Origin of the sequence: Kribbella sp. NPDC049227 (genome assembly GCF_043197265.1) — a bacterium.
In the GTDB taxonomy this organism is placed as follows: domain Bacteria; phylum Actinomycetota; class Actinomycetes; order Propionibacteriales; family Kribbellaceae; genus Kribbella.
Map to the genome: position 1 here is coordinate 226,903 of NZ_JBICST010000010.1, position 113,559 is coordinate 340,461.

Consider the following 113,559-nt stretch of genomic DNA (forward strand, 5'->3'; position numbering starts at 1 on the left):
TACCTCGACGGGGACAACCCCGGCTACCCCGAGGCGATGCTGGGGGTCGCGCTGTCGCAGGTGCAGCGCCGGATGGATCTGATGGCCGTCGACACGACCGATCCGGCCGACCTGAACATCCATCACTGGCAGCGGCACAACCCGGTCGCGACCGAGGCCCTGTTGCAGTTGACCACAGGCACACCGCAACTCCTGTACAACGGTGGACTGCTGCCGCTCCGGGTTCTGTACCTCGACCCCGATCGCGGGCGTCCCGGTCTACCGGCCGACGTCGCCGCACTGGTCGACACGGTCGAGCCGGACCGGACCTGCCTGCAGTTGGTCAACCTGTCCGCGACCCAGACCCGTCGCGTGATCGTCCAGGCCGGCAGCTTCGGCACCGACCGGATCGACGAGGCCACCGTGTCCACCGCCACGGGCGAGTACCCCGGACCGTCCCCGGCGTACACCTCGCCGCCACCGACTCCGGGCACCCGCACGGTCGTTGTCGGCAGCAACAGACTCGAAGTGACGATGCCGCCGGGCCGGACCATCCGGCTCGAGCTCCGGCTGACCAGAAACACCTACCGCGCCGCACACCTGGCGCTTTCCTGAGGAGACATATGAGCAACACGGAACAAGTCCCGGTGGTACCCGTCTGGGACCTGCCGGTGCGCGGCGACACCCCGCCGCCATCGGATCCCGGACTGGTGTCCCGGCTGGCCGAGATCGGGTCGGCGACCGCCTGTGCCCGGTTGCACGGCCAGGGCATCCGCCGGACCTTCGTCGACGGACCGACCAGCATGTTCCCCGGCAAGAAAGTGGTCGGCCGGGCACTGACGCTGCAGTTCATGCCGCAGCGGGAGGACATCGCCGACGGCCAGACCCAGGAATACATCGAGCGCAGTACGGCGCTGTGGGCCGTGCTCGACGAGGTACAGCCCGGCGACGTGCTGGTGGTCCAGGCCTACGGCAGCCACACCACCGGCTGCTTCGGCGACATGCTGGTCCGCTACTTCAAGCTCCGCGGCGGCGCCGGCATCGTGATCGACGGCCGGATCCGCGACGTTCCCCGGGTGTCGCAGCTCGACGTACCGATCTGGTCCACCGGAGCCACCCCGCACTACGCGTCCCAGGCCGAACTGTTCCCGTGGGCATACAACGTCCCGGTCGCGGTCGGCGGCGTCCTCACACTGCCCGGTGACCTGGTGCTCGCCGACGACGACGGCGCGGTCGTCGTCCCGCGGCGGCGCGCGGAGGCCGTCGTCGAGGCGGCCGCCGAGCACGACGCGTGGGAGAAGTTCAGCCGGGCCCGGATCGACGAGGGCGCCCCGCTGCGCGACTACTACCCCCTGACCGAGAAGACCCGCCTCGAGTACGAGCGCTGGCGAAGCCAGAACGGCAACGCCGGCGACTGACCCTCCGAGAGAGGACCCCGCCTAACATGTCCAAGAGAACCAGGCGTACGGCGCTCAGCGTCGGCGCCGGGGTGGTCGCGGCTGCCCTGGTGGCTGTCGCGGCCGTCCAACTCAACGCTCAGCCTGCCGGTGCGGCCAGGTGCGACAGCTTCTATGTCGCACCCAACGGTGACGACGCCGCCAAGGGCACCGAGAAGAACCCGTGGAAGACGATCACCCGGGCTCGCGACGAGATCCGGAACAACCACCTCAACGACCGGATGAACTGTGACATCACCGTCAACCTGAAGGCCGGCGAGTACCCGGTCACGTCCACGATCGGCTTCGACCAGCGCGACTCCGGCAAGAACGGGCACCGGGTGATCTACCGCAGTGCCGACGGTCCGGGCAAGGCGACGCTGCAAGGTGCCGAGGAGATCACCGGCTGGGAGGCGTACAAGGACGGCATCTACAAGGCCAAGGTGGACGCGTCCAAGCCGTTCTACACGCTGTTCGAGGACGGCAAACGTGCGACCAACGCGCGCTACCCGAACCGGCAGGCCGATGACGAGTGGGCGCCGTACATGACGTCGATCCTCTACGAAGAGGACAAGATGGACGTCCACAACTGGCTCTGGGGCAAGCCGGGCGACTGGGACCCGACCTGGGACATGAGCCAGGCGTCGGTCACGATCTGGTCGGGCGGCTCGTGGTCGTGGTTCACCGACACGATCCCGCTGCTCGACACCAACTTCAAGAAAACCCAGACCACGCTGAAGTACTGGACCCGCTACGCGATGGTGAACAGCCGCGGCGGCTCCCGGTACTTCTTCCAGAACTCGCTGAGCTTCCTGGACCAGCCGGGGGAGTACTACCTCGACGCCAAGGCCGGTGAGGTCTACTACAAGCCGCGCGGCGGCACGATGGACGGCATCAAGGTGCTCCGCCCGACCGTGAAGACGGTGCTGAACCTCGCGGGTTCGTCGCCGCAGGACCGGCTGCACGACGTGAGCTTCGACGGGCTCGGGGTCCAGTACTCCGACTTCGTCAGCTGGTACCGCAACGGCTGGGTGGCCGGCGGCGACGCGGGTGTCGAGCACAAGTACCCGGAGTACGACCGGCAGATCGAGATGCCGCGGAACCGGTTCGGCGCGATCACGCTGACCAACACGAGCAACATCGACCTGTCCCGGCTGCATCTGTCCGACACCGGCTTCACGGGCGTCTACCTGTTGTTCGCCAACGACCACACCAAGATCACCGACAGCCTGCTGGAGAACATCGGTGCCGACGGCATCAAGGTCGAGGGCGGCTGGCCGGGTGAAGGTGACCTGAGCAACCACCACACGATCTCCAACACGTTCATCGACCACATCGGCGAGCTGGTCCCGGGCGACGCGGCCGGGATCGAGTTGATGGACACCGGCAACAACACCATCTCGAACATCGAGGTGAAGCACAGCGCCCGCTACGGCATCAGCCTGGAGTCGCGGCCTGAGGTCACCGACGGCGACCAGTACGCCTCCGGCAACAGCTTCAAGTACATCCGGCTGGAGGAGACCGGCCTGGACAGCGGCGACATGGGCTCGTTCTACACCTACGGCGTGGACAACCAGGAACCGCATCCGGTCACGAACACCGTCGACCAGTTGGTGGTCGGCGACGTGATCCCGGACCCGTCGATGCCGGACGCGGGTGGTACTCGCGGCGTACACATGGACGCCGGTGGTTGCGGGTTCGCGTTCAGCAACGTCCAGGTCGGGAAGGTGACCGACCAGAAGTACCAGTCCTACCAGTGCAACGAGGTGACCAACGCCGACTGGGTCGACGGGTTCGACGCCACGAAGATGGAGTACGACAAGATCGGCGTCCTGCCCACCTTCCCGTACGACGTGTCGGGGCGGTGAGCTGAGATGCGTGGATTCATCGGTGGAGTGATCGCCGGGCTCGCCCTCCCGGCGCTCGTCCTCGGCGGCGGGGTGGCGGCGCGAGCCGCCGCCCCGGCGGCCGGGCAGGAAAAGTGCGACGCGTTCTGGGTTTCGCCGACCGGCGACGACGCGGCTCCGGGAACCGAACGCAAGCCATGGCGGACGATCGAGCATGCTCGCGACACCATCCGGGCCCGCGGGCTGAACCAGCGGATGTCCTGTGACCTGGTGGTCAACCTGAAGTCCGGCACCTACCAGGTGGCCAGGACGATCGGCTTCGACGACCGTGACTCCGGCTCGAACGGGCACAAGGTCGTGTACCGGAGCGTGGACGGTCCGGGGAAGGCGGAGCTCGAGGCGGCGCAGGAGGTCACCGGCTGGACGCCGTACAAGGACGGAATCTTCAAGGCCAAGGTCGACATCGACCAGCCGTTCTACACGCTGTACGTCGACGGCGAACGCGCCACCACGGCCCGGTACCCGAACCGGCAGTCCGACGACGAATGGGCGCCGTACCTGAAGTCCGTCCTGATCGAGCCGGAGAAGGAGGCCCTGCGTGACCAGGTCGGCTACACCGAGGGCGACTGGAACGAGACCTGGAACCTGAACAGCTACACCGACTGGCCGGCCCAGCTGATGATCTGGTCGGGCGGGTCGTGGAGCTGGTTCACCGACACGGTGCCGATCAAGAACGCGGACTGGAAGGACAACAAGGTCATCCTGGACTACTGGACCCGGTACGCGATGATGAACTCCCGGTCCGGTTCCCGGTACTTCGTCCAGAACTCCCTCGACCTCCTCGACGCCGAGGACGAGTACTACCTGGACTGGGCGACCAAGGAGCTGTACTACAAGCCTCGCGGCGGCACGATGGACGGCAAGCGGGTGCTCCGCCCGACGCAGACCCAGGTGCTCTCGCTGGCCGGGGTCTCGCCTACGCGCCGGCTGCACGACATCGCGTTCGACGGACTCGGGGTCGCGGGCACCGACTTCATGCAGTGGTACCGCTCCGGCTGGATCAGCGCCGGTGACTCCGGCCAGAAGCACAAGTACCCGGAGTACGACCGCCAGATCGAGATGACCCGCAACCGGTACGGCGCGGTCACCCTGACCAACACCCGCAACGTCGACCTCACCGGGCTGCACGTGCACGACACCGGCTACCACGGTGTCTACCTGTTGACGGCCAACGATCACGTGAGGATCGCCGACAGCCTGCTGGAGAACATCGGTGGCGACGGCGTCAAGGTCGAAGGCCCGTACCCGGGCGAGGGTGACGTCGCGAACCACAACACGTTCACCAACCTCTACATCGACCACGTCGGCGAGCTGGTGCCGGGCGACGCGGCCGGGATCGAACTGATGGGCACCGGCAACAACGAGATCTCGCACGTTGTCGTGAAGCACAGTGCCCGCTACGGCATCAGCCTGGAGTCGCGTCCGGAGGTGACCGACGGCGAGCAGTACGCGTCCGGCAACAACTTCTCCTACATCCGGCTGGAGGAGACCGGCCTGGACAGCGGTGACATGGGCGCGTTCTACACCTACGGCGTCGACAACCAGGAGCCGCATCCTGTGCAGAACACCGTCAAGCAGATGGTCGTCACCGACGTGATCCCGGATGCGTCGATGCCGGACAGCGGAACCCGGGGCGTGCACATGGACGCCGGTGGTTGTGGCTTCAGCTTCAGCGACATCGAGGTCGGCCAGGTGACCGACGACAAGTACCAGTCGTACCAGTGCAACCAGGTCGCCAACGCGAACTGGGCGGAGGGTTTCGACGCCTCGAAGATGGAGTACGACAAGATCGGCGTCCTCCCCGGCTTCCCGTACGACGTGACGGGGCGGTGAGCGGAATGCGACTGGTTGGCGGTTTGGTGATCGGTGTTGCGCTTGCTGTCGTCGGCGCGGGTTCGGCGCTTGGTGCGGGCCCGAAGGACGCTGCCAAGTGTGAGTCGTTCTGGGTGTCGCCGACCGGGAACGATGCCGGTCCGGGGACGCAGCGGAAGCCCTGGAAGACGGTCGAGCATGCTCGCGACACGCTGCGGTTCACGAAGCCCGCGTGTGCGCCGGTCGTGAACCTGAAGGCCGGGACCTATCAGGTCGACAAGACGATCAGCTTCGACGATCGCGACTCCGGCGTGACGTACCGGAGTGTGGACGGGCCGGGGAAGGCGGTGTTCGAGGCGGCGCGGGAGGTCACCGGGTGGACGCCGTACCAGGACGGGATCTTCAAGGCGCCGGTCGACATCGACCAGCCGTTCTACAGCCTGTACGTCGACGGGAAGCGTGCGACCACAGCGCGGTACCCGAACCGGCAGTCCGACGACGAGTGGGCGCCGTACCTGCGGTCGATCCTGTTCGACTCGACCAAGGAAGCGGTTCGGGACCAGCTCGGGTTCAACACCGGTGACATCGACCCGTCCTGGGACCTGCGGCTCGGAACGTCGTGGCCCGCGCAGGTGACGGTGTGGTCGGGCGGGTCGTGGTCGTGGTTCACCGACACGATCCCGATGCTCGACATCAACTTCACCAAGAAGCGGACGACGCTGGTCTACCCGGCGCGCTACGGCTTCATCAACTCCGGCGGCGGCTCGCGGTACTTCGTGCAGAACTCGTTGAGCCTGCTCGACCAGGCCGGCGAGTACTACCTCGACTACCCCGCGAAGACGCTGTACTACAAGCCGGCCGGCGGCACGATGGACGGCGTCCACGTGATGCGCCCGACGCAGACGCAGGTGTTCTCGATCGCCGGCGCGTCCGCGAACCGGCGGGTGGAGAACCTGACCCTCGACGGGCTGACGATCCAGCACACCGACTTCATGGACTGGTACCGGTACGGCTGGAACCAGACCGGTGACTCGGGGTTCAAGCACAAGTACCCGAAGTACGACACCCAGATCGAGTTGCCGCGGAACCGGTGGGGCGCGATCACGCTCACCAACACCCGGGGCGTCAAGCTGACCCGGATGCACCTGCAGCAGACCGGGTTCACCGCGATCGAACTGCTCTTCGCGAACGAGAAGACCACGGTGTCGGACAGTCTGCTCGAGCACCTCGGCAACGACGGCATCAAGGTCGAGGGCGGGTGGCCGGGTGAGGGCGATGTTGCCCACGGCAACACGTTCACCAACAACTACATCCATCACGTCGGCGAACTGGTCCCGGGCGACTCCGCCGGCGTCGAGATCATGAACAGCGGCGGCAACGAGATCAGTCACACCGTCGTCGAGCACGGCGCCCGGTACGGCATCAGCATCGAGTCCCGGCCGGAGATCCCGAACGCGGACAACTACGCCGGTGGCAACACAGTCCACCACGTGCGCCTGTCGCACCTGGCGCAGGACAGCGGTGACACCGGTCCGTTCTACGCGTACGGCGTTCGCAACCAGCCGCCGTACACCCCGGACGCGGCCGTGTCCCAGCTGATCATCGACGACGCGAACGCGGATCCGTCGATGCCGGACAGCAAGCCGTACGGCGTGCACATGGACTTCGGCGGCTGTGCCTTCGCGTTCTCCGACATCAAGGTGACCAACACCGAGAGCGACCCGTACCACGGGCCGTCGGCGGGACCGTGCGACACGTTCGCCAACGTCAGCTGGGAGCCCGGGTTCGACGACTCCCGGATGCAGTACGACCAGATCGGCGTACTGCCGTCCTTCCCTTACGAGAAGCCCTGAGGTTCGCGGATTACTTATGGACAAGGAACGGTATGTGGGCAAGGTCGCGCTGATCACCGGAGGTGCCTCCGGGATCGGCGCGGCCACGGCCCGCCGGATCGCCGCCGAGGGCGGCACCGTGATCGTGTGTGACCGAGACGGCGACTCCGCTGCTGCATTGGGTGCCGAGCTTGGCGGTCGTGGGTACGAGCTGGATGTCACAGACCTCGCCGGCACAGTCGACCTGGTCGCTGCGCTGGACGCCGTCCATGTCCTGGTCAGTGCGGCCGGCGTCGACGTGTGCGACACCGTGCCGAACACCTCGCCCGACGAGTGGCAGACGATCCTCGATGTCGATCTGACCGGCGTCTACAACTCCTGCCGCGCCGTACTGCCTCGGTTCGTCGAGCAGGGCGGCGGGGCGATCGTGACGATCTCCTCGGCGATCGGCACGGTGGGGGAGCGCAACCGGTCGGCGTACTGCGCGGCGAAGGCGGCGTGGAGAACCTGACCCGCGCGATGGCGCTCGATCACGGCCGGGCCGGCGTCCGCGCGAACTGCGTCGCGCCCGGGCTGATCGACACGCCGCTGATCCGCAACGGCAAGGTCGGCGGCGCGGACGATCCGGGCGCGATGCAGGCGATGGTCGACCGGCATCACGCGCTCGGCCGGATCGGACAGCCGTCGGAGGTCGCGGCCGCGATCGCGTTCCTCGCCAGCGACGATGCGTCGTTCATCACCGGGGCCGTCCTGCCGGTGGACGCGGGATGGACCGCCCAATGAGCATTCTCGACGGCTACCGCGTCCTCGACGTATCGGTGGCGATGGCCGGGCCGCTGGCCGCGATGCGGCTCGGCGACCTGGGTGCGGACGTGGTGAAGGTCGAGCCGGTGACCGGCGAATGGCAACGGCACACAGCGGCCGGTGGCGCCACCGGGAACGAGGTGAACGCGTCGTTCCTGTCGCTCAACCGGAACAAACGCAGCCTCGCAGTCGACCTGAAGTCCGCCGATGGTCGCGACTTGGTCCATGAGCTCGTGAAGTCGGCCGACGTGTTCCTGCAGAACTACCGGCCCGGCGTCGCCGCGCGGCTCGGCCTGGACTACGACACCTTGCGCGCACTGAAGCCCGACCTGATCTACGTGTCGATCTCGGGGTACGGCGAGACCGGTCCGTACGCCGACTGGCCGGGGCAGGACCTGCTGGTCCAGGCGATGAGCGGTGCGTTGTTCAGTGCCGGTCGTCCGGACGAGCCGCCGGTCGCCGCGCCGTACTTCCTTGCCGACGCGGTCACGGCGTACAGCGCCTTCGAAGGGGTGCTGGCCGCGTTGCTGCATCGCGAACGCACCGGCGAGGGGCAGCTCGTGCAGGTCAACATGCTGGACGCGGTGATCGCGCTGCAGATGCAGGAGTTGTCGGTGCACACGGTCGGCGGCGTTCCACAGACGAGGTCCGAGGAGGTGCACGCGCACAGCTACATCCGTGCGCCGTACGGCATCTTCACGACCGCCGACGGCTATCTCTCGCTGGCGTTCGCGAACCTGCCGGTGCTGGCCGAGGTGCTGGACGCGCCGCAGCTGGCTGGGCTGGATGCGGAACGGGACGGCTTCTCCCGGCGCGACGAGATCGCCGCGGCCGTGTCGAACGCGTTGCGGCGGGAGTCGACCGACCACTGGTTGCACAAGCTGCGCGAGCGCGGTGTCTGGTGTGGGCCGGTGCTGTCGTACGCCGACGTACGCACGGATCCGCAGGTGCTGCACAACGGGTCATTCGTCACGTACGAGCACCCGACCGAGGGTGCGGTGACGACGCCAGGGTTCCCGTATCGCTTCAGCCGGACGCCTGCCGAGGTACGGCGTCCCGCACCGCTCGTCGGCGAGCACACCGATGAGCTGCTCGCCGAGCTGGGGTTGTCATCGGAGCAGCGGCAGGCGTTGCTCCAGCAAGGCGCGGTGGTTTCGCCGTGACCGTGCAACTGCGCGGGCTGACGTGGGATCACCCCCGTGGCTACCGGCCGTTGGAGGCTTTCGAAGAGTCCGGCGTACGGGTGGTGTGGGATCGGCAGCCGTTGTCCGGGTTCGAGTCCACGCCGTTGGCGGAGCTGGCCGAGACGTACGACCTGCTCGTGGTCGATCATCCCGGGCTCGGGGCGGCCGTCGAGGCGGGCGCGATCCTGCCGGTGGAGGACGTGTTCGCGGCGCGGGATCTCAAGGTGTGGCGGTCGCGGGCGGTCGAGCCGACGTGGGACAGCTATCGGTTGCACGGGTACGGATGGGCGCTGCCGATCGATGCGGCGACGCAGACGTGTCTGTATCGGCCGGACCGGCTGACTACGCCGCCGGCAACCTGGTCCGACGTACTGGAGACGCCGGGCGTCGTACTGTGTGTCGCTGGGCCACATGCCGGGTTGATGTTGCTCGGACTCGCCGGTGACCGGACCGGGGCTCGGTTGCTCGAGCGGGATCGAGCGGTCGAGGCGATCCGGGTACTGCGCGCCGTGTGGCAGCGGAGTGACCGGAGTGTGGCGGAGCTCGATCCGATCGGGATCCACGAGCTGCTTGCTGAGAGCAACGAGCTGTTGTGCTGTCCGCTGGTGTACAGCTATGCGTACTACGGTGCGGTGGGGGAGGACCGGCAGCCGCTGGCCTGGTCGGAAGCGCCGCGATTGCGGCCGGCGGACCGATTGGCCAACAGCACGCTGGGCGGGACTGGACTGGCAGTGACTCCGCGGGGGTACCGACAGGTCCTGGCGGTGACGAAGTACGTGCGCGGGTTGCTGGACGTCAGCACTCAGTTGGATGTCGTGTCGACAGTCGGCGGGCAGTCGGCGACCGCGGCCGTGTGGGCGTCCGACGTGGTGGACAAAGCGTGGAACGGGCATTACTCGGCCACGCTCGGCACGCTCACGACGTCGTACATCCGGCCGCGGTTCGACGGGTGGATCGCGTTCCAGGACGAACTGTCGGAGCGGGTGCGGGAGCTGCTGGACGACGCCAGTGATCCGGGGGCCGCGGTCGACCGGATCGAGGACGACTACCGGAGCGTGAGTCATGGATGACGGCCGGATCGCCTTCGAGCAGGACGGGTACGTCGGGCTGCTCACGCTCGACCGGCCGGCCAAGCTGAACGCGGCGACCCGCTCGATGAGCGCGGAACTGCTCGAGCTGATCCCGAAGATCGACGAGGACCCTTCGATTCGGGCAGTCGTCGTGACCGGTGCGGGCGACCGCGCCTTCTCCGTCGGCAGCGACATCGGCGAACTCGACCGGTACGACGGGCCCTGGCACTTCCGCAACCGCCGCGACTACTGCGACGCCTTACGCGCCCTGCGTACGCCGGTGATCGCGGCGATCAACGGCTATGCGTACGGCGGTGGGCTCGAGCTGGCGCTGTCGTGCGACATCCGGCTGGCCTCGTCGTCGGCGAGTTTCGCCGCGGCCGAGATCAAGCTCGGGTGGATCGGTGGTGGCGGCGTGACCGCGCTGCTCGCGGCGTCGGTGCCGGCCAGTGACGCGGCGATGATGCTCCTCACCGGTGACCCCATCGACGCCGCGGAGGCGCTGCGGATCGGGCTGGTCAGCCAGGTGCTGCCGCCTTCCGAGGTGTTGCCTGCTGCAACCGAGTTGGCGCACCGGATCGCTGTCCGGCCACCGATCGCCGCGCAGGCGGCCAAGGCGAACCTGCGCGCCGCGTGGTCGATGGGACTCGAACAGGCCATCCAGTACGAGCGGGAGCTGCAGGCCGTTGCTCTCGGCACCCGCGACGCGGCCGAAGGCCGGGCGGCCTTCGCGGAGCGTCGTACCGGCGACTTCGAAGGACGGTGAGCTGTGGCCGTTGAGATCGCACCGGGAATCCACCGGTTGGCGACGGACTACCCGCATGTGTGCGGGCTGCCGTTGTGGCTGCACGTGATCGACGCGGGCTCGGAGCTCGTGCTGCTCGACGCGGGGATCGCCTCCACCCCGGAGTCCGCGACGGCACCCGAGTTGGCCGGACTGGGGCTTCGGCTGACCGACCTGACCCTTGTCGTCAACAGTCATGCGCATCCGGATCACATGGGCGGGAACGCCGTACTGAAGAGGGCGAGTGGTGCGCGGGTGGCCGCTCCAGCGGCGGAGGTGGGCTGGCTCGAGGACAACGAGCTGTTGCTGACCGAGCTGTGGGGCTCGGATCCTGCCGCCATGGACTTGTCGCCGGCCGAACGCTCGGAGCTGCTCGAGATGCTCGACGAGCGCGTTCGGGTCGACGTACTGCTCCGCGACGGCGATTACCTTCCGCTCGATCGCTCACTCCGCGTCATGACGACGAGCGGCCACAGTCCTGGCCATATCGCCGTACTCGACGAGTCGTCCGGAACCCTGTTCTCCTTCGACGATGTGCAAGGGCGCGGTCAGCCTTACCTGGGCAGCTCCACCTGGCTGGCTCCGCTCTACACCGACGTCGACCGGTACGTCGGCGGACTGAACCGCCTGCTGGAGTTGGACTTCGACGCCCTCGTTCCGTCGCACGGCGACGTGCTGGAGTCGGACGCCGGTCGCCAACGCATCACCGAGAGCCTGGAGTGGGTGGCTGAGGTCGAAGCGCTCACGGTGAAACTCCTGCGTGCGAAGGGTTCGCTCACCGTCCGTGAACTGGCCACAGCCATCGGCACCGACCTAGGCAGCTACGGAGGCATCAACCTCCAGACGGTCCGGATGGCACGCGCACACCTGGAACACCTGGCCCGGCAGGGCGACGTCGAACCCCGCTGGCACCAGCGTCCCTGAACGCCGCTCACTTTCCAGCCGCTGACGCGCTGCCGATTCGTAGCGGGCCGACCCGATTCGCGGATGACTCTCCGACTGGAGCTGCGCCACTCCCCAAAACACGACAGCATCGAACAGGGGGAACGGAAAGCGCTCTCCCGCGGGAGGGCGACGTTCACCGACGACGCAGGGAGTGTCGCGTGGCTCGAGCAGACGAAATCCTCAGCCCCGAAGCGAAACAAACCAAGTTGATCGATCGAGCCCGGGCGTCCGACTCCGGACCCCCGGGCCTCCCGACCGCCCAGAGATCCGCACCGCCCGCCGGCGGCCAGCAGCTGTCGTGGTGGGCGCGAGCCCGCCGGGACAAGGTCCTGCTGCTGATGGCGATCCCCGGTCTGGCCTTGCTGCTCGCGTTCCACTACCTGCCGTTGCTCGGCAACCTGATCGCGTTCCAGGAGTACCTGCCGTTCGTTCCGTTCGGGCGCAGCGCCTGGGTCGGGCTGGACAACTTCGCGGTCATCTTCAACGGTGACGCAGAGTTCCTGAACGCGTTGAAGAACACGCTGCTGATCACGCTGGTCCAGGTGATCTTCGTCTTTCCGGCGCCGATCGCGCTGGCCCTGTTGCTGAACAGCCTGCTGTCGGAGCGGATCAAGCGCGTCGTGCAGTCGGTGCTGTACCTGCCGCACTTCCTGTCCTGGGTGATCGTGATCGCGATCTTCCAGCAGATCCTCGGCGGCAGCGGCCTGATCAACAACACGTTGCGGGCCCGAGGCATCGACACGATCGACTTCCTCGGCAATCCGGACAGCTTCATCGCGCTGCTCACCAGCCAGGTGATCTGGAAGGACTCGGGGTGGGGGACGATCTTGTTCCTGGCCGCGCTGACGCAGATCGATCAGGGGCTGTACGAGGCGGCCCGGGTCGACGGAGCGTCGCGCTTGCGGCAGCTGTGGCACATCACCGTGCCGGGGATCCGCGGGTTGATCATCCTGCTGCTGATCCTGCGGCTCGGCGACTCGCTCACCGTCGGTTTCGAGCAGATCGTCCTGCAGCAGAACCTGGTCGGCAGACCGGCCAGCGAGGTCCTGGACACCTACGTCTACAACAACGGCGTACTGGCCGGCCAATGGGGAGTCTCGGCCGCGGTGGGTCTGGTCAAGGGTCTGGTCGGCGTCGCCCTGGTGATCGGCGCCAACAAGGTCGCACACATCTTCGGCGAGGCGGGGGTGTACCAGAAAGCATGAGTACCCAGACGAATCTCCTCCGGCCGCCCGGTACCCGGCGGTCGACGATCGACGAGGTGCCGACGATCCCGACTCGGGCACTCAAAGGCATCGTGCTGGTGCTGTGTTGCGCGGTGGTGATCATCCCCTTCATCGGAGTGATCTCGACCAGCATCGCCAGCCAGGCGCATGTCACCAACTCCGGCGGCTTCGTGCTCTGGCCGGACGGCATCAACTGGGGCTCCTACCGGGCGATCTTCAACGGCGGTGTGGTGCAACGAGCATTGCTGGTCAGCTTCGTGATCACCCTCGGCGGCACCCTGGTCAGCCTGGCCGGATCCACCATGCTGGCTTACGCGCTGAGCCGGCCCGGCTCGTTCGGGCAGCGGCCGATCCTGATGATCGTGCTGTTCAGCATCCTGTTCAGCCCGGGGATGATCCCCAACTACCTGGTGGTGAAGGAGTTCGGCCTGCTCGACTCGCTGCTGGCGCTGGTCCTGCCGACCGCGATCAACGGCTTCAACGTGATCGTGCTCCGTTCGTTCTTCATGAGTATCCCGGCGTCGGTGATCGACTCGGCCCGGGTCGACGGTGCCGGCGACTTCCGGATCTTCTGGTCGATCGTCCTCCCGCTGTCCCGGGCAGTGCTCGCGGTGATCGGCCTGTTCTACGCGGTCGGCTACTGGAACGCGTTCTTCAACGCGATGCTCTACATCAACGACACGGCCAAGTGGCCGCTGCAGCTGGTACTGCGGACCTACGTCATCAACAACACCGAGCTCAGCAGTGGCGATCTCGGTGGAGCTTCGGCCGACCAGCTCCCGCCCCAGGAGTCGATCCAGATGGCGATCCTGGTGGTCTCCCTGGTTCCGATCCTGATCGTCTATCCGTTCCTCCAGCGGCACTTCACCAAGGGCATGCTGACCGGGGCGGTGAAGGGATGACCATGATCAGCAAACGGATCAGCAGACGAACGCTGCTCGGTGGATCGCTGGCCGCGGCCGCCACTGCCGGAGGCCTCAGCGGTTGTGCCACGGTCACGCGGTCGACCGACATCGCGGCGTTGAACAAGCCGGTCGCGTTGCCGACGTACAAACCGTTCGACGGACCGAAGCCGGACCTGCCCAGGAGCCATCCGTTGATGCCGGACTGCTTCTACCGGTTCCCGGCCGATCCGACCCGGGTCACCGAGGGCGTGCCCGCGGACGGCGATCCCATCTCCGGAAGCGTCCCGACGTCGAACCCGATTCCACCGACTGCCGATCGCAATCCGTACTGGCAGGAGCTGAACCGCAGGGTCGGTTCGCCGCTGCAGCTGACCATCACTTCGGCCACCGGCTCCGACTACACCAACAAGTTCGCGACCTCGGTGGCAGGAGACACGCTGGGTGATCTGTTCAACGTGGACGGCAAGTTCTCCTATCTGCCCCAGTTCCTCGAGGCGCGGGCCCAGGACCTGACCGAATACCTGTCCGGTGACGCGATCCTGGAGTACCCGTTCCTGGCCAACCTGTCGGCCGACTCGTGGCGTGGGTGCGTGTTCTCGGGCGGCATCCGGGCGGTCCCGATCCAGCGCGGCGTGATGTCGTCCAACCTGCTGCTGGCCCGCCAGGACCTGCTCGACCAGCTCGGTGTCGAGCTCGGGTCGCCGACCGTGGACGAGTTGAACAAGGTCGCCAAGGCGGTGACGGACGGGAAGAAGAACCGCTGGGCGTTCGCGACCCCACCCGCGGCGGCGCTGAGCGCGATGCTGGGGCTGCCGAACGGCTGGGAGGTTCGCGAGGGCCGCCTGGTGCACAGCCGGGAGCTCCCGGAGCACAAGGAGATGCTCGCGATCTCCACGAAGATGCAGGCCGACGGGCTGATCCATCCCGACGGGGTGGCGAAGAACAACCAGAAGGTCTGGTTCAGTCAGGGCTCGGCGGTGATGACGCAGGACACCTACTCGTCCATCCAGAGCTTCTACCGCCGCGCCGTGGCGAAGAACTTCGCCATCGCGCTGCCGGTCGTGCGTGACAGCGCCGGGAAGGTCGGACGGTTCCTGCTGGGGTCGCCGAACAACTCGATCGCGGCGATGCGGCCCAGCTCGCCGGAGCGGACCAAGATGCTGTTGCGGGTGCTGAACTGGATGGCCGCGCCGTTCGGGACCGAGGAGTATCTGTTCCGCAAGTTCGGCCTGCCTGGGCGCCACTACACGCTGAAGGGCACCGACCCGGTCCTGACCGAGGCCGGCGGCAGCGAGGTCTGCCTGGGCGAGTTCCCGATCCAGTACCTGTCCGACGGTGGATACCCGGTCTACTTCCCGGGCCACCCCGAGGCGGTCGATGTTGCCTACGGCCACCTCAAGACGATCCTGCCGACCGCGATCCTGCAGCCGACGTACGGGCTCTACTCACCGACCGACTCGACCAAGGGCAAGGTCGCCGACAAGGACTTCGACGCGCTCACCAAGGAGATCCAGCTCGGCCGCTCCGATCTCTCGGACTGGGACAAGGCCGTCGCCAACTGGCGCAAGTCAAGCGGCGACGCGATCCGCCACGAGTACGAGCAAGCAATGTCCATCCAGGGCCGAAAGTAACGACTAGCCGCACGCACCGCCCGCAAGGCGGTGCGTGCGGCCTTCTTTCAGTGACAGCGGAGGGTGTCCAGGTCGGGTGCCTGACCCATCGCGTGGTTGCCCGCGTCGTTGGGGTGGAGGCCGTCGCCGCCGTCGTACGCGGCTTGGAGGCGACTGGGATCGGCGGGGTCCCGGGTGGCGGCGTCGAAGTCGACCACGCCGTCGAACTCGCCGCTCGTACGGATGAAGGTGTTCACAGCCTGCCGCGCCGCCTCCTTCTCAGGCGTGTACACGAACGAACCGCCAACAGGCGTGAGCGTCCCACCGACGATGCACCGCCCACTGGCGTGGACCCGCTCGATCAGCTGCCGATACCCATCGATCAACTCGTCAGCCGTAGCACCCGCATAGATGTCGTTGATCCCTTCCAGCAACAACACCGTGCGTACGCCGGGCTTGGTCAGCACGTCCTTGTCGAGCCGCGCCAACGCACTCGGCCCGGCACTGCCCGCCTTCGCGATCCCACCGAGCACGCGGTTCCCCGAGATGCCCTCGTTGGAGATCGCCAGCCGCCGGTGCTCCGGCAACTGCCCGTACCGATCCGCCAGCACGTCCGGCCACCGGCGGTTCGTGTCGATCGTCGTACCGACCGACGACGTGATCGAATCGCCCAGAGTCGCCACCGTCTCGACCTGCTGCGGCGCCGTCACGATCGCCGCGTTGACGAAGTACCACGCCGACGACTCGGTCTGGTACGTCGTCGCCGACTCGTCCGCCGCGTGATCACCGGAGGTCGACTTGTAGCTGTGCTGCATGGCCCGGTTGTGTGCCGTGATCACACCCGTCGTACCGACCACATGCAGACTCACGGTCAGACTCGTCCGCGCCGGCACCGGCCCCGCCAGCGGATCACTGATCGCCATCGCCCCCGGCGGGATCGTCACCGAGGTCTTCCCGCCGAACGTCAACCGCCGGCTCGACCCCGGTACGACGCTCGCCCCGGCCTCCTGCCGCCCGACGTACACCGAGTCCGTCACCAACGGCTGATCGCCGTTCGCGTTCGACACCCGGATCCGCAGATCCGTCCCGCCGACGCTCGTCCGCACGACGTTCCGCACCGTCACGTTGTTCAGCGTCCCGCCGGCTATGTCGTCACTCGCACCCCACGTCGTCACCACGTCGGTCCCACCCGGGCCCGGGCCGTCGTCAGGCCTCGCGGCCGCCACCAGGCCCGCCGCACCCACCGCCGTCACCAGCAAACTCGCGCCCATCCGGCGCCACGAAAGAGAAGTCATCTCCCGAGTCAAGCCCGAATAGACATGCTGTGCAATCGTTTGCGCAACGATGAGCGCCGGACGGTCGCAACCGGCGGCCGAACGGTTCCGGTCGTCAGGGACAATGGGTGGTGATGACGCTGACTGAGCAACTGCCGGGGACGACCGAGCCTGACGACCTGTACGACGCGTTCGCGCGGTGGGTGGGGGAGCAGGGGATCTCGTTGTACCCGGCGCAGGAAGAGGCGTTGATCGAGGTGATGACGGGATCGAACGTGATCCTGTCGACGCCGACCGGGTCGGGGAAGAGCCTGGTCGCCACGGGTGCGCACTTCGCGGCGCTGGCGGACGGCCGGCGGACGTTCTACACGGCGCCGATCAAGGCGCTGGTGTCGGAGAAGTTCTTCGCGCTCTGCGACGTGTTCGGCGCCGACAAGGTCGGCATGCTGACCGGCGACGCGTCGGTGAACGCCGGGGCGCCGATCATCTGCTGCACCGCCGAGGTGCTGGCGAACGTCTCGCTGCGCGAGGGCTCGGCCGCGGACGTCGGCCAGGTGGTGATGGACGAGTTCCACTTCTACTCCGAGCCCGACCGCGGCTGGGCGTGGCAGGTGCCGCTGCTGGAACTGCCCGGCGCCCAGTTCGTCCTGATGTCGGCGACCCTCGGCGACGTCGAGCGGTTCAAGATCGACCTGTCCCGCCGTACCGGCCGCCCGACCGCGATCGTGTCCTCGGCCGAGCGTCCGGTCCCGCTGATCTACAAGTACGTCACCACCGCGTTGCACGAGACGCTCGAGGAACTCCTCACCACCCACCAGGCGCCGGTGTACGTCGTCCACTTCACCCAGGCCGCCGCGCTGGAACGTGCGCAGGCGCTGATGAGCATCAATGTCTCCTCGAAGGAGGAGAAGGAGAAGATCAACGAGCTGATCGGGAACTTCCGGTTCAGCAAGGGCTTCGGCCGGACTCTGCAGCGTCTGGTGAAGCACGGCATCGGCGTCCACCACGCCGGCATGCTGCCGAAGTACCGCCGTCTGGTCGAGCAACTCGCCCAGGCCGGTCTGCTCAAGGTCATCTGCGGCACCGACACCCTCGGCGTCGGCATCAACGTCCCGATCCGGACCGTCGTCCTCACCGCCCTGAGCAAGTACGACGGACGCCGGCAGCGGATCCTGAAGGCGCGCGAGTTCCACCAGATCGCGGGTCGCGCCGGCCGGGCCGGCTACGACACGTCGGGCACAGTCGTCGTCCAGGCGCCGGATCACGTGGTGGAGAACGTGAAGGCGCTGGCCAAGGCCGGCGACGACCCGAAGAAGCAGCGCAAGGTGCAGCGGAAGAAGCCGCCGGAGGGTTTCGTCACCTGGGGCGAGGACACCTTCGACCGCCTGGTCGCGGCCGAGCCCGAGGCGCTGCAGTCCCGGATGCGGGTCAGCCACGCCATGCTGCTGAACGTGATCGCCCGCGACGGCAACGCGTTCGAGAGCATGCGGCACCTGCTCCGCGACAACCACGAGGACTCGAAGGTCCAGGTCCGGTTGATCCGCCGCGCGATCCAGATCTACCGCACGCTGCTCACCGCCGGCGTGGTCGAGCGGCTGGACGAACCCGACGAGAACGGCCGCACGCTGCGCCTGACCGTGGACCTGCAGAAGGACTTCAGCCTGAACCAGCCGCTGTCGACGTTCGCGCTGGCCGCGTTGGATCTGCTCGACCCGGAGGATCCGTCGTACGCGCTGGATGTGGTGTCGGTGGTCGAGGCGACACTGGAGGACCCGCGAGCGGTGCTCTGGGCGCAGGAGCACCACGCCCGCGGCGAGGCCGTGAACGCGATGAAGGCCGAGGGCATCGAGTACGACGAGCGGATGGAACTGCTCGAGGACGTGACCTGGCCGAAGCCGCTCAACGAGTTGCTTGAGGCAACGTTCGAGATGTACCGGCAGACGCACCCGTGGATCGCGGACTCCGGCCTGTCGCCGAAGTCGGTGGTCCGGGACATGTTCGAGCGGGCGATGACGTTCGGCGAGTTCATCGGGTTCTACGGGCTGGCGCGGTCGGAGGGCGTCGTACTGCGGTATCTGAGCGACGCCTACAAGGCGCTGCGGCAGACGGTGCCGCCGGACAAGGTGAACGAGGACCTCACCGACCTGATCGAGTGGCTCGGCGAAGTGGTCCGGCAGACCGACTCCAGCCTGCTCGACGAGTGGGAGGAGCTGACCAACCCGACCACCGAGGAGGCGGCCGAGCCGGTCCCGGCCGGTCCGCGCCGGATCACCTTGAACAGCAGGGCTTTTCGGGTCCTGGTCCGCAACGCGATGTTCCGCCGCGTCGAGCTGGTCGCCCTGCACCGCTGGGCCGAGCTCGGCCAGCTCGACTCCGAGTCGGGCTGGGACGCCGGCCGCTGGGCCGAGGCAGGTACGGCGTACTACGCGGAGCACGAGGTGGTGGGCACCGGCCCGGCGGCACGTGGTCCCGCGCTGTTCATGATCGAGGAGCACTCGGGCTACTGGGAGGTCCAGCAGATCATCGACGACCCCGAAGGCAACCATGACTGGCGCATCACCGCCAGCGTCGACCTCGCCGCCTCCGACGAGGCCGAGGACCTGGTCCTGGAGATGGCATCCTTCAAGCCGCTGTAGTCACCGGGGTCTCGAGGGTTCTGACTTCGCGGACGAACATCGGGAGGGCGGACACGGCAATGCCGATGGATCCGACGGCGACGGCCGCGGTGGTGCCGAAGGTGCTGCCGAGTACGCCGCCGAGCGCGGCGCCGATCGGGAGGACGCCGAAGGTGAAGGTGCGGTACGCGCCGTTGCTGCGGGCGAGCGCGGTGCGGGGGATGAGCAGTTGGCGGATCGTCACGGACAGGACGTTCGCGCTGCCGAGACCGATGCCGGACAGGAACTGCAGTACGCCGAGGAGGACGCCGTACTGGATGCCTCGGCCTGGGAGGAACGCCAGCAGGAGCGGCAGGCCGGTCGACAGGACGAGTGAGGCACCGAAGGCTCGGCCGTAGCCGAGGCGTTTGGCCAGCCGGAGACCGAGCATGGCGCCGACGAAGGCGCCGGCCCCGCCGGCGCTGAGGGCGATGCCGTAGCCGCCGGCGGACAGGCCGCGTTCCTTGACCGCGAGAACGACGAGGTTGACGACCAGGATCTGCGCGGACGCGTTGTAGAGCGCGGCGTGGGCGGTCAGCGAGCGCAGGAACGGGCTGACCTTGATCTGTCGAACGCCTTCCCACAGACCGGGTCGGTCGTCAGTGGCGTGCGGTGCGGCCTCCGGTCGTCGCGCCGCCCCGACGCCCACGGCGCTGGCCAGGTAGGAGACGGCGTCGACGAGGAGGGCGACGGCTGGTCCGAGCACCTGCACCAGGATCCCGGACAGGCCCGGGCCGCCGACCTGTGCGGCGGTGGACGAGCCCTGGAGTGCGCGGTTGGCGGACGGTAGGTCGGCCTCTGGGACGAAGTCCGGAAGATAGGCGAACGACGCGATGTCGAACACCACACTCGCCGCCCCGACCAGGAAGGCGACCACGACCAGCAGCGGCAGGCTGAGCTGGTCCATCGCCCAGGCGAGCGGGATCACGATCAGCGCCGCGGCGCGGATGAGGTCGGCTGCGATCATCACCCCGCGCTTGCGCCGCCCTTCGAGCCAGTGCCCGGTGAGCAGTGGCAGCGCCGCGCTGGGCAGGTAGGTCGCCGTCGCGATGGCGCTGACGCCTGCCGCTCCCGCGTCGAGGGTCAGCGCGGCGGTCAGCGGAAGCGCGACCGCGGTCACGTGGGTGCCGACCGCGGAGACCGTCTGACCCGCCCAGAAGCGCTTGAAATCGCCGTCCACCGTTACCAGTACCTCCGCCTCATCCAGTAACACCGTTACCGGATCATGCCCTATGGCCGGTAACGTGGCAACTGTGATTCAGCCCGGCGAGCGCACTCCTGCTCCTGCGCCGCTGACGCTTGTGCAGGACCTGGTGAACACCGTCGATCTGGAGATGGAGCAGGACGCGCTGACGAAGCCCGCGGACCTGAGCGCGTTCTGCGCCGACCACGGCCTGCCCGGTCTCCGGTTCGATCGGGCTGACCTTGCGGAGGTGCTTATCCTGCGTGAGGCGGTGCGGGATGTCTGCCAGGCGCACGCCGGCATCGACGTACCGGCGGAATCCCTCACTGTGCTCGATCGGCTGCTGGCCGAGGCGCCGCTGACGCTGGCACTGTCAGCCGACGGAGGCGCGACGGTCCGTCGGGCAGACGGCCTGACCGGCGTACAGGCGCTGGTCTCCCGTCTCGCGGCGGACATCGCCACGTCGGTTGCTGTCGGCAACTGGCCGCGGCTCAAGGCGTGCGCCGCCGACACCTGCCGCTGGGTGTACTACGACCGCAGCCCGGCCGGTCGCAGCCGCTGGTGCACGATGTCCCTCTGCGGCTCCCGCAACAAGATGCGCAAGTACCGCGCCCGCGCCTAGACCGAGCCGCGAGGGCCGGCCGGGAAGCGATGGCTCAGGGCCAGGTGACGTTGACGTCCTGGATCAGTCGCCGGCCAGACGGATCCGCGCGACATGCCGAGCGAACCGGCCGTGATGCGCTCCCACTAGCCGGTTGTTTCGCCGATAGCGCACTCCTGTGCCGCCAGCGACAACACAACCCGCCAGCGAATCACCAGCCGCAAGCTCCCCGGATCAGCGGACGCCGGCGCCCGGATCAGCAGACGTGAGTTCCCCGGCCCGGCAAGCTCCCGAAACCATGAACCTCGCGATCTGGGGAGCCGAACAGTCCGGATCGGGATAAATACTCTCCCCGAACCCGCCGCTGCACCCGCACCCCGGCATCCCGGGCACCCTGTGCCCCCGCACCCCGGCATCCCGGCACCCTGTGCCCCCGCGCCCCGCGCCCGGCACTCCGCGCCCCGGCACCCCGCGCCCCGGCACCCCGGGCCGGCCCGGCACCCCGCGCCCCGGCACCCCGGGCGCCCCGGCACCCCGCGCCCCGGCACCCGCCCCCGGCGCCCCGGCACCCGCCCCGGGCGCCCCGGCACCCGCCCCGGGCGCCCCGGCACCCGCCCCGGGCGCCCCGGCACCCGCCCCGGGCGCCCCGGCACCCCGCGCCCCTGCACCCCGCGCCCCTGCACCCCGCGCCCCGGGCGCCCCGGGCGAGGCGGGCAACAGTCATTGTCATCCGCCAGCAGGTATGGATCCTGGCCGGTGCGGCTCGCTGGTTCAACGGCCAGGGCGCGCTACCGGGGCCCTCGGCAACGAGCTGTGGTGTGCAGGGGGTCGGGCCTCAGCCTTCCTCGGAGGCTCGGTTAGGGCCAGGTGACGTCGACCTCGGTCGGCGCCTCGTAGTCAACGCCCGGTACGTCGAAGCCGTACAGACGTCGTACTTCCGCGAGGAACCAGGTGGTGTCGGCGACGTCCGCGATGTTGTCCTGCGTCGCGGACTCCCACTGCGCGCGAACAGCCGCCTGCACGTCGTCGGTCAGCTCCCAGCGGTCGAGACGAATCCGGCCCTCGTCGTCGAGGTCGAGCGGTGTCTCGCCGGTCAGCTGATCCCACAGGGCGACCGACTGCTGCACGGGAGTCCGCAGACCATCGCCAAGCACCTTGTGCAGCAGGCTGACGTACAGACCGATGCCCGGGATCGCCGACGACGCCTGGGTCACCGCGGCACCGTTCACCGACGTCATCGCCTTCACGCCGTCCTTGGCGAGCGTGACCGCGGTCTGCTCCAGGTCGGCCTTCGCGGCGCCGATCGAACCCTGCCGGTAGATCGGTCCGGTCAGCTCGGACCCGATGTAGGTGAGCGCGACCGTGGTGAACCCGGGCTTCAGCAGCCCACGCTCGTCGAGCGCGGAGATCCAGCGAGCCCAGTCCTCGCCGCCCATCACCTTCACCGTCTGGGCGATCTCGTCCTCGGTCGCGACCTCGATCCCGACCTCCTGCAGAACCGGCTGCCCGTCCTCGTAGGCCAGGCTCTTGGTGGTGTGCGGTGCGCCGATCGCCTTGATCGCCGACTGGAACGTCTCCTCGGTCCGCGGATCGACCCGGCGCGGAGCGGCGACGCTGTAGATCAGGTGGTCGACCCCGCCGAACCGCTCGGCGATCAGCCCGAGCACCTCGTCCTTGGTGGTGTCCGCGAACGCATCGGCGTTGATGAACCGGAAGTCTCGACCGAACTCGGCCGCGAGCACCGCCGTCTCCGCGGTGCGGTACCAACCCGCGGTCGCCGTACGCCGAGCCGTCGGCGCCTTCTCGAAGGACACACCGATCCCGTCGATCCCATAGCGCGCGAGGCCCGCGATGGTCGCGGCCAGGCCGTAGCCGGAGCTGGAGCCGATGACGAGCGCGGTACGGCGCTCCGGTGCACGGCGCTCGACTTGGCCGGCCAGGTCCCGGACTATCCGGGCACAGCCGGCCGGATGCGAGTCCAGGAAGAGGAATCCACGGCCCAGGGGCTTGATCACGCGCTCACTCATGCCAGGACCCTAACCCGGCCCGGAGCGTCGGCGGGGCAGAGTGCCAGAAGAGTGCGCAGAAAGGTCCGGTTCAGTTCCAGTACAGTTCCGCGTCGTCGGGCTCGACCGTGACGTCGGCGCCGAGGCGGCGGAGGTTGCCCGCGAAGTCCGTGTAGCCGCGGTGAACGTGGTGAGCGGCGGAGACCAGCGTCTCGCCCTCGGCCGCGAGCCCCGCCAGCACGAGCGCGGCGCCGGCCCGGATGTCGCTGGCCACGACGGGAGCCCCTGACAGCCGCGGTACGCCGCGGACCACGGCGTGGTGCCCGTCGGTCTGGATCTGCGCACCCAGGCGGGTCAGCTCCTGCGCGAAGGTGAACCGGCCCTCGAACAGGTTCTCCGTCACCATCGCCGCGCCGTCACTCAGCGCGTTGAGCGCGATCACGAAGGCCTGCAGGTCGGTCGCGAACCCCGGGTACGGCAGCGTCACCACGTCCACCGGCTTCGGCCGGTCGTCCATCCGGACCCGGAAGCCCGGGTTCAGCACCGTGATCTCGGCGCCGGCCCTGTGGAGCTTGTCCAGCGGAAGTTCGAGATGATGGGCATGGCCGTTGGCGATCGTCACGTCACCCTTGGTGATCGCGGCCGCGAACGCCCAGCTCCCGGACACGATCCGGTCCGCGACCACGGTGTGGTCGACCGGGTTGAGCGGACCGGCCACACCGCTCACCTCGATCCGGGGTGTGCCGGCGCCGTCGATCTGGGCGCCCATCTCGACCAGCATCGCGGCGATGTCCTGGATCTCCGGCTCGCGGGCCGCGTTCTCGATCACCGTGGTGCCCTTGGCCAGCACCGCGGCCATCATGATCGTCTCGGTCGCGCCGACGCTGGGGAAGTCCAGCCAGACCTCGGCGCCGTGCAGGCCCTGCGGTGCCTCGGCGATCACGAAACCGTGCTCGATGTGCACCTTCGCGCCCATCGACTCCAGTCCGGCGACGTGCATGTTCAGTCCGCGCGAGCCGATGTTGTCGCCACCCGGCAGCGCCACCTCCGCCTTGCCGCAGCGGGCCAGCAGCGGTCCGAGCACCGAGATCGACGCCCGCAGCTTGCGCACCAGCTCGTAGTCACACTGGTACCGGACCTCGTGCGGTACGGCGATCGTCGCCAGCTGCGCCTCCGCGTCGACCGTGACCTCGCAGCCGAGCGTCTCCAGCAACTGGGCCATGAAGGCCACGTCCAGGATGCCCGGTACCTGCCGCAGCGTCGTCGTACCTTCTGCCAGCAGGGCGGCCGCCATCAGCTTGAGCACACTGTTCTTCGCTCCAGCGACCTGCACGGCTCCCTCGAGCCGTGCCTCACCCGCGATCCGAAACCGTTCCACCCGCCGACTGTAGCGAACCGGTGTCCCCGGACATGCGTAGAGTCCTTCCATGGCTGTGAACTTGACGCGGATCTACACCCGGACCGGTGATGCCGGTGAGACCCGCCTGGGCGACAACTCGACGACCTCGAAGACCGATCCGAGGCTGGCGGCGTACGGCGAGGTGGACGAGGCGAACTCCGCCATCGGCGTGGCCATCGCGGCCGGTCACCTGAACAGCACACTGGTCGTGCTGCTGACCAGAGTCCAGAACGACCTGTTCGACGTCGGCGCCGACCTGTGCAACCCGGTCACGCCGAACCCGGAGTACCCGCCGCTGCGGATCACCCAGGAGTACGTCGACCGCCTGGAAGGCTGGTGCGACGAGTACAACAACCGCCTCACCAAGCTCCGCTCGTTCATCCTCCCCGGAGGTACGCCGGGCGCCGCGTACCTGAACGTCGCCCGCACTGTGGTCCGCCGGGCTGAACGCGCCGGCTGGGCCGCGGTCGAAGCCCACGGACCGTCGGTCAACCTGCTCGCCCTGCAGTACCTGAACCGGCTCTCCGACCTGCTGTTCATCCTCGGCCGCGTCGCCAACCTGTCCTCCGGCGGCGACGTCTTGTGGGTCCCCGGAGGCGAACGCAAGTCCTGAGACCTACCCCAGTTGCCAGTTGAGCGGCATCCGCAGCAGACCGGCGGGTGGCAGGCCCAGCGCGCTGTAGAGACTGGTGGTCAGCCCGTCGAGAGTCAGCGGTTGCGTGGTCACAGCGAGGTCGTCTGTAGTCGTCGGCGGGCGCAGGCGTTCCAGCAGGTTGCGATGCGGGACGGTCGCCAGGCCGACCTCGTCGCGGTCCAGACCGGCTCGGTCGCAGGCCAGTGTGAGCGCGTGCTGGAAGCCGCCCAGCTCGTCGACCAGTTTGCGGGCGTGAGCGTCGGCGCCGGTCCAGACCCGGCCCCGGGCCAGGGACTCCAACTGCTCCTCGGGGAGACCACGGTCCAGGGCGGCCTTGGCGACGAAGTCCTTGTAGATGCGGTCGAGCGTCTCCTCCAAGCGGGCCCACTGCTCGTCGGTGAACTCCTCCTGCGCCGAGTACATCCGCGCGTTTTCGCCCTCCGACACGGCCTCCTGGGTGATCCCGATCCGGCCCAGCGCATCCCGTACGACGCCTTTGCCGGTCAGTACGCCGATCGATCCGGTGATCGTGCCGGGTTGCGCGACGATCACGTCGGCCGGCATCGCGACGAAGTACCCGCCGGACGCCGCTACCGTGCCCATCGATGCGATCACGGGCTTCCCGGTGGACCGCAGCCGCAGGACCTCGTTGCGGATCGCGTCCGAGGCGACGTACGAGCCGCCCGGGCTGTCGACCCTCAGGATGACGGCCCTGACCTTGTCCTCTTCGGCCACGGCACGCAGTGCGGCGCCGACCGTGTCGGAGCCAGAGCTGGGACCGCCGAGCGGGCTGCCGGAGTTGCGGCCGACGTTGATGCCGCCGGAGACGCGGACGACGGCGACCATCGGCTTCTGCGGCCAGGGGAGGACCTTGCGGAGCTCTTCCAGCGTGCGGGGGCCGCGGCGGATGTACCGCTCGGCGAGCAGTCTGGTGGTTTCGCCGAGACCCTTCTCCAGGGCGTCGTACACATCGGACCGGTAGCCGAGACGGTCCACCAGTCCGGCGTCCAGTCCGGCCTGTCCGGACAGCGGTGCGGTGTTCACGAGCTCCCGCACTCGAGCCGTGTCCAGCCGTCGTCGTACGGCGATGCCCTCGACGATCTGCTCGAACGCGGACTCGGCCAGCCGGGACGCCATCTCCCGCGCCGGAGCGGTCATCTCCTTCTCGGTGAAGGTGTCGGCGGCGGTCTTGTACTCACGCCGCTTGCCGAACTGCGGGATCACTCCGGCCTTGTCCAGCGCCCCGCGGACGAAGACCGCCTGCACGGAGACACCGGTGATGCCCAGGTCACCGGACGGCTGCACCCAGATCTCGTCGAACGCGGTCGCCAGGTAGTACGGGACGGTGCCGCCACCGACCTCGCCGAACGACTCCGTCCAGGCGAGGGCAGTCTTGCCCGACGTCCGGAAGTCGGCGACCGCCTCGCGCAGGTCCTGCACCTGGGCGAGCGACAACCGATGCCCGCCCAGGTGCGCGACCAGGCCGACGACTTCGTCGTCCCGCGCGCCCTTCCGCAACGCCGCCACCAGCTCTCGCAGTGTCGGCAGATGCCGCGCGCGGAACGCGGCCACCGGCGAAGCAGGCGGCGTCTCGAGAACACCCCGGGTCAGATCCAGCTCCAGCAGAATCCCCATACCCCGACACTAGACGCCGCCCGCAACCCCCTAGCTCACTCGCCGACGAGTTGTGGGCCCGCGTCGCCGGTCAGGAGGAAGTTCGCCGTACCGCCGAAGGTGGCCGGCGCGCTGCCGTAGTTGTTGATGACGGTCGACGCGCCAGTGGCCCGGCTGACGGCGTACACGGTCACCTTCTTGGTGTCGTTGTCGAACGCCGACAGCAGCGTGCTCGCCGCGCCACACCGCTGCGCGATCAGCGACTCGTACGCCGCGAACCCGGTGCTGCGGACCTTCTTCACGATCGGCTTCATCGGGTTGGCGACCGGCACCCGGACGGTGTAGAGCGAACCGCCGGTCAGCGACACGAGCAGCGTGTCGTACGTCGCCGTCTCGGCGATCAGCGTCATCGCCTTGACCGTGCCAAAGCCCGGTGCCGAGCCGAAGGCGCGGACCGTCTCGCCGACCGTGTACCGGTACAGGGAGCCGTTGGAGTGCAGCCCGTACAGGAACGAGTGCGGCGCGGCGCCCTGGACGTAGTTGGAGCTCGCGATCGCCCGGAAGCTGGTCCAGCCGGTGCCCAGCTTGACGGTGCCGAGGTCCGGCTCCGGTGCGACGTCGTTGTAGCTGACGATCGAGCCGTACAGATTTGAGCCCTGCAGGATCAGGCCGGAGTAGTAGTCCTGCTGCGCGCCGTCGGTGAAGTACCAGGTGGTGCTGGCCCGGACGTTGAAGAGCTTGAAGGTCTCCAGCGGCAGGACCGTCGGCGGACGGGTGGCGGTGATGTCATAGCCGCCGGCGGTACCGCCGGCATTCACCGATCCGACCCCCATGCCGCAGGCTGCCGTGGCTGCCTGTGCCTTCGTGGTCGGGAGCTTGCCGGCCGCCTTGCCGGTGGCTCGGAAGTTGTCGGGTTTCGGCGTGGCGGCGGTCGCCGGGACCGCAGCGGCGGCGAGCAGGCCCACCCCGGCGACAGCCAGCGCAGCACGTCGCAGTGTCTTCAAGTGAAAGTCCCTTCCAGTATTCGATGCCTCACGGACAGTGCCTGCCACATCGTTGTGGTGGCACTCGGCGTTACAAAGACCACATTCCGTGACCGCGCGATGGCCACCGGTACAGACCAGTCAGCGGACCACCGGCGGAGGCTTCGGATTCCGGTCGGTCCAGCCGGACTCGAGAACGACGGTGGAGCCGCCCTTCAGGCCCTCGATCGTCGAGCTGAGCAGCCGGCCGGTGGTGGTGTCGATGATGTAGGCGCTGCGACCGCGCGCCAGGGTCGTGGCGGATTCGCTGGGGATGGCCTTCGGGAGGTCGATCGTGATCTCGGTGCCGACGCGACCGATCGGGTCCTTGACCCCGGTGCGGATGCGGGTCCCCGGCAGCGCGGCCAGCACGCGCAGGGCGGCGCCGCGCAGCTTCGGTGGCGACGGGGTCTCGAACAGGAGCTGGCCGGCGGCGGCGAACACGGCGTAGTCACGAACGGAGGCTGTCGGTTGCGGGCCGGCCGCCGTGACGAGGTAGGCGCGGAGGAGCGCCGGGTCGGTGGGCAGCGCCGCGATCTGCTGGGCGCTGAGTGGCGTGGTTCCGGTCAGGAAGTAGCCCTGGGGAACGTCCCGGAACGACATCTCGTGGATGACCGGCGCCATGGCGCGGCTGCTCAGCGGATCGCGGTCGCCCGGCACTTGCCAGGTCGTCGGTGATCCTTGGGCGCGCCACTTGGCCACGTCGGTCGCCGCCGCCGGGCCGTACCCGAGCCCCGCCCATCCGAACCACGACTCGACCCCGGGCTTCATCGGCATCCAGCTCTCGGTGATCGACCGCCCCTGCACCGTGTACTTCGGCTGACCCACCCGGACGGTCGGCCCGACGTGCAGGCTGCGCACCCGGAAGAACTTCCCGGACAGCTTCTCGTTCTTCTCCTGCTGCACCGCGGCCGCGATCAGTGCCTGACTGGCGGTCGCCAGCCGAGGGGTCGTCGGCGTCACCGTCGCCGGCGCCACCCCGACGTCACTCCCGCCCCGGGTGCCACGCACCAACGGGACACCAAGCCCGACCACAGCAACCACTGCGGTCGCGGCCGTCACTGCGGTCCCGACCCAGCCGGCCCGTGCGAACGCCAACCGCCGCTTGGATCCGCGCTGTTCGCGGATCAGGCCTTCGAGTTGCTGACGTGCCGCGGCAGTGGCTTCCGGGGAAGGCGCATCAGCCGAGGGGAACGCCTTGCGGACCGATTCGAGCTCGTTCATCAGGCGTCACCTCCAGTGGGGTTGTGGCCGAGTGAGTCCCGGACGATCCGGCGGGCCCGGGACAGGCGTGAGCAGACCGTCCCGTACGCGATCCCGAGCGCCGCAGCCACCTCGTCGTACGTGAGCTGGCCCAAGGCGACGAGCAGCAGCACCTCGCGGTCCTTGGCCGAGACCTTCGCCAGCGCGGCGGCCAGTTCGCGCCTCGTGCCTTGGGCGGTGACCTGCGCGGCGATCCGCTCCTCGGCTCCCGTCACCGGAAGTGGCGGTGGGAGTTTCGCCAGCGCCCGCCACGCGCGGACCTCGTCGCGCCGGTGCCGGCGGATCAGGTTGGTCGCGATGCCGTACAACCACGCCCGCACCACCCCGCTGCGACGGTCGAACCGGTCCCGCTGCCGGAACGCGATCAGGAACGTCTCCGCAGCCAGGTCGTCCGCGACATCGGGGCCGAGCCGGCGGGCGACGTACCCGTGCACCTGCGGGAAGTACTTGTCGAAGATCAGCGTGAACCTGTCCGGCTCCCGCACCGACGCCTCCAGCAGCCGCCCGTCCTCGTCTGCTTCCGCGGGTACGGCGGCAGCCGGCAGCCGACCGGGGAACGCAAGGGTGGCCAGGGCCACGTCGGGCGTCATCGAACTCCTCGCGTCTGGTGTGCTGCCGGTCGGCTCACCCACTTCTTGCCCGATGTCCCCAGACCCTTCTCGCGACCCCGCCTCGATCTCCTGACCCCCGCGGATAGACGCGCGAGAGCGCTCTCGGGATGACACGCGTGCGGAAGAAAGCCCGCCGGCTTGAAGCGCTGCCCGGTTGTCAGATCAGTGGGTGTCGAGCAGACCGCGGGCGGCGGCCTCGTCGTTCGGCCACACGTAGACGGTCCAGCCGTCCTTGGTCCGGGCCGCGGTCGCCTTGATGCCGAAGTCCTTCAGCATCGAGACCTTGACCCGCGCCTCGTTGTAGGTCCGCACGGTCCGGACGTCGATCAGCAACCCGAACGCGTCGCGCTCGGCGGGACGGGAATCGACCCGCCGAACCAGCGACCCGCCCTTGGCCTTCGAGAAAGCCCAGCGGCAAAGCAGTACCATCAGCCCGGCCAGGGCGATGGCCACGAGCGGAAAGACGAAGTACTCCTCACCGAACACGGACACTATTGTCTCGCGAAATAAAAGGTCGCGAGGTCTTGGCAACCTTCCGTGTCCCCAGGGAGTCTTTACGATCACAAGCTGGACACGCTGCCACGCGGCCGATGACTCGGGGGCCGCCGGAAGAGCGGAGGGCACGGACATGCTCGCACCGACCCCGAACAACGTCGTACAACTGACCGGCATCCTGGACGTCCGGACCGTCGGCGACGTCCGTCAGACCCTGAACACCGTCATCGACACCTCGGTGGGCGACGTCATCGTCGACCTCGAACGGGTGGACGCGGTCGACGCCACCGGTCTCGGCCTGCTCGTCGCCACCCACCGCCGGACGCAGTCGCTCGGGCGGCAACTCGTCCTGTGGCACCCGATGCCCTCGGTCATCCGGATCCTCGCCGTCACCCGGTTGCACCGGGTCCTTCGGGTCGAGCGGAGTCCGCTTCCCATCGGCGCGTGAATGTGACCTAAGCCCCTGGTGACACCGGTCACGAGGTCGCGACTCACAAGGGAACAGAGTCCTACTCTCGGGTACATGGCGACCGAGAAGGATCGACCGTGGGTGATGCGGACGTACGCGGGCCACTCGTCCGCTGCCGAGTCGAACGCGTTGTTCCGGCGGAACCTGGCCAAGGGCCAGACCGGTCTGTCGGTCGCGTTCGACCTCCCGACCCAGACCGGGTACGACGCGGATCACCCGCTGGCCAAGGGCGAGGTAGGCAAGGTCGGCGTACCGATCGCGCACCTGGGCGACGTACGGGCGCTGTTCGACCAGATCCCGCTCGCACAGATGAACACCTCGATGACGATCAACGCGCCGGCGATGTGGTTGCTCGCGCTGTACCAGGTGGCCGCCCAGGAGCAGGGCGCGCTGCCCGACGAGCTGACCGGGACGACGCAGAACGACATCGTCAAGGAGTACCTGTCCCGTGGCACGTACGCGTTCCCGCCGGAGGCGTCGCTGCGGCTGACCACCGACGTGATCGCCTACACGGTCGCCAACATCCCGAAGTGGAACCCGATCAACATCTGCAGCTATCACCTGCAGGAGGCCGGCGCGACGCCGGTGCAGGAGCTCGCGTTCGCGTTGTCGACGGCGATCGCCGTACTGGATCGGGTCCGGGACGCGGGCCAGGTGCCGCCGGAGCGGTTCGGCGACGTGGTCCAGCGGATCTCGTTCTTCGTGAACGCCGGGGTGCGCTTCGTCGAGGAGACCTGCAAGATGCGCGCGTTCGTCCGGCTCTGGGACGACCTGACTCTCAACCGGTACGGCGTGACGGACGCGAAGGCCCGGCGGTTGCGGTACGGCGTCCAGGTGAACTCGCTCGGCCTGACCGAGGCGCAGCCGGAGAACAACGTCCAGCGGATCGTGCTCGAGATGCTCGGCGTCACGCTGTCGAAGAACGCCCGCGCCCGTGCGGTCCAGTTGCCGGCCTGGAACGAGGCGCTCGGCCTGCCGCGGCCGTGGGACCAGCAGTGGTCGCTGCGGATGCAGCAGGTCCTGGCGTACGAGTCCGACCTGCTGGAGTACGACGACATCTTCGACGGATCGCACGTGATCGAGGCCAAGGTTTCTGAGTTGGTCGACGGTGCTCGCGAGGAGATCGATCGCGTGCAGGCGATGGGTGGTGCGGTCGCAGCGGTCGAGAGCGGCTACCTGAAGCAGGCGCTGGTCGCATCGCACGCCGAACGCTGGCAGCGGATCGAGTCGGGCGAGCAGGTCGTCGTCGGCGTGAACAAGTTCGAGAACACCGAACCGTCCCCGCTGACCGCGGACCTGGACACTGCGATCCAGACCGTTGATCCCGCTGCGGAGAGCGCAGCGCTGTCGTCCTTGCGCGAGTGGCGCGCCAGCCGTGACGGGGCAGCTGTCGACGCTGCTCTGGCCAAGCTGCGCACTGTCGCGAAGACCACCGACAACCTCATGCCCGTCACTCTCGAATGCGCCCGCGCCGGCGTGACGACAGGGGAGTGGGCCGGGGTCCTGCGGGAGATGTACGGCGAGTACCGCGCCCCGACCGGGGTCACCGGATCGGTCGGCGTCTCCGGTGGCGGTGAAGCGATCGCCGCCGTACGCGAGAAGGTCGCCGCCACGTCGGAGGAGCTCGGCGGCCGCCTGCGCTTCCTGGTCGGGAAGCCCGGCCTGGACGGTCACTCGAACGGCGCCGAACAGGTCGCCGTCCGCGCCCGCGACGTCGGCTTCGAGGTTATCTACCAGGGCATCCGGCTGACGCCCGGACAGATCGTCGCCGCCGCGGTCGCCGAGGACGTCCACTGCGTCGGCCTCTCGATCCTGTCCGGCTCACACATGGAACTCGTCCCGGCGGTCGTGTCCGGTCTGCGCGCGGCCGGCCTCGACGACGTACCGGTCGTTGTCGGCGGCATCGTCCCTGACGCCGACGCCCGGGAACTCCGGTCGGCCGGCGTAGCCGCCGTCTACACCCCGAAGGACTACGACCTCACCGGCATGATGGCCGACGTCGTCGAGGTGATCCGCCACGCCCACAAACTGTAGGCGTGGTAGAAGGAGTACATGACGGCGAACAGTGCTCAGGCGACTCTTACGCTCTCCAACGGTGGGGCGATTCCGGTGTTCGGGCTCGGGGTTTGGCAGGCGGCCGACGGGCCGGAGACGGAGCGGGCGGTCGAGTGGGCCCTCGAGATGGGCTACCGACTGATCGACACGGCTCAGGCGTACCGGAACGAAGCGAGTGTGGGGCGGGCGATCCGCAACAGCGGCGTCCCGCGGGAGGACATCTTCCTCACCACGAAGTTCTACCCAGGCAACAAGGACCCGCGGGCCGAGGCGGAGAAGAGCCTGGAACGGCTCGGCACCGACTACCTCGACCTCTACCTGATCCACTGGCCGCAGAGCGGGCCGACGTGGGCCTGGCCCGGGATGGAAGCGGCCGTGGAAGCCGGCCTGACCAAGGGCATCGGCATCTCGAACTTCAGCGCCGCGGAGATCCAGGAGCTGCTGAAGACGAGCCAGATCCAGCCGGCCGTGAACCAGATCCAGTTCAGCCCGTTCGAGTACCGCGCTGCCCTGGTTGCCGCGTGCGAGGACGCCGGTATCGTCGCCCAGGCGTACAGTCCGCTGGGAACCGGCCGCCACCTCGGCGACCCCGTGGTCGCGCGGATCGCGGCTGCCACCGACCACACACCGGCACAGGTCCTGATCAGGTGGGCGGTCCAGAAGGGGACGTCGGTCATCCCCAAGTCCACCCATCGGGAGCGCATCGAGGAGAACTTCGCCGTCTTCGACTTCGAACTCGACGACGAGGCCGTCGCCGCGTTGGACGCCCTCGACTCCACTGGCCGCACCGACGAGGCGCTGGGCCAGAAGTGGTGGTCCTGACCCTTGAAGGTGTTCCTGTCCACTGACATGGAAGGTACTGCCGGGGTCGTCGACTGGGGGCAGGTCCGCGGTCCTGCTCAGGAGTACGAGTACTACCGCGGACAGCTTCAGGCGGAGGTCAACGCCGCGATCGACGGCGCCCTGGCCGCCGGCGCGACCGAGTTCCTGGTCAACGACTCACACTCGACGATGCAGAATCTCCGCCCGGACGAGCTCCACGGCCGGGCCGGCTACCTGTCCGGGCGGCACAAGCCGCTGTACATGATGGAAGGCCTCGACGACTCCTTCGACGCGGCCTTGTTCATCTCGTACCACGGGTCGGCCGACTCCACGTCGTCGGTGCTGTTCCACACGTACAACCCCAGGGCCATCGCCGAAGTACGCCTCAACGGTGAGATCGCCGGCGAGGCCGGAGTGAACGCACTGGTGGCGCTCGCCCATGGGGTTCCCGTCGTACTCATCTCGGGCGACCGGGTGACCATCGACGAGGCGCAGCCGTTCTGCCCGGACATCGAGTCGGTCGTCGTCAAGGAGTCGGTCTCGCACAACGCCGCCCTGTCCATGCACCCGGAGACCGCCCGTGAGCTGATCCGGGACGGCACACAGCGCGCACTGGACCGGTTGGCCGACTTTCGGCTGCCGACCATCACGCTGCCGGCCGAGCTGACCATCCGGTACCACAACCGCGCGCTGGCGGAGCTGGCGTGCGAACTTCGCGGCGTCGAGCGACGTGACGAGAAGGTCGTTGCCCTGCGCAATGACGATCCGCTGCGGCTGTTCCGCACCTTCATCGCCGCGGTGATGCTGAGCCGGGGCGTCAGCGAGTGATCACGACGACTTCTCCTTGATCAGGTCCTCGACCGCCTTGGGGATGGTGGTCTCGAAGTCGAGGAGCTTGGCCCAGGTCGGGGTGACGGTGATGACGACCATCTCGTCGTACAGACCCTTCACTCCGGCCTCCCAGTCCGGGTACTGCTCGTCGGTCGTCACCTTGTGCCCGGCCTGCAGGTAGCCTTCCGGGACGCCGGGCACCAGCTCGACCTCGGCGGTACCGCGGATCAGCAGAACCTTCGGCGGGAAGGCTCCCGTGTCGATGGTGAGCGCGACCTTCGGGTTCTTCCGCAGCGCCGCGACCTTCGCCGACTTCGGCACGGTGGCCATCAGGATCTTCTCGCCCTCGAGCCAGAAGCCGATCGGAATCACTCTGGGGTCGCCGTCGAGTCCGTCGTAGGCGAACCGGGCCGGCTCGGGGCCGGTGATCAGTTCCTGCGCGTAGGGCTTGGCCAGTACCGCTGCGATCTCGTCCTTGGTCATGATGCGGGTCCTTCCCTTCGGAGGTGTTCTCATCAGGGGGACGAAGCCGATGCGGTTCGCTCGACATCGATAGGTTGGGAAATCGTGGAAATCTTCGCATTCGGTGCGGGCACGGTCCAGGTCGCCGACGACGGGGCGGTCGAGCAGGTCGTCCACCCGGACGGACGGCGGGTCCTGCTCGATCCCGGTCCCGTGCACGACAGCCTGCACGCGTGGGGCAAGGGTTTCGTGATCACGGACCGTGGCAGCCACCGCTTCGACAACCCGGCGCTCGTGCGCTGGCGGCAGACCGGGCTCGACCTGCTCTACCAGTTGGGTGAGCTGGAACTGCGTGTCGGCCGCCGCTTCGGCGACCAGTGGACGGAGACCTACGAACTCCGCAACGCCGGGGCCGAGCCGACGACGGTCGGGTCGATCGCGATCAGTACGCCGTACCGGGACATCTATCGCTCGAGCCAGGAGAGCCTGGCGGGCGCTGTGCATGCGCATGTGTGGACCGGTGGCGCCGATGCGTGGGTGTGGGCGGTGCCGATGGACGGCAGCGGTCCCGGGCTCGGTCTGCAACTGAAGGAGGGCGAGCTGTGGGCCTACTCGGTGGAGTCACGCGAGCCGGGGACGAGCAGCAACGTTCGCGGCCACATCTACCTCCACCCGACCGACCACGCTCGCGCGCCGCACGCGATGGGGGGTCAGCCGCCTATCACGCTCGCCCCGGGAGCGTCGTACCGGTGGACCTGGCAGCTGGCCTGGTACGACGACCTGCCCGGATTCCATGCGGATCGGCAGCCGCTCATCGGCGCGGACCGGCTGACCGCCGAGGTGGGGGAGACGATCCAGCTCACCGGAGACGGCCTGAGTGAGGTCACGAGCGACAAGCCCGGTCTGGTGCATGTCGAGGCGACGGACGGCAAGCGGACGGCGCGGATCGCCGTACTGTTCCATCAGCCGCTGCGCGAGATCGCCGAGCAGCGGGTGCGGTTCGTCCTCGAGCGGCAGCGTCGGCCGGAGCTTGCGGACAGTCGCCAGTACGCGTTTGTGCCGTACGACAACGACAGTGGGCTCACTGTGTTGTCAGGTGCGTGGGCGGACTGGTCCGATGCGCGCGAACGGATCGGGATGGCACTCCTGCTGCAGGAGGTCCGTGATCGCGGCTGGGGTGATCGGGCCGAGTTGGACGAGGCTTTGGCCGGGTACGAGCGGTTTGTCCGCGAGCACGTGGTGGATGAGAACGGCACGGTCCAGGACGACAGCATCCATCAGGATCGCGTGCGGCTGTACAACTTCCCGTGGTTCGCGAGGTTCCTGCTCGGGCAGGGTGATCGGACCGGTGCCGCGCGCATTCTCGACCGGTACTACGAACTCGGCGGGGATCACTTCCTCGCCTTCGACCTCGGTCCGCTGCTGAGCGAACTCGGGATGCGCGATCACCTCATCCGGCATGCACGGCAGTTCATCGAGTACGGCGATGAGCTGCCGCCGCACGAGGTCAACTATGAGCAGTCGATGGTCGCGCCCTTGCTCGAGTTGCTCGTGGCGGCCTACCGGATGGCGCCTGACGAGATCGACGGCGCGGAGCTGAGTCGGCGGTTGCCGTGGCTGACCGCGTTCGCCGCCGATCAGCCCGACGTACGCCTGCGGCAGGTGGCGATCCGGCACTGGGACGGGTACTGGTTCGGACGGCTGCGGTTGTGGGGCGACGTCTTCCCGCACTACTGGTCGGTGCTGAGTGCGGCCGTGTACGCCGCTTGGCCGCGGGAACTGGTCGAGCCGTCGACGGCGGCCTGGCTGGACGCCGCGACGGACTCGATCCTGCGCGCGAACCTGATCAACTTCTCACCGGACGGCTCGGCGACCTGCGCCTTCGTGTACCCGAGCTGCGTCAACGGACAGCCCGCCCATGTCGCGGACCCCTTGGCCAACGACCAGGACTGGGCTTTGGTCTACGCACTCAGGGCCCTACGTGAGTGAGGGCAGCAGTTCGCGCAGGCTGTTCATCAGGTGGTTGTGGATGCTGGTGCCGTAGGAGATGCGGTGGGCGCCGGCGGCGATCAGCTCGGCCGGAGCCGGCCCGCCGATCGCGGCGTGGGCGTTGATCGGGCCGCCGATGCCTTCGACGACCTCGGCCAGGACGTCGGTCGGGGCCATGATCGGATAGACGCAGTCGGCGCCGGCGCGGCGGTACGCCCGGCCGCGGGCGATGGCATCGGCCACTCCACCGCCACGGACGAACACATCGACCCGTGCGTTGATCACCAGGTCCGCGCCCGCGGCGGCGCGGACCTCGGCCAGGTAGTCGGCCTGCCGGGCCGGGTCGGTGAGCACGCGGTCCACCGAGTCCTCCAGGTTGCAGCCGACTGCACCGGTGTCGAGCACGCGCTCGACGAACTCCTTCGGCGCCAGGCCGTAGCCGGCCTCCAGATCAGCGGTCACCGGTATGTCGACCGCCCGCGCGATCTGGGCGACCGCGGTGAACATGTCCGTCGGTGGGGTCAGCTGACCATCGTCGTACCCGAGGACGCGAGCGACCGCGCCGCTACTGGTCGCGACCGCGGGAAAGCCTGCCTCGGCCATGATCTTGGCACCCACCGGATCCCAGGCGTTCGGCAGGATCAGCGGCGTACCGCCGTGATGCAAGGCCCGGAACCTCTCAGCTCCCGATGTCATCTCGCGGCTCAGCTCGGCTTGTAGTGGCCGGGCTCCATCCTTCCGGTCACCCCGACCCGGGTCCACATGTTGATCGTGATGATCAATGCGATCAACTGTGCCAGGTCCTTCTCGCCGAACACGTTCGCGGCCAGGTCGTAGACCTCGTCCGGGACGTGGTCGACGCTGATCAGCGTGATCGCCTCGGTCAGCGCCAGCGCGGCCTGCTCCTCCTCGGTGTAGAACTTGCGCGCCTCCCGCCAGACCGGCAGCAGCGAGATCCGCTGCTGGTCGTCACCGAGGTGCAGGAGGTCGAGCGAGTGCATGTCGGTGCAGTAGGAGCACCCGTTCAGCTGGGAGGCACGGATCCGGATCAGGTTCGCCAGCTTCGGATCGATGCCGGCGTCGGAGACCGCGTCCAGCGCGATCATCGCCTGGTAGAAGTCGGGAACCAGATTGGCGAGCTTCACCCGCCGCGTCGTTGTGCTCATGCCACCAACGTAGGCCCGCACCGGCCCAGGTCGCTGGTCCACTTCCTGGGCAGATCGAGGGGCCAATGACGTCACTCCGTGGCGTCGGTGAGCTTGGCGACCATGTCCCGGGCGTGGATCCGGTTCAGCGTCAGGACGAAGGGTCAGGACGAAGCGTCAGGACGAAGCGTCAGGCTTGCCGCGGTGCAGGAGCCGACGGACCCAGGCCGTCCGCGAGCGAGGCGCCCGCACCGGCAACGGCTTCGACAGGTTGTCGACGGCGGACGGCGGCCTGCCCTCGGCTGTGGGTTCGGGCGTGCTGCGCTGATTGACCTTGGACATGGCGTCCCCTACGGGAGGGCCGGTGTGGCCGGCACCCTGGAGTGCGATGTCGTCGATTCCGGAACTGCCCTCACCCTACGCCTGTCCAGACCGGAAAGCCCTCCCTGCCGGTCATCCGCACGCCGGCGCAGCTCCGCGCGCCAGTCGCCGTCGGTCGCCAGCAGGTCGATCTGGCCGAAGACCCGGTCGACGATCCTGTCGAGGATCGCTTCCGTGGTGGCAACCTCGCCGAATCTGAGGGGTAGCACTGCGTTTCTGAGGGGTTGCCCCCGATGTGGCCGGGGGGTGCTGAGGCCGACTGTGAAGGAAGAGCGGCGATCCTGCCGCCGCCGAATTCACGGAGGAATCATGAACCGCAAGTACACCGTCCTCGCACTGTCCGCACTTGCGATGGGCACAGTCGTTCTCACCACCCCGCAAGCGTCCGCCATCCCGAAGGAGCCCGCCTCCACGTCGGTGTCTCAGGCCGGCCCAGCGGCCCCGCCTGACTGGCCGGACGAAGGCACCGGCTACCCGGGATCCGAGACCACCGGTCCGGAGTACAACTACCCGAACTACGACCCGGCCTACGAAGTGCCTGCTGTGAAGACCGTGGCGGCGCAGAGTCTGTCGGACGACAACGGTGTCGAGGCCCTGCAGGCTGGTGCCTCCGCACTCGGTGGTGCGGCCATCGCCTTCGGCGGCATGTGGCTGTACCGGCGTCGCCACGCGCTGGCCGGCTGACCAGGCTGTCCGGATTCCGCGGGACGAGGCACAGCCGATGTGGACGATCGCAGTGCTGACAAGCGTCGGGCTGGTTGTGGGGGCAGGGCTTCTGGCCCTGATCAGCCAGCCCGACCCCGGGCTCGACGACCTCGAACTCGAGTCCGCGAACTGGCGCCAGGTGGACGCCGAGGTGCTCTCGGTACTGCGGGCCGGCGACCGCACGTTCTTGCTGGTGCGCTTCCCGGTGGGAACCTCGCTGATTCGCAACGATGTTCGATACCCACTACCTGGCCAGGTCCCGTACGCCGGGCAGCGGGTCCCGGTCAAGTACGACCCGGTGGCACCGGCGCGGGTGGTTTTCGACCTGCATCCGGAGACCCGGAGAACGCCGAACCCGGCCGGGCAGTCGCAGTGATCGTGTGCACACACATTGATCCACGTTGATCGTGCGCAGGGCTATTTACAGCGACAGCCCGGCGTCACAGGCGCAGACTGGGGGTTGTGGGAGGGGCGGGGGTCTTGCGCTCACCCCGAATCGCCGGTCGGGCCGAAGAACGAAGGATCCTCGGAACGGCGATCCGGGCGGCTGCCGAAGGACGGCCGTGTGCGGTGTTCGTACACGGGGAGGCGGGCGTGGGCAAGACTCGCTTGGTCCGAGTCGCCGCCGACGAGGCCGCGGCCCGCGGCGTGGCGGTCCTGTGGGGCCGGTGCGTTCGCTTCGGCGCGGTGGACTCGCCGTACGGTCCGCTGATCAGCGCACTGGAAGGTTGGGCGGAGTCGGCCGATCCCCGCGAGCTGGCCGACGTACTCGCCGATGTCCCCGCTGCGGGCGGGCTCTTGCCGTCACTGAACGCGTACACCTCCAGCAGCGCGATCCGGCTCCTGTCCGTGGTCGATGCACTCGTGATGGCGATCGCTTCGCATCGACCGACGGTTCTCGTCATCGACGACGTGCAGTGGGCCGACCTCGCGTCCCGCGATGCGCTCTCGTATCTGATCGCCGGGTTCCGTGGCCAGCAGCTGGCGATTCTGACCACCTACCGGGACGAGGAGCTCGGCACCGGTGATCCGATCCACAGCTGGCTCGCCGACCTCCGGCGGATGCCGTCGGTGACCGGCCTGCGGCTGGACCGGATGACCTGGGACGAGACCGAGCAGCAGCTCGCGCTGTTGCTGGGCGATCACCCGCACCATCGCCTGGTGGACGACGTCGTCCGACGGTCCGACGGCAATCCGTATCTCAGTGAGCTGCTCCTGGAGGGGATCACCGTGGGCGACGAGGAGTTGCCCGCCGATCTGCCGGCGGAACTGAGGGAGGCCCTGCTTGCCGCCTGGCACCGGCTGTCAGCGCCGGGTCGTGAAGTCATGCGGGCTCTCGCGGTGGCCGGACGGCCGACGTCGATCGACAACCTGCGGGAGGTCGCGGCGACGCGTGGGATCGGCCCCGAGGCCGTGACGAACGCGCTGGTCGAGGCAACCGACACCGGGATCTGCGTCGCGCAGGGTACGGACAGGTGCTGGTTCCGGCACCCGCTGCTGGCGGAGGTGCTGTACGCGACCTTCGTGCCGGGCGAGGCGGAGTCCGTGCACGCCGCCTGGGCCAAGACGCTCGAGTCCAGCACCGCCACCGGTCCCGACGAGGTCCAGCGGCAAGGCGACCTGGCTCTGCACTACGAGGGCGCGCATGACCTGGAATCCTGTCTGGAGGCGTCGCTGCGTGCGGCCGCCCTCGCGAACGGGATCGTCTCGCGGCGCGAGGAGGCGATCCATCTCCGCCGGGCGGCCCGCCTGTGGTCGACGGTGCACGGTCCCGACTCAGCCGGCCGGGCGGATGAAGGCGACCTGCTGGAGCGCGTCGCGCGAGCGAACGAACTGGTCGGTGAAGGCGAGGCGAGCTTCGCGGCGTGGAGCCGCGCACTCGAACTCGTGGACGAGCGGACCGACCCGCTGCGCGCCAGCAGGCTTCGACGGCGATGGGCCGACTCGGCCTGGGCAACCGGCAGGCTGAGCGACGAGGCGATCGCCGAGGCCAGGCGAGCGGTCGAGCTGAGCCGGCCGTATCCCGACAGCGCGGAGTACGCCGAAGCCCTGGCCGGCCTCAGTTGGCGGCAAGCCTGGAACAACGAGACCGAGCCGGCGCGGAAACATGCCGAGGAGGCGGTCGTGGCCGCGGAGCGCGTCGGATCCAGTGCGGCACTCAGCCTCGCCTACGCGGCCCGCGGATGCGCGGATCTGCGCAACGAGCGTTCGGATGCGGACACTGCGACGGCGTTGCGCTCGGCCTGGAAGACCGGCGATCCGGATGTGCTGTGGCGGACACTCGTGGCCCGACGCAACTACTTGCTCCAGCGCGGTGGTGTCGCCGAATGCGTCGAGCCGGCAACGGAGTTCCTCCGGTTCGCGCTCGACGTCGGGGCGCTGTCGTCGGCGGTCTTCGCGGCCGGCGTCCTGGCGAAGGACCTGTTGATCCTCGGACGCTTCGCCGAGAGCAGCGACGTCACCCGGCAGGGGCTCGCCTTGGCTTGCCTACCGAGCCCCAGCGCGATGGTTCGGCTGAGCGCGGCGTCGTTGGCGATCCGCCAGGGGAACCTGGACGTAGCGGGCATGCACCTGCAGCGGGCCAACGAGTTGATCCCGGCGCTGGAGGAGCGCCTCGGGCTGGTTGCGCCGCCCGTGCTGGCCGAGTACCTGCTCGCGACGGGGCACGCGGAGGCGGCTCTCGACCTGCTCTCGCGCACGCTAACGACCCACATCGCCGATCCCCGCGACGCGGACGAGATGCTGATGTGGGGTGCACGCGCGGCTGCCGATCTGGCGGAGTCCGCTCGAGACCGGCGCGACGGCAGAAGCCTCCGGAAGACGCGCGCACAACTCGATGACTTTGTGGCCTTGCGCGCACGGCTGTCGCCGCCGCCTTTCGAAGTCATCACCTCCGAGGATCTGATCCAGCCGGCGATGCGGGCGCTGTTCACCGCCGAGGTGGCACGATGCGTGGCGAAGTCGCCGACCTCAGGTGCCTGGGAGGACGCTGCACGCCGCTGCGGTGCCGCGGGACTTCGGTGGGAGGAAGCCGTCGCGTCCTGGCGGTGGGCACAGGCGCTGCTCGCCGAGAGAGCTGGCCGGGCCGTCGTCGCCGTACCGCTGAGGTCGGCGCACCACTTTGCCGTCGAAGTCGGCGCGATTCCCCTGCGGCAGCAGGTGGAGACGCTGGCCGGCCTCGGCAAGATCCGGCTCGACGAGCCATCGGCGCCGACGGACGACGAACCCGCGGCACCCTTCCGGTCCTTGACCAAGCGGGAGCAGGAGGTGCTCGCCCACCTCGTGGCGAACCGGACGTACGCCGAGATCGCGCAGTCGCTGTTCATCAGCGAGAAGACGGTCAGCGTGCATGTGTCGAACCTGCTGCACAAGACCGGAACGACGTCACGTCGCGAGGTGGCTGCCCTCGCCATCAGGCTTCGCCAATCATCCACCGACGCCGACTAGCCGCCCGTCAGCCGGTCGAGGCCTCGGCGGGCGTTGCGGTTGCCGGGCGCCGGATGGCCGACGGCCACTCCGTACAAGACGATCTCGGACTCGATGTCGAGGCGCAGCAGCCCGGACAGTTCGTCGTCGAAGAAGCCGCCGAGGTTGACCGAGCCGAGCCCGAGCCCGGTCGCCGTGAGTACGACGTTCTGTGCCGCGTGCCCTGCCTCCAGCAACAGGTAGCGGTAGCCGCGGTCGCCGTACTTGCCCAGGCTGCGTCGGCAGACGGCCGAGAACACAAGGATGACGGCCGCCTCGGCGGCCCACGGCTGGCCCAGGAACAGGTAGCGGATGAGCGGGGCGGGTACCGCTTCGCCACGCACCCGCTCCAGACCGTCCGCGAGGGGAACGTAGTGGTAGATCCCGGCCGGTAGGCCGTCCATCGAGCGCACCAGCAGGCTCACCTCCAGCGGATAGAGCCCGCCGCCGGACGGCACCGCCCGGTCAAGCAGGGTGCTGTCGTCGGTCGCGCCAGTGACGCCGTACCCGGACCGCAGCAGGGTGGCCAGTTCCGCGAAACCGATCGGCTCGTCGCGGAACACGCGGCAGGACACCCGTCCGCGCACCAGATCGGTCAGCGGCGCGGCGACCCGCAAGCTCGGCGGCAACCGGATCCACGGAGCCGACGGGTCCTCACGCCCCGGCTCCGGCCGCGGCTGGAGCACCTGCGGGTTGTCGGATCGCCGGCGTGCAGTACCACGGTGGAAGGCCCAGGCCAGCGGCTGAGCGGTGCGGAAAGCAGTCATCGCCTTCGTCCTCACGCCATCGGATGCGGGTCGAGGTTCAGTTCGTCCAGCCGCGCCTGCCGCAGCCCGATCCGCCCTGGCATCTCCAGCAGTCGCCGCCCACCGAGCCGTGCCTGGTTGGCACCGAACCAGATCGGCACGAAGCCCGGGACCAGCCCACGCACCACCCGCACCCCGAGTGCGGCGACGTCCGGCGTCGTGACATCCACGGCGAGTACGTCGCCCGCGACCTCGGCCAGCGACTTGATCAGCACTGCCAGGTCGGCGGGCCCGGGTGACGCGGCGTCCGGCCACGCCTGACGCGGAGCGTCGCGGAGGAAGCGCATCCCACCAGCGGCCGAGCCGGCGTACAGCAGGCTGTGGTCGCCCAGACTCGCGACCTTCGCCGGCGTGGCAACCAACTCGGCCATCCGCGCCCGGACCTCCGGTTGGCGGAGGCGGGCGCGCAGTAGCGGTCGCGCCTGCCCGACTTCGAGGACCGCGGACCGGGCGGCGGCGACCGGGTCCATCCCTGCTCCGAGTCCGACAACCGCGACCGGAGTCCGCTCTGACCACGCGACCGCAAGGGCAACGGCCGCCATCGTGTCGGTCGGCAACAGGTGCACCACGATCTCGATCCCACGCCGCGCATGCGTCGCGGCGATCCCGCGGGTCTGGTCGTCCGGTACGTCGGTCGCTGCCACGCAGCGCCCGGGCAGCCGATGCGACCACGCGATCATGAACGCGTCCCGCTCGATCACCTCGAGCAAGGCGCGCAGCGTGGCGCCGTCCCGGTCCGGCCCGGCCGCGAAGCCGTTCGACGTGGTCGGAAACAGCCCGGCCTCCGGCGGCGGCCGATAGCCCAGATGCGTTGCCAGCAAGGGAATCCAGACCTCATCGCCGGTCGCCATCGACTGTGCCGGCACCCACTCGAGTGCGGTCTCCGGCCGCCACGGCTGGAACGGCAGTGTCTCGTACTGATGATCCGCGAACAGCACCAGGTCCCGCGGATGCAGGCCCGGCCGGTCCAACCCGGCGTACGTCGAAGTGATCGTGCGCTCAGGTCGCCACGTCATGGCGGCGTGCCGTTCGAGAGCCTCACCGAGAGCGCTGTCGCGCGCCTGCCGCCGGGTCCAGCCCTTGCCGGAGCAGACGACGAACGGATCGCCGTCGCTGCGGAAGCGAGCGTTGGCCAGTTCGGCCTGGACGACGTACGGCCGCTCCGGTTCCTCGACGTCCTTCGGGAAGGGAACGAGTCTGCGGACCACACCGCACAGCGAGTCGACCACGCGCCCGGCGATGCTCTCGAAGTCCGTTGTCTCAGCCTCCACCGGCCGACGTCCCTTCTTGGCGCATGCCGGGCAATCCGGGTGCGGCACCAGCGGATGCAACTCCTCGCCACCTACGAGCCCATCGAGTGTGAGCACGTTGGCGGTCAGCCGCGGTGCCGCGATCGACAGCGTCAACGCGAACATCTCGGTCATCAGCGCGCCGGTAACCATGGGCAGAAGTGCCGGGAGCACTGGCCTCGCCGCGGCGTCCACGAACCGGCGACCATCGAGCGCCTCCTCGAGTGCCATCGCCGCACCGAAGTCGTCCGCACATGACAGCGCCCGCATCCGCCAGCACATGTAACACGGCCCGCCGTCGGGCAGCACCAGCGGACCGACCGTCGCCCGGGCGCTCTGCACTTCCGCATGCAACGTCGGTACGCCGAGCTCCAGGCCGACCGCGTTGATCCACTGATGCAGCACCGGCAGCGAGCCATCACCAGCCGCGACGACGAGATCCGCACCCGCCATCAAGGCAGGCAGTTCGTCGCGACGAGACGGGTACGGCGCTCGAATCAGGCCTGGGATCCCGGCGCCCGCAAGAACCTCCACCTGCCCGACCACAACAACCCGCACCGTGGCCAACCGCCTGGCGAGCAGTTCGTGGTCGGACGAAGGCACCGCGTACAGCCAGTCCGGCGCCGCGCCCTTCTCCATCAAGACCCCAGAATCGAGCAGTGAGCCGATCAGTCGATCGACCTCGAGTGCCGGCAGATCGGACAACTTGTCGAGGAGGTCCGCACGGCTGAGCGGCTGTGCGAGCGCCGGCAGGATCCTGTCCCGCACCACCCGCGCGACCCCGCCCTCGAGTCGCAACGTCGCAGACGGCGTGCTGAGTACGACGTCGCCACCGGTACCGCGACCGTCCTCACGCGTCCCGTTCGAGGAGTCGACGTCGACGACGTCCAGGCCAGGGACGGACGTGATGTACGGTCCCCGGCCTGGCCGCCTCGAGGTCATCCGCCGAGGTCTCCGAAGCGCCCGACGGCACCGGCACCGAACCCGCCCGGGGCGCAGCCGGAGCCGCCGGTGTCCTCGCCGGGGCTGAACCCGCCCGGGGCGCAGCCTGTGCCGCCGGTGTCGACGCCTGGGCCGAACCTGCCCGGGGCGCAGCCGGTGCCGCCGCCCAACAGCGCCGACAAGATGTCGCGGACCTTGATATAGATGCGGAACTCGTCCGCGGTGATGTCCTGGATATCCGACACGGACCGCGTCGTCAGTTGTTGCTCCAGCTTGACGATCCTGCCCTGGAGCTCGTCGTACTCCTCCTGACCTGGCATCGCTTCCCCCTCCGAGCATGAACGGCGAGGTGACGCCACGTGATCCCCCTGCGCCCCGTTGTGTCTGCGGCGGCCCCCACCACGAATCGGCCGGTCACAGCCGATCTTTCGAGTATCGTCCCGGCGGCAGCAGGCCTCAAGGGGTGCGGCTCCCCGGTGGTTCGCGTGGCTGACCGATTCGGTCGAGGCATAAGGTCCAGAGCATGGAGGATCGAGGGGCTGCCGGTGCTGACCTGCATCTGGACCTGGCGGCGTCACGGGGCCGGAACGATCTGGTTCAAGCGTTGCATGCATCGATCCGGAGCGGGCGGTTGCCGGCCGGCACGCGGCTGCCGTCGTCGCGATCGCTGGCGAAGGATCTCGGCATTGCCCGCAACACCGTTGCCGACGCCTACGGTCAACTCGTTGCCGAGGGCTGGCTGACCGCCCGACAAGGCTCCGGCACAGTGGTCGCCAACCGTGCCAGCACTCCGCCGGCTCCTAACGTGTCGTTGCCCTCAGCAAGGGCATACCGCTACGACCTGACCCCCGGCGCACCTGATGTCTCGACGTTCCCGCGCGGTGAGTGGCTGACCGCCGCGCGGAAGGCGTTGACCGCGGCACCCAACGAGGCCTTCGGCCTGGGCGATCCGCGCGGCCGGATCGAACTGCGCCGGACGCTCGCCGACTACCTCGCCCGCGCCCGCGGCGTCCGCGCCGATCCCGAACGGATCCTGATCTGCGCCGGCTACGTGCAGGGCGTGAGCCTGCTCTGCGAAGTACTGCGGAACCTCGGCGGGACGACCGTGTCCGTGGAGGAGTTCGGGTACGCCTTACACCTGGACGTGATCCGGTCGCGGGGCCTCACGCCTGTGCCGGTCCCGGTCGACGAGCTCGGTGCGCAGGTTTCACAGCTGACTGGTGACGGTGCACTGCTCACACCGGCGCACCAGATGCCGACGGGCGTGCCGCTTGCGCCGGAGCGTCGTACTGCGGCGGTCGAGTGGGCGCGGGACTCCGGGGGAGTGCTGATCGAGGACGATTACGACGGTGAGTTCCGGTACGACCGGCAGGCGGTGGGGGCGTTGCAGGCGCTGGACCCGGAGCGGGTCGTGTACACGGGGACGGCGAGCAAGAGCCTCGCGCCGGGGCTGCGGCTCGCGTGGATGGTGTTGCCGCATCGGTTGATCGAGCCAGTGGTCGCGGCCAAGCGGACGGCCGACTTCCAGACCGCGACCCTGGAGCAGCTCACCCTCGCGGAGTTCATTGCCTCCGGCCACTACGACCGGCACGTCCGGCGGTCCCGGCTGCATTACCGCCGGCGCCGGGACCGCCTGGTCGAACTGCTCGCCGTCCGCGCGCCGAACGTCAAGGTCGCCGGCATCTCGGCCGGCATGCACGTCCTCCTCGAGGTCCCCGGCGACGCGGAGGACATGGTCGCCCGGGCCGCCCGCCAGGGCCTGGGTCTCACCACCCTGAGCAGCTACCACTTCGACCCGACCCCGGCCACCCGCCAAGCGGTCATTGTCGGCTACGGCACCCCACCCGACCACGCCTACCCCGGCGCCCTCGACCTCCTCTGCCAGGTCCTAGGCGTCTAGAACGTCCACCAGCGCACGGATGTCGTCGGGTCCGACCCGGCAGCATCCACCGATGTACGCCGCCCCGGCGGCGAACCATGCTGAGGCAAGAGGGGTTCTGCGGCGGCCCGTCCATTGGCGGGCGGTGGCGTCCCAGGACTCGCCGGAGTTCGGGTAGGCGACGGCCGGCTTGCCGGTGACCGCGACGCCTGTCTCGACCGCGGGCTGGACGTCATCGGGGGTACAGCAGTTGATGCCGACGGCAATCACTTGGTCGATCGCAGCGATCGCGAAGGCGTCCGTGAGAGGTTGGCCGGCGCGCGTGTGACTCCCGGAGATCGAGTAGGAGAACCACGCCGGAAAGTCGAGCTCGGCGAGCAGCTCGACGAGTACCTGGGCTTCGTCCGCGTCCGGGATGGTTTCGACCGCCAGCAGGTCCGGCTCAGCACTGATCAGCAGCTCCATCCGTGGCCCGTGGAAGTCGCGGAGCGTGGCCGCACTCACGCCATACCGGCCGCGGTACTCCGATCCGTCCGCGAGCATCGCGCCGTACGGCCCGACCGACGCGGCGACCAGCCGGCGCCGTCCGTCGGTGAACGAGTCGCGCACGTCGCGGGCGATCCGCACACTGCTCGCGATCAGTCGCTCGGCCTCGGATCGCGGCACCCCGGCGCGCTCGAAGCCGACCACGCTGGCCTGATAGCTGGCCGTCGTCGCCACCATCGCCCCGGCGTCGTAGTACGCCCGATGCACCGCCGCGATCTCGGCCGGCGCGTCCTTCAGCAGCCGCGCAGACCACAACGCGTCCGACAGGTCGTGCCCACGATCTTCCAGGGCGTTCGACAGACCGCCGTCGAGGATGATCGGCCGGTCAGATTCCCTGGACAAGCTCGAAGACCTCGTCCGCGCAACCCCAGGACAGCGTGACCCCGGAACCACCATGCCCGTAGCAGTGGATCACCGGCTCACCCGTCCGCGTCCGGACCAGCTCGCACCGGATCGCCGGCCGGGCCGGCCGCAGTCCGACCCGATGCCGGATGATCTTTGCCTTGCGCAACTGGGGGACCAGTTCGGCCGCCCGCTCCAGCATCTGGTCCGCGGTCGCCTGATCGACCGCGAGGTTCCAGTCGTTGGGCTGACTGGTCCCGCCGACCACCACGTCATGCTCCCGCGGTACGACGTACGTCAACTCCGAAGGCGACCGATCGGCCACGAGCCACTCGGTCAGGCCACACTGCTCGACCGTCATCACCTGCCCCCGCACCGGCGTCACGGTCGGGTCGCTCGCGGTCAGCCGGGCACCGAGGCCGGCACAGTTGACGACCACATCGGCGGTCGTCGGCAAGGCCGGCAACGCCGCGCGGGTGAGCGTTCCGCCGGCCTGGTCCAGCCGCTTGACGAGCGACTCCAGGTACGCCGGCATCTCGATCACCGCCGTCGTGAACGACCAGCCGTCCTCGAACCCGGCCGGCGGCGACACCCGGGCCAGGTCAGGCAGGACGTCGGCCCAGCGTGGATCCGACTTCCGCTCCACCAGGAACTCGCGCCCGCGCCGCATCCGCACCGACGGCTCGAGCTCCGCCAGCTTGGAGAACTCCTCGTACGCCGTCCTGGACCAAGCGGCGACGCGGTCCTCGGGAGCCGACAGGTACGGGTACCAGATCGCCGCGGCCACAGCCGACGTCGTCTCCAGCGGCAGGTCGCGGGCGAACACGGCCACGTCGTACCCACCCTCGGCGAGCCGGACGGCACAGGTCAGCCCGATCACGCCCGCACCCACCACGATCACGCGCATTCACACATTGTGACCCGGGAGTACGCATCACGCCATGTGATGCAGGGTGACGTCAGTGCAGGTCGACAGCCAGTGAGTAGAACCGGGTGACCTGGGTAGCGCCGTTGTTGTCGTCGGACAGCAGGTACAGCTGCCGCTTGCCGCCGGGCAGGTTGCCGCCGAGGGCGAGCGCCTCGACGTTGTCCAGCAGCGGGTTCGGCTGCGGCTGCTTGGCGACCGCGCCGGACGGCGGGCAGTTCACCAGGTCGAACAGCAGTTTCTTCTGCAGGAAGACCTTCTCGGGCGCATCCGCCAGCGACGCCTGCTTCGACACGTCGACGGCCCGGCGCAATGACACGGTGAACACCCGGATCGTGTTGCCCACCCCCGGCGTGAACGTGCGCTCCATCGACACCAGTTCGTCCCGGTTCACCCAGGCGAGCTCGACCAGCGCGAGACCCGGGTCGGGCTTGTAGGCGTACTGCGCGGCGACCCGGTAGTCATGGCCCGGGAACCCAGCGTACCGAAGGATGCGGTTGCGCGTGCTGCCGTCGGCGTCAATGCCGTCGGACGCGAGCGGGCCCTCCATGCCGGCGAACAGCGACAGCCCGTCACGGCTGACCGCGAGCGACTCGAACGTCGCGTTGCTCGTCGCCTCACCGGCCGGCGCGACCTGGAAGCGTGACGGCACCGGCAGCGACGCGGTCTCCTTGCCGTCGGACAGCCGGAAGCGGCGGATCGACGGCTCGCGCTCGGACGTGGCCAGGATGGTCCGGTCGCCCCGCTCGACGACCAGGCCCTCGCCGTCGAAGTCCGCACCCGTGTACGGCGTACCGTCCGGGCGGCGCAGGATCGTCATCCCGTCGACGCTGACCGCCGTCGGCTTGCTGTTGGTCTTGAGCTGGAACACCCGGGCCGGCGTGGTCCCGACGTTGTCCACCAGAGCCGTCGCGCTGTGCGGGCCGGTCACGTTCAGCGCCGACAACCCGGCGACCGGCTGGCCGTCGAACGTCGTCTTGTCCAGCGCATCGCTGAAGCCGAGGAACCGCGCGTCCGGTGAGCAGGAACCACCACCGCTGGGATGCTTGCCCGGCGTCGCCGACGCCGTCAGCGTCGTGGTCAGGGCGGTCAGGACAACTGCTGCGGCGAGCGGCTTCTGCCAGCGCATTCAAGGCTCCTTGATCGGGACGTCAGCACCGATCGAAACCTATCGCGCACAACATCAGGTGAACATCACCGCACCAGACAGGGGCGCTTCGGATCGAACACCCAGCCGTCGACCAAGTACTGCATCGCGATCGCGTCGTCGCGTGCTCCGAGGCCATTTTGCTGGTGCAACTCGTGCGCGGCGGCAAGCGCATCGCGGTCCAACTCGACACCGAGCCCAGGCTTCGTCGGTACGGCGATCGACCCGTTCTCGATCCGCAACGGTTCCTTGGTCAGTGCCTGCCCGTCCTGCCAGATCCAATGCGTGTCCAGAGCGGTGATGTCGCCCGGTGCCGCAGCGCCGACGTGGGTGAACATCGCCAGCGAGATGTCGAAGTGGTTGTTCGAGTGCGACCCCCAGGTCAGCCCGAAGTCCGTGGACAACTGCGCGACCCGCACCGACCCGGCCATCGTCCAGAAGTGCGGATCGGCCAGCGGAATGTCGACCGCATCGACCCGGATGGCGTGCGCGAGCTCGCGCCAGTCGGTCGCGATCATGTTCGTCGCCGTCGGCAGCCCGGTCGCGCGCTTGAACTCCGCCATCGTCTCGCGCCCCGAGAACCCCGGCTCCGCGCCGACCGGATCCTCGACGTACGCCAGTACGTCGTCCATGCCCGAGCACCACGCGATCGCGTCCCGCACCGGCCAGGCGCCATTCGGGTCGATCGTGATCCGGGCCGACGGGAACCGTGCGGCCAACGCGCGCACAGCCTCGAGCTCGACGGGCCCGTCGAACACGCCACCCTTCAGCTTGAAGTCCGCGAATCCGTACCGCTCCTGCGCCGCCTCGGCCAGCGCCACCACCGCATCGGGTGTCAACGCCGGCTGCCGCCGCAGCTTCGACCACCGATCCTCGCCGGAGTCAGTCAGGTACGGAAGATCGGTTCGTCCGGCGTCGCCGACATAGAAGAGGTAACCAAGGACCGGCACGGCAGAGCGCTGCTGCCCGTCACCCAGCAGCTCGGCCACAGGCACGCCGAGATGCTGCCCCAACAGATCGAGCAGTGCCGATTCGAGGCCGGTCACCGCGTGGACCGTCGTACGGAGATCGAAGGTCTGTTGCCCCCGGCCACCAGCATCGCGGTCGGCGAAGGTCCGGGCCACGCGTCGGAGGAGTTGGCGGTACTGCGCCAGTTCCTGACCGAGTGCGAAGTCGGCGGCCGCACGGATCGTCGACGCGATCTTGTCGCCACCCGGGACCTCGCCGAGGCCGGTATTGCCCGAGCTGTCGGTCACGATCACGACGTTCCGGGTGAAGTACGGTCCGTGCGCGCCGCTCAGGTTCAGCAGCATGCTGTCGTACCCGGCGACCGGCACGACCTCGACCGAGGTGATCGTCGGCGTCACTTGATCCTGCCGATCAACGCGGTGAGCTGAGCCAGCTCGTCCTCGCTCAGGTCCTGCAGCGGTGGACGCACCGGTCCCGCGGATCGGCCGATCGCGGTCACGCCGGCCTTGACGATCGAGACGGCGTACCCCTTCATCCGGTCCCGGATGTCCAGGTAGGGCAGGACGAACTCGTTCAGCTTGCGGTAGACGCTCTCGCGGTCCTGCGCCAGGACGTCGGCGTAGAAGCCGAGTGCGAACTCGGGCACGAAGTTGAAGATCGCCGAGGAGTACGTGCTGACGCCGAGCTGCAGCAGCGGCAGCGCGAACGTCTCGGCCGTCGGCAGGCCGCCGATGTAGGTGAGCCGGTCGCCGACCCGGGCGTACGTGCGGGTCATCATCTCGATGTTGCCGACGCCGTCCTTCAGGCAGACGAGGTTTTCGTTGCGGTCGGCAAGCTCCGCGACGGACACGTCGGTGAGGATCGCGTTCGCCCGGCTGTAGACGGTGATGCCGAGACTCGTACTGCGGCAGACGGCCGACACATGTTCGATCAGCCCCTGCTGACCCGCCTCGGTCAGGTACGGCGGCAGCAGCAGGACTCCATTGGCACCGGCGGCCTCCGCGGCCTGGGCTTGCGCGATCGCGGTCGCCGTACCGCCGGTCGCAGGCGCGATCACCGGGAGCTTGCCGTTCACCTCGGACACTGCCGCGCGGACGACTGTGTCGATCTCGGCGGGCGTCAGCGAGAAGCCCTCACCGGTGCCGCCGGCGGCGAACAACCCGGCGACGTCGTACTGACTGAGCCAGGACAGGTGCTCGCGATAGCCGGACTCGTCGAAGCTCAGATCCGGGGTGAAGTGCGTCACCGGGAACGACAGCAGCCCGGTCTTGAGCTGAGCCGCGAGTTCGGCAGGGTTCATGCCGGTCAGCCTAGGAACCAGTGTGGATACCTGTCCAAGATCGATGTTGGATCTATCGATGCTCTGGAAGCATCGTGAGCACTCGCTGCAGCACCGGGCTGGCGGAGTCGCGGTTCCAGATCGCGTGCAGTTCGACCGGCTCACCCGGTACGCCGACCTCGCGGTACGTCACGCCGTCGACCCCGAGGCTGCGCGCCGAAGCGGGAACCAGCGCAACGCCGCGACCGGCCGCGACCAGGAGGACGACGGTCAGGATCTGCTGGACGTGCTGCTCGATCCGGGGACGGGAGTCGGCGAGGAATCGGACCGTCAGTTCGTGGAAGTAGCGCGCCTGGGTGGGGGAGTAGCTGATCACCGGCTCGTCGGCGAAGTCGGCCTGGGTCAGCGGGCGGTCCAGGGTCGCGAGCCGATGGTTGCTCGGCACAACGGCACACAGTGGTTCGCGGAACACGACGCGGGAGTCGAGCCGGCGGGTGTCGAAGGGCGGCCGGCCGAGGCCGAGATCCAGTTCGCCGCGCAGCAGGCCGTCGATCTGCGCCGGAGTGACGCGCTCGTGCAGGATCACGTCGACGTCCGGCAGTTCCTCCGACATCCGGCGCAGGAACGGGCCGAGGGTGCGGATCGCCGAGACAGCGGTGAAACCGAGGCGCAGCGTGCCGGCCGCACCCTGGTCGACCCGGCGGGCCAGATCGCCGGCCGTCTCGACCAGCGCCAGCAGCCGACGAGCCTCGGTCAGGAACGCCTGCCCGGCCTCGGTGAGCTCCACCCGGCGGTTGTCCCGCTCGAGCAGTCGCACCCCCACGGCACGCTCGAGCTTCTGGACCTGGCGGCTCAGCGGCGGCTGGGTCATGTTCAGCCGCTCGGCGGCGCGGCCGAAGTGGAGTTCCTCGGCGACGGCGACGAAGGCGCTCAGCTGGTCGAGCGAGAACATGATTCCCGGAAGGTATCACTCGGCGCCGGATCGGCCCTGTGAAGGCATCATTCCCCGGTGCCGGCTCAGCGGGTACCGAACTCGCACGTGTCGACGGTCCACGCGGCGCACTGCTCGCTGGTGGTGAAGCCGAGCCCGGGGCGATCCGGCACGAGCATGCGGCCGTCCAACGTCTCGAGACGCTCGTTGAACAACGGGTTCAGCCACTCGAAGTGCTCGACCCACGGCTCGCGCGGGTAGGCGGCGGCCAGGTGGAGGTGGATCTCCATCGCGAAGTGCGGCGCCAGTTGGAGGCCGTGGTGATCCGCCAGCGTGGCCAGCTTGAGGAACGGCGTGATGCCGCCGATCCGTGGCGCGTCCGGCTGGATGATGTCGGCAGCCCGGGCCTCGATCAGCCGGACGTGTTCGCCGACGCTCGACAGCATCTCCCCGGTCGCGATCGGCGTGTCCAGCGCCGCGGCCAACTCAGCGTGTCCCTCGGCGTCGTACGCGTCGAGCGGCTCCTCGATCCAGACCAGGTCGAACTGCTCGAGCACCCGCCCGAACCGCAGCGCCGTCGGCCGGTCCCACTGCTGGTTCGCGTCCACCATCAGCGGTACGCCGTCGCCCAGGTGCTCGCGGACGGCGCGGACCCGCTCCAGGTCGATCCGGGTGTCCGGCTGACCGACCTTGAGCTTGATCCCGCCGATCCCGTCTGCGAGCGACTTCGACGCGCGCTCCTTGACCTCCTCGATCGGCGCGTGCAGGAATCCGCCGGAGGTGTTGTACGCGCGCACCGAGTCGCGGTGTGCGCCGAGCAGCTTGGCCAACGGAAGCCCGGCCCGCTTCGCCTTCAGGTCCCACAGCGCGATGTCGATCGCCGCGATCGCCTGCGTCGCCACCCCGGACCGTCCGACCGACGCGCCGGCCCAGAGCAACTTGTCGTACACCTTGCCGATGTCCGACGGGTCCTCGCCGATCAGGCTCGCCGCGATCTCCTTGGCGTGCGCGTACTGCGCCGGTCCGCCGGCCCGCTTGGAGTAGCTGAACCCGATCCCGTGCTGGTCCTGCGCGGTCGCGATCTCCGCGAACAGGAACACGATCTCCGTCATCGGCCGCTGCCGCCCGGTCAGGACTTTGGCATCACTGACCGGGCGGTCCAGCGGGAGAACGACGGACGAGAGACGGACATGGCGGATCAGGTCGCTCGGCATCGACTCATCGTAGGGGCCGGACCGCCACGCCATCACAACGAATCGGCCCCCGCCACGCTCAGCGTGGCGGGGGCCGGTGTGGCGCGATTGTGATGGCGTGGCGGTCCGGGACTACTCGACCGTGACGGACTTGGCCAGGTTGCGCGGCTTGTCGACGTCGTGGCCGAGCGCGACGGCCGCGTAGTACGCCAGGATCTGCAGCGGGATGGTGAGCAGGATCGGGTCCAGCTCCGGCTCGTTCTTCGGTACGACGATCTTCGCGGCGACCCCGTCCGGTACGTCGACGGTCGCGTGCGTGACGACGTACAGCGGGCCGGACCGGGCGGCGATCTCGTGCAGCGCGCCGATGTTGCGGTCGACCAGTTCGTCGTCCGGCACGATCGCGACGCTCGGGACGTCCGGCGAGATCAGCGCGAGCGGGCCGTGCTTCAGCTCCGACGTCTGGTAGGCCTCGGCGTGCCGGTAGGAGATCTCCTTCAGCTTCTGCGCACCCTCGCGGGCGACCGGATAGCCGCGGGTCCGGCCGACGAAGAACAGGCTCTCGTGCTGGGCGAGCCGGCCGGCGATCTTGGCCAGGTCCTCCTCCTGGGCCACGATCGACTGGATGTGCTCGGGCAGCTTCTTCAGGCCCTCGATCAGCCGACGGCCGTCGGCGGGGGAGACGTCGCGGATCCGGCCGAGGTGGATGCCGAGCATCGCGAACGCGACCGCCATGTTGGTCAGCGCCTTGGTCGAGGCAACCGAGACCTCCGGGCCGGCGTGCAGGTAGACGCCGCCGTCGACCTCGCGGGCGATGCTGGACCCGACCGCGTTGACCAGGCCGATCACGCGGCCGCCCTTGCGCTTCAGCTCCTGGACGGCGACCAGGGTGTCCAGCGTCTCGCCGGACTGGCTGACCGCGATGTAGAGGGTGTCGCGCTCGACGACCGGGTTGCGGTAGCGGAACTCCGAGGCCGGCTCGGCGTCGGCGGGGATCCGGGCGACCTCCTCGATGAACTGCGCGCCCATCTGCCCGGCGTAGTACGCCGAGCCGCAGCCGAGGATCTTGACCCGCTTGATCTCCCGGGCCTCGCGGGCGTCCATGTTCAGGCCGCCCAGGTGGACGGTGTGGAAGCGCTCGTCGAGACGGCCGCGGATGGCCCGGCCGACCGCGTCCGGCTGCTCGTGGATCTCCTTCATCATGAAGTGCTCGTGCAGGCCGCGCTCGTACTCGTCGGCCTCCCACTCGACCGTCTTGGCGGTCTTGGTGGTGGGCGCGGCGTCCTGGGTGAAGGTGCGGTAGCCGTCGGCGCGGACGGTGGCCAGCTCGCCGTCGTCCAGGTAGACGACCTGACGGGTGTAGCGGATCAGGGCGGCCGCGTCGGAGGCGACGTGCATCTCGCCGTCGCCGATGCCGAGGATCAGCGGGCTGCCGTTGCGGGCGACCACGATCCGGTCGGGGAAGTCCAGGTCGATCACGGCGATGCCGTAGGTGCCCTCGATCCGGCGCAGGGCGGCCATCACCTTGTCCTCGAGGGTGGTGCCCTCGGACTGCTCGATCAGGTGCGCGAGCACCTCGGTGTCGGTCTCCGAGCGCAGCTTGACGCCGGCTTCCTCCAGCTGGGCCCGCAGCGCGCCGGCGTTGTCGAAGATGCCGTTGTGGACGACGGCGATCCGCTCGTTGCCGCTGGCGTGCGGGTGCGCGTTGTCCTTGCTCGGGCCGCCGTGCGTGGCCCACCGGGTGTGGCCGATGCCGAGCTTGCCGCCGAACCGCTTCGGCAGCGACGCCTCCAGCTCACGGACGCGGCCGGCGTCCTTGTGCACCTTCAGCTCGCTGGACCCCAGGACCGCGACACCTGCCGAGTCGTAGCCGCGATACTCCAGCCGTGCCAGTCCGTCCACCAGGATGGGCGCGGCCGGCTTGGTGCCGACGTACCCGACGATTCCGCACATGTGTTGGTGCCTTTCGAAGGTTGGTTGCTCACCGCTCAGCCGTAGACGATCCGTCGCAGCTGGCGGGCTGAGAGTTCGGGGGAGCGCACCGGCCAGTGCCGGAGCTCGGTACCGAGCCGGGCGAAGATCTCGTCGTTGCGGGCGCCGTAGGTCTGCAGCTCCCGGTGCCGGCGCCGGACGTACTCCTCGGTGGTCTCGGTGAAATAGGCCAGTACGTCGGCCACGACGCGCCGCGCGTCGTCCGCCGACAGCCCGGTGGTCCGGCTGACCTGCTCGGCCAGCTCGTCCACGGGCCCCACCGCCGCCTCACTGATCACCCGTCAACCTTGCAGCGTTTTCGGGGCCAGCGCAAAGGATCTGCCCGAAATCGGGCAAATATGACTTCCTGATCAGTCTCTGGTGACCTGCTCCAGGACCTTGCTGGCACGTGTCCTGCGGCGTAGGACTGGCACTGTACCGGGACGACTCTCGGGGCTGGGGAATCGGCCGTCCCGTCGATAGCCCGTCGACCGGGGAGGTCCCCCAATGTCCCGCTCACGCGTTCTGGCCGCGATCGCGGCCCTCGCACTCGTCACAGCCGGCGGTTCGACCGCGACGGCCGGTCAGGTGACCACGACGACACCGCTCCGTGGCGGCTCGATCGCCTTGTCCGGAGCGGCTGCCCGCGCCTTCGCCGTACCGCCCGGAATGGTCCGCCTCTGGACCGCCCAGCGGGCCGGCGGCGGCAGCCAGACTCGCTACCAGCAGATGGTCGGGACGGCGTCGGTCGTCGGCGGCCAGCTGACCGTGCTCACCGACAAGTCCGGCCGGACCACAGCTGTGATCGGCGCGTACTTCCCGGGCCTGAAGGCCAAGAACAGTGCGTCGGTGTCCGCCGCGAGCGCCCGTGGTACCGCGGCCAAGCGCGTCGGTGCCGCCGGGACGTGGTCGTCCGCGCTGCGCATCGATCCCAAGGACGGGCGGCTGTTCCACCAGGTCGCCAGCCAGCGGATGGATCAGCGCTGGGTGCAGTGGGTCGACGCCAGTACCGGTGCGGTGAAGAAGCAGTACGACGCTGTCGCGCACGGCGACGGGATCGGGGTGAAGGGCGACACGAAGCAGATCGACACCCGCCGGATCGGCGGCACCTTCTTCCTGCGGTCCGTGGACGGGCGGCAGGAGACGTACGACGCCGGCAACAAGCAGGTGCAGCCCGGCACGATCATGACCGACGCCGACGACCACTGGAACTTCAACAAGCCCAAGCTGCTCTCGCCGAGCCAGGCGCCGGGCGTGGACGCGCACTACTACGCCAACGTCACCGACGACTTCTACGCCGGGGTCTTCGGCCGCGACAGCCTGGACGACAACGGCATGCCGATCATCTCGACCGTGCACTACGCGAACCGGTACTGCAACGCGTTCTGGAACGGCGAGCAGATGGCGTACGGCGACGGTGACGGCACGACCTGCATCTCGCTGTCCGGCGGCCTCGACGTGGTCGGGCACGAGCTCACCCACGGCGTCACCGAGTTCACCTCGAACCTGATCTACGAGAACGAGTCCGGCGCGCTGAACGAGTCCTTCAGCGACATGATGGGCAGCACGATCGAGTTCTACGCGGCGCAGCGCGGCCTCGACCCGGCCGGTTCACCCGACTGGCTGATCGCCGAGGACGTGTTCCTCGCGCCCGACGTGGCACCCGGGTTCCGGAACATGTCCGACCCGCGCGAGGACGACGACCCCGATCACTACAGCGAACTGCTCGTCGGTGACACCGACAACGGGTTCGTGCACAGCAACAGCGGGATCTCGAACCACGCCTACTACCTGGCCGTCAACGGCGGCAAGAACGCCGGCTGCGACGCGGTCGGGTCGAACGGCCACCAGCACACCGCCGACTGCGGCGTCACGGTGCCGGCGATCGGGCTCGCCGCCGCCCGGACGGTGTTCTACGACGGCTTCACCAGCCTGCCGGAGTTCGCGAACTTCTGCGACGCCCGCAACGCCACGGTCGCGGTCGCGGGTGCGAACGCAACGGCGATCAACGCCGCGTGGGCCGCCGTCGGCGTCCACGGCGGCTGCACGCCGGCGACCCCGCCGCCTCCGCCGTGCGTGAGCGACCCGGACGCCACCGTTCCGTTCGGAACGCCGCATCCGTACGGCAACAACGGGGACTGCACCTGGGTCTACGACAACGGGTCCGGCGGGTTCGCGTTCCACTTCAGCCTGCTCGACACCGAGAAGAACTTCGACTACGTGACCGTGTCGGATGCGAGCGGGAACGTGCTGGCGACGTACACAGGCACCTTCCGTCGCGCCATCACCTCGCCGTGCATCAGCACACCGACCGGCAGCGTCCACTTCACCAGTGACGGTGCGGTGACGGCTCAAGGCTTCACAGTCGACGCTGTCGTCGCCTGCTGAGGTCACCGGAACCTGTCGAGCCACGGGACCCCGACCGCGAACAACGGGTCGGGGTCCAGGCGGTAGACGCGCTCGCGGCCCCTGAGGGTGACATGGACGAGTCCGGCCTGCTCCAGGACACCCAGGTGGCGGGTGATCGTCGGCCAGGAGTGGTCGAAGCGTCCCGCGATCTCGCCCGAGGTCATCTCGCCGCCGCGCAGGTGCAGGACGAGCAGGATGGTACGGCGGGAGTGGTGCGCGAGGGCGGTGAACACCCGGTCGAGGTCGTCCAGGTCCCGCCCGCCGCGGGAGCCGGCGGTCAAGCCGGCAGATCCTGTGCCAGATCCTGGGGCAGGTAGTGCGGGAAGTCCCACTTCGGCTGCCCGTCCCGCTCCTCGAGCAGCGGGTCCATCCGCTCCCAGAGCGTGAGCACGTCCGGGTGCTCGTGCGCCCGCGCGAATCCACCGTCGACCCAGGTGAAGATCTCGACGTACGTCGGCTCGTCCACCGACCGGAACACCGTCGCCCGCTCCTCGGTCACGAACCCGAGCCCCCGCAACGTCGCCCAGTGCCCGCCGAGCACCTCACGGAACCGATCCTCGTCCGCCGCCCGGACCCGATAGGTACAGATCACCGTTTCCTTAGCCATATCGCTAAGTAACTGCCTGCGGCCGACGCCTGTCAACACTTCGGTGAGCTCAGAACAGGCGCAGTACGTCGGATTCCATGCCGCGGAGGGCGTCGTAGTCGACGGTGAGGCATTCGAGGCCCCGGTCGGTGGCGAGGACCTTGGCCTGGGGCTTGATCAGCTGGGCGGCGAAGATGCCGCGGACCGGGGCCAGCATCGGGTCGCGGTTGAGGAGTTCGACGTACCGGGTGAGCTGCTCGACGCCGTCGATCTCGCCGCGGCGCTTGATCTCGACGGCGACGTGCTTGCCGTCGGCATCCCGGCAGAGGAGGTCGACCGGGCCGATCGCGGTCGGGTACTCGCGCCGTACCAGGGTCCAGCCCTCGCCGAACGTGTGCACGTGCTCGGCCAGCAGTTCCTGCAGGTGCGCCTCGACGCCGTCCTTGATCAGACCGGGGTCGGTGCCGAGCTCGTAGGCGGTGTCGCTGTGCACCTCCTCGATGGTGATCCGCAGCTCTTCACCGGCCTTGTTGGTGACGCTCCACACGTCGCCGTCCTCGGTCAGCTTGCACGGCGGCGACATCCAGTTGAGCGGCTTGTACGAGCCGCCGTCGGCGTGGATCAGTACCGACCCGTCCGCCTTCACCATCAGCAACCGAGGCGCCATCGGCAGATGAGCCGTCAGCCGACCGGAGTAATCCACAGAACACGTAGCAATGACCAAGCGCACGAGAAAGCACCGTAGTCGACGCGGGGGTGGGAACCCATGTCGCCTGGCCGTTCGGAGTGGCAGGGTGGTGAACATGATGCCGAAGGTCAGCGAACAGGCGATCGCCGAGTACGACGCGGTCGCGGCCGGACTGGAGTCGGCCGGCGTGGTCCGGGGAAGCATGTTCGGCATGCCCTGTCTCAAGATCGGTAAGAAGGTGGTCGCCGGGATGTTCGGTGACGCCATGACGTTCAAGCTCCCGCCGGAGCCGCGGGAGAAGGCGCTCGCGCTGCCGGGCGTCGAGGCGTTCGACCCGGGCATGGGCCGGCCGATGAAGGAGTGGGTGGTGATCCCGCTGGCACAGTCCGCGGTCTGGCCGGACTACGCCGCCGAGGCACTGGAGTACGTCGGCGGATGAATCTCATGTGTCCCGCGCGGATTCTGCTGTTGCCTGGGGATGTGCAGGATCCGGTGGTCGGGGACAGGATCGCCCAGGTGTACGCCGGCCCGTTCGAGGCGGCAGCCGGCACCCGGTTGGCCGACCACCTCGGCGTCCGGCTGACCGTCGTACCCGAGCTCGCGCAGCGACCCGACGAGGAGCTGCAGGCGATCGCCGACCTGCACCGCGGCGAGACCGTGGTCGTGCTCGGCGCCGATCTCGGGCTGAGGCTCCCGGCGATCGTCGAGCACACCGGCGACGGGTGGGCCCGGGTGCCGACCGACAACGAGGTCACGCTGGCGACGTACGAGCAGGCCTCCGAGAAGTTCCGGGAGTCGATCCCCAAGGAGCCCAACGAGCTGCTCATCGACCTGCTCGCCGAGGCAGTTGCGCCCGGCGCCCGCATTCTCGAGCTCGGCAGCGGGACCGGCCGCGACGCGATCGAGTTGGAGCGGCGCGGTTTCGTCGTACGGCGTACCGACGCGACCCAGGCCTTCCTCGAGATGATGCGTGCCGACGGGTACGACGCCGATCGGCTGAACGCGATCACGGACGACTTCGGCGGTCCGTACGACGCTGTGTTCGCCGACGCGGTGTTCCTGCACTTCGACCGTAGCCAGCTGGCCGGAGTACTCCGGAAGGCGTTGCGGGCCGCGCCGGTACTCGCGTTCGCGACGCGGGAGGGCAAGGGCGAGGAGTGGTCCAACCGGACCCTCGACCTGCCCCGGCATTTCGTCATGTGGCAGGAGGAACCATTGCGCGAACTGCTCACCGCGACCGGCTGGAACGTCGAGCAGGTCGGACGCAGCGAGTCGCGGATCGGGTTCTGGTTCAGCGTCCTGGCGACCCGCCCATGATCCGCGCGGGGATCATCCTGCTCTCCCGGCACGGAGTGGCCGCGATCGAGCGGGTGCGCGACGGACGGACGTACCACGTCCTGCCGGGCGGCCAGGTCGAGGAGGGCGAGAGCCTGGCGGAGGCGGCCCGGCGCGAGACCCACGAGGAACTGGGTGTGCTGGTGAAGATCCGCGGGCTGGTCGCCGTGGTGAACTTCGGCACGAGCACCCAGCACTACTTCCTGGCCGAGTCGATCGGTGGCGAGTTCGGCGCCGGCGAAGGGCCGGAGATGGGAAGTACCGCGGAGTCGGAGGCCGGGAGCTATCGGGCGGTGTGGTTGCCGGTCGGGGACCTTCTCGGGCGCGAGCTCAAGCCGAAACCGGTCGCCTCGATGCTCGACAGTGCGCCGGATCCGGCCTGGCTGCTGGACGGATGGCTGGAGTCGCCGGTGGTGTTCGACGAGGTGTGAGGTTGGCCTCCCGGGTGACTCAGCTCATGGGCGGACCAGTAGTGGGACTGGCATAGTTCGGGCCATGGCTCGGGAACTGAAGACGGTGGGTGTGGTCGGTCTGGGCACGATGGGTGCCGGGATCGCCGAGGTGTTCGCGCGCAACGGCCTGACCGTGGTCGGCGTCGAGCGTGACGACGAGGCGGCCGCCCGCGGCCGCGGGCACATCCAGCACTCCACCGACCGGGCGGTGAAGCGCGGCAAGCTGTCGGTCGAGGACCAGCAGGCGCTGTTCGACCGGGTCACCTTCGCCACCTCGCTCGAGGCGCTCGCGGACTGCGACCTGGTGATCGAGGCCGTGATCGAGCGGCTCGAGCTCAAGCGCGAGATCTTCTCGGCGCTGGACAAGGTCGTCCGCGACGACGCCATCCTGGCCACCAACACCTCGTCCCTGTCGGTCACCGAGATCTCGGTCGCCACCCAGCGCCCGCGCCGCGTCGTCGGCATGCACTTCTTCAACCCCGCGCCGGTGCAGGAGTTCGTCGAGGTGATCCGAACCGTGGTCACCGAACCGGACGTGGTCGAGGACGTGCTCGCGCTGGCGCGCCGGCTCGACAAGGTCCCGGTGGTGGCGGCCGACCGGGCCGGCTTCATCGCGAACGCCCTGCTGTTCGGCTACCTGAACCACGCGGTCTCGATGGTGGAGTCGCGCTACGCGACCCGCGAGGACGTGGACGCGGCGATGCGGCTCGGCTGCGGCTACCCGATGGGCCCGCTCGCGCTGCTCGATCTGATCGGCCTCGACACGGCGTACGAGATCCTCGACACGATGTACAAGCAGGGCCGCAACCGGCTGCACGCGCCGGCCCCGATCCTGAAGCAGATGGTCACCGCCGGGCTGCTCGGCCGCAAGACCGGCCGCGGCTTCTACACCTACGAGGCGCCGGACTCGCCGGTCGTGGTCGACGACGAGCACACACCGGCGTCGGACGGCGCGGAGATCGCCGTACGCCCGATCAAGCAGGTCGGCGTGGTCGGCTCCGGGACGATGGCCGTCGGCATCATCGAGGTCTGCGCCAAGGCTGGGTACGACGTTCTGTACGTCGCCCGCGGTACAGAGAAGGTCGACCGGGTCCGGGCCGGCCTCGAACGCTCGCTGGAGAAGGGTGTTCAGCGCGGCAAGCTGTCGTCGGAGGAGCGGGACGCGACACTGCGCCGGATCACCGGGACGGCCAAGCTCGACGACCTCGCGCGCGTCGACCTCGTGGTCGAGGCCGTGGTCGAGGAGCTGAGCGTCAAGCAGGCGCTGTTCGAGACCTTCGACGAGATCTGCAAGCCGGGCGCGATCCTGGCGACGACCACCTCGAGTCTGCCGGTGATCGACCTGGCGATGGCGACGAAGCGGCCGGCCGACGTGGTCGGTCTGCACTTCTTCAACCCGGCGCCGGTGATGAAGCTGGTCGAGGTCGTGAGCACGGTCAGCACCTCCCCGGACGTGGCCGACACGGTCGCGGCGCTGGCTGTTGCCGCTGGCAAGCACCCGGTCCGGTGCGGCGACCGGGCCGGCTTCATCGTGAACGCGCTGCTGTTCCCGTACCTGAACGACGCGGTCCGGATGCTCGAGGCGCACTACGCCGGGGTCGACGACATCGACGCCGCGATGAAGCTCGGCTGCCGGCTCCCGATGGGTCCGTTCGAGCTGCTCGACGTGGTCGGTCTGGACGTCTCGCTGGCCATCCAGCGGACCCTGTACCTCGAGTTCCGCGAGCCCGGGTTCGCTCCGGCCCCGCTGCTCGAGCACCTGGTCACCGCCGGCTACCTGGGCCGCAAGACCGGCCGGGGATTCCGCGACTACAGCAACTAACTGCACAGCGGTGCGCCGCTGATCTACGCTGCTGCGCATGAGATCTCGTGCAGTGACGGCGGTGGGGGTGGCGCTGGTCCTCGGGCTCGGCGCGTGCGCTCCGGAGGATGAGCCCAGCAGTACGTCGACGCCGTCCGGCGCCGACGCCTGCGCGAAGGACAAGCTGGCGGTGAAGACGGCCGGCACGCTCGCGGTCGGCACCGACAAGCCGGCCTACGAGCCGTGGTTCTCGAACGACGACCCGGCCAACGGCAAGGGGTACGAGTCGGCCGTCACCTACGCGGTGGCGAAGAAGCTCGGCTTCGAGACCGCCGAGGTGAAGTGGCAGACGGTGCCGTTCAACTCGGCGTTCGCGCCCGGGCCGAAGAGGTTCGACTTCGACGTGAACCAGGTGTCGATCTCCGAGGACCGGCGCAAGGCCGTGGACTTCTCGTCGGGGTACTACGACGTCCGCCAGGCCGTGATCACGACCGCCGGCAGCAAGATCGCGAACGCGAAGTCCGTCGCGGAGCTGGCCGACGCGAAGCTCGGTGCCCAGGTCGGCACGACGAGCTACACGACGGCGGAGGAACTGATCAAGCCGAAGCAGAAGATGGCGCCGTACGACACCAACGACCTGGCCGTCCAGGCGCTGAAGAACAAGCAGCTGGACGGGATCGTCGTCGACCTGCCGACCGGGTTCTACATGACCGCAGCGCAGCTCGACGACGGCAAGATCGTCGGTCAGCTGCCGGCGTCGTCGGGCCAGGTCGAGCAGTTCGGCTTCGTGCTCGAGAAAGGGTCCGGGCTGACCGGGTGCCTGTCCCAGGCGGTCGACGCGCTGAAAACCGACGGGACGCTCGCCAACCTGCAGAAGGAGTACCTCACGACACAGGGCGCGCCGGAACTGTCGTGACGGACTGGCAGCCGTCCGCGCTGCAGCTGGAACGGATCGCGTACCGGCAGCGACGGGCGCGGCGCTCGAGGCTGATCGCGGTGGTCAGCTCGGTGGTGCTACTGGCACTGGTTGCCATCGGCATCGGATCGACACCGGGCTGGCCGCGGGTCCGGGCGACGTTCTTCGACCCCCAGCGCGCCTGGGAGGCGTTGCCGGTCGTCGCCGAGGGGTTGTGGCTGAACATCCGGGTGATGCTGATCTGCGCCGTCCTGATCGTCGTGATCGGGATGGCGCTGGCGATCCTGCGGACTCTGCGTGGCCCGATCTTCTTCCCGCTCCGCGTCTTCGCCGCGGCGTACACGGACGTCTTCCGCGGGCTCCCATTGCTGCTGGTGATCTTCCTGCTCGGCTTCGGCGTACCGGCCCTGCGGCTGCGCGGATTGCCGAACGCGGCCGTCATCTGGGGTGGCGTTGCGCTGGTGCTGACCTATTCGTCGTACGTCGCCGAGGTGTTCCGCGCCGGGATCGAGTCGGTGCATCCGTCGCAGCGCGCGGCCGCCCGTTCGCTCGGCTTGTCGTACCGGCAGACGCTGCGCTTCGTCGTACTGCCGCAGGCCGTCCGTCGCGTCATGCCACCGCTCTTGAACGACTTCGTCAGCCTGCAGAAGGATTCCGGGCTGATCGCCGTACTCGGGGTCATCGACGCGATCCGCGCGGCCCAACTGGAGACCGCGATCGACTTCAACTTCACGCCGTACGTCGTGGCTGGGCTGCTGTTCGTCGCCTTGACGATCCCGCTGACGCGGCTGACCGACTACGTCGCGCGCCGCCAGGGCTGGTATGGCGGGGGAGGTGGACCGGTGTGAGCCTGCTGTCCTTGCGTGGAGTGCGGAAGGCGTACGGCGACAACGTGGTGCTCGACGACTTCGGCCTGGAGGTCGAGGAGGGCGAGTGTGTCGTGCTGATCGGCGCGTCCGGCTCCGGGAAGTCGACGCTGCTGCGCTGCATCAACCTGCTCGAGGTGGTCGACGACGGCGTGATCGAGCTGGCCGGCGCCGACATCACCGACCCGCGGGCCGACGCCGACAAGATCCGGTCCAGGATCGGGATCGTCTTCCAGTCGTACAACCTGTTCCCGCACCTGTCCGTGCTCGACAACGCGACGCTGGCGCCCATCCGGGTGCACGGAGTGCCGAAGCAGGAGGCCCGGCGGCGGGCGCTGGAGATGCTGGACCGGGTCGGCCTGCGCGGCAAGGCAGACGCGCGGCCGGACGACCTGTCCGGCGGCCAGCAGCAGCGCGCCGCGATCGCCCGCGCGCTGGTCAACTCACCCACTCTGATGTTGCTCGACGAGATCACCTCGGCCCTCGATCCCGAACTGGTCGGTGAGGTCCTCGATCTGCTCCGCGACCTGCGGTCGGAGGGGATGACGATGCTGATCTGCACGCACGAGATGGCGTTCGCCCGCGAGATCGCCGACCAGGTCTGCTTCCTCCACCACGGTCGCCTGCTCGAGAGCGGCCCGCCCGCGGACGTCCTCGACAACCCCGTCCAACCCCGCACCCAGGAGTTCCTCCGCCGGATCACTAGTGCAGGGTGAGTGCGGTTTCCGACTCGAGGTGGGACAGCTTCTCCGGGTTGCGGACGTAGTAGATGCCGGTGACGTGGGCGTCCTCGATCCGCAGCGCGACGACGCCGTCGAGCTCCCCGTCGAAGCGGAACAGCAGCGCCGGGTTGCCGTTGATCACGGTCGGCTCGGTGGTGAGCGTGCCGCCGACCTTCTGCACGCTGCCGACGAACATGCGGATCGCCTTCTCCGCGCCGACGATCGGACGCAGTGCGGTGAGTTTGAGGCCGCCACCGTCGCTGACCAGGACCACGTCCGGCGCGAGTACGTCCAGTAGGGCCTTCAGGTCGCTGGCCTCGACCGCCCGCTGGAAGGCCTCGAAGGCAGCCCGTCCTTCGTTCGGGGAGACCACTGTGCGGGGGCGGCGGGCGTCGACGTGCTGCCTGGCGCGGTGCGCGATCTGGCGGACGGCCGCCGGGTTCTTGTCGACGGCCGCCGCGATGTCGTCGTAGCTGACACCGAACGCCTCGCGCAGGACGAAGACGGCCCGCTCGGTCGGAGTGAGCGTCTCCAGGACCAGCATCATCGCCATCGACACGCTCTCGGCCAGCTCGACGTCCTCGGCCGCGTCCGGAGCGGTCAGCAGCGGTTCGGGCAGCCAGGGACCGACGTACGCCTCCCGGCGCCGCTGCATCGTGCGCAGGCGGTTGAGCGACTGGCGGGTGGTGATCCGGATCAGGTAGGCGCGCTGATCGCGGACCTGATCCAGATCGACCTTGCTCCACCGCAGCCAGGTCTCCTGCAGCACGTCCTCCGCGTCGACCGCCGATCCGAGGATCTCGTAGGCGACGGTGAACAGCAGGTTCCGGTGCGCGACGAAGGCATCGGTTGCCGGGTCACTAGACGGGTCGCTCATCAAGGCAGCTCTCTCCTCAGGCCGGGCGGCCTGCGTCCGCGGGCGCCTGTGCGGCCTTGGCCCGCAGTACCTTCCGGCGTTGGCGATCCTTGAACCAGAGATCGAGCTTGCCGGGTCGGCGCGCCTCCTGCCTGAGCTGCCAGATGGTGCTCTTGCAGACACCTTCCTTGAGCATCGCCATGGATCGGTTGCCCAGATAGAACACGCTGGTCGGGGTGTCGTCCCGCTTGGCGTACTGGACCACACCGGCCCGGCGTCCCAGGCTGATGCACTCGCCGAAGAACCCGACATCGAAGCCGGCGGGCTCCCGGCCGGCGATCCGGCTGAGCACCGCCTCCGCTGCCTGCGGGCCCAGCTGCATCGCGGACTGGCAACTCATCCGCACCGGCAGGTCCGATGGTGCCCCCGAGTCCCCGGCCGCGATGATGCGTACGTCGTCCACACTGGTGAGGGTCTCATCGGTGAGCAGCCGCCCGAGGGAATCCGTGCTCAACCCGCTGCGGGTGGCGAGATCCGGCACGCTGAATCCTGCGGTCCAGATCGTCACGTCACTGTGCAGCTCGCGACCGTCGGCGAGCTGGACCGCGTCAGCGGTCACGCCCGTCACCGTCGCGCCGTCGCCTTCGAGCACGGTCACGCCGAGCTTGGCGAGCCGCCGGGCGACCGAGCGCCGGGCCCGCGGATGCAGGTACGGCCCGAGCACCTTTCCGCACACCAGAGTCACTGTACGGCCCTGCTCCGCCAGTTCGGACGCGGTTTCCAGGCCGGTCGGTCCGGCGCCCACCACCGTCAGCGCGGCCGATGCCGACGCGGCGTCGACGACCGGCTGGAGTCGGCGTGCCTGTTCCAGGGTGGAGATCGGGTAGGCGTACTCCGCCGCGCCGGTCACGCTGGGGTCCCCGCTGCCGCTGCCGACCGCGTAGATCAGGTAGTCGTAGTCCAGGGCACCGCCGCTCGCCAGGATCACCTGACGTCCGGCCGCGTCGATCTGGGTGCCAGTGTCGACCACGAGTTCGACGCCGCCGGCCAGGATGCTCGGGTAGTCCACCAGCGCGTCGTCCGACCCGCCGACGAGCTGGTGCAGCCGGATCCGTTCGACAAAGGCCGGACGTGGGTTGATCAGGGTCACATGTACGTCGTCGCGCTGCGTCAGGCGGTTGGCAGCCATCACGCCGGCGTACCCGCCGCCGATCACGATGACATCGGTTTTCTCGGTCATGGCCACTCCTTCGTCTCAGAGATGGCCTTAAAGACACCGCACCTGCGGCAGATGTGACACCAGTGAGTCAGATCACTCAGGGCTCGGCGTCCGCGTAGTCGCCGCAGGGACCGCCGCCGATGGCTTCGGGCAGGACCGCCGTACGCCGGTCCGGCCGGACCAGCGGGTTGTAGAAGGCGGCGATCTCCCTGCTGTCCTCCGGGATGTAGTGGAAGATCAGTGCGCGCCGGAACCGGTCAGCGCTCGAGTTCGGGCGGGAGCCGTGGACGACGCTGCCGTGGAAGAACAGCACGTCACCGGCCTTCATCTTCGTCTGCACCTTCCGCAGGCCTTCCGGGATCGGGACCTCCGCGTTGGTGAACGACTCCGTCAGGTCGGCCGGCTCGGGACAGACCAGCTCGGTCTTGTGCGAACCGGGGACCACCGCGAGCCCGCCGTTCTCCGCGTCCACGTCGTCGATCGCGATCCAGGCCGCCAGGCAGGTCTCCGGATCGGCCCGCAGGAACGTGTTGTCCTGGTGCATCGCCTGGCCGCGCGCACCCGGCGGCTTGAAGTAGAACATCGACTGGGCGCCGAGCGCGGGCCCGATCAGGGTGGTCACGACATTGAGGATCCGGCTGTCCAGCATCAGCTCCAGCGAGATCCTGCCGGCTTCGGCCTCGGGCCGCCGGTGCGGATGCACGAACCGCGGATACCGCGCCAGCGGATCGTCGTCCGGTACGCCGTCGTCGATCGCGAGCGAGTGGTCGGCGGCAACCTGTTCCATGAACACGGTCCTGATCCGCTCGACCTCGGCGGTGGTCAGCACCTGCGGGACCTGGACGATCCCCTCGTCGCGATAGATCTCAGCCAGTCCGTCGGTCATGCCTCCAGGATCGGCGGCGACGGGCGGCCGGGACGATAGCCTATCGAGCTGTGAACCTTCGAGATCCTGCTACCCGAGACTCGCCGACCCCGGTCGTCCGGCGACTGCTCACCGGTGAGTTCGACGAGGATTCCGACTACGCGACCTTCCGCAGACGCGGCACGACGGACTGGCTGTTGGTGCACACCCTGGACGGCCGGGGCCGCTTCGGCGGGCCGACCGGCGACGTCGTCGCCGACCCCGGTACGGTGACGCTCGTCCGCCCGAGCACGCTGCACGACTACGGCACCGTGGGGGAGCGGTGGCACTTCCTCTACGCCCACCTCAACCCGAAACCCGACTGGCTCCCGCTGCTGGACTGGCCGGAAGTTGCCCCGGGCATCGTTCAGCTCCGCCCCGCCGGGCCGACCGCCGACCGGATCGCCGACCACCTGCGTGACGCCGTCCGGCACCAGAGCAGCGTCCTCCCACAGGCCGAACAGCTGAGCGCCAACTCCCTCGAAGCCGCCCTGCTGTGGTGCGACACCCAGAACCCCAGGGCGGTGCAGATCGACGACCGGCTGCTGCGCGCCATCGAGTTGATCGACCAGGATCTGACGGCGAACCTCGACGTACCCCGGCTGGCCCGCGCGGCGAGTCTCTCGGTGTCCCGCTTCGCGCACCTGTTCCGCGCACAGCTCGGCGTCAGCCCGCAGCAGTTCGTCGAGCACCGCCGCCTCGACGCGGCCCGCACCCTCCTCGAGCTCACCAGCCGCTCGGTCGCCTCGGTGGCCGCGCAGGTCGGCTATCTCGATCCTCTGTACTTCTCCACCCGCTTCCGCCACCACACCGGCAGCAGCCCGACGACGTACCGTCAGCGCGACGACAGGTAGGTGAGGACTGCCATCACTCGGCGGTTGTCGTCCTCCGAAGGCGGGAGGTCGAGCTTGGAGAAGATGTTGTTCGTGTGCTTGCTGACGGCCTTCTCGGTGACGAAGAGGGCGCTGGCGATGGCGGCGTTCGACCGGCCCTCGGCCATCAGGCCGAGCACCTCGGCCTCGCGTGGCGTCAGCCGGCCGATCGGTTCGTCGCGCGTGTTGCGGGCCAGCAGTTGCCCGATCACGTCCGGGTCCATCGCGGTCCCGCCGGCAGCCACCCGTCGTACCGAATCGAGGAACTCGGCCACGTTCGAGACCCGGTCCTTGAGCAGGTAGCCGACCGCGCCTCCGCCGCCGGTCAACAGCTCCCGCGCGTACAGCTGCTCGACGTACTGCGACAGGACCAGGATCGGCAGGCCGGGGACCTGGCGGCGGGCCTCGATCGCGGCCTTCAGGCCCTCGTCGGTGAAGGTCGGTGGGAGCCGTACGTCGACAACGGCCACATCCGGCCGGTGCTCCACCAGGGCGGGCACCAGCCGGGGACCGTTGTCGACTGCCTCGACGACCTCGAAGTCGTGCGCCTCCAGCAGGCGGATCAGGCCGTCCCGGAGGAGGGCGTGGTCTTCAGCGATGAGGACTCGCAAGGCAGCTCCATGATCACGGTGGTCGGCCCGGCGCTCGGGCTCACCACGGTCAACGTACCGTCGAAGGCGGCCAGCCGCCGTTCGATACCGTACAGACCGCCTCCGGGCCGGATCACCGCACCTCCGACGCCGTCGTCACCGACGATCATGTGCAGCTTCTCCTCCTCGTGCGTGATCTGGATCCAGGCCGTCGTCGCGGCCGAGTACTTGACCGCGTTCGCGAGGCATTCGGCCACCGCGAAGTACGCCGCCGACTCGACCGGCGCGGCAGGCCGGCCGGGAACGTCGAAGGTGACGTCCACCTTGAAGGGGCAGGACAGCGCGAGCGCCTTGACCGCACCTTCGAGGCCGCGGTCGGCCAGCACCGGCGGGTGGATCCCGCGGACCAGGTCGCGCAGCTCGGACAGCGCCGTACTGGCCGACTCCCGGGCCTCGGTGAGCAGCGCCGCCGCCTGGGCCGGGTCGCGGGCGACCATCTCCTCGGCCATGCCCAGGTTCATGCTGAGCGCGGCGAGCCGGGCCTGGGCGCCGTCGTGCAGGTCCCGCTCGATCCGGCGCAGCTCGGCCGCCTGGGTGTCGACGGTCTCGGCCCGGGACTCGGCCAGCTCGCGGACCCGAAGGGCCAGCTTGGCGCTCTCGGTCGGGCCGAGCAGGGAACGGGCCATGAACGCGTTCGCCTTCAGCAGCCGCTCGCCGGCGGCGTACCAGATCATGAAGGCGATCAGGGCGACCGGCGTCACCAGGAAGCTGGTCCAGAAGTTCACCGTGACCAGCCCGCCGAACGGCTCGGTGAAGACGCCCTCGGGGGTGACGCCGACGAGCAGCGGATAGACCAGGTAGAACAGCGACGCCAGGAACAGAACGGCACTGAGCAGACACAGAGTGAAGCCGATCACCGCGTTCACCAGCAGCCAGATGATGTCGCGCCAGGTGGCGGGGTCGGTCAGGGTGGTCCGCAGCCACATCAGGATGCCGGGCATCGGGGGCTTCTTGTACGGGCGGGGGATGCGCTCACCGAGGAAGCCGGCCAGCATCGTGCGGTGGCAGTTCGCGAACCACCGCGCGGCGGGCACGAACGCGAGGAGCAGCGGGATCCCGACCCAGACCGCGATCAGCGGCACGGCCACCACGTTGAGCACGAACAACGCGATCCCGAGCTCGGCCAGGATCGACAGGGCCAGCGCGATCCACGGCTGGGCGAGCTTGGGGTACCGCATCGGCGGTGCCTGGGTGGCGATGGTGGTCATGCCTCCATCATGACTGAGGGTGGGATTCGTCTCAGTGGTGTTAGGTCCACTCCCGTGCGGGCACTGTGTCCCCACCGGGTTCGGGTAGTAGCACTCATGTTTTCGGCCGTTAGGGCGACGAGTGTTGATGCCGTACCCTGGCCATGGCTGTACGCCTAGGCCCCCACCGCTCTCGAGATGAGGACCTACATGGCTCAGCCATCAGTGCTTTCTGCTACCCGTGGTAGCGACTTCTCCCCGTTGCTCCGCGAGATCAAGACGGCCGGCCTGCTGGAACGGCGTACGGCGGCCTACGCGATGGCGATCGGGATCAACGTCGCGCTGATGGGCATCACCTGGGCCGGAATCGCGGTCCTCGGCTCATCGTGGTGGGTGCTGCTGCTCGCGCTCCCGCTGGGGATCCTGACCACCCGGGCCGCGTTCTTCGGGCACGACGCGGGCCACCAGCAGATCGCCGGCTCCCGCAAGCTGCACGACTGGATCGGGATGCTGCACGGCAACCTGCTGCTCGGGATGAGTTACGGCTGGTGGAACGACAAGCACAACCGGCACCACGCCAACCCGAACCACACCGACAAGGACCCGGACGTCGGTGAGGGCATCCTGGTCTGGACCAGGGAGCAGGCGTCCGGACGCGAAGGCCTGGAGGGCTGGCTGAGCCGCAACCAGGCCCGGATCTTCTTCCCGCTGCTGACCCTGGAAGGCTTCAACCTCAAGGTTTCGAGCATCAACTTCCTGCTCAAGCGCCGTCGTGAGTCCAAGACGGAGCTCGGACTGATGGCCGCGCACCTGGGCCTGTACTTCGGCGCGCTGTTCGTCATCATGTCGCCGGGACAGGCAGTGCTGTTCGCGCTGATCCACCACATGATCTTCGGCCTGCACCTGGGCAGCGTCTTCGCCCCGAACCACAAGGGCATGGAGATGCCCGACGACGACACCAACTGGGGTCACCTCGAGAAGCAGGTGCTCACCTCGCGCAACGTCAACGGCGGCATCGTCATCGACTGGATGATGGGCGGACTGAACTACCAGATCGAGCACCACCTGTTCCCGAGCATGCCGCGCGCCAACCTCCGCTTCGCCCAGCCGATCGTGCGGGAGTACTGCGAACGCATCGGGATGCCGTACGTGAGCACGGGCCTGATCGATTCGTACCGGATGGGGTTGCGCCATATGCACGAAGTAGGCCACGAACTGCGCGAACAGCACGCCTGAACCGCGGGATTTCCCTGCCCTGCAAGAAAATCTGTCACGAGGGGGAGCGACCCAGTCGCAGATCGGTTACGGTCACTGGTCTCGGGGCCGCCCACCTTGTGAGGAGACCTTGCATGACCGAATCGTCCGGTTTGAGTCGTCGCGGCCTGCTCGGCGCTGTCGCCGGCGTCACCGCCGCCACGGCTCTTCCCGCTGCCCCCGCCTGGGCCGCGGACGACCAGCGACCCGGTGCGGTGAACCGCCCGAAGCTGGACAAGTACGACCGTCAGATCGTGTCCGGCCTCTCCTCGGACCGCGCGCTGCGCCACCTGCAGGTGTTGTCCGAACACATCGGCCCGCGGATCGGCGGGACCACGAGCGAGAAGCGCGCGGCCGACTACATCGCGGGCCAGCTCGACGACTTCGGCTACCAGACCCGGCTCGAGCCATTCCCGGTCGCCGACAAGTTCACCGCCCAGATCTTCGATGTCCGGGGCATCCTGCCCGACGACCTGAGCTGGCAGGCCGGCGCGGCGCCCGGCGGCAAGCTGGACGTGACGGTCGAAGGACCGGTCCGCGACGTCGGCGCGGCGACGGCTCCGGTCTGGCCGGCCGACGTTGCCGGGTCGATCGTGATCGCGGACGACACCACGGCCGCGCGTCCGGCTCTCGTTGCGGAGGCGGCGGCGCGCGGAGCAGTGGGGGTGATCCTGCTGCCCGCCGACCAGGTGTTCCCGCGTCGCGCGTCCGCGTTCTCGCCGAGTGGTCTGACCGACGCGCCCATCCCGGTGCTCGGGGTGGCTCAGGTGCAGAAGCGGCTGATCCGGGAAGCACTCGCGGTGGTGAACTCGTTGCCGCTGCGGCTCAGCACGACCTCCCATCGTGGCCTGGTGTCGAACAACGTGATCGGTGAACGCCGTGGCCGCGGCGGCGCGAACTCGCCGATCGTGATGGTCTGCGGTCACTACGACTCGGTGATCGGTGCGCCAGGAGCCAACGACGACGGCTCCGGGACCGTGCTCACGATGGAGCTGGCCAAGGTGTTCAGCCGGATCTCCACCAACGCGACGCTGCGGTTCGCGTTGTGGGGATCGGAGGAGCAAGGGCTGATCGGATCGCGCTACCACGTTGCGCAACTGGCGCAGGACCAGCGCGACCGGCATCGGGCGGTGTTCCAGAACGACATGGTGGCGACCAGTTGGGACCCGGCGATCACCTACTGGCTGCTCTCCTTCACCGGCCTGGCGAACACCGCGACGGACGCGGTCCGGGCCGCCGGGCAGCGACTCGGGTACGACCCGCAGCTGGTCGGGCCGGTGCAGCGTGGTGCGTCCGACCACCAGTCGTTCCAGGAGGTCGGGATCGCGGCCGCCAACTTCTCCTGGCGTGGTGAGATCTCACCGGCGTTCCTCGAGCCGCCGTACCACTCGCCCGAGGACACCATCGCGAAGAACGTCAGCCTCGAGCGTCTCCAGGTCTCGATGGAGCTGATCGGCTGCGCGGCGTACGCCGTCGCCCGGAGCTGAGCCTGCCTGGGCCGGGGTGACGTGGCTCATACGGATAGCCTTGCAGGGCTATGTCACCCCGGAACAGGAAACCGTCGAAGTGGCAGCGGCCCGTCAGCGACCGGCCGTTGCTCGGTGGCAGCCAGCTCCGGGAGGAGCGCGCCGACGGCGGGTGGATCGTCCGCCGGGTGTCCGGTTCCGCGTCCGGCAAGTCCTACCGCTGCCCGGGGTGCGACCAGCAGATCGCGCCCGGCACGCCGCACGTCGTGGTGTGGCCGGAGAACCCCAGCCTGCTCGCCGCGATCGGCGGCGCCCAGTCCCTCGACGAACGCCGCCACTGGCATACCGCCTGCTGGCAGCGCCATCGCTGAAAGGCTCCTGCATGAAACTCCCGGTCGCGTCGTACGGCGACTCCGGTACGCCGGTCGTGGTCATGCACGGACTGTTCGGGTCCGGCCGGAACTGGATGACCGCGGCTCGGCGCCTCGCGAGTGCGCACCGGGTGTTCGCGTTCGACCTGCGCAACCACGGCACCTCGCCGCACACCGACACGATGAGCTACCCGGAGATGGCCGACGACGTCCGGGAGACGATCGAGTCCCTCGGGGTCGGGCCGGTCGCGCTGGTCGGGCACTCGATGGGCGGCAAGACCGCGATGCTGACCGCGCTGCGGTTCCCCGAGGTCGTCGAGCGCCTGGTCGTGGTCGACGCCGCGCCGGTCGCCTATCCGCCGGCCTTCGTCGAGTACGCCCAGGCGATGCGCAACGCCGATCTCTCCTCGGTCCAGCGCCGGGCCGACGTCGACGCCCAGTTGGTGGACGCCGTACCGACTCCGGGGACCCGCGCGTTCCTGCTGCAGAACCTGATCCTCGACGATGCCGGTGCCCGCTGGCGGCCGAACCTCCCGGTGATCGAGGCGGCGCTGCCGGCCATCTCCGGCTGGCCATCCGACGTCGCGGGCCTGCACTACGACGGACCGACGCTGTTCATCTACGGCGGCAAGTCGGAGTACGTCCAGCAGGACCACCGCGCGACGATCGCGGCGTACTTCCCCCAGGTCCAGTACGCCGAAGTCCCCGAAGCCGGCCACTGGGTCCACGCCGAGCGCCTCGACGACTTCCTCGCGGCACTGACACCCTTCCTGCCCTGAGGAGTCCGCTTGCTCGGTAGTGTTCAGGTAAACGGTTGTCAGTAATCTATTGACCTCTGACTGAAGGCATCGGTAAGTTTTCAACCCAGTTCCTGCAGGATCCACGATCTGGGTTGGTGGTTGGCGATGGCAGTCCGGACCGGCGCGGAGCGTCTGGCCGGGGAACCGGGCCTGGTGGACGACGGCCGCCTCGGATTGATCACGAATTTCACCGGCGTCCTGCCGGACCTGCGACCGGCCTCGGTCGCGCTGCTGGAGGCCGGCCTTCCCCTGACCGCGCTCTTCGGTCCCGAGCACGGTCTGCGCGGTACGGCGCAAGCCGGCGAGAGCGAGGCGGAAGGCGTCGACCCGGACACCGGGCTGCCCGTCTTCGACACCTACCGGCGGCACGGTCGTTCCTTGGACGATCTCTTCTCCGGCGTCGACGTGCTCCTGTTCGACATCCAGGACATCGGCACCCGGTTCTACACCTATATCTGGACGATGTACGACTGCCTGAAGGCGGCCGAACGTCTGGGCAAGCCGTTCGTCGTCCTCGACCGGCCGAATCCGCTCGGCGGCGTGCGGGTCGAAGGCCCGGCACTCCAGCCGGGTTTCGAGAGCTTCGTCGGCCGCGCCCCGATCCCGCTCCGGCACGGCCTGACTGTCGGCGAGCTGGCCCGTCAGTTGGGTGAGGCAACGGTCATCACGATGGACGGCTGGAGCCGCGACTCGTGGGGGACCGGGATGACCTGGGTGCCGCCGTCGCCGAACATGCCGACCCTCGACACCGCCCTCGTCTACCCCGGCACCGGGCTCTTCGAGGGCACGAACCTCAGCGAGGGCCGCGGCACCACGCGGCCGTTCGAGACCATCGGCGCGCCCTTCGTCGACGCCCGGTTCGTCCCGGCGTTGCGCGAGTGCGAGCTGCCCGGCGTCGTGTTCCGCCGTACCTGGTTCGAACCGGTCTTCAGCAAGTACGCCGGTCAGGCGGTGCCCGGGGTCCAGGTGCATGTCGTGGACCGGGCGGCGTACGAGCCGGTGCGGACCGCGCTGGTCATGCTCCGGGTGCTGAACGAGCTCTACCCCTCCGACTTCGGCCTGCTGCCCTCGCTCGACAAGCTCTGGGGCTCTGACTCGCTGCGCAAGTCGCTCGAGGCGGGAGAGGACCCGGTAGCCCTGTTGCCCTCGACAACTCTGAGCTGGGCACGGCCGGATGCGCTGCTCTACGAAGGGACGGCCTGATGACCCGCTCGTTGGAAGGCGGTGACGGCCAGATGGTCGGTTCGTTGGAAGGCGGTGACGGTCAGATGGTCGGCTCGTTGGAAGGCGGTGACGGTCAGATGGTCGGCTCGTTGGAAGGCGGTGACGGTCAGATGGTCGGCTCGTTGGAAGGCGATGGCGGCCTGGTGATCCGCTCGTTCGAAGTCGGTGACGGTCCGGCGCTCGCCTCGGTGTGGACCGCCGCGGCGCCGGCGGACCCGATCGGCTACGCGCGGTTCCTCGACCAGTTCCTGCTGGACCGCAACTTCGACCCGGCCGGCCTCAAGGTTGCCGTGCACAACGATCAGGTGGTCGGCGCGGCCTACGCCGTACGACGACTGATCGCGGCGGCAGGTGACGACCTCGAACCGGCGAGCGGATGGATCCCGTTCTTCTTCGTGCACCCGGACCATCGGGGCCGGGGTCTCGGCCGCGAGCTGCTGACGGCGGCCATCGACTGGCTGCGCGACCAAGGGCGGTCGGAGGTCTTCTTCTCGTCGTACACCCCGAACTACTTCCTCCCCGGCCTCGACAGCGCCCGCTATCCCGCCTCCCAGCGGCTGGCCGCGGCCCTCGGGTTCGAGCCGCAGTACGACGCGGTCGCGATGGACCGGAGCCTGGTCGGGTACGAGATCCCGGCGGAGGTCCGCGACCGGATCAACATGTTGATCAATGATGGATACACGTTCGGGACGCCGACCGGTGATGAGTTGACCACATTGATCAACATTGCCGGCGTCGATTTCAATCCGGACTGGGCGCGAGCGATCCGTGAGGCCGTGGTGGCGGGTATGCCACTGGACCGGATCGTGGTCGCGCGCGATCCCGGTCGCGGGATCCTCGGGTGGGCGATGCACGGCACCTACGAAGGTGTGATCGATCGCTTCGGGCCGTTCGGCGTACTCCCGGACAGCCGTGGCACCGGGCTCGGCAAGGTGCTCCTGCATCTGACGCTGGAGCGGATGGCCGGCCTCGGCGCGCACAGCGCGTGGTTCCTGTGGACCGGCGAGAAGTCCGCGGCCGGGCAGCTCTATCTGAAGACCGGCTTCACCATCACCCGCACGTTCACCATCCTCCGGGCTTCCCTGGTCCGGTCCGACGGGAAGGACTGATATGCGTATCAGAAAGGGCATCCCGGCCCTGGTCGCGGCACTCGGACTCATGGCCACCGGCGCTGCCTGCGGCGGCGGGGACGGATCGGGCGGTGGTGGCGGCAAGGTGCAGCTCACGCTGCTCAGCCACTACGCATCGGATCCGGCCAAGAGTGGGCTGGACAAGATGATCGCGCAGTGGAACAAGGAGAATCCGGACATCCAGGTGAAGTCCGAGGTGGTCAAGTTCGATGACCTCCTGACCACGCTCACGGTCCGGCAGACCGGCGGCCGCGGTGCGGACATCGTCAGCGCCTACGGGCTGTGGGGCGGCCAGTTGGAGAAGGCGAACGTGGTGGCGAAGGTGCCCGACGAGATCGCCCAGAAGATCAAGGCGAGTTACAGCCCGGCGGCCCTCGGCGCGGTCACGACCGGGGACACGCTTCTCGGGTACCCGACCGAGTTCAACACGTACGCGCTGTTCTACAACAAGAAGGTCCTCGCCGCGGCCGGCGTCAGCAAGCCGCCGGCCACCTGGGCCGAGCTCGAGGATGTGGCGAAGAAGGTCGTCAAGCGCGATGCCAACGGCAACGTCCAGGTCGAGGGCCTCAGCCTGATCCAGGACGGCGACAACAAGTCGGCGCACCCGTTCCTGTCCCTGCTCGACTCGGCCGGCGGAACGTTCCTCGGCAAGGATGGCTCACCGCAGTTCAACAACGACGCCGGCAAGTCCGCTTTGCAGGTCGAGGCCGACCTGGCCGCGGCGAAGGCGACCAACCCGTCGATCTCGCCGACCAAGCAGTTCCGCAGTGGTGGCGTCGCGATGGCGATCCAGGCCGGCTGGTGGCTGGGCAGCCTGAAGACCCAGATGAAGGACAAGTACTCCGACGTCGGCGTTGCCCCGATCCCGGGACCGACCGCGGGCAGCAAGGGATCGCTCGCGTACGGCTTCTTCATGGGCGTGAACCAGCGCAGCAAGCACTCCGACGAGGCGTGGAAGTTCCTCAGCTGGCTGAACGAGCACCAGACCGAGGGCGGCGTGACCGAGATGGGCAAGTGGCTGGCCGACCAGGGCCTGATCCCGCCGCGCGCCGCGGACGCCGCGACGTACCAGAAGACTCTGACCGACCCGAACTTCAAGCCGATCTACGCGGCCGCGGAGTACGCGATGCCGGAGCCGAACCAGGCGGGTGCCTACGAGGCGAAGACCGCTCTGCACAATGCGATCATGACCGTGCTTGCCAATGGCAAGAGTCCTGACGAGGCGCTGGCGCAGGCGGCCAAGGCAGTCAAGCCGCAATGACGACCGCTGTTCAGGTCCGCACGGCCCCGGTGACCGTGGCCAGGCGACCTGCCCTGCATCGCGAGGGACGGGCGGCGTACCTGTTCCTCGCGCCGTCGCTGCTGTTCTTCTGTGTGTTCCTCATCCTGCCGTTCATCTTCGCCGTCGTGCTGGCGTTCTCCGACTGGGGCGGGTTCGACCTCGGCACGATAGAGTTCGCCGGGATCAAGAACTTCGCCGACGTGCTGAGCTTCGACGGCACGTTCGTGAAGCCGATCCTGGTGAACACGCTGCTGTTCGCCTTCGGGTCCGTGGTGATGGCCACGGTCGGCTCGGTGCTGGTGGCCTACTGCATCGACCGGCTCAGCTTCCAGGGGTTCTGGCGCGTGCTGTACTTCCTGCCGGTCGTTGCGACGGTGGTGGCCATCGGCAACGTGTGGAAGATGATGTACCAGCCGGCCGGTCTGATCAACGGCATCCTGAACAAGCTCGGCGTCAACAGCATCGGCTTCCTGTCCGACGCGTCGTACGCCTTGCCGTCGGTGACCGTCGTCCACGCCTGGGCCTCGATCGGGGGCGCCGTACTCATCCTCACCGCGGGGCTGAAGGCGATCCCGGGCATGTACTACGAGGCCGCCGAGGTGGACGGGGCGAACAGCTGGCACATGTTCTGGCAGATCACGCTGCCCTTGCTGCGGCCCTCACTGTTGTTCGTGTTGATCACACAGTTCATTGCCGGCCTGCAGTCGTTCGCATTGATCATTGTCATGACGGGTGACGGCGGACCCGTCAATGCGACCAACGTGGCGGCGTTCGAGATGTACCAGCAGGCGTTCAAGTTCGGCGCCTGGGGGACGGCGAGCGCGATGGCGATGGTGCTGTTCGTGGTGATCTTCGTGATCACGCTGCTGCAGTTGTGGATCGCCCGGCGGCGCGGGGAGGAGACGTCATGAGGCGCCGACGGTTCCCGTGGTTCTCGTACCTGGTGGTGATCCTGGGCGGCGTCGCGATGGTGATGCCGTTCCTCGACATGCTGATGAGCTCGTTCAAGGGTGCGGGGGAGTACGGCGTGATCCCGTACCAGTTCCTGCCGAAGTCCTTCGGGCTGGAGAACTACGAAGCGGCGTTCGACCAGCTCGAGCTCGGGCGGCTGTTCCGCAACAGCGTGATCGTCACGGTCAGCGTGACCGTGAGCGTCCTGGTCACGTCGTCGATGGCGGGCTATGCGTTGGCGAAGCTCCGATTCCGCGGCCGCGCGGTGATCTTCCGGTTCATCCTGGCCACGATGATGCTGCCGCCGTTCCTGCTGCTGATCCCGACGTTCCTGATCATGCTGAACTGGCCGTTGGCCGGCGGCAACGACCTCCTCGGTCGCGGCGGCGACGGCGGTCTCACCACCAGCCTGATCGCGCTGATCCTCCCGTTCACGGTGAGCGGGTTCGGCATCTTCCTGATGCGCCAGTTCATGGTGTCGCTGCCGGACGAGATGCTCGAGGCGGCCAAGATCGACGGGGCGAACCAGTGGCAGACCTGGCGCCTGATCGTGCTGCCGCAGACCAAGCCGGTCGCGATCACACTCGGCCTGATCACGTTCATCGGGCAGTGGAACGAGTACATCTGGACGCTGTTGATCTCGTCGTCCGACCCGTCCCTGCAGACTCTCCCGGTCGGGATCCAGTTGCTGCAGAGCTTCCTCGACCCCGACCGCACGATGCCGATCGTGATGGCCGGCCTGGTGCTCAGCACCCTGCCGGTGCTCGTCGTGTTCCTGCTGTTCCAGAAGTACTACGTGCGAGGCGTCGTACTGAGTGGCCTGAAGTGAGGAGACCCTTGTGACCAAAACAGTGCTCGCCGTCGGGGCGCACATCGGCGACATGGACCTGACCGCCGGTCCGACCCTGGCGAAGTTGGTCCTGGAGGGCGCGAGCGCCACCATCGTCGCGCTCACTCCGGGGGAGCGGGGTCACCCGCGGATGACGCCGTCGGAGTACAAGAAGCAGAAGATCGCCGAGGGCGAGGCGTTCGCAGCCGCGATCGGCGCCGACTTCCTGGTCCTCGACCACAGTGACGGCTTCCTCCCCGACTCCGACGACGTCGCGCTCGAACTCGCCACGATCATCCGCGACAAGCAGCCCGACACGCTGATCACCCACTGGAAACACAGCATCCACCGCGACCACGAACATGCGTCGAGCCTGGCCGAACGGGCCCGGTTCCTCGCCGGTCTCCCGTCGGACCAGGAGATCGACGGCATGGAAGGCGCCGTGGGCAAGCTCGCCGCGCTCCCGCGGCACGGCGTGCGCTCGGTCCTGCACGCGGAGAACTGGGAGGACATGGAAGGCTTCCAGCCGTCGATGTACGTCCCCATCCCCGACGAGGCCTTCTATCTCTGGGTCTCCGCCATCCGCCATCAGGCCTTCGCCCGCGGCGAGACCTACGGCTTCCGCTATATCGACTACTACACCGCCCTCATGACCACCCGAGGCTGCCTGGCCGGCTACCCCCGAGCCTGCGCCTTCCACACCAACCCCACCCCCGAAATCACCAAACTCGCCGGCCCGTAGACCTCACTCGTAGCGGAGGGCCTCGGCGGCGGGGATGCGGGTGGCGAGGCGGGCGGGGAGGCTGGTGGCGAGGGCGACCAGGAGGATGGTTCCGATCGGGACGAGGGCGAGTGTCCACCAGGAGGCGATCACCCGGTCCTCGCGGCTTCCGCCGGCGATTCCGTACACGGTGATGTAGAGCGCGATGCCCACCGGGATCGACACGATGACCGCGACGACCGCGAGCGCGACGTGGGCGCTGATCAGGCTCGACGCGATCTGCCGGGGTGTCAGGCCGACGGACTTCAGTACGCCGTACTCGCGGACGCGCTCACGCACCGAGAGGAGGGCGACCGCGATCAGGGTCGTGACGGTGATCAGGAGGAGCACGGCGTCGAGGGTGTAGACGAGGACGGGCAGCTCACGCGGCACGTCGCTGACCTCGTCGGCGGCGCGGGCGTTGAGGTTCGCCTGCATCGAGAGCGCGAAGACGACGGCCGCGCCGGTGACCACGATCGCACCGGCCAGCCGCGTGGCTCGGTGTCGCCGGGTGACAAGGTCCTTGAGACCGAGCGACAACACGACCGGAAGGGTCGCCCGGCCGATCAGGCGCCCGAGCCGTGATCGCGACGCGGGTGCCGCAGAACCGGACTGGATCGCCTGCAGGACACTGAACCCGGTGCCACGGCGGGCCGACGACGCGGCGCTGCCGATCAGCACGATCAGCACGGGGCAGGCGGCGATGAGGAGATGCCACGGGTTCATCGCGATCGTTGGCGCTCCCACCATTGTCGCGACACTCGACGCGGCCAGCCGTGGCGCGAGCACTACGCCGATCGCGAAGCCGAGCACCACCGCGATCAGCGCGAGTACGGCGGACTCGAGCGCGAACACGAGAGTGATCTGCCGTGGCGTGACACCGACAGCCTTCAGCAGTCCGATCTCGCGGTACTGTGCGCCGGCGCGGGCCGTGACCAGGATCGCCACCACTGCGAAGACCACGGCGAGCAAGACGATGGTGTACGTCGTCAGCACGAGCCGAGTGGGCGCCGCCTCTTGCAGTGCACTGTCGCGCTGATCCTGCCACGTTTCGAAGGCGGCGGTGCTCGGCGGCACGGCTCCGGCAGCCCGTACGGCGAAGTCCGGTGCGGCAGCCGGATCGGCGAGACGGACGGCCTCGGTCCAGCGCCAGCGACCGGTGTCCGGCTGGATGCGCTCCAGTGTGGCGCGTGATACCCAGGCCAGCCCGGGATTCCGGCGGGGATAGCGCGGCTGGCTGGGCGACACCGCGGTACCGACGACGGTCAGCTCCACCGGGTCGCCGGTCGTTGCCAGGCGCAACGTCGTACCGACGGTGAGACCGAGGGCGTCGGCGAAGCTGCGCTCGAGCACAATCCCATCCGCGGGGTGGCCTGCACCGTCGATCGGGATTGCTGTGTTCACGTGTGGCGCGGATGCCTGGCCGGCGAGTTGCAGTCGGTCGGTCATGCCAAGTACGGCGGCGTTGGCGTTCGGGATGGGCTCGTCTCGTTCGGCGACGCCGGGGAGGCTCGCGATCTTGTCCGCATCCGCCGCCGAGGCGACGTTCGCGAGGACGTGGGCGCCGTTGGCCTCGGCGAAGGTCCGCTGCCACGGATCGCGGACAGTCGACCCGACCTCGAGCGCGAGCACGATGGTCGCGGCCGCGGCACCGCAGAGCAGAACCGTCAGCGCGCTCGCGAGTAGCCGGGAGCGGAGTCCCGCGAACGCAAGCCTGGCCAGGGTGAGCGTCATACCGGCCTGACCAGGGTGAGCGTCATGCCGGTCCGCCGGCGTCGAAGGGGAGCGTGACCGGTCGGGCCGATTGCAGCTCGGTGTCGTCGTTCACCAGCCCGTCGCGAAGGGTGATGACCCGATCCGCGGCGGCGGCGACGCGGGTGTCATGGGTCACCAGCAGCAGCGTCTGGCCCCGGTCGCGGGCGGCACGGAGCAGGGCGAGCACCTCGCGGGACGAGGCCGAGTCGAGGTTCCCGGTCGGCTCGTCGCCGAGCAGGATGTCCGGCGTGTTTGCCAAGGCCCGAGCGAGGGCGACCCGCTGTTGTTCTCCGCCGGACAGCTGGGACGGCGCCGCGTCGTACTTGTCGTCGAGTCCGAGGTCGTCCAGCAGTCTGCTCGCGATGTCCCGGGCGTCCTTCCGGTGCCGTCCGACCAGGAGGAGGGGCAGTTCGACGTTCTCGACGGCGGACAGGGTGGGCATCAGGTTGAAGAACTGGAACACGAACCCGACCTTCTGCCGCCGCATCCGGGCCAGTGCGGTCTCGCTCAACTGGTCGATCCGCTCGCCGCCGAGCCAGACCTCCCCGGCGGTCACGCGATCGAGCCCTGCCATCAGGTTGAGCAGCGTGGACTTCCCGCACCCACTCGGGCCCACGATCGCGACGAACTCGCCCCTGCTGATCGTGAGGTCGATACCGCGGACGGCCAGGACCTGGGTGCCCCCGGTGTCGTAGGTCTTCGCGAGCCTTCGGGTCTCGAGTACCGGTGTCATGCCGGCTCCCGTTGCATCGGCAGTCGCTGCTCGATCAGGTCGAGCCACTCCAGGTCGGCCTTCAGGTGCAGGATCGCGCCCTCCGCCAGCAACTCGGCCGCGGGCCGGGACCCGTCGGCCGCCACCATGGCGTCGAGGTCGCGCAGGGACTGCAGGTACTCGCGCCGCTGCCCGGCGATCAGCGTCTTCGGCTCGGCCAGACCCGCGGACGCGAGAATCACGAGCTTCATGAAGAACTCGTCCTTCAGCCGTGTGCCCGGCACCGGCGTCTCGATCCATCCCGTCAGCGCCGCCCGGCCGGCCGCGGTGAGCTCGTACACCCGCTTGCGCCGGTTGTCGCCCTCGATGCTCTGCCCGACCACCAGCCCGTCCCGCTCGAGCCGCGCCAGCGTCGAGTAGATCTGCCCGGCGTTCAGCGCCGGCAGCAGGTCCCCGAACTCCTGCTCGAGGGCTTGCTTGATCTCGTACCCGTACCGGCTCTCGTCAGCCAGCAACGCAAGAAACAGCGACCGCATAGATAGCAAGAATATATACCCGCTACCTATCTGTCCAGACCCTGCTCGTGGACTACATTCCGACAGGTTGCTCGGGCTCTGGAGGGGGATCGTTGGGTACGTCGTACTCGCCGTCGGACAAGGTGGCCGTGGCTTTCGAGGCACTCGTCGATGGGGAATGTCAGCGGCGTGAGTTCGACCGGGGCGGTCGGGCGCTGCGGTGGCTCGAGGCGGGCGCCGGGCCAACTGTCGTGTTCGAAGCCGGCGCGATGTCACCGGCCGCCGGGTTCGCGGCGGTGTTCCAGGCGCTCGCTCCCGACTATCGGGTGATCGTCTACGACCGGGCTGGGTACGGCGCCAGTGATCCGGCGCCGCTCAGCCTGGATCTGCAGCTCGGTGATCTGCTGGCAGTCCTTGAGACCGTCGGACCCTGTGTCGTTGTCGGGCACAGCTGGGGTGGTCTGCTGGCACAATTGGCAACCTGGGCACGGCCCGGACTGGTCAGTGGCCTGGTGCTGCTCGACCCGTCACACGAGATCCTCTGGTCGGAGCTACTCACTGGAGACGGCCGCGCGGAGGTAGGCCGGCATCCGAGCCGGACCGCGTCGGCGAGTGAGGATCCGCGGAGTGCGGATGTGCTGAAGTTCGGTCGCGAACTCGCCACTGACGTCGCCCGCAGCGTCGGAGGCGATGAGCGCCTCCAGGGCCTGCTGGTCGAGGCGTGCCGGTCCTACCTGGAGACCGACGAGCAGCTGTTCACGTACCTCGACGAGTTCCCGATGATCCTCGACCACGTCGACGACCTGGCCGCCCGCCGTACGCACGGCGTCTGGCCGGAGCTGCCGGTCGTGGTGCTCACAGCCACCAAGGGCAGGCCTGCGGACAGCACCGAGCAGGTCACCGCAGTCCTGGACGAACTGGTTGCCACAGTCAACGGTCGCCATACCGTCGTCCCCGACTCCGGCCACCACATCCACCTCGACCGCCCGGACCTCGTCGTACGGGCGGTCAGAGACGTAGCCCCCGGCGCTTAGGAATCGTCGGCCTTGCGGACCCAGACCTCTCGGATGATGAGGAGGATGGCGGCGGCGGAGGGGATGGCCAGGAGGGCGCCCACGACGCCGAGGAGGGCGCCGCCGAGGAGGGCGGCGATGACGGTGACGGCGCCGGGGATGTCGACGGCTCGGCGCATGATGCGCGGGGCGATGACGTAGTTCTCGATCTGCTGGTAGATGATCCCGTACGCGAGACAGGCGACGCCGGTCCACAGGCTGTCGGTGAAGCCGATCAGGGAGACGAGGACGACGCCGATCAGGCCGCCGACCATCGGGATGAAGGCGGTGAACATGACCACGATCGCCAGCGCCACGGCGTACTCGCGCAGACCGACGATCTCCAGGAACACGAACATGCAGAAGCCCGCGCAGAGGGCGACCGTGAACTGGCCGCTGACGTAGCCGCCGACCCGGGCCAGCACCTCGTCGCCGAGGATCGAGACGCGAGTACGCCGGGTCCGCGGGACCAGGCTGTACGCCGCGCGCTTGACCGACGGGAGCGAGGCGAGGAAGTACAGCGTCAGGATCAGGATCGTGAACGTGTTGAACAGCGCGTTCGCGACCACCTTGCCGACACCGAGGATGCCGCCGAACGCGCGCTGCGCCAGTGCCGGGTCCTGGATGTAGTCCTTGGCCTTCTGGACATAGTGGTAGCGGTTGTCGAGTTCGTCCAGCGTCTTCGACTTCTGCACCAGGTCGAGCCACTGGGGTGCGTTCCTGATCAGGCTGTCGATCTGGTCGGTGACCACCGGCACGATCGCGAACCCGACGCCGGCGACCGCGAGGATCATCAGCAGGAACACGACGCCGACGGACAGGCCGCGCTTCAGGCCGCGGCGCATGAACCACTCGACGAGTGGGTTCAGCCCGACGGCGATGAACATCGAGACCAGCAGCAGGATCAGGACCGAGCGGGCCTGGCCGGCCGCGTTCCACAAACCCCAGGCGACCAGTACGCCGAGTGCCGCGAAGAAGCCGAACATGAACGGGCTCGAGCGCCGCAGCGGCGGACCGGGCAGGCCCATGCCGACGTCCGGGTGCCGCTCCTCGATCAGCATTTCACTAGCGAGATCGCCGTCCGCCTTCTCCGCCGGAGCCCTGGCCTCCGCCGACCTCACAACCTCTCCAGCCGACTCACCCGCCTTGTCAGCGGACTCATCGGCTGCGTCGGCGGACTCGTCGGCCTTGTCCGCAGACTCATCCGCCTTGTCCGCAGACTCATCCGCCTTGTCCGCGGACTTGTCGGCTTTGTCTGCCGATTTGTTGGCTTCGTCGGCCGATTCGCCGGCTGTGTCAGCTGACTCGCCTGCTGCGTCGGCCGATCCGTTCGCCTGTCCGGCGGACTTTGCTGCTGCCTCGGCGGAGCGGTCCGCTTGGTCCGCCGCCTGTTCTGCTTCGGCGGCGGCCTCCTGCGCTTCGCGGGTTGCCTCGGCGAGGTCCCGGTCGGGGGTTGTGGTGGAGGTGTCGTCGCCGGCTGGCGTCACGTCGTCTTGTCCTTCGGGGATCGCGAGCCCGTCGTGGCCTCGTCGGTCTTCTTCTCGTCGGCCACGCCGTTCGGCCGGGCCTGAGTCTCCCCCGACACCAGGTCATCCAGCCTGAACTCGTCGATCTTCGTCGAGTCCGCCGGCTCGTCGTCCGCCTTCGAATCTGCCTTGGAGTCGGTGCCTGTCGAGTCGGAACCCTTCGAGCCGGCGGCCTTCGAGTCAGCGGTCTTCGAATCGGCGGCCTTCGAGTCAGCGGTCTTCGAGTCGTCGTCGGCCGACGCCGTGGACGTCTTGGACGACGCAGACCGGGAGGACCCGCGAGCGGTCGACGCGCCAGAGTTCGACGACCCCGAGCTCGACGACCCCGAGTTCGACGCGGCAGAGCTGGACGCGGCAGGGGTGGACGACGCAGACGTGGACGACGAGGCGGAGGTGGACGTGGGGGAGTCGGACTCGTCGGCCGGGCCGCCGGCGGTCTTGCTCACCAGGGCGTCGGTGTCCTTCGGGTCGACCCGCAGGGCGGTGTCGATGCGCGTCTCGTCGACCCGCGCGTCACCCGCACCCAGCCCGACGAACGGGCTCGCCCCGGTGAACGGTCCCTCTGCACCCTCGTCGTACGACGCCTCACCCGACGCCGGCGTAGACGTCGCGAACGGGCTGTCACCCTTGGGCGCGAACGGGGTCTCGCTCTTGGGCGCGAACGGCCTGTCGTCCTTCGCAGTGAAGGGGCTCTCGTCCTTCGAAGCGATCGGGCCGGCAGCCGACGGTGCGTCGAACGGGCTCGGGGCGGGTGCCTCCGGCGGTGCCGCGAACGGGCTGGGCGCCGGGGCGTTCTGCGGCCCGGACAGCGGGTTGCTCGACGGCCCGCCCAGCGGGTTCGGCGACTCCGCCTGCTGGCGGTTGAACGGGCTGACGTACGCCGGAGCCGCGGTCTCGGAGTCGAGTTCGGCGGCCTGGCGGGCGATGTTGCTGGCGATCTCGTTCAGACCCGCGATCTGGGTCAGGATGCCGTCGCGGCGCTTCGCGAGCCGCTCGGTCTCCCGGGCGACGATCGTGCGCGACCGCTCCGCCTCGTCCGCGGCGTTCGCGAGCTCCGACTCGGAGCGGGTCCGGGCGGTGGTCAGCAACTGCTCGGCCTCGCGCCGCGCCCGGGTGATGGTCCGCTCGGCCGACTCCTCGGCCTCGGCGCGGATCTTGCGGGCCTGCTCGGTCGCCTCCGCCACCCGGCGCTCGGAGGCCTCGGCGGCCTCGCGCATCTGGGTGGTGAGGTTCTCGGTGTCGGCCGCGATCTGCTGGTGCTTGTCGGCGAGCTCCTTGGCCTGCTGCTCACGCTCGTCGGCGAGCCGGGCCCGCAGCGCGGCGGACTCGCGCTGGATCGCCGTCCGGATCTTCTCCGCCTCGTGCAGGGCACCGTTCTTCAGCGTGCTGGCCTGCGACTCGGCGGTCAGCTGCAGCTGCTCGGCCTTGCGCCGCGCGGCCTGCAGGACCTCGGAGCCCTCGGTCTCCGCGGTACGGCGCAGCTCGGCGGCGTCGCCCTCGGCGGTCCGGCGCAGGCTGTCGGCCTCGTTCAGCGCGACCGAGCGGATGTCCTCGGCCTCGCGCTCACCGGTCGCCCGGACGGCGGCGGCCTCCTTGGCTGCCGTGCTGCGCAGCTCGTCGGCCTCGCGGCGGGCTTCCTCGAGCGCCTCGGACGCCTGGTCCTGGGCGAGCCGGAGGATCTGCGCGGCCCGGTCGCCGAGTCCGGCGTACGACGGGTTGGCACTGGCGTCGAGCTGACGCCGGGTCTCCTCCAGTTGGCGCTGCATCGGCGCGACACTGCCCTGGAGCTCATCGGCTCTGTTACGGGCCTCGACGAGTTGCATTTCCAGCGCGCGGACGTAGTCGTCCACGGCCTGCTTGTCGTACCCACGTCGACTGACCGGGAAGCCCCCGGCCGCTGTCGCCGTACGGTCGAAAAATGGCAGGCTCGACTCGTCAGGCATTCCCGAGATTCCCTTCTGGCGGCTCACTGAATCCCCCACCTTAAGCCTGTCAGAACTCGGGCGTAACCAGCCAATCGGGCCCCTGGGACGACCCGGCCCAACCGTTATCTGTTACGGAAGCGATTGATGGCGGCCTCGTGCTGGGCCCGCAGCGACGGATTACGGACGCCGAGACCCTCGCTCGGGGCCAGGGTGAGTACGCCGACCTTGCCCTGGTGCAGGTTGCGATGGACGTCGTAGGCCGCCTGCGCGGTGTCCTCGAGCGGATAGACCTTGCTGACCGTCGGGTGGACCATGCCCTTGGCAATCAACCGGTTCGCCTCCCAGGCCTCCCGGTAGTTGGCGAAGTGAGAGCCGATGATCCGCTTCAGGTTCATCCACAGGTAGCGGTTGTCGTACTCGTGCATGAAGCCGGACGTCGACGCGCACGTCACGATCGTCCCGCCGCGCCGGGCGACGTACACCGATGCCCCGAACGTCTCCCGCCCCGGGTGCTCGAACACGATGTCGGGGTCGTCGCCACCGGTGAGCTCGCGGATCCGGGCCCCGAACCGCTTCCACTCCTTCTGGTCCTGTGTGGTCTCGTCGGCCCAGAACTTGTACCCCTCGGCCGACCGGTCGATGATCAGCGACGCCCCCATCGCCCGGCAGATCTCCGCCTTCTCCGGCGACGACACCACGCACACCGGGATCGCCCCGCCGTTCAGCGCGAACTGCGTCGCGTAGGAACCCAGCCCGCCCGACGCACCCCAGATCAGTACGACGTCGCCCTGCTTCATGTCGGCGCCGTTCGCGGACACGAGCTGCCGGTACGCCGTGCTGTTCACCAGACCCGGTGACGCGGCCTCCTCCCAGGTGAGGTGCTCCGGCTTCGGCATCAGCTGGTTCGACTTCACCAGCGCGAGCTCGGCCAGGCCGCCGAAGTTCGTCTCGAAGCCCCAGATGCGCTGCTCGGAGTCGAGCATCGTGTCGTTGTGCCCGTCGGGCGACTCGAGCTCGACGGACAAGCAGTGTGCGACCACCTCGTCGCCCGGCTTCCACGCGTTTACGCCGGGCCCGGTCCGCAGTACGACGCCGGCCAGGTCCGAACCGACCACGTGGTACGGCAGGTCGTGGCGGGCGGTCAGCGGCGACAGCTTCCCGTACCGCTTCAGGAACGCGAACGTCGACACCGGCTCGAAGATCGACGTCCACACGGTGTTGTAGTTGATCGCGCTCGCCATCACCGCGACCAGCGCCTCACCCGGCCCGAGCTCGGGCGTCGGTACGTCGTCCAGGTGCAGGCTCTTGCGCGGATCCTTCTCCTTGCTGTCCAGACCCTCGAACATCGTCGCCTCGTCGGAGTGCACGGTGATGCCGCGGTAGTGGTCCGGTACGTCGAGTTCACCGACGGCCGTGGTGTCACCGGACAGAATCGCTTCGAGGATCTGCTTCACGTCCTACCTCCTACAGCGGCGGTCTGGGTGAGCGGAACTTACCGCTGAGTATGCACGTCTGGCTGTGCCTTGTAACACAAGCAGGGGCCGGTGAGACGACCGTCACTTTTGCAGTCCACCGTTGTCAGTGGTCTTATTCAGCGCAGGCGCGTGTAGAGCCGTACCTGGGTGAAGTCGTCGCCCGAGCGCAGCTGCACCAGATCGCACAGCTGGTTCGCGAGCCACACGCCCCGGCCGCCGAGTGCGTCGAGTGGCGGGAGCACGCGTCCGACCAGCAGGTCGTCGATCCGTCCCTGGTCCTCGACGTCGCAGACCAGTGAGCCGTCCTCGATCCAGACAGACAATGTCCCAGTGCCGCCGCCGAACCGGATGCTGTTCGTGCAGATCTCGTGCAGCGCCAGCTCCAGGTCGTCCATCCGATCCCGCGACACCCCGTGCGACGACGCCCGCGCATTGACCCATTGCCGGATCTGCGCAAGCTCGCCGCGGCCGAACTCCCACCGCTCGGCCCGATCCGGTACGGCGGGCAGCGCGGTGCGGAATGTCTTCTCTGCAAGGCCTTCCGGCACCGAGTGGGTCGCCGTCGGATCGATCCCGACGGCCGCATCGTACGGACAGCGCAACCGGAAACCGACGGCGTCGGCGAAGGCCACCGACAGCAGAGCCTCGTGCAGCAAGGCTTCCTCGTACTCCGCTGCCGTCCGGCCCGCGTATGCCGGTTCGCCGAGCCCACGGACCGGTCGGCCAGGGTGCTGATCGAGGACGTCACGCCAGAACGGAATGATCCGGGCGGGATTGTGGCCGGCGACTGTCATATCGATAAAACGCACCTGGTCGGCCGCCTCACCGAGCGCCTGGCGCAGCTCGGCAATCCGCTCCGGGGGCAGTGCGACCACGACCTTCTCACCGGCAGCCAGGCCGTCACGGACGTACGGCGCCGCGGAAAGCACGAACTCCTCGCCAGAGGCATAGACGAAGGCGTCGTGCCGGAACCCCGCGTGCGCACCGCCCAGTGAGTCGGTGGCGCTGTCCTTCAGCACGCGAACAGCCTAGTCCGGCGATCGCTACCGAGCGGCGTGTCGGGGCGCGCCGTCACCCGGTGTTCGAGGCCCGTGACAGACCGGTCGTGAAGGCCGCGTTCAGGCCGGCTCGACGAGCTCGACCAGTACGCCGCCGGCCGAGCGCGGATGGATGAAGTTCACCCGCGAACCGGCGGTGCCACGGCGCGGTTCGTCGTACAGAAGTTCGGCGCCGCGCTCGCGCAGGGTCGCCGAGACAGCGTCGAGGTCGCTGACCCGGTAGGCGAGTTGCTGGATGCCCGGCCCGCGCTGGTCCAGGAACTTCGCGATCGGCGAGGAGTCCGACAGCGGTGCGAGCAACTGGATCGACGAACCGGAGTCGCCGACCGAGAGCATGGCCTCGCGCACGCCCTGCTCCTCGTTGACCTCCTCGTGCGCGACCGTCATGCCGAACACCTCGGCGTAGAACCGGACCGCCTCGTCGAAGTCGGCCACGGCGACACCCACGTGGTCGATCGCGTCGAACAAGGTCCCGGTGACGGTGCTCTTCATAGCGCCAGAGTGGCGCAGCCGGCCGCCGGAATCCATGGAAAGTGGCAGAGCTGACACGACGCGTGTGACTTGATCGACAGCGGCGTACCAGTGCGGTCGCAGGTATCGTGACAACATGTCTGACGCCACCCGTAGTTCAGCGAACACCACTGTCATAGTCGCCGGCGCGCGGACCCCGATCGGGCGGCTGCTGGGTGGCCTCAAGGGCTTCACCGGCGCCGAGCTCGGCGGGTTCGCGATCAAGGGCGCACTGGAGAAGGCCGGCGTCGCGCCGGACCAGGTCGAGTACGTGATCATGGGCCAGGTGCTGCAGGCCGGCGCCGGTCAGATCGCCGCCCGGCAGGCCGCGGTCAAGGCCGGCATCCCGATGAACGTCCCGGCCATCACCATCAACAAGGTCTGCCTGTCCGGCCTGAACGCGATCGCGCTCGCCGGCCAGCTGATCCGCGCCGGTGAGTACGACATCGTCGTCGCCGGCGGGATGGAGTCGATGACGAACGCGCCACACCTGCTGCCGAAGTCCCGCGAGGGCTTCAAGTACGGCGACACCAGCCTGGTCGACTCGATGGCGTACGACGGGTTGTGGGACGCGTTCACCGACCAGCCGATGGGGGCGCTCACCGACCAGGCCAACAACGAGGGCCTGAAGCTGAGCCGCGAGGAGCAGGACGAGTTCGCCGTGCGCTCGCACCAGCGGGCCGCCGAGGGCTGGAAGAACGGTCTGTTCGCCGACGAGGTGATCCCGGTCGAGGTGCCGCAGCGCAAGGGCGACCCGATCGTGGTCGACAGCGACGAAGGCGTCCGCAGTGACACGTCGGTCGAGGCGCTGGCCAGGCTGCGTCCGGCCTTCGGCAAGGACGGCACGATCACGGCCGGATCGTCGTCGCCGATCTCCGACGGTGGCTGCGCCGTCGTGGTGATGAGCAAGGCGAAGGCCGAGGAGCTCGGGTTGACCTGGATCGCCGAGATCGGCGCCCACAGCTCGGTGGCCGGGCCGGACTCGACGTTGCAGAGCCAGCCCGCGCACGCGATCGCGAAGGCCTGCCAGAAGGAAGGCATCGAGCCGGCCGCGCTCGACCTGATCGAGATCAACGAGGCGTTCGCGTCGGTCGGGATCGCGTCCACGCGGGAGCTGAAGGTCGATCCGGACAAGGTCAACGTGAACGGCGGTGCGATCGCCGTCGGGCACCCGATCGGGATGTCCGGTGCCCGCCTGGTCCTGCACCTCGCGCTCGAGCTGGGCCGGCGCGGCGGTGGCGTCGGCGCGGCCGCGCTGTGCGGCGGCGGTGGCCAGGGCGACGCGCTCATCGTCCGGGTCCCGAAGAGCTGATGCCGCGCCGGACCGCACCGGTCTCGGAGCTGGTCGAGCGGGCCCGGGAGGGTGACTCCCGGGCCGTCGCCCGGCTGATCTCACTGGTCGAGGACGAATCGCCGTTGCTGCGTGAGGTGATGGCGGCCCTGTCGCCGTACGCCGGTCATGCGCACATCGTCGGCATCACGGGCTCTCCCGGCGTCGGGAAATCCACATCGACGTCGGCGCTCGTCACGGCGTACCGGGACACCGGGAAGCGGGTCGGTGTGCTCGCGGTGGACCCGTCGTCACCGTTCTCCGGTGGTGCGCTGCTCGGGGACCGGGTGCGGATGCAGGACCACGCGACCGACTCCGGGGTGTTCATCCGGTCGATGGCGTCGCGTGGGCATCTCGGCGGACTGGCCTGGTCGACCCCGCAGGCGTTGCGGGTGCTCGACGCGGCCGGGTACGACGTCGTCCTGGTGGAGACCGTCGGCGTCGGCCAGTCCGAGGTGGAGATCGCCGGGATGGCGGACACGACCCTCATCCTGCTGGCGCCGGGGATGGGTGACGGGATCCAGGCGGCGAAGGCCGGCATCCTCGAGGTCGGCGACATCTACGTGGTGAACAAGGCCGATCGCGACGGCGTACAGAACGTCACCCGCGATCTGCGGCACATGCTCGCGCTGGCCGAACGGCCCGAAGGCGCCTGGTCGCCGCCGATCCTGAAGACCGTTGCCTCGCGCAACGAAGGGGTCGACGAGGTGGTGGCGGCGATCGAGGAACGGCTGGCCTGGATGCGGTCCAACGGTGTCCTGGACGAACGGCGCCGGAGCCGGGCCCGGGACGAGATCGAGGCGATCGCGATGACCTCGCTGCGGTCCCGGTTCGCACACCTGCACGGCGACGCGCGGCTCGACGTACTGGCCGCCAAGGTCGCCGAAGGAAACACCGACCCGTACACGGCCGCGGACGAGTTGATCGCGGCGCTCTGATCAGCCTTACCTGCAACAACCGACCACGGAGTGTCACATTGTGTCTTTTCCTGGTGTTCACCCCATGGTTGTTCCGAAATCGGGCAAACTCCGCAGGATTTCCGGAGTAGCGTGCGATGCACGTCTCACGGCGGCGCGCCGGTGGGTGCCATGCCCCCGAATCCGTTACAGAATGGACCTTGTAGCTGGTGGGCATTGTGCGGTGGGCTGTGTTCAGTCAGTGACAATTGGTGACGGTCCGTGATACAAACTCAAACACAGTCGACCGAGTGGTTGCGAACGAGGAGTGGTGACATGCCGAAGAAGCTGTTGATCTGGTCGGTCATCGCCTTTGCCGCCTTCTATCTGTTCACTCAGCCAGCGAACGCCGCCGATGCGGTGGGAGGCGCGTTCTCCGCTATCGGTGACGCGTTCGAGAGTGTGATCACCTTCTTGAGCGCGCTGTTCAGCTGATCTGCCGTCTGAGTGTCCCGTTACGAGCAATCGTGCGGGACACTTGGCTGTACGGGCCGCGGAGCGGCCGGCTGCGATGGCCAGAGAGGGTGGTAGGGGAGTGAGTGGATGGCCGGCATAGGCCTGTTCCGGATCTTCGACCCGAAGGTCCGCAAGCACCTGATCTCGGACGAGGGCGAGGTCGTCATCGACGAGGTCCGGCAGCACTGGGTGGTGTATTCGGTGCCGATGCTCGAGGTCGCGCTGGCGACCGCCCTGCTGATCGCGATGGTGAGCACGCCGATCGGCGGCCAGCCCATCGTGCTGGCGCTCGTGCTGGTGCTGCTCTCGCATGCCTTCTGGCAGTTCCTCACCCACCACCGGGACCGGTTCGTGGTCACCAACATGCGGGTCATGCGGATCCGTGGCGTCTTCTCCCAGACCGTCGCGACGACTCCGATCGCGCGGGTCCTCGACATCACCCTGAAGAAGCCGAGCATCGGCCGGATCCTCGGGTACGGCCACTTCGTCTTCGAGTCCGCGGCGCAGGACCAGGGCTTCCGGGAGATCAGGTGGGTCAGCCGCCCGGACGACCGGGACCTGACCATCCAGCGCGTCATCCAGCGCACCGGTCTGCGCGCGTCGGCCAGCGTCGACGTGGTGGAGGGCGACGACGACTCCGACGACGACGGCACCGGTCCGATCGGGATGGACTCCGCGCAGGAGATCACCACCACGGTGCAGGCACCCGCACCGGCGCGGCGCGGTGGTCCGCCGCCCTCCTCGGGCCCGGCGTCGAAGTCGATCTTCAACAGCGAACGCGGCAACTGGACCGACGAGGACTGAGATCAGTCCGCCGCGGCTCGGAAGAGTTCGAGGCGACGCTCGCGATGGCGTCGTTCGGCGTCGGTCGACGGACCTGCCAGCGCCTTGGTGAGTTCCTCGACCGCTTCGTCGTACCTGTGGTCGCGAGCCAGTAGCTCGGCGCGGACGGCGTGCCATCGTGGGCTGGGCGTGAGCTCGCTGAGCAAGGCGAGTCCCGCTGTGGTGCCTTTTGCTTCGGCGGCCGCGACCGCGCGGCCCAGGTAGGCGGCCGGGCTGGGCGCGACCGACACCAGGAGGTCGTACAGGCGGAGGATCTCCGTCCAGTCCGTGCTGTCATAGCTGGCTGCGCGGGCATGCTCGGCCGCGATCGCGGCCTGGAGTTGGTAGGCGTCGGCCTGCTGGTTCGAGCCCAGGAGCGAGTCGTTGAGAAGGTCGATCCCGCGGGCGATCGCCGCGTTGTCCCAGCGGCCGCGGTCCTGCTGGTCGAGCGTGACGACCTCGCCCTCGGCGTCCAGGCGGGCAGGCCGGCGCGCTTCGGTGAGCAGAAGCAGTGCGAGTACGGCGGTCGGCATCGGCTGCTCGGGCAGCAGTTCGTGCAGGAGCTCCGCCAACCTGATCGCCTCCGCGCAGACATCGACGTCGTACGCCGTCTGTCCTTCGACCGGAGCGTGGCCGGACGTGTAGAGGCTGTGGACCACACCGCAGACTGCGGGCAGGCGCTCGGGGAGTTCGGCCTCGGGCGGCACCCGGTACGGGATGCGGGCGGCGGCGATCTTCTGCCGTGCCCGGGTGAGGCGCTTCGCGGTCGCGGCCTCGGTGGTGAGCATGACGCCGGCGATCTGTGTGGGGGACAGTCCGCACAAGGTGCGCAACGCCAACGCGACCCGGGTCGGTGGTGAGAGCGCGGGGTGGCAGCAGGTGAAGATCAGCCGCAGCAGGTCGTCCTGGACGACCTCGGCCGGGACGATGTCGGTGCGGCCGAGCTCGATCAGCTGGGTGCTGTCACGTTCCTTGTCGGCGCGCGCCCGTTCGCGCCGGATGATGTCGATCGCCTTGCGCCGGGCGGTCACGGTCAGCCAGGCACGCGGCTCGGGCGGTACGCCGGTCACCGGCCAGGCGCCGAGGGCCGCCAGGGTGGCCTCCTGGACGGCGTCCTCGGCGAGTTGCACGTCGCCGACGGTCCGGATCAGCGTCGCGAGGATGCGTGTCCCCTCGACCCGGACCGTCTCGGCCACCGCGTCGTGCCCTGGTTCCATCGCCGGAGTCTTCAGCGGGCCCGGATCACCGGGCGCACCTCGACCGCGCCGTTCCAGGCCGACGGGATCTGCTGGGCGATCGCGATCGCCGCCTCCAGGTCCTCGGCCTCGACCAGGTAGTAGCCGGTCAGTGCTTCCTTCGTCTCCGCGTACGGCCCGTCGGTCGTGACGACCTTCCCGCCGCGAGCGCCCTCCACCCGTACGACGGTCGCCGTACTGGTCGGATGGAGCACCGCGCTGGCCGTGATCAGGCCGGCGTTCTCATCCTGGAACCGCCGGTACTCCGCGAGTTCCTCGGCTTGCTCAGGTGCGAACCAGTCCACGTCCGCGCTGTAAACGAGCGCCAGGTACTGCGCCATCAGCCCACTCCTTTCCGTGCTTCAGGATCCACTGTGGTCCCTCGGCAAGTGAACGAACAGCAACCCGCGAACAGGACATCCGTCAGCGAGTGGCCTCCGCGACCCGCGCACGGAACTCCTGTACGACGCTCGCGTCGCCGGCGGTCTGGACCGCGGAAGCGTCGGCGCGACCCCACAACCACAGGAACACCGCGTCGGGTGCACCGAAGATCTCGGCGGCCGCGTCGCCCTGGGCGCCCTGCTGCACGGTGACGCTGGTGCTGTCCGCGCTGATCGTCCAGGTGCGGCCCTCGGCCGTGATCCGAATGGTCGCGTCGACGGGGTGAGCGGTGTCGCCCTCCTCCCACCACGGTCCGCCGAGGTTCGGGAACAGCAACTCGTCGATACCGTCGAGCGCCAGTTCGGCCGCGATCGGTGTGACCACGTCATGCGCCTGCTCGACGTCGATCCGGTGCACGACACTCTCCAGCGCCATCCGCCGGTACCAGAACCCCGAGGTGGCGTCGTCCGGATTGAACGTCCAGGTCTCCAGCGACGTCCCGGCCTTCTCCAACGCGGCGACGATCGCCGCGAGCGCCTCGTCGTACCACTCGAATGTCTCCTGTGCATCGAAGTCCGGCGGCCACGGGTCGGGCAGTGCGCCGAGCCGCAGCACCTCCACCTTGTGCACGTACACCTGCGCCACGTGACGCAGTACGGACTCCACGGTCCAGCCCGGACAACTGGGCACCGGCGCTTCCAGCCCCATCCGCCCGACTTCCCCCAGCCGAGCACCCTCACTCCGCATGTGCCCCAGATAGAACTCGGCCTGCTCCGTCGACAACGTCATACCCGGACCCTCCCAGACCCCGCAGACACTTTCAGACGCTCCGCTGCTTGAGTGCTTCTTCCCAGTCGGCTGTCTCGGTGTGACTGATCTCCACCACGCGTTCGGTCAGCAGTTTGGCCGGATCCTCGGCGGCGGTGTACCGGCCGGCCCGCTGGACGTACAACCAGGCTTCGTTCCGCAGGTCCTCGGCGGTCCGGCGGTAGGTCGGATACGAGTCCTTGAACCCGAACAGCGTCCGGATCCCCTCGGCCAGCGCGATCAGGGCGCCGAGCGACGGAGCGAGCCAGATGGGTGCGCTGATCGCGACCGAGATCGCGACGAACAGGGCCGCGACGAGCTGGACGGTGCCCAGCCCTCGGTACGCGACCCGGGCTTGGTTGGCTTGGTGGTGATACCAGCGGAAGCGGAGGCTGATCAACTGCTCCGCGGGCGCGTCGGTGCCGAGCGCCGGGAAGTCCGAATCTCTGAGTCTGGCCATGGTGTGCCTAGTGTCCAGCTAATCTTCGGCTCATGGCGAGGAAGAGGGCGTTGCCGTTCGATCCGATCGACGAGGCGTCGCGGCAGTGGGGGCGACGCTGGGGTGCGGTCGAGCAGATGCGGGCCGTCACGTCGCTGATGCGGGCGCAGCAGATCGTCATCGGGGAACTGGACGACATCCTTCGCAAGCACGGACTGACGTTCGCGCGGTTCGAGGCGCTGGTGCTGCTCACGTTCTCGCGGCGCGGGTCGCTGCCGCTGGGGAAGATGGGGGAGCGGCTGCAGGTCCACCCGACGTCGGTCACCTCGATCGTCCGCCGGCTCGAGGCGGCCGGGCTGGTGACCCGGACCCCGCACCCGGATGACGGCCGCGCGGTGTTGTGCGAGATCACTCAGGACGGACGGGACCTGGTCGAGCGGGCCACCGCCGACCTCGTCGCCGCCGACTTCGCCCTCAGCGGACTCAACGACGAGCAGCTCAAGATGCTCTGGTCGGTGCTCGAACCGCTCCGCCACAACGCCGGCGACTTCAGCTGATCCAAGCCTGATCCACGCCTGAATCAGGTGTCGTCCAGTGTTACGTCCGCGCTAAGAGTTCATTTCCTACTGAAACTTCCCAAGTTTCCCTATTGCGCTACAAGCTCAGGGCATCCAGGATCGGGGGAACACAGTCGGCCCGCCCTGCGGCCGCGGAAGTAGCTGGAGGATCCATGAAACGCCGTGCTGTCCGGGTGACCGCCGTCCTGCTCGCCGGCGCCCTCACGCTGTCAGGCTGTTCCGGCGGCGGTTCCGCCTCCCCGGCCGACGGAGTCAGGTCGGTCTCGTACGCCGTCGACGACCCGGTCACGCTGAACCCGGGCCGTCAGACCATCGCCTTCGCGCAGGACAAGGTGCTGTTCTCCGCGCTCACCTACGTGAAGAGCGACGGCAGCCTGACCTACCTGAACGCCGAGTCGGTGAAGTCGACCGACGCCGTGCACTGGACCGTCAAGCTGCGCCCGGGCTGGACCTTCCACAACGGCGAGAAGGTCACCGCGGAGAGCTACGTGAAGGCGTGGAACACGGTCGCCTACGGCCCGAACGCCTGGGAGAACAGCGGCCAACTCGTCAACATCGCCGGGTACGACGCCCTGAATCCGGCCAACGGCACGCCGAAGACCAAGGAGCTGTCCGGCCTCAAGGTGGTCGACGAGCTCACCTTCACGGTCACGCTGAAGAGCCCCGACGGGCAGTTCCCGACCCAGTTGTCGCAGGCACAGACCGGGTTCTTCCCGATGCCCGAGGCGGCGTACAAGGATCTCGACGGATACGGCAAGAAGCCGATCGGCAACGGGCCGTTCGAGATGGACGGCAGCTACACCGAGAACGAGCCGATGACGGTGAAGGCCTTCGCGAACTACCAGGGCCCGAAGCCGAGCATCGACGAGATCGTGTTCAAGCCGTACACCGACATGACCACGGCCTACACCGACGTCCAGGCCGGCAACACCGACATCATCTTCGTCCCGGCGGCCCGGATGGCGCAGGTGAAGAAGGACTTCGGCGACCGTGCGTACGTCTTCGAGGGCCTCGGCATGAACTACCTCGGCCTGCCGCTGTGGGACAAGCGCTATCAAGATGTCCGGGTGCGCGAGGCGATCTCGATGGCGATCGACCGCCAGGCCGTCAGCAACGTCATCTACGGCGGCATCTGGACGCCCGCCACCGCGCTGACCCCGCCGGGCGAGCCGGGTACGCCGAAGGGCCTCTGCGGTGAGCTGTGCACGTTCAACCCCACCAAGGCCAAACAGTTGCTGGCCGAGGCGGGCGGCTTCAGCGGCAAGATGGAGATCCGCTACCCGGGTGGGTCCGGGCTCGACGACCTCTACAACGCCTACGCCAACCAGCTCCGGCAGAACCTCGGGATCAAGGACGTCACCGCGACGCCGACCACGGACTTCCCGGAGTTCCAGAAGCTGCGCAACGAGAAGAAGCTGAGCGGCCCGTACTTCTCCCGCTGGGGCGCCCTCTACGCCAGCCAGCAGAACACGCTGCGGTCCTTCTACACCAAGGCGGGCGGCTGCGTGAACTGCATCCCCTACTACACCCCGCAGGTCGAGCAGTTGCTGGCCAAGGCGGATGCGCAGGTCGATCCGCAGAAGGCGATCGAGGGGTACGTCGACGTCCAGAAGGCGATCATCAAGGACTTCCCGGCCCCGCCGATGTTCTTCGAGAAGTACACCTACGCCACCTCGGACCGGATCGCGAAGCTGGCCGAGGGCGCGGGCAGCCTGGAACTCGAGAACACCACCCTGGCGGATAGTTGATGACGGCAACCAACCCGAGCCCGCTCCAGGAGATCCTGGAGCGGGCCCACCGCGTGCCCGACCTGGACCACTTCCCGGGCGTCGACGAGATCGCCGACCGCCTGGATGAACTGGCCGGCCGCTACCCGGACCTGGTCACCAGCCGACGGATCGGGACGTCGCGCCTCGGCGACCCGATCACGATGTACTCGATCGGCACCGGCCCCGACGAGGCGCTCGTGTACGCCGGGGTGCACCCGAACGAACCGATCGGCTTCTGGACCGCGATCCGGCTGGCCGAGGATCTCTGCGCCGACGAGGATCTCCGCGGCGGCTGCCGCTGGAACATCGTCGGCTGCATCGACCCCGACGGCACCCGCCTGAACGAGGGCTGGTTCGACGGTCCGTTCAACCGGGTGAACTGCCTCGAGCACTTCTACCGCCCGGCCCCGGCCGAGCAGGTCGAGTGGTCGTTCCCGTTCCAGTACAAGAACGCGTACTTCGACCAGGTGATGCCCGAGGCGTTCGCCCTGATGCGGGTGATCGACGAGCTCAAGCCGGTGGTCGCCGTCTCCCTGCACAACACCGAGGTCGGCGGCGTGTACTACTACGTCACCCGTGAGCTCGGCGGTTTCGTCGACGAGTTGCACGCGATCACCGCGTCGTTCGGGCTGCCCCTCGACCTCGGTGAGCCCGAGACCCCGGTCGCGCGGCCGCTCGGTCCCGCGGTCTACGAGATGATCTCGGCCAAGGCGACGTACGACTACACCGAGAGTCTGGGGCTGACGCCGTACTCGTCGTCGGGTGGTTCGTCGGCGGAGTACGCCGAGCGGCACGGGACGGTCAGCCTGGTCGCCGAGCTGCCGTACTGGACGCATCCCGCGAACGACGACCAGACGCCGAGCGACGTGCCGTACCGCGACGTGCTGGCCCGGATGGCCGATGCCCTCGGCAAGGATCTCGACGCGATGATCGAGATCTTCGACGCGGCCCGCCCGTACCTGTCCGGCGACTCGCAGCTGGTCCGGGCGACCGACGCCTTCCTCCCGTACCTGGCCAAGCGGCCGGAACGCGACCGGCTCCGGGCCGGGAAGGAGGACCCCGCGCGGATGGCGACGGTCGCGGAGGCCTTCGGGCTGACCGATGTGCACCGGTCGTTCCGGCTGAGGTTCGGGGGCATGCTGCTTCGCTCGCTCGAGGGCGAGATCGCGCGGGGGAGTGCGGCCGCCGTACTGCACCCACTCAGCCGGCGGATGCGTGAGCTCTACCGGGAGTGGCAGGTCGAGGCCGCCGCCCTCGACCAGGAGCTGCGGACCGTCCCGATCAAGGACCTCGTCGGAGTCCAGTACGCCGCCACCCTCGCGCTACTGAACGCCGTACGGCGAGAGGCGGGCTGATGCTGCGCTTCACCATCCGCCGAGTGATCGAACTCGTGCTCGTGTTCTTCGGCGTCACGTTCGCCATCTACGCGGCCGTGTTCGCGCTGCCCGGCGACCCGATCTCCAGCCTGGGCGGCGATCAGCCCCTGTCCCCGGCGGTGGTCGAGCGGATCCGCGAGCTCTACCACCTGAACGATCCGCTGTGGTCGCAGTACCTGCGCTATCTCGGTCACCTGCTGACCGGCGACCTCGGCGTCGACTTCCGCGGCCGGTCGGTGGCGGAGCGGCTCGCGACGCGGTGGCCGGTGACGATCCGGCTCGCGCTGACCGCGTGGGTGATCCAGGTCGTGATCGGCGTCGGCCTCGGCCTGATCGCCGGCCTGCGGAAGAACACCTGGATCGACCGCGGCGTACTGATCCTGACGATCCTGATCACCTCGGTGCCGATCTTCGTGATGGCTGTGACCGCGCAACTGGTGTTCGGCGTGAAGCTGTCGCTGCTGCCGATCGCCGGGGTGACCGACGGCTGGCCGTTGTCGTACTTGCTGCCGGCGACGGTGCTGGCGCTGTACGGGCTGGCCGCGGTGGCCCGGCTGACCCGGGGGAGCGTGGTCGACACGATGAGTTCGGACTTCGTCCGGGCGCTGTGGGCCAAGGGCCTGACCCGGCGCCGGGTGGTCGGCATCCATGTACTGCGGAACTCCTCGATCCCGGTGCTGACCTATCTGGCGATCGACCTGGGCGCGTTGCTCGGCGGTGCTGTGGTGACCGAGGGGATCTTCAACCTGCCCGGCGTCGGTCAGTTGCTGTTCCAGTCGATCCGGGTGCACGAGGGTCCGACCGTGGTCGGCATCGCGACCGCGCTGATCCTGATCTTCCTGCTCACCAGCGTGGTCGTCGATCTGCTCAACTCGCTGCTCGACCCGAGGATCCGCCATGACTGACCAGATGCTGGTGCAGCCGATCGAGGAGGACACCCTCGCGGGGCGCGGGGTCTGGGCGACCGTCCGGCGCCGCGTGTTGTTCTGGCTGCCGTTGACGGTGCTCGCCGTACTCCTGTTGCTCTCTCTGTTCCCGGAGTGGGTCGGCGGGTGGTTCGGCAACCCGGATCCGCGTGCGTGCGACATCTCGGCGAGTGCTCGTCCGTCGTCGCACGGGCATCCGTTCGGTCAGGACCTGCAGGGCTGCGACGTGTACGCGAACGTCGTCCATGGTGCTCGCGCATCGCTGGCGGTCGGCCTGATGTGCACGCTGGTCGCGCTCGTCATCGCCGTCGGAGTCGGCACTGTTGCCGGGTACGTCGGTGGCTGGGCCGACTCGGTGCTGGCCCGGTTGACCGATGTCTTCCTCGGATTCCCGTTCCTGCTCGGGGCGATCGTCGTACTGAACAGTCTCGGCAAGCGGTCGGTGCTGTCGGTCGCGCTCGTGCTCGCGCTGTTCTCCTGGCCGGCGCTGGCCCGGATGGTTCGGACGACGGTCCGCGCGACCCGGGACGCGGAGTACGTGCAAGCGGCCAAGGCCATGGGGTTCCCGACCACCCGCATTCTCAGTCACTATGTGTTGCCGAACTCGATCGGCCCGGTGCTCGCGGTCGCCACGCTGACCGTCGGGGGCGTGATCGTCGCGGAGTCGACGCTGACGTTCCTCGGCCTCGGCCTGCGGGCGCCGTCGATCTCGTGGGGCCTGCAACTCGCCACCGCGCAGTCCAGGTTCCAGCAGGCACCGCACACCTTGATCTACCCGGGCATCTTCCTCGCCGCGACCGTACTGAGCCTGATCACCCTCGGCGACGTACTCCGCGACGCGGTCAACCCGAAGGGACGCTCCTGAATGACCACCCACGACAGAACGGACGCCGCCTTGTCCTCGTATGACCTCACCACCGCTCGTGAAGCCGCTCCCGCGATCGAGAGCTGGCTGGAGTACCAGCGCCGCTACCTGCGAACGCCGGGAGTCCAGGCGGCGATCCGGGTCGGTGACGAGCTCGTCCTGTCGACCGCCCTGGGCAACAGCGACGAGGTGGCCGGTACGCCGCTGCGGACTGACCATCTGTTCCGGATCGCGTCGCACTCGAAGACGTTCACCGCGACCTCGATCCTGCAGTTGGTCGAGCAGGGCAAGGTCCGCCTCGACGACCCGATCGACGCGCACGTGCCCGAGCTGGCCGGCAGCGCGCTGGCGCCGGTCACCGTGCGCGAGCTGCTCGGCCACCAGGGCGGCGTGATCCGCGACGGTGTCGACAAGGACTACTGGCAGCTGATGGATCCGTTCCCGGACCGCAAGGCGCTGGTGGAACTGTGCCTGAGCCACGGCCAGGTGTTCGAGCCCAACGAGCACTTCAAGTACACGAACATCGGCTACTCGCTGCTCGGCCTGGTGATCGAGTCCGCGAGCGGGCTCTCGTACGGCGATTACGTCGCCGCCAACATCACCAGTCGGCTCGGCCTGGCGAACACCGGCGCGGAGTGGGATCCGGAACGGGCGAGTGAGTACGCCGGTGGTCACACCGGACTGCTGGACGGCTCCGACGTACGCGAGACCATCCCGCACGTCGACACGCGGGCGATGGCCGCGGCCACCGGCTGCTACTCGACCGCTGAGGACCTCACGACGTACGGCGCCGCGCACTTCTTCGGAGCTGATCAGTTGCTGACCGACGCGAGCAAGCGGCTGCTGCAGCGCGACGAGAGCCTGGTCAACGCGCACGGGCGCGAGATCGGCCGGTACGGGTTGGGCCTGGACATCGTGAAGGTCGGCGACCGTCGACTGGTCGGCCACAGCGGCGGGTATCCGGGCCACATCACCCGGACCTTCATCGACCCGGTCGACCAGATCGTCGTATCGGTGCTCACCAACTGCATCGGCGGCCCGGCCGGGGTCCTCGCGACCGGCGTGGTCAAGCTGCTCGACCTGGCCGCCAACGCTCCGGCCGGCTCCGCGGTGCCGAGCGACATCGACGGGCGCCGGTTCTGCGGCGACTTCGCGAACCTGATGGGCGTGATGAGCATCGCGCTGCTGGGTGGCCGGCTGGTCGCGTTCTTCCCGGCCGCGCCGGACCCGGTCGACAGCTACGAGGAGCTCCAGGTCATCGACGAGAACACGCTGGCCGTCGTACCGGCGGCCGGGTTCGGGTCGATCGGCGAGAAGGTGGAGTTCAGCTGGGACGCGGACGGAAAGCCCGAGGTCGTCCGGTACGGCGGGAGCTCGCGGTGGCCGGTCGAGGTGTTCCGGGCCCGCCGGTCGGCGCAGATCGCGGACGCCGAGGTGCACCCTGTGGCCAGGAGGTCGTCATGACGGACGACAAGCCCGTCGACGACGAGACCTGGGAGGAGGACCCGCGCCGCGCGGAGTTCGTCGAGCAGTTCGCCCTGCTCAGAGAGCTGGCCGGCTCGCCGCGGATGGAGGGCCGGGTGCTCGGCTACCTGATGGTGAGCAACAAGCCGTTCGTCTCCTCGGCCGAGCTGGCCCGGGCGCTGGCCGCGAGTGCGGGCTCGATCTCGAGCACCACCCGGCGGCTGATCGATCTCGGCTTCGTCGCGAGGCACGCCGTCCCCGGAGATCGCAGTCACTACTTCAAGGTCGACGACGACATCTGGGGCAGCTTCCTGGCCGGTGAGCGGCGGTCTCTGGGCAAGCAGCGACAACTCTTCGATCACATGCTGACCGAGCTGCCTGACGGGATGCCCGGTCCGCGCAAGCGGCTGCGGAACGCGCGCAACTACTTCGAGTGGCTGACGGCGTACCACCGCAAGATGCTGGCGGACTGGGAAGAGTACCGGGACAAGTTGGACGCCGCGTCCGATCAAGGGGAGGGCCAGTGAGCGACGACGTCCTGCGGTTCGAGGAGCTGACCGTCGACTTCACCGTCGGCGGTACGACGCACCGCGCGGTGGACCAGGTGAGTTTCGCGGTCCGGCCGGGCGAGGTACTCGCGGTCGTGGGGGAGTCCGGATCGGGCAAGAGTGTCACCTCGCTGGCGGCGCTCGGGCTGCTGCCGTCCAACGCGACTGTCGGCGGTCGGATCAGCTTCGGCGGCGATGACGTGCTGTCGATGTCGCGGGCCGAGCTGACGGCGTTGCGCGGCCGGCGGATCGCGATGATCTTCCAGGATCCGGTCGGCGCGCTCGACCCGGTCTTCACGATCGGGTCGCAGCTGATCGAGATGATCCGGGCGCACCAGCCCGCGCTGTCTCGCGCGCAGGCCCGTGAGCGGGCGATCGAGCTGCTCGCGATGGTCGAGATCCCCGAGCCCGAGTCGCGGTTGAAGTACTACCCGCACCAGCTGTCCGGGGGTCAGTGCCAACGGGTGATGATCGCGATCGCGGTCGCCTGTGACCCCGAGCTGCTGATCGCCGACGAGCCGACCACCGCGCTGGATGTGACCGTGCAGCAGGAGGTGCTCGACGTACTGCTCGCGATGCGGTCGGAGATCTCCGGGGCGATCATGATCATCACCCACGACATGGGCGTGGTCGCGGACGTGGCCGACCGGGTCGTTGTCATGCGCAAGGGGTCGGTCGTCGAGACGGCCGACGTCCACGAGCTGTTCGACCGGCCGGCCCAGCCGTACACGCGGGCGCTGCTCGACGCGGTGCCGCGCGGTGGTCTGCGCGACGACAAGCCCTCCGGGCCGACGGACGGTACGCCGGCTCTGTCGGTCGAGGATCTCGTGGTCGAGTACCGCGGCCGGCGCGGCAAGACGGTCCTTGCGGTGGATCACGTGAACCTCGCGCTCAACCCCGGCGAGATCACCGGTCTGGTGGGGGAGTCCGGGTCGGGGAAGTCGACCATCGGGAAGTCCGTGCTCGGTCTCGCACCGATCACCTCGGGCGAGGTCCGCGTCGACGGCCAGGCGCTCACCACCGCGTCGTCCTCGGTCGTGCGTCAGACCCGGTCCCGGATCGGCGTGGTGTTCCAGAACCCGGCCGGTTCACTGAACCCGCGCGCCACGATCGGTCAGTCCATCGGCGAACCGCTCGCCGTCCATCGCGGCGTACGGGGTGCTGAGCTGCGGGGACGGGTCGAGGAACTGCTGGACAGCGTCGAGCTGCCGCGCGGATGGGCCGGGCGGTATCCGCACGAGCTGTCCGGCGGTCAGCGGCAGCGCGTGTCGATCGCGAGGGCGATCTCGCTCGATCCCGGCCTGTTGATCGCGGACGAGCCCACGTCGGCACTCGACGTGTCCGTACAGGCGACTGTGCTCGAGTTGCTCCGGTCGCTGCAGGACCGGCTGCATTTCGCCTGCTTGTTCATCAGCCACGACCTCGCGGTGGTCGATCAGGTCTGCGACCGCGTCGCCGTGATGAGCCACGGCAAGCTGGTCGAACAGGGCGCCCGCGAAGCCGTTCTGCGCGCACCCCAGGACCCGTACACGATCCGCCTTCTGGAAGCGGCGCCCGTCCCGGATCCCCGCGAACAGGCCTACCGCCGCTCCCTTCGCCTGGCCGGCTAGCACCGGCGGTGCCTACTCGTTGTCGGCCAACGCCGGGAAGGCCTGCCGCAGCTCGGCGCGGAAGTCCTGCTCCCGGCCGAAGCCGAAGGTGCTGATCGCCACCCAGACAGTTTGGACCGCGGCTTCGAGCGGGTCCGCGACGGCTGCCGACCTGACGGCGGGCAGCGCCATCGACTGCTGCGAGAAGTTGTCGAAGCGACGGTCGACTGTCGTGATGATCGTGTGCCGCACCCTGTCGTCGTTCCACATCCGGTCGAACGCCCGGTCCTCGCGAAAGATCTCCGGCAACTCGTCACCCCGATCCAGGGCGTCCAGCGTCGCGGCGATCCAGTCGAGCGGCAGGAGGCCCGCCTCGGTGATCGCGCGCCGGGCGGACCACCGCGCGACCACCCGCTGGGTCCCGGCATCGACCCGGTCGATCGCGTCCAGCAGCGGCCGGTCGTGCAGCGCGAGCGGGATCGCCTTCCAGGCGAGTCGCCGCAGTGGCTCGCTGGGCAGCACGCCACCCCACTCCCGCGTCTCGAACGCCAACCGGGCCTCAGCCTGGCGGCGCTCCTGCTCGAGTGCGGCCTGGCGCTCGGCTTCGGCACGTTCCTCCGCGGTGGGTGGAGGCGGTTGCTGTCGCGCAGAGTCGTGCCAGTACGCCGCCGTACCGCTCGTCACCTTGATGACCCGGTCGGGCTCGGGCGGCGCGGGCCAGAACTGCAAGAGGTAGTGGTCGACGAGCGGCTCGCCGTCGAGCGTGGTGTCGGTCTTGTGGCCGGCGTCCATCCCGGTCCCGCAGTACCGCACCCGGTAGTCGGTCTCGGCGAGGTCCAGCGGCTCCTGCCACTCGCCGGCCCAGCCGACGAGCGCGGTGGTCGCGCCGACCGGCGTGTAGGACGCCTCGACGATCTCCTCCCAGGCGTCGTCGACCGGAGGTTCGGAGCCGTGCAACTCGACCGAGAAGCCGACGTCGCCTGTGTGCAGGCCGGTGATCAGGAACAGCGCCCCGGGCACCGCCGCACCGCACAGCCCGTTCTGCTGGCCGGCGAAGGAAGCGCCCAGGTCCGACACGAACTCGTGGCTCTGGACGTACAGCTGGCTGTAGTGCACCCCGACCGATCCGGTCGTCAAAGTCCGCACGGACTCCCTCCCCAGGCCCTGGCGCGCATTATCTCGCCGGATCGGGGTCAGTCGGGGAATTGGAAATAGTTGGACGTCCTAGTATTTTGGGACCAGTCCCCTAGGAGGTCTGACTGATGGATGCCGAGCAGATCGCGGCCGGCCGGAGCCGGTGGCAGCAGCGGTACGACGCGGCGCGCAAGCGGGAGGCGGATTTCACCACGCTGTCCGGCACCGAGGTCGCACCGGTGTACGGACCCCCCGAGGGTGTCGACGACCCTCGGATGGAGCGGATCGGCTGGCCGGGGGAGTTCCCGTTCACCCGCGGCCTGTACCCGACCGGCTACCGCGGCCGCACCTGGACGATCCGCCAGTTCGCCGGCTTCGGCAACGCCGAGCAGACCAACGAGCGGTACAAGATGATCCTGAACGGCGGTGGCGGCGGCCTGTCCGTCGCGTTCGACATGCCGACGCTGATGGGCCGCGACTCCGACGACCCGAAGGCGCTCGGCGAGGTCGGGCACTGCGGTGTCGCGATCGACTCGGCCGCCGACATGGACCGGCTGTTCAAGGACATCCCGCTGCAGGACGTCACGACCTCGATGACGATCTCCGGCCCCGCCGTACCGGCGTTCGTGATGTACCTGGTCTCGGCCGAGCGGCAGGGCGCGGACATCACCAAGCTCAACGGGACGCTGCAGACCGACATCTTCAAGGAGTACATCGCGCAGAAGGAGTGGCTGTTCCCACCGGAACCGCACCTGCGCCTGATCGGTGACCTGATGGAGTACTGCGCCGAGCGCATCCCGGCGTACAAGCCACTCAGCGTCTCCGGCTACCACATCCGCGAGGCCGGCTCGACGGCCGGGCAGGAGCTGGCGTACACGCTGGCCGACGGGTTCGGGTACGTCGAGCTCGGGCTGTCCCGCGGACTCGACATCGACGTGTTCGCCCCGGGCCTGTCGTTCTTCTTCGACAGCCACCTGGACTTCTTCGAGGAGATCGCGAAGTTCCGCGCCGCCCGCCGGATCTGGGCCCGCTGGCTGCGCGATGTGTACGGCGCTCGCACCGACAAGGCCCAGTCGCTGCGGTTCCACACGCAGACCGCCGGGGTGTCGCTGACTGCCCAGCAGCCGTACAACAACGTCGTACGGACGGCTGTCGAGGCGCTGGCCGCCATCCTCGGCGGGACGAACTCGCTGCACACCAACGCGCTCGACGAGACGCTCGCGCTGCCGAGCGAGGAGTCGGCCGAGATCGCGCTGCGCACGCAGTCGGTGCTGATGGAGGAGGTCGGCGTCACCAACGTCGCCGACCCGCTCGGCGGATCCTGGTTCGTCGAGGCGCTCACCGACAAGATCGAGGCCGAGGCCGAGGAGATCTTCGCGCGGATCAAGGAGATGAGCCCGGACGGCTCGATGACCGCCGGCATCCTGCGCGGGATCGAGGACGGCTGGTTCATGGGCGAGATCGCCGACGCCGCCTTCGAGTACCAGCAGAAGCTGGAGAAGGGCGAGAAGAAGATCGTCGGCGTGAACACGCTGACGGACACCGTCTCCGGCGAGCTGGAGATCCTCCGGGTCAGCCACGAGGTCGAGGTCGAGCAGTGCCGGGTGCTCGCGGAACGCAAGTCGCACCGTGACGAGGACCGGGTCCGGCGTACGCTAACGGCTCTGGTGGAGGCGGCCAGGAGTACTGGCAACCTGATCGAGCCCATGCTGGAGGCGGCGCGTGCGGAGGCCACGATGGGGGAAATCTGTCACGTTCTTCGGGACGAGTGGGGCGAGTACCGAGAGCCCGCCCGCTTCTGACGAGAGTTCCACCTCCGACTCAGGCCCGGCGGATCCCAGCGGATTGGGATCGCAGGCCCGGGAGGCGATCGGCCCGGCGGACGGGCGCGGTGTGGTCGTGTGTGGCTCGGACCGCACCATGCTGCGGGTCGTCACCGAACTGGTGACCTCCGGCGAGCGAGTGATCGCCGTCGTCAACCCGGCGTCGCGGCACTACGACCGGATCGGTGAGCTCGGCGCGCAGGTGATGGGTGTCCGGGTGATCAGTGAGTCGCTGCTGCGCCGGGCCGGGGTCGACGCTCAGGACGGCAACGCGTCGACCGCGCGGGCCCTCGTGCTGCTGGACACCGACGACGTTCGTAACGTGCACACCGCGCTGACCGCCCGCGACATGGATCCCCATCTGCGCATCATCGTGCAGATGGTGAACCCGCGGCTGGGCAAGCAGTTGCACAGCCTGCTAGGCGACTGCGTTGTGATCTCCGGACCGTCGCTGGCCGCGCCGGCGTTCGTCTCCGACGCGCTCGAGGACGACGAGCTCACCTGGCTCGAGATCGGTGGCCGGCGCCTGGTCGCCGGTCAGGCCGACCTGATCCGTGAGCCACACCTGACCGTGCTCGCCGACACGACCTCGTCCGCCACACCGGAACTGCTGCCGATCTCGAGCTCCGATCCGAGCGGTGACATCGTGCTCGGCACCGGCATCCGCAGCGTCTGGCGGACCAGAGACGTACGGCGGGCCGGCTGGCTGATGGCGGCCGGTGACATCTTCGACCGGCGGGTACGGCGGATCGCCGCGGTGATGGCGTTGCTCGTGATCGCTGGGACTGTGCTCACGCATTTCATCGCCAAGGTCGAGTGGCTGCGGGCTGTCTATCTTGCCGCCGGTGCGGTGACGTCGGCGGGCATCGAGGACGACACGTTCTCCGAGGCGGCGCCGTGGGCGAAGGTCGCAGCCGTCGTGGTGCAGTTGACCGGCATCGTGCTGGTGGCGCTGCTGACCGCGGTCATCGTCGACTCGCTGATCGGTGCGCGACTGTCGCGGGTGATCGGCGGGGTCCGCGGCCGGCCGCGCAACCATGTGGTCGTGTGCGGCCTCGGGACGGTCGGCGCGCGAGTGCTGGAGATCTTGGCCGAGCGGGGCGTCGCAGTGGTCGGCGTCGAGCATGACGAGGACGCGCCCGGCGTACAGACCGCGCATCGCTTGCGGATCCCGGTGGTGATTGGCGACAGCAGTAACGAGGAGACCCTGCGGTCGGCCGGGGTTCAGCGATGTCTGTCCGTGCTCGCGCTGACCGACGGCGACATCACGAACCTGGAATCGGCGATGGTCGTCCGCGACCTGAACCCGGACGCCCGGATCACGATGCGGATGTTCGACCACGACCTGGCGCAGCGAGTGGAGCGCCGGCTCGGGCTCGGCCACAGCCGGTCGGTGTCGATGCTGGTCGCCCCGGCGATCGCTGCGGCCGCTGCGAACCGGCGCAGCCAGGTGACGGTCCCGGCCGGTCGCCGGGTTCTGCTGCTCACCGAGGTCACCGTCGAGCCGGGCTCGGTCGCCGTCGGCCTGCGCCTGGGGGAGCTGGACGAGGAAGGCGGATTGCGGGTGCTCGCCCGCCAGGACGATGGTCCGTGGGACTGGAAGCCGGCGTCCGGCAAACTGCTCCGAGGCGGTGACCGGCTCGCCGTGGCGGGCACCCGGAGTGGGCTGGCCAGACTGCTGCTGGCGACCCGGGCACGACACGGTTCCACCGCGTCGTAGAGGATGGACCTGTGAACGTACGCAGTGAGCGCCAACTTGGCGCGACCGGAATGCGAGGGCAGTGGTGAGTCAGTCGAACTTCTCCCGTCCAGGGGCGATCGATCTGTCGTCCCTGCGCAAGCCCGCGGCCCCGCCGCCCGGCTCCGGTGGTGGCGCACCGGCGGGCGGTGGCGGAGCGTCGGGTTCGTATGTGCTGAATGTCAGCGAGGCGACCTTCCAGTCCGATGTGATCGAGCGGTCCATCCAGTCGCCGGTGGTGGTCGAGTTCTGGTCGCCGCGGTCGGAGGCGTCGATCGCGCTCGGCCCGGTGCTGGCCCAACTGTCGACCGAGTACGCCGGCAAGTTCCTGCTGGCCCGGATCGACGTCGATGCGAACCCACAGCTGGCCCAGGCGGTCGGCGTGCAGTCGGTGCCGCTGGTGATCGCCGTACTGCGGGGTCAGGTGGTTCCGCTGTTCCAGGGCGCCCTGGGTGACCCGGAGGTGCGTGGG

Annotated in this window: 105 protein-coding genes and 1 pseudogene (2 of these 106 cut by a window edge); 60 read left to right on the forward strand and 46 right to left on the reverse strand. The window is 68.8% G+C overall.

Features of this window, described 5'->3' with window-relative positions:
* From ACGFH6_RS40410 to ACGFH6_RS40470, 13 genes and pseudogenes are all read left to right on the forward strand, one after another.
* Nucleotides 1–594 carry the 3' portion of a hypothetical protein gene (locus ACGFH6_RS40410; RefSeq protein WP_393395686.1) on the forward strand. The gene continues 1,323 nt to the left of window position 1, outside the view, so only the last 594 of its 1,917 coding nucleotides appear in the window; the start codon falls outside the window, past its left edge; its stop codon occupies nucleotides 592–594.
* Nucleotides 595–602: 8 nt separating this feature from the next.
* A complete protein-coding gene (locus tag ACGFH6_RS40415; protein ID WP_393395689.1) occupies nucleotides 603–1,397 on the forward strand; it encodes a hypothetical protein in 795 nt (264 codons plus the stop codon).
* 26 nt (nucleotides 1,398–1,423) lie between these two features.
* The gene (locus ACGFH6_RS40420) at nucleotides 1,424–3,283 is read left to right on the forward strand and encodes a right-handed parallel beta-helix repeat-containing protein (RefSeq protein ID WP_393395692.1); all 1,860 of its coding nucleotides are present in this window, start codon (nucleotides 1,424–1,426) and stop codon (nucleotides 3,281–3,283) included.
* 6 nt (nucleotides 3,284–3,289) lie between these two features.
* Entirely contained in the window at nucleotides 3,290–5,155 is a 1,866-nt protein-coding gene (locus ACGFH6_RS40425; protein ID WP_393395695.1) for a right-handed parallel beta-helix repeat-containing protein, read from the forward strand.
* A gap of 5 nt (nucleotides 5,156–5,160) precedes the next feature.
* Complete coding sequence (locus tag ACGFH6_RS40430; RefSeq protein ID WP_393395698.1) at nucleotides 5,161–6,987, forward strand: right-handed parallel beta-helix repeat-containing protein; 1,827 nt, start codon at nucleotides 5,161–5,163, stop codon at nucleotides 6,985–6,987.
* Nucleotides 6,988–7,003: 16 nt separating this feature from the next.
* Nucleotides 7,004–7,749: pseudogene (locus tag ACGFH6_RS40435) on the forward strand (SDR family NAD(P)-dependent oxidoreductase).
* The gene (locus ACGFH6_RS40440) at nucleotides 7,746–8,933 is read left to right on the forward strand and encodes a CaiB/BaiF CoA transferase family protein (protein ID WP_393395701.1); all 1,188 of its coding nucleotides are present in this window, start codon (nucleotides 7,746–7,748) and stop codon (nucleotides 8,931–8,933) included. The pseudogene ACGFH6_RS40435 and the gene ACGFH6_RS40440 overlap by 4 nt, the downstream one beginning before the upstream one ends.
* Nucleotides 8,930–10,024, forward strand: coding sequence for a hypothetical protein (locus ACGFH6_RS40445; RefSeq protein WP_393395704.1), 1,095 nt, complete (start codon nucleotides 8,930–8,932; stop codon nucleotides 10,022–10,024). Before ACGFH6_RS40440 ends, ACGFH6_RS40445 begins: the two co-directional genes overlap by 4 nt.
* Nucleotides 10,017–10,790: an enoyl-CoA hydratase/isomerase family protein gene (locus ACGFH6_RS40450; RefSeq protein ID WP_393395707.1), complete on the forward strand. Its 774-nt coding sequence runs from the start codon at nucleotides 10,017–10,019 to the stop codon at nucleotides 10,788–10,790. The genes ACGFH6_RS40445 and ACGFH6_RS40450 overlap by 8 nt, the downstream gene beginning before the upstream one ends.
* Nucleotides 10,791–10,793: 3 nt before the next feature.
* Nucleotides 10,794–11,732, forward strand: coding sequence for an MBL fold metallo-hydrolase (locus ACGFH6_RS40455; protein WP_393395710.1), 939 nt, complete (start codon nucleotides 10,794–10,796; stop codon nucleotides 11,730–11,732).
* Nucleotides 11,733–11,911: 179 nt separating this feature from the next.
* Entirely contained in the window at nucleotides 11,912–12,958 is a 1,047-nt protein-coding gene (locus tag ACGFH6_RS40460) for an ABC transporter permease (RefSeq protein ID WP_393395713.1), read from the forward strand.
* Complete coding sequence (locus tag ACGFH6_RS40465; RefSeq protein WP_393395716.1) at nucleotides 12,955–13,881, forward strand: carbohydrate ABC transporter permease; 927 nt, start codon at nucleotides 12,955–12,957, stop codon at nucleotides 13,879–13,881. The genes ACGFH6_RS40460 and ACGFH6_RS40465 overlap by 4 nt, the downstream gene beginning before the upstream one ends.
* Nucleotides 13,882–13,883: 2 nt before the next feature.
* Entirely contained in the window at nucleotides 13,884–15,515 is a 1,632-nt protein-coding gene (locus ACGFH6_RS40470; protein WP_393395719.1) for an extracellular solute-binding protein, read from the forward strand.
* Between the two features lie 47 nt (nucleotides 15,516–15,562).
* Here the strand turns inward: ACGFH6_RS40470 and ACGFH6_RS40475 are convergent, their stop codons facing one another.
* The gene (locus tag ACGFH6_RS40475) at nucleotides 15,563–16,789 is read right to left on the reverse strand and encodes an SGNH/GDSL hydrolase family protein (RefSeq protein WP_393395723.1); all 1,227 of its coding nucleotides are present in this window, start codon (nucleotides 16,787–16,789) and stop codon (nucleotides 15,563–15,565) included.
* 113 nt (nucleotides 16,790–16,902) lie between these two features.
* On the opposite strand from ACGFH6_RS40475, the gene ACGFH6_RS40480 reads away from it, so the two are divergent.
* Nucleotides 16,903–19,404 carry a DEAD/DEAH box helicase gene (locus tag ACGFH6_RS40480; protein WP_393395726.1) on the forward strand — a complete coding sequence of 834 codons (2,502 nt, stop codon included), beginning with the start codon at nucleotides 16,903–16,905 and terminating at the stop codon, nucleotides 19,402–19,404.
* Here ACGFH6_RS40480 and ACGFH6_RS40485 read toward each other — a convergent pair.
* Complete coding sequence (locus ACGFH6_RS40485; protein ID WP_393395729.1) at nucleotides 19,391–20,602, reverse strand: MFS transporter; 1,212 nt, start codon at nucleotides 20,600–20,602, stop codon at nucleotides 19,391–19,393. The two genes, ACGFH6_RS40480 and ACGFH6_RS40485, sit on opposite strands and share 14 nt — an antisense overlap.
* 64 nt (nucleotides 20,603–20,666) lie before the next feature.
* Between ACGFH6_RS40485 and ACGFH6_RS40490 the strand changes: the two genes are divergently transcribed.
* Nucleotides 20,667–21,227 (forward strand): CGNR zinc finger domain-containing protein, encoded by a 561-nt coding sequence (locus ACGFH6_RS40490; RefSeq protein ID WP_393395732.1) that lies wholly within the window; start codon nucleotides 20,667–20,669, stop codon nucleotides 21,225–21,227.
* 836 nt (nucleotides 21,228–22,063) lie between these two features.
* Here ACGFH6_RS40490 and fabV read toward each other — a convergent pair.
* Nucleotides 22,064–23,233, reverse strand: a complete 1,170-nt coding sequence (gene fabV / locus ACGFH6_RS40495; RefSeq protein ID WP_393395735.1) for an enoyl-[acyl-carrier-protein] reductase FabV — start codon at nucleotides 23,231–23,233, stop codon at nucleotides 22,064–22,066.
* A 70-nt stretch (nucleotides 23,234–23,303) separates the two neighbouring features.
* Complete coding sequence (gene murA, locus ACGFH6_RS40500; RefSeq protein ID WP_393395738.1) at nucleotides 23,304–24,590, reverse strand: UDP-N-acetylglucosamine 1-carboxyvinyltransferase; 1,287 nt, start codon at nucleotides 24,588–24,590, stop codon at nucleotides 23,304–23,306.
* A gap of 49 nt (nucleotides 24,591–24,639) precedes the next feature.
* Here murA and ACGFH6_RS40505 point away from each other — a divergent pair, with 49 nt between their 5' ends.
* On the forward strand, nucleotides 24,640–25,224 hold the full coding sequence (locus ACGFH6_RS40505; protein ID WP_393395741.1) for a cob(I)yrinic acid a,c-diamide adenosyltransferase: 585 nt from the start codon (nucleotides 24,640–24,642) through the stop codon (nucleotides 25,222–25,224).
* 3 nt (nucleotides 25,225–25,227) lie between these two features.
* Here the strand turns inward: ACGFH6_RS40505 and sppA are convergent, their stop codons facing one another.
* From sppA to ACGFH6_RS40530, 5 genes are all read right to left on the reverse strand, one after another.
* Nucleotides 25,228–26,880: a signal peptide peptidase SppA gene (sppA, locus tag ACGFH6_RS40510; protein ID WP_393395744.1), complete on the reverse strand. Its 1,653-nt coding sequence runs from the start codon at nucleotides 26,878–26,880 to the stop codon at nucleotides 25,228–25,230.
* 35 nt (nucleotides 26,881–26,915) lie between these two features.
* Nucleotides 26,916–27,863 (reverse strand): hypothetical protein, encoded by a 948-nt coding sequence (locus tag ACGFH6_RS40515; protein ID WP_393395747.1) that lies wholly within the window; start codon nucleotides 27,861–27,863, stop codon nucleotides 26,916–26,918.
* A 120-nt stretch (nucleotides 27,864–27,983) separates the two neighbouring features.
* A complete protein-coding gene (locus ACGFH6_RS40520; protein WP_393395750.1) occupies nucleotides 27,984–29,105 on the reverse strand; it encodes a CU044_5270 family protein in 1,122 nt (373 codons plus the stop codon).
* Nucleotides 29,105–29,734: an RNA polymerase sigma factor gene (locus ACGFH6_RS40525; RefSeq protein ID WP_393395753.1), complete on the reverse strand. Its 630-nt coding sequence runs from the start codon at nucleotides 29,732–29,734 to the stop codon at nucleotides 29,105–29,107. Before ACGFH6_RS40525 ends, ACGFH6_RS40520 begins: the two co-directional genes overlap by 1 nt.
* Before the next feature lie 183 nt (nucleotides 29,735–29,917).
* Complete coding sequence (locus ACGFH6_RS40530) at nucleotides 29,918–30,241, reverse strand: hypothetical protein (RefSeq protein ID WP_393395755.1); 324 nt, start codon at nucleotides 30,239–30,241, stop codon at nucleotides 29,918–29,920.
* A gap of 142 nt (nucleotides 30,242–30,383) precedes the next feature.
* On the opposite strand from ACGFH6_RS40530, the gene ACGFH6_RS40535 reads away from it, so the two are divergent.
* From ACGFH6_RS40535 to ACGFH6_RS40550, 4 genes are all read left to right on the forward strand, one after another.
* Nucleotides 30,384–30,698 (forward strand): STAS domain-containing protein, encoded by a 315-nt coding sequence (locus tag ACGFH6_RS40535; RefSeq protein ID WP_360440276.1) that lies wholly within the window; start codon nucleotides 30,384–30,386, stop codon nucleotides 30,696–30,698.
* A 75-nt stretch (nucleotides 30,699–30,773) separates the two neighbouring features.
* Entirely contained in the window at nucleotides 30,774–32,753 is a 1,980-nt protein-coding gene (locus ACGFH6_RS40540) for a protein meaA (protein WP_393395758.1), read from the forward strand.
* An 18-nt stretch (nucleotides 32,754–32,771) separates the two neighbouring features.
* Nucleotides 32,772–33,596 carry an aldo/keto reductase gene (locus ACGFH6_RS40545; protein WP_393395760.1) on the forward strand — a complete coding sequence of 275 codons (825 nt, stop codon included), beginning with the start codon at nucleotides 32,772–32,774 and terminating at the stop codon, nucleotides 33,594–33,596.
* Between the two features lie 9 nt (nucleotides 33,597–33,605).
* The gene (locus ACGFH6_RS40550; protein ID WP_393395763.1) at nucleotides 33,606–34,424 is read left to right on the forward strand and encodes a M55 family metallopeptidase; all 819 of its coding nucleotides are present in this window, start codon (nucleotides 33,606–33,608) and stop codon (nucleotides 34,422–34,424) included.
* On the opposite strand, the gene ACGFH6_RS40555 is transcribed toward ACGFH6_RS40550, so the two are convergent.
* On the reverse strand, nucleotides 34,425–34,910 hold the full coding sequence (locus ACGFH6_RS40555; protein WP_393395765.1) for a pyridoxamine 5'-phosphate oxidase family protein: 486 nt from the start codon (nucleotides 34,908–34,910) through the stop codon (nucleotides 34,425–34,427).
* A gap of 84 nt (nucleotides 34,911–34,994) precedes the next feature.
* On the opposite strand from ACGFH6_RS40555, the gene ACGFH6_RS40560 reads away from it, so the two are divergent.
* Nucleotides 34,995–36,878, forward strand: coding sequence for a hypothetical protein (locus ACGFH6_RS40560; RefSeq protein WP_393395768.1), 1,884 nt, complete (start codon nucleotides 34,995–34,997; stop codon nucleotides 36,876–36,878).
* On the opposite strand, the gene ACGFH6_RS40565 is transcribed toward ACGFH6_RS40560, so the two are convergent.
* The 3 genes from ACGFH6_RS40565 to ACGFH6_RS40575 form a co-directional block, all read right to left on the reverse strand.
* Complete coding sequence (locus ACGFH6_RS40565; RefSeq protein WP_393395771.1) at nucleotides 36,867–37,574, reverse strand: isocitrate lyase/phosphoenolpyruvate mutase family protein; 708 nt, start codon at nucleotides 37,572–37,574, stop codon at nucleotides 36,867–36,869. The genes ACGFH6_RS40560 and ACGFH6_RS40565 overlap by 12 nt on opposite strands.
* An 8-nt stretch (nucleotides 37,575–37,582) precedes the next feature.
* Nucleotides 37,583–38,044: a carboxymuconolactone decarboxylase family protein gene (locus ACGFH6_RS40570; RefSeq protein ID WP_360440300.1), complete on the reverse strand. Its 462-nt coding sequence runs from the start codon at nucleotides 38,042–38,044 to the stop codon at nucleotides 37,583–37,585.
* Between the two features lie 156 nt (nucleotides 38,045–38,200).
* The gene (locus ACGFH6_RS40575) at nucleotides 38,201–38,365 is read right to left on the reverse strand and encodes a hypothetical protein (protein WP_393395775.1); all 165 of its coding nucleotides are present in this window, start codon (nucleotides 38,363–38,365) and stop codon (nucleotides 38,201–38,203) included.
* 348 nt (nucleotides 38,366–38,713) lie between these two features.
* On the opposite strand from ACGFH6_RS40575, the gene ACGFH6_RS40580 reads away from it, so the two are divergent.
* From ACGFH6_RS40580 to ACGFH6_RS40590, 3 genes are all read left to right on the forward strand, one after another.
* On the forward strand, nucleotides 38,714–39,088 hold the full coding sequence (locus tag ACGFH6_RS40580) for a hypothetical protein (protein ID WP_393395778.1): 375 nt from the start codon (nucleotides 38,714–38,716) through the stop codon (nucleotides 39,086–39,088).
* A gap of 37 nt (nucleotides 39,089–39,125) precedes the next feature.
* Nucleotides 39,126–39,485 carry a hypothetical protein gene (locus tag ACGFH6_RS40585; RefSeq protein ID WP_393395781.1) on the forward strand — a complete coding sequence of 120 codons (360 nt, stop codon included), beginning with the start codon at nucleotides 39,126–39,128 and terminating at the stop codon, nucleotides 39,483–39,485.
* Nucleotides 39,486–39,571: 86 nt separating this feature from the next.
* Nucleotides 39,572–42,556: an AAA family ATPase gene (locus ACGFH6_RS40590; RefSeq protein ID WP_393395784.1), complete on the forward strand. Its 2,985-nt coding sequence runs from the start codon at nucleotides 39,572–39,574 to the stop codon at nucleotides 42,554–42,556.
* Here the strand turns inward: ACGFH6_RS40590 and ACGFH6_RS40595 are convergent.
* From ACGFH6_RS40595 to ACGFH6_RS40605, 3 genes are read right to left on the reverse strand one after another with little or no spacing between them, the layout of a single operon-like run.
* The gene (locus ACGFH6_RS40595; RefSeq protein ID WP_393395787.1) at nucleotides 42,553–43,341 is read right to left on the reverse strand and encodes a SagB/ThcOx family dehydrogenase; all 789 of its coding nucleotides are present in this window, start codon (nucleotides 43,339–43,341) and stop codon (nucleotides 42,553–42,555) included. The genes ACGFH6_RS40590 and ACGFH6_RS40595 overlap by 4 nt on opposite strands.
* 11 nt (nucleotides 43,342–43,352) lie before the next feature.
* A complete protein-coding gene (locus ACGFH6_RS40600) occupies nucleotides 43,353–45,611 on the reverse strand; it encodes a TOMM precursor leader peptide-binding protein (RefSeq protein WP_393395790.1) in 2,259 nt (752 codons plus the stop codon).
* Nucleotides 45,608–45,931: a hypothetical protein gene (locus ACGFH6_RS40605; RefSeq protein WP_393395793.1), complete on the reverse strand. Its 324-nt coding sequence runs from the start codon at nucleotides 45,929–45,931 to the stop codon at nucleotides 45,608–45,610. The genes ACGFH6_RS40600 and ACGFH6_RS40605 overlap by 4 nt, the downstream gene beginning before the upstream one ends.
* A 203-nt stretch (nucleotides 45,932–46,134) precedes the next feature.
* On the opposite strand from ACGFH6_RS40605, the gene ACGFH6_RS40610 reads away from it, so the two are divergent.
* Nucleotides 46,135–47,511 carry a PLP-dependent aminotransferase family protein gene (locus ACGFH6_RS40610; protein WP_393395796.1) on the forward strand — a complete coding sequence of 459 codons (1,377 nt, stop codon included), beginning with the start codon at nucleotides 46,135–46,137 and terminating at the stop codon, nucleotides 47,509–47,511.
* Here ACGFH6_RS40610 and mmuM read toward each other — a convergent pair.
* From mmuM to ACGFH6_RS40655, 9 genes are all read right to left on the reverse strand, one after another.
* Nucleotides 47,500–48,378, reverse strand: a complete 879-nt coding sequence (mmuM, locus tag ACGFH6_RS40615) for a homocysteine S-methyltransferase (RefSeq protein ID WP_393395799.1) — start codon at nucleotides 48,376–48,378, stop codon at nucleotides 47,500–47,502. The genes ACGFH6_RS40610 and mmuM overlap by 12 nt on opposite strands.
* Complete coding sequence (locus tag ACGFH6_RS40620; protein WP_393395802.1) at nucleotides 48,362–49,285, reverse strand: FAD-dependent oxidoreductase; 924 nt, start codon at nucleotides 49,283–49,285, stop codon at nucleotides 48,362–48,364. The genes mmuM and ACGFH6_RS40620 overlap by 17 nt, the downstream gene beginning before the upstream one ends.
* 52 nt (nucleotides 49,286–49,337) lie before the next feature.
* A complete protein-coding gene (locus ACGFH6_RS40625; protein ID WP_393395805.1) occupies nucleotides 49,338–50,432 on the reverse strand; it encodes an esterase-like activity of phytase family protein in 1,095 nt (364 codons plus the stop codon).
* Nucleotides 50,433–50,497: 65 nt separating this feature from the next.
* Nucleotides 50,498–51,817 carry an enolase C-terminal domain-like protein gene (locus ACGFH6_RS40630; protein WP_393395808.1) on the reverse strand — a complete coding sequence of 440 codons (1,320 nt, stop codon included), beginning with the start codon at nucleotides 51,815–51,817 and terminating at the stop codon, nucleotides 50,498–50,500.
* On the reverse strand, nucleotides 51,814–52,719 hold the full coding sequence (gene kdgD / locus ACGFH6_RS40635) for a 5-dehydro-4-deoxyglucarate dehydratase (protein WP_393395811.1): 906 nt from the start codon (nucleotides 52,717–52,719) through the stop codon (nucleotides 51,814–51,816). The genes ACGFH6_RS40630 and kdgD overlap by 4 nt, the downstream gene beginning before the upstream one ends.
* A gap of 52 nt (nucleotides 52,720–52,771) precedes the next feature.
* Nucleotides 52,772–53,650, reverse strand: coding sequence for a LysR family transcriptional regulator (locus tag ACGFH6_RS40640; RefSeq protein ID WP_393395814.1), 879 nt, complete (start codon nucleotides 53,648–53,650; stop codon nucleotides 52,772–52,774).
* 65 nt (nucleotides 53,651–53,715) lie between these two features.
* Nucleotides 53,716–54,843, reverse strand: coding sequence for a mandelate racemase/muconate lactonizing enzyme family protein (locus tag ACGFH6_RS40645; RefSeq protein ID WP_393395817.1), 1,128 nt, complete (start codon nucleotides 54,841–54,843; stop codon nucleotides 53,716–53,718).
* Between the two features lie 111 nt (nucleotides 54,844–54,954).
* Nucleotides 54,955–56,775, reverse strand: a complete 1,821-nt coding sequence (gene glmS, locus ACGFH6_RS40650) for a glutamine--fructose-6-phosphate transaminase (isomerizing) (RefSeq protein WP_393395820.1) — start codon at nucleotides 56,773–56,775, stop codon at nucleotides 54,955–54,957.
* 35 nt (nucleotides 56,776–56,810) lie between these two features.
* Nucleotides 56,811–57,089: a hypothetical protein gene (locus ACGFH6_RS40655; RefSeq protein WP_328526954.1), complete on the reverse strand. Its 279-nt coding sequence runs from the start codon at nucleotides 57,087–57,089 to the stop codon at nucleotides 56,811–56,813.
* Nucleotides 57,090–57,300: 211 nt separating this feature from the next.
* Between ACGFH6_RS40655 and ACGFH6_RS40660 the strand changes: the two genes are divergently transcribed.
* Nucleotides 57,301–59,181, forward strand: coding sequence for a M4 family metallopeptidase (locus ACGFH6_RS40660; RefSeq protein WP_393395823.1), 1,881 nt, complete (start codon nucleotides 57,301–57,303; stop codon nucleotides 59,179–59,181).
* 2 nt (nucleotides 59,182–59,183) lie between these two features.
* Here ACGFH6_RS40660 and ACGFH6_RS40665 read toward each other — a convergent pair whose 3' ends face one another.
* Genes ACGFH6_RS40665 through nucS form a run of 3 tightly spaced genes read right to left on the reverse strand, consistent with a single transcriptional unit; the run spans nucleotide 59,184 to nucleotide 60,518 of the window.
* Nucleotides 59,184–59,483 carry a helix-turn-helix transcriptional regulator gene (locus ACGFH6_RS40665; RefSeq protein ID WP_165555684.1) on the reverse strand — a complete coding sequence of 100 codons (300 nt, stop codon included), beginning with the start codon at nucleotides 59,481–59,483 and terminating at the stop codon, nucleotides 59,184–59,186.
* Complete coding sequence (locus tag ACGFH6_RS40670) at nucleotides 59,480–59,809, reverse strand: hypothetical protein (protein ID WP_131517955.1); 330 nt, start codon at nucleotides 59,807–59,809, stop codon at nucleotides 59,480–59,482. The genes ACGFH6_RS40665 and ACGFH6_RS40670 overlap by 4 nt, the downstream gene beginning before the upstream one ends.
* 49 nt (nucleotides 59,810–59,858) lie before the next feature.
* Nucleotides 59,859–60,518, reverse strand: coding sequence for an endonuclease NucS (nucS, locus tag ACGFH6_RS40675; protein ID WP_131517954.1), 660 nt, complete (start codon nucleotides 60,516–60,518; stop codon nucleotides 59,859–59,861).
* Nucleotides 60,519–60,591: 73 nt separating this feature from the next.
* Here nucS and ACGFH6_RS40680 point away from each other — a divergent pair, with 73 nt between their 5' ends.
* From ACGFH6_RS40680 to ACGFH6_RS40710, 7 genes are all read left to right on the forward strand, one after another.
* Nucleotides 60,592–60,915 carry a hypothetical protein gene (locus ACGFH6_RS40680; RefSeq protein WP_393395828.1) on the forward strand — a complete coding sequence of 108 codons (324 nt, stop codon included), beginning with the start codon at nucleotides 60,592–60,594 and terminating at the stop codon, nucleotides 60,913–60,915.
* Nucleotides 60,912–61,793, forward strand: coding sequence for a class I SAM-dependent methyltransferase (locus ACGFH6_RS40685; protein WP_393395830.1), 882 nt, complete (start codon nucleotides 60,912–60,914; stop codon nucleotides 61,791–61,793). The genes ACGFH6_RS40680 and ACGFH6_RS40685 overlap by 4 nt, the downstream gene beginning before the upstream one ends.
* A complete protein-coding gene (locus tag ACGFH6_RS40690) occupies nucleotides 61,790–62,242 on the forward strand; it encodes an NUDIX domain-containing protein (RefSeq protein ID WP_393395833.1) in 453 nt (150 codons plus the stop codon). The genes ACGFH6_RS40685 and ACGFH6_RS40690 overlap by 4 nt, the downstream gene beginning before the upstream one ends.
* 64 nt (nucleotides 62,243–62,306) lie before the next feature.
* Nucleotides 62,307–64,085 (forward strand): 3-hydroxyacyl-CoA dehydrogenase family protein, encoded by a 1,779-nt coding sequence (locus ACGFH6_RS40695; protein ID WP_393395836.1) that lies wholly within the window; start codon nucleotides 62,307–62,309, stop codon nucleotides 64,083–64,085.
* A gap of 37 nt (nucleotides 64,086–64,122) precedes the next feature.
* Nucleotides 64,123–64,980, forward strand: coding sequence for an ABC transporter substrate-binding protein (locus ACGFH6_RS40700; RefSeq protein WP_393395839.1), 858 nt, complete (start codon nucleotides 64,123–64,125; stop codon nucleotides 64,978–64,980).
* Complete coding sequence (locus ACGFH6_RS40705) at nucleotides 64,977–65,828, forward strand: amino acid ABC transporter permease (protein ID WP_393395842.1); 852 nt, start codon at nucleotides 64,977–64,979, stop codon at nucleotides 65,826–65,828. Before ACGFH6_RS40700 ends, ACGFH6_RS40705 begins: the two co-directional genes overlap by 4 nt.
* Nucleotides 65,825–66,562, forward strand: coding sequence for an amino acid ABC transporter ATP-binding protein (locus tag ACGFH6_RS40710; protein WP_393395845.1), 738 nt, complete (start codon nucleotides 65,825–65,827; stop codon nucleotides 66,560–66,562). The genes ACGFH6_RS40705 and ACGFH6_RS40710 overlap by 4 nt, the downstream gene beginning before the upstream one ends.
* Here ACGFH6_RS40710 and ACGFH6_RS40715 read toward each other — a convergent pair.
* The 3 genes from ACGFH6_RS40715 to ACGFH6_RS40725 all read right to left on the reverse strand — a co-directional run bounded on the left by ACGFH6_RS40715 (nucleotide 66,549) and on the right by ACGFH6_RS40725 (nucleotide 69,529).
* The gene (locus ACGFH6_RS40715; protein ID WP_393395848.1) at nucleotides 66,549–67,445 is read right to left on the reverse strand and encodes an RNA polymerase sigma-70 factor; all 897 of its coding nucleotides are present in this window, start codon (nucleotides 67,443–67,445) and stop codon (nucleotides 66,549–66,551) included. The genes ACGFH6_RS40710 and ACGFH6_RS40715 overlap by 14 nt on opposite strands.
* A 16-nt stretch (nucleotides 67,446–67,461) precedes the next feature.
* Nucleotides 67,462–68,664 carry an NAD(P)/FAD-dependent oxidoreductase gene (locus ACGFH6_RS40720; RefSeq protein WP_393395850.1) on the reverse strand — a complete coding sequence of 401 codons (1,203 nt, stop codon included), beginning with the start codon at nucleotides 68,662–68,664 and terminating at the stop codon, nucleotides 67,462–67,464.
* Nucleotides 68,665–68,740: 76 nt separating this feature from the next.
* Nucleotides 68,741–69,529 carry a phytanoyl-CoA dioxygenase family protein gene (locus ACGFH6_RS40725; RefSeq protein WP_393395853.1) on the reverse strand — a complete coding sequence of 263 codons (789 nt, stop codon included), beginning with the start codon at nucleotides 69,527–69,529 and terminating at the stop codon, nucleotides 68,741–68,743.
* A gap of 50 nt (nucleotides 69,530–69,579) precedes the next feature.
* Between ACGFH6_RS40725 and ACGFH6_RS40730 the strand changes: the two genes are divergently transcribed.
* A complete protein-coding gene (locus ACGFH6_RS40730) occupies nucleotides 69,580–70,401 on the forward strand; it encodes a helix-turn-helix domain-containing protein (protein WP_393395856.1) in 822 nt (273 codons plus the stop codon).
* On the opposite strand, the gene ACGFH6_RS40735 is transcribed toward ACGFH6_RS40730, so the two are convergent.
* Together ACGFH6_RS40735 and ACGFH6_RS40740 are read right to left on the reverse strand one after the other, a co-directional pair.
* Nucleotides 70,383–71,030 (reverse strand): response regulator transcription factor, encoded by a 648-nt coding sequence (locus tag ACGFH6_RS40735; RefSeq protein ID WP_131517943.1) that lies wholly within the window; start codon nucleotides 71,028–71,030, stop codon nucleotides 70,383–70,385. The genes ACGFH6_RS40730 and ACGFH6_RS40735 overlap by 19 nt on opposite strands.
* Entirely contained in the window at nucleotides 70,982–72,277 is a 1,296-nt protein-coding gene (locus tag ACGFH6_RS40740; protein WP_393395860.1) for a sensor histidine kinase, read from the reverse strand. Before ACGFH6_RS40740 ends, ACGFH6_RS40735 begins: the two co-directional genes overlap by 49 nt.
* Nucleotides 72,278–72,466: 189 nt before the next feature.
* Between ACGFH6_RS40740 and ACGFH6_RS40745 the strand changes: the two genes are divergently transcribed.
* From ACGFH6_RS40745 to ACGFH6_RS40790, 10 genes are all read left to right on the forward strand, one after another.
* Entirely contained in the window at nucleotides 72,467–73,492 is a 1,026-nt protein-coding gene (locus tag ACGFH6_RS40745) for a fatty acid desaturase family protein (RefSeq protein ID WP_393395863.1), read from the forward strand.
* Between the two features lie 113 nt (nucleotides 73,493–73,605).
* Nucleotides 73,606–74,997: a M28 family metallopeptidase gene (locus ACGFH6_RS40750; protein WP_393395867.1), complete on the forward strand. Its 1,392-nt coding sequence runs from the start codon at nucleotides 73,606–73,608 to the stop codon at nucleotides 74,995–74,997.
* Nucleotides 74,998–75,047: 50 nt separating this feature from the next.
* Entirely contained in the window at nucleotides 75,048–75,347 is a 300-nt protein-coding gene (locus ACGFH6_RS40755) for a hypothetical protein (protein WP_360440391.1), read from the forward strand.
* A gap of 11 nt (nucleotides 75,348–75,358) precedes the next feature.
* Nucleotides 75,359–76,126: an alpha/beta fold hydrolase gene (locus ACGFH6_RS40760; RefSeq protein ID WP_393395870.1), complete on the forward strand. Its 768-nt coding sequence runs from the start codon at nucleotides 75,359–75,361 to the stop codon at nucleotides 76,124–76,126.
* A gap of 126 nt (nucleotides 76,127–76,252) precedes the next feature.
* Nucleotides 76,253–77,350 carry an exo-beta-N-acetylmuramidase NamZ domain-containing protein gene (locus ACGFH6_RS40765; RefSeq protein ID WP_393395873.1) on the forward strand — a complete coding sequence of 366 codons (1,098 nt, stop codon included), beginning with the start codon at nucleotides 76,253–76,255 and terminating at the stop codon, nucleotides 77,348–77,350.
* Entirely contained in the window at nucleotides 77,350–78,480 is a 1,131-nt protein-coding gene (locus tag ACGFH6_RS40770) for a GNAT family N-acetyltransferase (protein ID WP_393395876.1), read from the forward strand. Before ACGFH6_RS40765 ends, ACGFH6_RS40770 begins: the two co-directional genes overlap by 1 nt.
* A 1-nt stretch (nucleotide 78,481) precedes the next feature.
* Nucleotides 78,482–79,762 carry an extracellular solute-binding protein gene (locus tag ACGFH6_RS40775; protein ID WP_393395879.1) on the forward strand — a complete coding sequence of 427 codons (1,281 nt, stop codon included), beginning with the start codon at nucleotides 78,482–78,484 and terminating at the stop codon, nucleotides 79,760–79,762.
* A complete protein-coding gene (locus tag ACGFH6_RS40780; protein WP_393395882.1) occupies nucleotides 79,759–80,694 on the forward strand; it encodes a carbohydrate ABC transporter permease in 936 nt (311 codons plus the stop codon). Before ACGFH6_RS40775 ends, ACGFH6_RS40780 begins: the two co-directional genes overlap by 4 nt.
* Entirely contained in the window at nucleotides 80,691–81,563 is an 873-nt protein-coding gene (locus tag ACGFH6_RS40785) for a carbohydrate ABC transporter permease (RefSeq protein ID WP_393395885.1), read from the forward strand. Before ACGFH6_RS40780 ends, ACGFH6_RS40785 begins: the two co-directional genes overlap by 4 nt.
* Nucleotides 81,564–81,573: 10 nt before the next feature.
* The gene (locus ACGFH6_RS40790) at nucleotides 81,574–82,305 is read left to right on the forward strand and encodes a PIG-L deacetylase family protein (RefSeq protein WP_393395889.1); all 732 of its coding nucleotides are present in this window, start codon (nucleotides 81,574–81,576) and stop codon (nucleotides 82,303–82,305) included.
* A gap of 3 nt (nucleotides 82,306–82,308) precedes the next feature.
* Here the strand turns inward: ACGFH6_RS40790 and ACGFH6_RS40795 are convergent, their stop codons facing one another.
* Genes ACGFH6_RS40795 through ACGFH6_RS40805 form a run of 3 tightly spaced genes read right to left on the reverse strand, consistent with a single transcriptional unit; the run spans nucleotide 82,309 to nucleotide 85,326 of the window.
* Entirely contained in the window at nucleotides 82,309–84,057 is a 1,749-nt protein-coding gene (locus ACGFH6_RS40795; RefSeq protein WP_393395892.1) for an FtsX-like permease family protein, read from the reverse strand.
* A 22-nt stretch (nucleotides 84,058–84,079) separates the two neighbouring features.
* Nucleotides 84,080–84,811, reverse strand: a complete 732-nt coding sequence (locus ACGFH6_RS40800; protein ID WP_393395894.1) for an ABC transporter ATP-binding protein — start codon at nucleotides 84,809–84,811, stop codon at nucleotides 84,080–84,082.
* Nucleotides 84,808–85,326: a PadR family transcriptional regulator gene (locus ACGFH6_RS40805; protein ID WP_393395898.1), complete on the reverse strand. Its 519-nt coding sequence runs from the start codon at nucleotides 85,324–85,326 to the stop codon at nucleotides 84,808–84,810. The genes ACGFH6_RS40800 and ACGFH6_RS40805 overlap by 4 nt, the downstream gene beginning before the upstream one ends.
* 92 nt (nucleotides 85,327–85,418) lie before the next feature.
* Here ACGFH6_RS40805 and ACGFH6_RS40810 point away from each other — a divergent pair, with 92 nt between their 5' ends.
* On the forward strand, nucleotides 85,419–86,339 hold the full coding sequence (locus ACGFH6_RS40810) for an alpha/beta fold hydrolase (RefSeq protein ID WP_393395901.1): 921 nt from the start codon (nucleotides 85,419–85,421) through the stop codon (nucleotides 86,337–86,339).
* Here the strand turns inward: ACGFH6_RS40810 and ACGFH6_RS40815 are convergent.
* The 5 genes from ACGFH6_RS40815 to mce form a co-directional block, all read right to left on the reverse strand.
* Nucleotides 86,336–87,844, reverse strand: coding sequence for an AI-2E family transporter (locus tag ACGFH6_RS40815; RefSeq protein WP_393395904.1), 1,509 nt, complete (start codon nucleotides 87,842–87,844; stop codon nucleotides 86,336–86,338). The two genes, ACGFH6_RS40810 and ACGFH6_RS40815, sit on opposite strands and share 4 nt — an antisense overlap.
* Nucleotides 87,841–89,826, reverse strand: coding sequence for a transposase (locus tag ACGFH6_RS40820; protein ID WP_393395907.1), 1,986 nt, complete (start codon nucleotides 89,824–89,826; stop codon nucleotides 87,841–87,843). Before ACGFH6_RS40820 ends, ACGFH6_RS40815 begins: the two co-directional genes overlap by 4 nt.
* Nucleotides 89,827–89,930: 104 nt before the next feature.
* Nucleotides 89,931–91,262, reverse strand: a complete 1,332-nt coding sequence (gene ccrA / locus ACGFH6_RS40825; RefSeq protein ID WP_393395911.1) for a crotonyl-CoA carboxylase/reductase — start codon at nucleotides 91,260–91,262, stop codon at nucleotides 89,931–89,933.
* 137 nt (nucleotides 91,263–91,399) lie between these two features.
* Nucleotides 91,400–92,302, reverse strand: a complete 903-nt coding sequence (locus ACGFH6_RS40830; protein WP_393395914.1) for an anti-sigma factor RsbA family regulatory protein — start codon at nucleotides 92,300–92,302, stop codon at nucleotides 91,400–91,402.
* Nucleotides 92,303–92,401: 99 nt separating this feature from the next.
* Nucleotides 92,402–92,833, reverse strand: a complete 432-nt coding sequence (mce, locus tag ACGFH6_RS40835; protein ID WP_393395917.1) for a methylmalonyl-CoA epimerase — start codon at nucleotides 92,831–92,833, stop codon at nucleotides 92,402–92,404.
* 115 nt (nucleotides 92,834–92,948) lie between these two features.
* On the opposite strand from mce, the gene ACGFH6_RS40840 reads away from it, so the two are divergent.
* The 4 genes from ACGFH6_RS40840 to ACGFH6_RS40855 all read left to right on the forward strand — a co-directional run bounded on the left by ACGFH6_RS40840 (nucleotide 92,949) and on the right by ACGFH6_RS40855 (nucleotide 96,397).
* A complete protein-coding gene (locus ACGFH6_RS40840; RefSeq protein ID WP_393395920.1) occupies nucleotides 92,949–94,163 on the forward strand; it encodes an acetyl-CoA C-acetyltransferase in 1,215 nt (404 codons plus the stop codon).
* On the forward strand, nucleotides 94,163–95,119 hold the full coding sequence (meaB, locus tag ACGFH6_RS40845; protein ID WP_393395923.1) for a methylmalonyl Co-A mutase-associated GTPase MeaB: 957 nt from the start codon (nucleotides 94,163–94,165) through the stop codon (nucleotides 95,117–95,119). The genes ACGFH6_RS40840 and meaB overlap by 1 nt, the downstream gene beginning before the upstream one ends.
* 294 nt (nucleotides 95,120–95,413) lie before the next feature.
* Nucleotides 95,414–95,572, forward strand: coding sequence for a hypothetical protein (locus ACGFH6_RS40850; protein ID WP_165555682.1), 159 nt, complete (start codon nucleotides 95,414–95,416; stop codon nucleotides 95,570–95,572).
* A gap of 108 nt (nucleotides 95,573–95,680) precedes the next feature.
* Nucleotides 95,681–96,397 carry a PH domain-containing protein gene (locus ACGFH6_RS40855; RefSeq protein WP_393395927.1) on the forward strand — a complete coding sequence of 239 codons (717 nt, stop codon included), beginning with the start codon at nucleotides 95,681–95,683 and terminating at the stop codon, nucleotides 96,395–96,397.
* Nucleotides 96,398–96,399: 2 nt separating this feature from the next.
* Here the strand turns inward: ACGFH6_RS40855 and ACGFH6_RS40860 are convergent, their stop codons facing one another.
* The 4 genes from ACGFH6_RS40860 to ACGFH6_RS40875 form a co-directional block, all read right to left on the reverse strand.
* Nucleotides 96,400–97,632 (reverse strand): RNA polymerase sigma factor, encoded by a 1,233-nt coding sequence (locus ACGFH6_RS40860; protein WP_393395930.1) that lies wholly within the window; start codon nucleotides 97,630–97,632, stop codon nucleotides 96,400–96,402.
* 11 nt (nucleotides 97,633–97,643) lie between these two features.
* Nucleotides 97,644–97,991, reverse strand: a complete 348-nt coding sequence (locus tag ACGFH6_RS40865) for a YciI family protein (protein WP_131355674.1) — start codon at nucleotides 97,989–97,991, stop codon at nucleotides 97,644–97,646.
* Nucleotides 97,992–98,073: 82 nt separating this feature from the next.
* A complete protein-coding gene (locus tag ACGFH6_RS40870; protein WP_393395934.1) occupies nucleotides 98,074–98,820 on the reverse strand; it encodes a maleylpyruvate isomerase family mycothiol-dependent enzyme in 747 nt (248 codons plus the stop codon).
* A gap of 31 nt (nucleotides 98,821–98,851) precedes the next feature.
* On the reverse strand, nucleotides 98,852–99,298 hold the full coding sequence (locus tag ACGFH6_RS40875; protein WP_393395937.1) for a DUF4231 domain-containing protein: 447 nt from the start codon (nucleotides 99,296–99,298) through the stop codon (nucleotides 98,852–98,854).
* Nucleotides 99,299–99,330: 32 nt separating this feature from the next.
* Between ACGFH6_RS40875 and ACGFH6_RS40880 the strand changes: the two genes are divergently transcribed.
* The 8 genes from ACGFH6_RS40880 (at nucleotide 99,331) to ACGFH6_RS40915 (ending at nucleotide 108,413) form a co-directional block, all read left to right on the forward strand.
* A complete protein-coding gene (locus ACGFH6_RS40880) occupies nucleotides 99,331–99,834 on the forward strand; it encodes a MarR family winged helix-turn-helix transcriptional regulator (protein WP_393395939.1) in 504 nt (167 codons plus the stop codon).
* Between the two features lie 173 nt (nucleotides 99,835–100,007).
* Entirely contained in the window at nucleotides 100,008–101,603 is a 1,596-nt protein-coding gene (locus ACGFH6_RS40885; RefSeq protein ID WP_393395942.1) for an ABC transporter substrate-binding protein, read from the forward strand.
* Nucleotides 101,603–102,979, forward strand: coding sequence for a M14 family zinc carboxypeptidase (locus ACGFH6_RS40890; protein WP_393395945.1), 1,377 nt, complete (start codon nucleotides 101,603–101,605; stop codon nucleotides 102,977–102,979). The genes ACGFH6_RS40885 and ACGFH6_RS40890 overlap by 1 nt, the downstream gene beginning before the upstream one ends.
* Nucleotides 102,979–103,905 carry an ABC transporter permease gene (locus ACGFH6_RS40895; protein WP_131355656.1) on the forward strand — a complete coding sequence of 309 codons (927 nt, stop codon included), beginning with the start codon at nucleotides 102,979–102,981 and terminating at the stop codon, nucleotides 103,903–103,905. The genes ACGFH6_RS40890 and ACGFH6_RS40895 overlap by 1 nt, the downstream gene beginning before the upstream one ends.
* The gene (locus ACGFH6_RS40900; RefSeq protein ID WP_393395949.1) at nucleotides 103,898–104,791 is read left to right on the forward strand and encodes an ABC transporter permease; all 894 of its coding nucleotides are present in this window, start codon (nucleotides 103,898–103,900) and stop codon (nucleotides 104,789–104,791) included. Before ACGFH6_RS40895 ends, ACGFH6_RS40900 begins: the two co-directional genes overlap by 8 nt.
* Nucleotides 104,792–106,255 (forward strand): serine hydrolase domain-containing protein, encoded by a 1,464-nt coding sequence (locus tag ACGFH6_RS40905; protein ID WP_393395953.1) that lies wholly within the window; start codon nucleotides 104,792–104,794, stop codon nucleotides 106,253–106,255. It abuts the gene before it with no gap.
* The gene (locus ACGFH6_RS40910) at nucleotides 106,252–106,782 is read left to right on the forward strand and encodes a GbsR/MarR family transcriptional regulator (RefSeq protein WP_393395956.1); all 531 of its coding nucleotides are present in this window, start codon (nucleotides 106,252–106,254) and stop codon (nucleotides 106,780–106,782) included. Before ACGFH6_RS40905 ends, ACGFH6_RS40910 begins: the two co-directional genes overlap by 4 nt.
* Entirely contained in the window at nucleotides 106,779–108,413 is a 1,635-nt protein-coding gene (locus tag ACGFH6_RS40915) for a dipeptide ABC transporter ATP-binding protein (protein WP_393395958.1), read from the forward strand. The genes ACGFH6_RS40910 and ACGFH6_RS40915 overlap by 4 nt, the downstream gene beginning before the upstream one ends.
* Nucleotides 108,414–108,425: 12 nt before the next feature.
* Here the strand turns inward: ACGFH6_RS40915 and ACGFH6_RS40920 are convergent, their stop codons facing one another.
* Nucleotides 108,426–109,538: a hypothetical protein gene (locus tag ACGFH6_RS40920; RefSeq protein WP_393395961.1), complete on the reverse strand. Its 1,113-nt coding sequence runs from the start codon at nucleotides 109,536–109,538 to the stop codon at nucleotides 108,426–108,428.
* Nucleotides 109,539–109,654: 116 nt separating this feature from the next.
* Between ACGFH6_RS40920 and ACGFH6_RS40925 the strand changes: the two genes are divergently transcribed.
* The 3 genes from ACGFH6_RS40925 to ACGFH6_RS40935 all read left to right on the forward strand — a co-directional run.
* Nucleotides 109,655–111,328: a methylmalonyl-CoA mutase gene (locus ACGFH6_RS40925; RefSeq protein WP_393395964.1), complete on the forward strand. Its 1,674-nt coding sequence runs from the start codon at nucleotides 109,655–109,657 to the stop codon at nucleotides 111,326–111,328.
* A 43-nt stretch (nucleotides 111,329–111,371) separates the two neighbouring features.
* Nucleotides 111,372–113,069, forward strand: a complete 1,698-nt coding sequence (locus tag ACGFH6_RS40930) for an NAD-binding protein (protein ID WP_393395967.1) — start codon at nucleotides 111,372–111,374, stop codon at nucleotides 113,067–113,069.
* A gap of 64 nt (nucleotides 113,070–113,133) precedes the next feature.
* Nucleotides 113,134–113,559 carry the beginning of a tetratricopeptide repeat protein gene (locus ACGFH6_RS40935; RefSeq protein ID WP_393395969.1) on the forward strand. It continues 516 nt past the right edge of the window, so 426 of the gene's 942 nt are visible here — the first part of the coding sequence; its start codon is at nucleotides 113,134–113,136; the stop codon falls past the right edge of the window.

Coding starts and splice junctions, on each gene's coding strand:
- ACGFH6_RS40840 (WP_393395920.1), top strand. CDS start 92,949: ATGTCTGACGCCACCCGTAGTTCAGCGAACACCACTGTCATAGTCGCC.
- ACGFH6_RS40505 (WP_393395741.1), top strand. CDS start 24,640: ATGGCTGTGAACTTGACGCGGATCTACACCCGGACCGGTGATGCCGGT.
- ACGFH6_RS40625 (WP_393395805.1), bottom strand. CDS start 50,432: ATGCGCTGGCAGAAGCCGCTCGCCGCAGCAGTTGTCCTGACCGCCCTG.
- ACGFH6_RS40420 (WP_393395692.1), top strand. CDS start 1,424: ATGTCCAAGAGAACCAGGCGTACGGCGCTCAGCGTCGGCGCCGGGGTG.
- ACGFH6_RS40685 (WP_393395830.1), top strand. CDS start 60,912: ATGAATCTCATGTGTCCCGCGCGGATTCTGCTGTTGCCTGGGGATGTG.
- ACGFH6_RS40585 (WP_393395781.1), top strand. CDS start 39,126: ATGTGGACGATCGCAGTGCTGACAAGCGTCGGGCTGGTTGTGGGGGCA.
- ACGFH6_RS40465 (WP_393395716.1), top strand. CDS start 12,955: ATGAGTACCCAGACGAATCTCCTCCGGCCGCCCGGTACCCGGCGGTCG.
- ACGFH6_RS40910 (WP_393395956.1), top strand. CDS start 106,252: ATGACGGACGACAAGCCCGTCGACGACGAGACCTGGGAGGAGGACCCG.
- ACGFH6_RS40890 (WP_393395945.1), top strand. CDS start 101,603: ATGACGGCAACCAACCCGAGCCCGCTCCAGGAGATCCTGGAGCGGGCC.
- ACGFH6_RS40570 (WP_360440300.1), bottom strand. CDS start 38,044: ATGAGCACAACGACGCGGCGGGTGAAGCTCGCCAATCTGGTTCCCGAC.
- ACGFH6_RS40475 (WP_393395723.1), bottom strand. CDS start 16,789: ATGACTTCTCTTTCGTGGCGCCGGATGGGCGCGAGTTTGCTGGTGACG.
- ACGFH6_RS40870 (WP_393395934.1), bottom strand. CDS start 98,820: ATGACGTTGTCGACGGAGCAGGCCGAGTTCTATCTGGGGCACATGCGG.
- ACGFH6_RS40640 (WP_393395814.1), bottom strand. CDS start 53,650: ATGTTCTCGCTCGACCAGCTGAGCGCCTTCGTCGCCGTCGCCGAGGAA.
- ACGFH6_RS40760 (WP_393395870.1), top strand. CDS start 75,359: ATGAAACTCCCGGTCGCGTCGTACGGCGACTCCGGTACGCCGGTCGTG.
- ACGFH6_RS40620 (WP_393395802.1), bottom strand. CDS start 49,285: ATGCGCGTGATCGTGGTGGGTGCGGGCGTGATCGGGCTGACCTGTGCC.
- ACGFH6_RS40770 (WP_393395876.1), top strand. CDS start 77,350: ATGACCCGCTCGTTGGAAGGCGGTGACGGCCAGATGGTCGGTTCGTTG.
- ACGFH6_RS40575 (WP_393395775.1), bottom strand. CDS start 38,365: ATGTCCAAGGTCAATCAGCGCAGCACGCCCGAACCCACAGCCGAGGGC.
- ACGFH6_RS40670 (WP_131517955.1), bottom strand. CDS start 59,809: ATGGCTAAGGAAACGGTGATCTGTACCTATCGGGTCCGGGCGGCGGAC.
- ACGFH6_RS40855 (WP_393395927.1), top strand. CDS start 95,681: ATGGCCGGCATAGGCCTGTTCCGGATCTTCGACCCGAAGGTCCGCAAG.
- sppA (WP_393395744.1), bottom strand. CDS start 26,880: ATGGGGATTCTGCTGGAGCTGGATCTGACCCGGGGTGTTCTCGAGACG.
- ACGFH6_RS40545 (WP_393395760.1), top strand. CDS start 32,772: ATGACGGCGAACAGTGCTCAGGCGACTCTTACGCTCTCCAACGGTGGG.
- ACGFH6_RS40820 (WP_393395907.1), bottom strand. CDS start 89,826: ATGCCTGACGAGTCGAGCCTGCCATTTTTCGACCGTACGGCGACAGCG.
- fabV (WP_393395735.1), bottom strand. CDS start 23,233: ATGAGTGAGCGCGTGATCAAGCCCCTGGGCCGTGGATTCCTCTTCCTG.
- ACGFH6_RS40720 (WP_393395850.1), bottom strand. CDS start 68,664: ATGACCGAGAAAACCGATGTCATCGTGATCGGCGGCGGGTACGCCGGC.
- ACGFH6_RS40695 (WP_393395836.1), top strand. CDS start 62,307: ATGGCTCGGGAACTGAAGACGGTGGGTGTGGTCGGTCTGGGCACGATG.
- ACGFH6_RS40805 (WP_393395898.1), bottom strand. CDS start 85,326: ATGCGGTCGCTGTTTCTTGCGTTGCTGGCTGACGAGAGCCGGTACGGG.
- ACGFH6_RS40535 (WP_360440276.1), top strand. CDS start 30,384: ATGCTCGCACCGACCCCGAACAACGTCGTACAACTGACCGGCATCCTG.
- meaB (WP_393395923.1), top strand. CDS start 94,163: ATGCCGCGCCGGACCGCACCGGTCTCGGAGCTGGTCGAGCGGGCCCGG.
- ACGFH6_RS40715 (WP_393395848.1), bottom strand. CDS start 67,445: ATGAGCGACCCGTCTAGTGACCCGGCAACCGATGCCTTCGTCGCGCAC.
- ACGFH6_RS40850 (WP_165555682.1), top strand. CDS start 95,414: ATGCCGAAGAAGCTGTTGATCTGGTCGGTCATCGCCTTTGCCGCCTTC.
- ACGFH6_RS40450 (WP_393395707.1), top strand. CDS start 10,017: ATGGATGACGGCCGGATCGCCTTCGAGCAGGACGGGTACGTCGGGCTG.
- ACGFH6_RS40660 (WP_393395823.1), top strand. CDS start 57,301: ATGTCCCGCTCACGCGTTCTGGCCGCGATCGCGGCCCTCGCACTCGTC.
- ACGFH6_RS40540 (WP_393395758.1), top strand. CDS start 30,774: ATGGCGACCGAGAAGGATCGACCGTGGGTGATGCGGACGTACGCGGGC.
- ACGFH6_RS40740 (WP_393395860.1), bottom strand. CDS start 72,277: ATGACCACCATCGCCACCCAGGCACCGCCGATGCGGTACCCCAAGCTC.
- ACGFH6_RS40885 (WP_393395942.1), top strand. CDS start 100,008: ATGAAACGCCGTGCTGTCCGGGTGACCGCCGTCCTGCTCGCCGGCGCC.
- ACGFH6_RS40765 (WP_393395873.1), top strand. CDS start 76,253: ATGGCAGTCCGGACCGGCGCGGAGCGTCTGGCCGGGGAACCGGGCCTG.
- ACGFH6_RS40750 (WP_393395867.1), top strand. CDS start 73,606: ATGACCGAATCGTCCGGTTTGAGTCGTCGCGGCCTGCTCGGCGCTGTC.
- ACGFH6_RS40600 (WP_393395790.1), bottom strand. CDS start 45,611: ATGACCTCGAGGCGGCCAGGCCGGGGACCGTACATCACGTCCGTCCCT.
- ACGFH6_RS40780 (WP_393395882.1), top strand. CDS start 79,759: ATGACGACCGCTGTTCAGGTCCGCACGGCCCCGGTGACCGTGGCCAGG.
- ACGFH6_RS40520 (WP_393395750.1), bottom strand. CDS start 29,105: ATGAACGAGCTCGAATCGGTCCGCAAGGCGTTCCCCTCGGCTGATGCG.
- ACGFH6_RS40755 (WP_360440391.1), top strand. CDS start 75,048: ATGTCACCCCGGAACAGGAAACCGTCGAAGTGGCAGCGGCCCGTCAGC.
- mce (WP_393395917.1), bottom strand. CDS start 92,833: ATGAAGAGCACCGTCACCGGGACCTTGTTCGACGCGATCGACCACGTG.
- kdgD (WP_393395811.1), bottom strand. CDS start 52,719: ATGAACCCTGCCGAACTCGCGGCTCAGCTCAAGACCGGGCTGCTGTCG.
- ACGFH6_RS40700 (WP_393395839.1), top strand. CDS start 64,123: ATGAGATCTCGTGCAGTGACGGCGGTGGGGGTGGCGCTGGTCCTCGGG.
- ACGFH6_RS40875 (WP_393395937.1), bottom strand. CDS start 99,298: ATGGCCAGACTCAGAGATTCGGACTTCCCGGCGCTCGGCACCGACGCG.
- ACGFH6_RS40595 (WP_393395787.1), bottom strand. CDS start 43,341: ATGACTGCTTTCCGCACCGCTCAGCCGCTGGCCTGGGCCTTCCACCGT.
- ACGFH6_RS40925 (WP_393395964.1), top strand. CDS start 109,655: ATGGATGCCGAGCAGATCGCGGCCGGCCGGAGCCGGTGGCAGCAGCGG.
- ACGFH6_RS40470 (WP_393395719.1), top strand. CDS start 13,884: ATGATCAGCAAACGGATCAGCAGACGAACGCTGCTCGGTGGATCGCTG.
- ACGFH6_RS40480 (WP_393395726.1), top strand. CDS start 16,903: ATGACGCTGACTGAGCAACTGCCGGGGACGACCGAGCCTGACGACCTG.
- ACGFH6_RS40880 (WP_393395939.1), top strand. CDS start 99,331: ATGGCGAGGAAGAGGGCGTTGCCGTTCGATCCGATCGACGAGGCGTCG.
- ACGFH6_RS40860 (WP_393395930.1), bottom strand. CDS start 97,632: ATGGAACCAGGGCACGACGCGGTGGCCGAGACGGTCCGGGTCGAGGGG.
- ACGFH6_RS40555 (WP_393395765.1), bottom strand. CDS start 34,910: ATGACCAAGGACGAGATCGCAGCGGTACTGGCCAAGCCCTACGCGCAG.
- ACGFH6_RS40865 (WP_131355674.1), bottom strand. CDS start 97,991: ATGGCGCAGTACCTGGCGCTCGTTTACAGCGCGGACGTGGACTGGTTC.
- ACGFH6_RS40895 (WP_131355656.1), top strand. CDS start 102,979: ATGCTGCGCTTCACCATCCGCCGAGTGATCGAACTCGTGCTCGTGTTC.
- ACGFH6_RS40425 (WP_393395695.1), top strand. CDS start 3,290: ATGCGTGGATTCATCGGTGGAGTGATCGCCGGGCTCGCCCTCCCGGCG.
- ACGFH6_RS40785 (WP_393395885.1), top strand. CDS start 80,691: ATGAGGCGCCGACGGTTCCCGTGGTTCTCGTACCTGGTGGTGATCCTG.
- ACGFH6_RS40430 (WP_393395698.1), top strand. CDS start 5,161: ATGCGACTGGTTGGCGGTTTGGTGATCGGTGTTGCGCTTGCTGTCGTC.
- ACGFH6_RS40725 (WP_393395853.1), bottom strand. CDS start 69,529: ATGACCGACGGACTGGCTGAGATCTATCGCGACGAGGGGATCGTCCAG.
- ACGFH6_RS40905 (WP_393395953.1), top strand. CDS start 104,792: ATGACCACCCACGACAGAACGGACGCCGCCTTGTCCTCGTATGACCTC.
- ACGFH6_RS40800 (WP_393395894.1), bottom strand. CDS start 84,811: ATGACACCGGTACTCGAGACCCGAAGGCTCGCGAAGACCTACGACACC.
- ACGFH6_RS40565 (WP_393395771.1), bottom strand. CDS start 37,574: ATGACATCGGGAGCTGAGAGGTTCCGGGCCTTGCATCACGGCGGTACG.
- ACGFH6_RS40680 (WP_393395828.1), top strand. CDS start 60,592: ATGATGCCGAAGGTCAGCGAACAGGCGATCGCCGAGTACGACGCGGTC.
- ACGFH6_RS40610 (WP_393395796.1), top strand. CDS start 46,135: ATGGAGGATCGAGGGGCTGCCGGTGCTGACCTGCATCTGGACCTGGCG.
- ACGFH6_RS40440 (WP_393395701.1), top strand. CDS start 7,746: ATGAGCATTCTCGACGGCTACCGCGTCCTCGACGTATCGGTGGCGATG.
- ACGFH6_RS40690 (WP_393395833.1), top strand. CDS start 61,790: ATGATCCGCGCGGGGATCATCCTGCTCTCCCGGCACGGAGTGGCCGCG.
- ACGFH6_RS40645 (WP_393395817.1), bottom strand. CDS start 54,843: ATGCCGAGCGACCTGATCCGCCATGTCCGTCTCTCGTCCGTCGTTCTC.
- ACGFH6_RS40525 (WP_393395753.1), bottom strand. CDS start 29,734: ATGACGCCCGACGTGGCCCTGGCCACCCTTGCGTTCCCCGGTCGGCTG.
- ACGFH6_RS40605 (WP_393395793.1), bottom strand. CDS start 45,931: ATGCCAGGTCAGGAGGAGTACGACGAGCTCCAGGGCAGGATCGTCAAG.
- ACGFH6_RS40775 (WP_393395879.1), top strand. CDS start 78,482: ATGCGTATCAGAAAGGGCATCCCGGCCCTGGTCGCGGCACTCGGACTC.
- ACGFH6_RS40415 (WP_393395689.1), top strand. CDS start 603: ATGAGCAACACGGAACAAGTCCCGGTGGTACCCGTCTGGGACCTGCCG.
- ACGFH6_RS40795 (WP_393395892.1), bottom strand. CDS start 84,057: ATGACGCTCACCCTGGCCAGGCTTGCGTTCGCGGGACTCCGCTCCCGG.
- ACGFH6_RS40745 (WP_393395863.1), top strand. CDS start 72,467: ATGGCTCAGCCATCAGTGCTTTCTGCTACCCGTGGTAGCGACTTCTCC.
- glmS (WP_393395820.1), bottom strand. CDS start 56,775: ATGTGCGGAATCGTCGGGTACGTCGGCACCAAGCCGGCCGCGCCCATC.
- ACGFH6_RS40580 (WP_393395778.1), top strand. CDS start 38,714: ATGAACCGCAAGTACACCGTCCTCGCACTGTCCGCACTTGCGATGGGC.
- ACGFH6_RS40900 (WP_393395949.1), top strand. CDS start 103,898: ATGACTGACCAGATGCTGGTGCAGCCGATCGAGGAGGACACCCTCGCG.